This is a genomic window from Cupriavidus sp. FW216-B1, assembly GCF_058789195.1.
The window spans coordinates 858,794-971,070 of record NZ_JBYTEL010000001.1 but is presented as its reverse complement, the minus strand read 5'-3'; the positions used below and the strand labels follow the sequence as shown (position 1 = coordinate 971,070).

Annotated in this window: 99 protein-coding genes and 1 riboswitch (1 of these 100 cut by a window edge); of the genes, 43 read left to right on the top strand and 56 right to left on the bottom strand. The window is 70.6% G+C overall.

Going from position 1 to position 112,277, the window contains the following annotated elements:
* The 3 genes from AC3WXD_RS04170 to glmS all read right to left on the bottom strand — a co-directional run.
* Positions 1–37, bottom strand: partial view of a MarR family winged helix-turn-helix transcriptional regulator gene (locus tag AC3WXD_RS04170; RefSeq protein ID WP_492323102.1) — the 5' portion only. Its footprint begins 410 nt before the window's first position; the window shows 37 of its 447 coding nt (coding positions 1–37); the start codon lies at positions 35–37; the stop codon falls past the left edge of the window.
* Positions 38–168: 131 nt separating this feature from the next.
* The gene (locus AC3WXD_RS04165; protein WP_020202846.1) at positions 169–306 is read right to left on the bottom strand and encodes a hypothetical protein; all 138 of its coding nucleotides are present in this window, start codon (positions 304–306) and stop codon (positions 169–171) included.
* Between the two features lie 347 nt (positions 307–653).
* On the bottom strand, positions 654–2,483 hold the full coding sequence (glmS, locus tag AC3WXD_RS04160; RefSeq protein WP_492323101.1) for a glutamine--fructose-6-phosphate transaminase (isomerizing): 1,830 nt from the start codon (positions 2,481–2,483) through the stop codon (positions 654–656).
* Between the two features lie 160 nt (positions 2,484–2,643).
* Here glmS and AC3WXD_RS04155 point away from each other — a divergent pair, with 160 nt between their 5' ends.
* Positions 2,644–3,120, top strand: coding sequence for an Lrp/AsnC family transcriptional regulator (locus AC3WXD_RS04155; RefSeq protein ID WP_020202844.1), 477 nt, complete (start codon positions 2,644–2,646; stop codon positions 3,118–3,120).
* A 186-nt stretch (positions 3,121–3,306) separates the two neighbouring features.
* Here the strand turns inward: AC3WXD_RS04155 and AC3WXD_RS04150 are convergent, their stop codons facing one another.
* The 7 genes from AC3WXD_RS04150 to AC3WXD_RS04120 all read right to left on the bottom strand — a co-directional run bounded on the left by AC3WXD_RS04150 (position 3,307) and on the right by AC3WXD_RS04120 (position 9,539).
* Positions 3,307–3,732: a CBS domain-containing protein gene (locus AC3WXD_RS04150; protein ID WP_231586418.1), complete on the bottom strand. Its 426-nt coding sequence runs from the start codon at positions 3,730–3,732 to the stop codon at positions 3,307–3,309.
* 540 nt (positions 3,733–4,272) lie between these two features.
* Positions 4,273–4,623, bottom strand: coding sequence for a type II toxin-antitoxin system ChpB family toxin (locus AC3WXD_RS04145; protein ID WP_492323100.1), 351 nt, complete (start codon positions 4,621–4,623; stop codon positions 4,273–4,275).
* Complete coding sequence (locus AC3WXD_RS04140; protein WP_020202841.1) at positions 4,617–4,868, bottom strand: AbrB/MazE/SpoVT family DNA-binding domain-containing protein; 252 nt, start codon at positions 4,866–4,868, stop codon at positions 4,617–4,619. The genes AC3WXD_RS04145 and AC3WXD_RS04140 overlap by 7 nt, the downstream gene beginning before the upstream one ends.
* Positions 4,869–5,212: 344 nt before the next feature.
* Positions 5,213–6,568, bottom strand: coding sequence for a GntP family permease (locus AC3WXD_RS04135; RefSeq protein WP_492323099.1), 1,356 nt, complete (start codon positions 6,566–6,568; stop codon positions 5,213–5,215).
* 110 nt (positions 6,569–6,678) lie between these two features.
* Positions 6,679–7,071, bottom strand: coding sequence for a RidA family protein (locus tag AC3WXD_RS04130; protein WP_020202839.1), 393 nt, complete (start codon positions 7,069–7,071; stop codon positions 6,679–6,681).
* Positions 7,072–7,114: 43 nt separating this feature from the next.
* Positions 7,115–8,635 (bottom strand): N-acyl-D-amino-acid deacylase family protein, encoded by a 1,521-nt coding sequence (locus AC3WXD_RS04125; RefSeq protein ID WP_492323098.1) that lies wholly within the window; start codon positions 8,633–8,635, stop codon positions 7,115–7,117.
* A 1-nt stretch (position 8,636) separates the two neighbouring features.
* The gene (locus tag AC3WXD_RS04120; RefSeq protein WP_059411583.1) at positions 8,637–9,539 is read right to left on the bottom strand and encodes a MurR/RpiR family transcriptional regulator; all 903 of its coding nucleotides are present in this window, start codon (positions 9,537–9,539) and stop codon (positions 8,637–8,639) included.
* Positions 9,540–9,700: 161 nt separating this feature from the next.
* Here AC3WXD_RS04120 and AC3WXD_RS04115 point away from each other — a divergent pair, with 161 nt between their 5' ends.
* From AC3WXD_RS04115 to AC3WXD_RS04100, 4 genes are all read left to right on the top strand, one after another.
* Complete coding sequence (locus AC3WXD_RS04115; protein WP_454733346.1) at positions 9,701–10,969, top strand: amino acid deaminase; 1,269 nt, start codon at positions 9,701–9,703, stop codon at positions 10,967–10,969.
* Between the two features lie 45 nt (positions 10,970–11,014).
* Positions 11,015–11,950 carry a sugar kinase gene (locus tag AC3WXD_RS04110; protein WP_492323097.1) on the top strand — a complete coding sequence of 312 codons (936 nt, stop codon included), beginning with the start codon at positions 11,015–11,017 and terminating at the stop codon, positions 11,948–11,950.
* Between the two features lie 103 nt (positions 11,951–12,053).
* Positions 12,054–12,695, top strand: coding sequence for a bifunctional 4-hydroxy-2-oxoglutarate aldolase/2-dehydro-3-deoxy-phosphogluconate aldolase (gene eda, locus AC3WXD_RS04105; RefSeq protein WP_020202834.1), 642 nt, complete (start codon positions 12,054–12,056; stop codon positions 12,693–12,695).
* 140 nt (positions 12,696–12,835) lie between these two features.
* On the top strand, positions 12,836–14,512 hold the full coding sequence (locus AC3WXD_RS04100) for a phospholipase D family protein (protein WP_492323096.1): 1,677 nt from the start codon (positions 12,836–12,838) through the stop codon (positions 14,510–14,512).
* Positions 14,513–14,631: 119 nt separating this feature from the next.
* Here the strand turns inward: AC3WXD_RS04100 and AC3WXD_RS04095 are convergent, their stop codons facing one another.
* From AC3WXD_RS04095 to AC3WXD_RS04085, 3 genes are all read right to left on the bottom strand, one after another.
* On the bottom strand, positions 14,632–14,763 hold the full coding sequence (locus tag AC3WXD_RS04095; protein ID WP_020202832.1) for an entericidin A/B family lipoprotein: 132 nt from the start codon (positions 14,761–14,763) through the stop codon (positions 14,632–14,634).
* 127 nt (positions 14,764–14,890) lie between these two features.
* A complete protein-coding gene (locus tag AC3WXD_RS04090; RefSeq protein ID WP_492323095.1) occupies positions 14,891–16,234 on the bottom strand; it encodes an EAL domain-containing protein in 1,344 nt (447 codons plus the stop codon).
* A gap of 244 nt (positions 16,235–16,478) precedes the next feature.
* The gene (locus AC3WXD_RS04085) at positions 16,479–17,792 is read right to left on the bottom strand and encodes a hemolysin family protein (RefSeq protein WP_029043569.1); all 1,314 of its coding nucleotides are present in this window, start codon (positions 17,790–17,792) and stop codon (positions 16,479–16,481) included.
* Positions 17,793–18,191: 399 nt separating this feature from the next.
* Here AC3WXD_RS04085 and AC3WXD_RS04080 point away from each other — a divergent pair, with 399 nt between their 5' ends.
* From AC3WXD_RS04080 to mdoH, 9 genes are all read left to right on the top strand, one after another.
* Positions 18,192–20,348, top strand: coding sequence for a hydantoinase/oxoprolinase family protein (locus tag AC3WXD_RS04080; protein WP_059411588.1), 2,157 nt, complete (start codon positions 18,192–18,194; stop codon positions 20,346–20,348).
* Between the two features lie 13 nt (positions 20,349–20,361).
* Positions 20,362–22,686: a hydantoinase B/oxoprolinase family protein gene (locus AC3WXD_RS04075; protein ID WP_454733340.1), complete on the top strand. Its 2,325-nt coding sequence runs from the start codon at positions 20,362–20,364 to the stop codon at positions 22,684–22,686.
* A 48-nt stretch (positions 22,687–22,734) separates the two neighbouring features.
* Positions 22,735–23,241 carry an acetone carboxylase subunit gamma gene (locus tag AC3WXD_RS04070; RefSeq protein ID WP_020202827.1) on the top strand — a complete coding sequence of 169 codons (507 nt, stop codon included), beginning with the start codon at positions 22,735–22,737 and terminating at the stop codon, positions 23,239–23,241.
* A gap of 405 nt (positions 23,242–23,646) precedes the next feature.
* The gene (locus AC3WXD_RS04065) at positions 23,647–25,659 is read left to right on the top strand and encodes a sigma-54-dependent Fis family transcriptional regulator (RefSeq protein WP_492323094.1); all 2,013 of its coding nucleotides are present in this window, start codon (positions 23,647–23,649) and stop codon (positions 25,657–25,659) included.
* A 63-nt stretch (positions 25,660–25,722) separates the two neighbouring features.
* Complete coding sequence (locus tag AC3WXD_RS04060) at positions 25,723–26,598, top strand: helix-turn-helix domain-containing protein (protein WP_020202825.1); 876 nt, start codon at positions 25,723–25,725, stop codon at positions 26,596–26,598.
* 91 nt (positions 26,599–26,689) lie between these two features.
* Positions 26,690–26,840: riboswitch (FMN riboswitch) on the top strand.
* A gap of 119 nt (positions 26,841–26,959) precedes the next feature.
* A complete protein-coding gene (gene ribB / locus AC3WXD_RS04055; protein WP_020202824.1) occupies positions 26,960–27,640 on the top strand; it encodes a 3,4-dihydroxy-2-butanone-4-phosphate synthase in 681 nt (226 codons plus the stop codon).
* Positions 27,641–27,722: 82 nt separating this feature from the next.
* Positions 27,723–28,298 carry a surface-adhesin E family protein gene (locus tag AC3WXD_RS04050; protein ID WP_492323093.1) on the top strand — a complete coding sequence of 192 codons (576 nt, stop codon included), beginning with the start codon at positions 27,723–27,725 and terminating at the stop codon, positions 28,296–28,298.
* Between the two features lie 886 nt (positions 28,299–29,184).
* Positions 29,185–30,768, top strand: a complete 1,584-nt coding sequence (locus AC3WXD_RS04045) for a glucan biosynthesis protein G (RefSeq protein ID WP_492323092.1) — start codon at positions 29,185–29,187, stop codon at positions 30,766–30,768.
* The gene (mdoH, locus tag AC3WXD_RS04040; RefSeq protein ID WP_082079482.1) at positions 30,741–33,302 is read left to right on the top strand and encodes a glucans biosynthesis glucosyltransferase MdoH; all 2,562 of its coding nucleotides are present in this window, start codon (positions 30,741–30,743) and stop codon (positions 33,300–33,302) included. Before AC3WXD_RS04045 ends, mdoH begins: the two co-directional genes overlap by 28 nt.
* Positions 33,303–33,437: 135 nt before the next feature.
* On the opposite strand, the gene AC3WXD_RS04035 is transcribed toward mdoH, so the two are convergent.
* On the bottom strand, positions 33,438–34,019 hold the full coding sequence (locus AC3WXD_RS04035; RefSeq protein WP_492323091.1) for a hypothetical protein: 582 nt from the start codon (positions 34,017–34,019) through the stop codon (positions 33,438–33,440).
* Positions 34,020–34,350: 331 nt separating this feature from the next.
* On the opposite strand from AC3WXD_RS04035, the gene AC3WXD_RS04030 reads away from it, so the two are divergent.
* Positions 34,351–35,571: a Bcr/CflA family multidrug efflux MFS transporter gene (locus AC3WXD_RS04030; RefSeq protein ID WP_492323090.1), complete on the top strand. Its 1,221-nt coding sequence runs from the start codon at positions 34,351–34,353 to the stop codon at positions 35,569–35,571.
* Between the two features lie 16 nt (positions 35,572–35,587).
* Here AC3WXD_RS04030 and AC3WXD_RS04025 read toward each other — a convergent pair whose 3' ends face one another.
* Both AC3WXD_RS04025 and AC3WXD_RS04020 read right to left on the bottom strand, forming a co-directional pair.
* Entirely contained in the window at positions 35,588–36,424 is an 837-nt protein-coding gene (locus tag AC3WXD_RS04025; RefSeq protein ID WP_492323353.1) for a mechanosensitive ion channel family protein, read from the bottom strand.
* Positions 36,425–36,593: 169 nt separating this feature from the next.
* Positions 36,594–37,796, bottom strand: a complete 1,203-nt coding sequence (locus AC3WXD_RS04020) for an ammonium transporter (protein ID WP_020202817.1) — start codon at positions 37,794–37,796, stop codon at positions 36,594–36,596.
* Positions 37,797–38,424: 628 nt separating this feature from the next.
* Between AC3WXD_RS04020 and AC3WXD_RS04015 the strand changes: the two genes are divergently transcribed.
* The 4 genes from AC3WXD_RS04015 to AC3WXD_RS04000 all read left to right on the top strand — a co-directional run bounded on the left by AC3WXD_RS04015 (position 38,425) and on the right by AC3WXD_RS04000 (position 40,815).
* A complete protein-coding gene (locus AC3WXD_RS04015) occupies positions 38,425–38,706 on the top strand; it encodes an HU family DNA-binding protein (protein ID WP_020202816.1) in 282 nt (93 codons plus the stop codon).
* Positions 38,707–38,941: 235 nt separating this feature from the next.
* On the top strand, positions 38,942–39,427 hold the full coding sequence (locus AC3WXD_RS04010) for an acyl-CoA thioesterase (RefSeq protein ID WP_029043566.1): 486 nt from the start codon (positions 38,942–38,944) through the stop codon (positions 39,425–39,427).
* Between the two features lie 28 nt (positions 39,428–39,455).
* The gene (locus AC3WXD_RS04005) at positions 39,456–39,932 is read left to right on the top strand and encodes a CreA family protein (RefSeq protein WP_454734028.1); all 477 of its coding nucleotides are present in this window, start codon (positions 39,456–39,458) and stop codon (positions 39,930–39,932) included.
* A gap of 124 nt (positions 39,933–40,056) precedes the next feature.
* Complete coding sequence (locus AC3WXD_RS04000) at positions 40,057–40,815, top strand: SDR family oxidoreductase (RefSeq protein WP_059411596.1); 759 nt, start codon at positions 40,057–40,059, stop codon at positions 40,813–40,815.
* Positions 40,816–40,879: 64 nt separating this feature from the next.
* Here AC3WXD_RS04000 and AC3WXD_RS03995 read toward each other — a convergent pair whose 3' ends face one another.
* Entirely contained in the window at positions 40,880–42,628 is a 1,749-nt protein-coding gene (locus tag AC3WXD_RS03995) for a class I adenylate-forming enzyme family protein (RefSeq protein WP_492323089.1), read from the bottom strand.
* 107 nt (positions 42,629–42,735) lie between these two features.
* Entirely contained in the window at positions 42,736–43,500 is a 765-nt protein-coding gene (locus tag AC3WXD_RS03990; protein WP_020202811.1) for an SDR family oxidoreductase, read from the bottom strand.
* 301 nt (positions 43,501–43,801) lie between these two features.
* Here AC3WXD_RS03990 and AC3WXD_RS03985 point away from each other — a divergent pair, with 301 nt between their 5' ends.
* A complete protein-coding gene (locus AC3WXD_RS03985; RefSeq protein ID WP_492323088.1) occupies positions 43,802–44,575 on the top strand; it encodes a TraB/GumN family protein in 774 nt (257 codons plus the stop codon).
* 14 nt (positions 44,576–44,589) lie between these two features.
* Here AC3WXD_RS03985 and AC3WXD_RS03980 read toward each other — a convergent pair whose 3' ends face one another.
* Positions 44,590–45,480, bottom strand: a complete 891-nt coding sequence (locus AC3WXD_RS03980) for an arylamine N-acetyltransferase family protein (RefSeq protein WP_492323087.1) — start codon at positions 45,478–45,480, stop codon at positions 44,590–44,592.
* A gap of 18 nt (positions 45,481–45,498) precedes the next feature.
* On the bottom strand, positions 45,499–46,200 hold the full coding sequence (locus AC3WXD_RS03975) for a Crp/Fnr family transcriptional regulator (protein ID WP_492323086.1): 702 nt from the start codon (positions 46,198–46,200) through the stop codon (positions 45,499–45,501).
* A gap of 183 nt (positions 46,201–46,383) precedes the next feature.
* Here AC3WXD_RS03975 and AC3WXD_RS03970 point away from each other — a divergent pair, with 183 nt between their 5' ends.
* Positions 46,384–46,881 (top strand): Mpo1 family 2-hydroxy fatty acid dioxygenase, encoded by a 498-nt coding sequence (locus AC3WXD_RS03970; RefSeq protein ID WP_020202807.1) that lies wholly within the window; start codon positions 46,384–46,386, stop codon positions 46,879–46,881.
* Between the two features lie 12 nt (positions 46,882–46,893).
* Here the strand turns inward: AC3WXD_RS03970 and AC3WXD_RS03965 are convergent, their stop codons facing one another.
* On the bottom strand, positions 46,894–47,793 hold the full coding sequence (locus tag AC3WXD_RS03965) for a LysR substrate-binding domain-containing protein (protein ID WP_020202806.1): 900 nt from the start codon (positions 47,791–47,793) through the stop codon (positions 46,894–46,896).
* A 208-nt stretch (positions 47,794–48,001) separates the two neighbouring features.
* On the opposite strand from AC3WXD_RS03965, the gene AC3WXD_RS03960 reads away from it, so the two are divergent.
* The gene (locus AC3WXD_RS03960) at positions 48,002–48,952 is read left to right on the top strand and encodes a DUF1338 domain-containing protein (RefSeq protein ID WP_231586447.1); all 951 of its coding nucleotides are present in this window, start codon (positions 48,002–48,004) and stop codon (positions 48,950–48,952) included.
* A gap of 16 nt (positions 48,953–48,968) precedes the next feature.
* Here AC3WXD_RS03960 and AC3WXD_RS03955 read toward each other — a convergent pair whose 3' ends face one another.
* The 3 genes from AC3WXD_RS03955 to AC3WXD_RS03945 are packed head-to-tail and all read right to left on the bottom strand — an operon-like array spanning position 48,969 to position 51,351.
* On the bottom strand, positions 48,969–50,297 hold the full coding sequence (locus tag AC3WXD_RS03955; protein WP_454733333.1) for a sensor histidine kinase: 1,329 nt from the start codon (positions 50,295–50,297) through the stop codon (positions 48,969–48,971).
* 3 nt (positions 50,298–50,300) lie between these two features.
* Positions 50,301–50,978 (bottom strand): response regulator transcription factor, encoded by a 678-nt coding sequence (locus tag AC3WXD_RS03950; RefSeq protein WP_492323085.1) that lies wholly within the window; start codon positions 50,976–50,978, stop codon positions 50,301–50,303.
* A gap of 7 nt (positions 50,979–50,985) precedes the next feature.
* Complete coding sequence (locus AC3WXD_RS03945) at positions 50,986–51,351, bottom strand: PepSY domain-containing protein (RefSeq protein ID WP_063922984.1); 366 nt, start codon at positions 51,349–51,351, stop codon at positions 50,986–50,988.
* Between the two features lie 129 nt (positions 51,352–51,480).
* Here AC3WXD_RS03945 and AC3WXD_RS03940 point away from each other — a divergent pair, with 129 nt between their 5' ends.
* The 3 genes from AC3WXD_RS03940 (at position 51,481) to AC3WXD_RS03930 (ending at position 54,314) form a co-directional block, all read left to right on the top strand.
* On the top strand, positions 51,481–51,723 hold the full coding sequence (locus AC3WXD_RS03940; RefSeq protein WP_454733332.1) for a hypothetical protein: 243 nt from the start codon (positions 51,481–51,483) through the stop codon (positions 51,721–51,723).
* 336 nt (positions 51,724–52,059) lie between these two features.
* A complete protein-coding gene (locus AC3WXD_RS03935; protein ID WP_029044185.1) occupies positions 52,060–52,521 on the top strand; it encodes an HU family DNA-binding protein in 462 nt (153 codons plus the stop codon).
* A gap of 203 nt (positions 52,522–52,724) precedes the next feature.
* Positions 52,725–54,314 carry an FMN-binding glutamate synthase family protein gene (locus tag AC3WXD_RS03930; RefSeq protein WP_029044186.1) on the top strand — a complete coding sequence of 530 codons (1,590 nt, stop codon included), beginning with the start codon at positions 52,725–52,727 and terminating at the stop codon, positions 54,312–54,314.
* A 15-nt stretch (positions 54,315–54,329) separates the two neighbouring features.
* On the opposite strand, the gene AC3WXD_RS03925 is transcribed toward AC3WXD_RS03930, so the two are convergent.
* The 5 genes from AC3WXD_RS03925 to AC3WXD_RS03905 all read right to left on the bottom strand — a co-directional run bounded on the left by AC3WXD_RS03925 (position 54,330) and on the right by AC3WXD_RS03905 (position 58,881).
* Entirely contained in the window at positions 54,330–54,992 is a 663-nt protein-coding gene (locus tag AC3WXD_RS03925) for a SagB/ThcOx family dehydrogenase (protein WP_020205732.1), read from the bottom strand.
* A gap of 120 nt (positions 54,993–55,112) precedes the next feature.
* On the bottom strand, positions 55,113–55,310 hold the full coding sequence (locus AC3WXD_RS03920; RefSeq protein ID WP_020205733.1) for a hypothetical protein: 198 nt from the start codon (positions 55,308–55,310) through the stop codon (positions 55,113–55,115).
* A 312-nt stretch (positions 55,311–55,622) separates the two neighbouring features.
* Positions 55,623–56,642 (bottom strand): tripartite tricarboxylate transporter substrate binding protein, encoded by a 1,020-nt coding sequence (locus AC3WXD_RS03915; protein WP_492323084.1) that lies wholly within the window; start codon positions 56,640–56,642, stop codon positions 55,623–55,625.
* The gene (locus tag AC3WXD_RS03910; protein ID WP_492323352.1) at positions 56,603–57,649 is read right to left on the bottom strand and encodes an NADPH:quinone oxidoreductase family protein; all 1,047 of its coding nucleotides are present in this window, start codon (positions 57,647–57,649) and stop codon (positions 56,603–56,605) included. The genes AC3WXD_RS03915 and AC3WXD_RS03910 overlap by 40 nt, the downstream gene beginning before the upstream one ends.
* Positions 57,649–58,881, bottom strand: a complete 1,233-nt coding sequence (locus tag AC3WXD_RS03905) for a CaiB/BaiF CoA transferase family protein (RefSeq protein WP_492323083.1) — start codon at positions 58,879–58,881, stop codon at positions 57,649–57,651. Before AC3WXD_RS03905 ends, AC3WXD_RS03910 begins: the two co-directional genes overlap by 1 nt.
* A gap of 100 nt (positions 58,882–58,981) precedes the next feature.
* Between AC3WXD_RS03905 and AC3WXD_RS03900 the strand changes: the two genes are divergently transcribed.
* A complete protein-coding gene (locus AC3WXD_RS03900) occupies positions 58,982–60,055 on the top strand; it encodes a LysR family transcriptional regulator (protein WP_059411607.1) in 1,074 nt (357 codons plus the stop codon).
* Here AC3WXD_RS03900 and kdgD read toward each other — a convergent pair.
* On the bottom strand, positions 60,033–60,947 hold the full coding sequence (kdgD, locus tag AC3WXD_RS03895; RefSeq protein WP_059411608.1) for a 5-dehydro-4-deoxyglucarate dehydratase: 915 nt from the start codon (positions 60,945–60,947) through the stop codon (positions 60,033–60,035). The two genes, AC3WXD_RS03900 and kdgD, sit on opposite strands and share 23 nt — an antisense overlap.
* 504 nt (positions 60,948–61,451) lie before the next feature.
* Here kdgD and AC3WXD_RS03890 point away from each other — a divergent pair.
* The 3 genes from AC3WXD_RS03890 (at position 61,452) to AC3WXD_RS03880 (ending at position 66,176) form a co-directional block, all read left to right on the top strand.
* Positions 61,452–62,813: an MFS transporter gene (locus tag AC3WXD_RS03890; protein WP_020205740.1), complete on the top strand. Its 1,362-nt coding sequence runs from the start codon at positions 61,452–61,454 to the stop codon at positions 62,811–62,813.
* Positions 62,814–62,865: 52 nt separating this feature from the next.
* Entirely contained in the window at positions 62,866–64,476 is a 1,611-nt protein-coding gene (garD, locus tag AC3WXD_RS03885; protein ID WP_492323082.1) for a galactarate dehydratase, read from the top strand.
* 314 nt (positions 64,477–64,790) lie between these two features.
* Positions 64,791–66,176: an FAD-binding oxidoreductase gene (locus tag AC3WXD_RS03880; protein WP_492323081.1), complete on the top strand. Its 1,386-nt coding sequence runs from the start codon at positions 64,791–64,793 to the stop codon at positions 66,174–66,176.
* Positions 66,177–66,328: 152 nt separating this feature from the next.
* Here the strand turns inward: AC3WXD_RS03880 and AC3WXD_RS03875 are convergent, their stop codons facing one another.
* The 7 genes from AC3WXD_RS03875 to AC3WXD_RS03845 form a co-directional block, all read right to left on the bottom strand.
* Complete coding sequence (locus tag AC3WXD_RS03875; RefSeq protein WP_492323080.1) at positions 66,329–67,270, bottom strand: LysR family transcriptional regulator; 942 nt, start codon at positions 67,268–67,270, stop codon at positions 66,329–66,331.
* A gap of 13 nt (positions 67,271–67,283) precedes the next feature.
* Positions 67,284–68,186 carry a 2-hydroxy-3-oxopropionate reductase gene (locus AC3WXD_RS03870; protein ID WP_492323079.1) on the bottom strand — a complete coding sequence of 301 codons (903 nt, stop codon included), beginning with the start codon at positions 68,184–68,186 and terminating at the stop codon, positions 67,284–67,286.
* Between the two features lie 65 nt (positions 68,187–68,251).
* Positions 68,252–69,055, bottom strand: coding sequence for a 2-dehydro-3-deoxyglucarate aldolase (garL, locus tag AC3WXD_RS03865; protein ID WP_492323078.1), 804 nt, complete (start codon positions 69,053–69,055; stop codon positions 68,252–68,254).
* A 79-nt stretch (positions 69,056–69,134) separates the two neighbouring features.
* Complete coding sequence (locus AC3WXD_RS03860; RefSeq protein WP_492323077.1) at positions 69,135–70,685, bottom strand: UxaA family hydrolase; 1,551 nt, start codon at positions 70,683–70,685, stop codon at positions 69,135–69,137.
* A gap of 133 nt (positions 70,686–70,818) precedes the next feature.
* The gene (locus tag AC3WXD_RS03855; protein WP_059411614.1) at positions 70,819–71,187 is read right to left on the bottom strand and encodes a 5-carboxymethyl-2-hydroxymuconate Delta-isomerase; all 369 of its coding nucleotides are present in this window, start codon (positions 71,185–71,187) and stop codon (positions 70,819–70,821) included.
* Between the two features lie 35 nt (positions 71,188–71,222).
* Positions 71,223–72,317 carry a malate/lactate/ureidoglycolate dehydrogenase gene (locus AC3WXD_RS03850; protein ID WP_059411615.1) on the bottom strand — a complete coding sequence of 365 codons (1,095 nt, stop codon included), beginning with the start codon at positions 72,315–72,317 and terminating at the stop codon, positions 71,223–71,225.
* 180 nt (positions 72,318–72,497) lie between these two features.
* Positions 72,498–73,565, bottom strand: coding sequence for a Bug family tripartite tricarboxylate transporter substrate binding protein (locus AC3WXD_RS03845; RefSeq protein WP_492323076.1), 1,068 nt, complete (start codon positions 73,563–73,565; stop codon positions 72,498–72,500).
* A gap of 369 nt (positions 73,566–73,934) precedes the next feature.
* On the opposite strand from AC3WXD_RS03845, the gene AC3WXD_RS03840 reads away from it, so the two are divergent.
* The 5 genes from AC3WXD_RS03840 (at position 73,935) to AC3WXD_RS03820 (ending at position 80,160) form a co-directional block, all read left to right on the top strand.
* A complete protein-coding gene (locus AC3WXD_RS03840; protein WP_492323075.1) occupies positions 73,935–75,635 on the top strand; it encodes a thiamine pyrophosphate-binding protein in 1,701 nt (566 codons plus the stop codon).
* A gap of 166 nt (positions 75,636–75,801) precedes the next feature.
* Positions 75,802–77,223: an FAD-binding oxidoreductase gene (locus tag AC3WXD_RS03835; protein ID WP_059411617.1), complete on the top strand. Its 1,422-nt coding sequence runs from the start codon at positions 75,802–75,804 to the stop codon at positions 77,221–77,223.
* Between the two features lie 141 nt (positions 77,224–77,364).
* Complete coding sequence (locus tag AC3WXD_RS03830) at positions 77,365–78,369, top strand: Bug family tripartite tricarboxylate transporter substrate binding protein (protein WP_059411618.1); 1,005 nt, start codon at positions 77,365–77,367, stop codon at positions 78,367–78,369.
* Between the two features lie 52 nt (positions 78,370–78,421).
* Entirely contained in the window at positions 78,422–79,510 is a 1,089-nt protein-coding gene (locus AC3WXD_RS03825) for an Ldh family oxidoreductase (protein WP_492323074.1), read from the top strand.
* 95 nt (positions 79,511–79,605) lie between these two features.
* Positions 79,606–80,160, top strand: coding sequence for an MgtC/SapB family protein (locus AC3WXD_RS03820; RefSeq protein WP_063922985.1), 555 nt, complete (start codon positions 79,606–79,608; stop codon positions 80,158–80,160).
* Between the two features lie 115 nt (positions 80,161–80,275).
* Here AC3WXD_RS03820 and AC3WXD_RS03815 read toward each other — a convergent pair whose 3' ends face one another.
* The 3 genes from AC3WXD_RS03815 to AC3WXD_RS03805 all read right to left on the bottom strand — a co-directional run bounded on the left by AC3WXD_RS03815 (position 80,276) and on the right by AC3WXD_RS03805 (position 84,496).
* The gene (locus tag AC3WXD_RS03815) at positions 80,276–81,100 is read right to left on the bottom strand and encodes an IclR family transcriptional regulator (RefSeq protein WP_059411620.1); all 825 of its coding nucleotides are present in this window, start codon (positions 81,098–81,100) and stop codon (positions 80,276–80,278) included.
* Between the two features lie 35 nt (positions 81,101–81,135).
* The gene (locus tag AC3WXD_RS03810) at positions 81,136–82,725 is read right to left on the bottom strand and encodes a class I adenylate-forming enzyme family protein (protein ID WP_492323073.1); all 1,590 of its coding nucleotides are present in this window, start codon (positions 82,723–82,725) and stop codon (positions 81,136–81,138) included.
* 163 nt (positions 82,726–82,888) lie between these two features.
* Positions 82,889–84,496, bottom strand: coding sequence for a methyl-accepting chemotaxis protein (locus AC3WXD_RS03805; protein ID WP_492323072.1), 1,608 nt, complete (start codon positions 84,494–84,496; stop codon positions 82,889–82,891).
* Positions 84,497–84,828: 332 nt separating this feature from the next.
* Between AC3WXD_RS03805 and AC3WXD_RS03800 the strand changes: the two genes are divergently transcribed.
* On the top strand, positions 84,829–86,658 hold the full coding sequence (locus tag AC3WXD_RS03800; protein WP_492323071.1) for an EAL domain-containing protein: 1,830 nt from the start codon (positions 84,829–84,831) through the stop codon (positions 86,656–86,658).
* A gap of 25 nt (positions 86,659–86,683) precedes the next feature.
* Here the strand turns inward: AC3WXD_RS03800 and AC3WXD_RS03795 are convergent, their stop codons facing one another.
* Together AC3WXD_RS03795 and AC3WXD_RS03790 are read right to left on the bottom strand one after the other, a co-directional pair.
* Entirely contained in the window at positions 86,684–87,409 is a 726-nt protein-coding gene (locus AC3WXD_RS03795) for a response regulator transcription factor (RefSeq protein WP_492323070.1), read from the bottom strand.
* A 469-nt stretch (positions 87,410–87,878) separates the two neighbouring features.
* Complete coding sequence (locus AC3WXD_RS03790) at positions 87,879–88,904, bottom strand: aldo/keto reductase (protein ID WP_492323069.1); 1,026 nt, start codon at positions 88,902–88,904, stop codon at positions 87,879–87,881.
* A 137-nt stretch (positions 88,905–89,041) separates the two neighbouring features.
* On the opposite strand from AC3WXD_RS03790, the gene cls reads away from it, so the two are divergent.
* Positions 89,042–90,475: a cardiolipin synthase gene (gene cls, locus AC3WXD_RS03785; protein WP_492323068.1), complete on the top strand. Its 1,434-nt coding sequence runs from the start codon at positions 89,042–89,044 to the stop codon at positions 90,473–90,475.
* A gap of 38 nt (positions 90,476–90,513) precedes the next feature.
* Here the strand turns inward: cls and AC3WXD_RS03780 are convergent, their stop codons facing one another.
* From AC3WXD_RS03780 to AC3WXD_RS03770, 3 genes are all read right to left on the bottom strand, one after another.
* Positions 90,514–90,984: an ion channel gene (locus AC3WXD_RS03780; RefSeq protein ID WP_454733310.1), complete on the bottom strand. Its 471-nt coding sequence runs from the start codon at positions 90,982–90,984 to the stop codon at positions 90,514–90,516.
* 155 nt (positions 90,985–91,139) lie between these two features.
* Positions 91,140–91,412, bottom strand: coding sequence for a hypothetical protein (locus tag AC3WXD_RS03775; protein WP_059411627.1), 273 nt, complete (start codon positions 91,410–91,412; stop codon positions 91,140–91,142).
* 203 nt (positions 91,413–91,615) lie between these two features.
* Positions 91,616–92,650: a sigma-54 interaction domain-containing protein gene (locus tag AC3WXD_RS03770; RefSeq protein ID WP_454733309.1), complete on the bottom strand. Its 1,035-nt coding sequence runs from the start codon at positions 92,648–92,650 to the stop codon at positions 91,616–91,618.
* Positions 92,651–92,917: 267 nt separating this feature from the next.
* On the opposite strand from AC3WXD_RS03770, the gene AC3WXD_RS03765 reads away from it, so the two are divergent.
* Together AC3WXD_RS03765 and AC3WXD_RS03760 are read left to right on the top strand one after the other, a co-directional pair.
* Positions 92,918–94,312, top strand: coding sequence for a sigma-54-dependent transcriptional regulator (locus tag AC3WXD_RS03765; protein ID WP_059411628.1), 1,395 nt, complete (start codon positions 92,918–92,920; stop codon positions 94,310–94,312).
* A gap of 80 nt (positions 94,313–94,392) precedes the next feature.
* Positions 94,393–95,220, top strand: coding sequence for a histidine kinase (locus AC3WXD_RS03760; protein ID WP_492323067.1), 828 nt, complete (start codon positions 94,393–94,395; stop codon positions 95,218–95,220).
* A gap of 143 nt (positions 95,221–95,363) precedes the next feature.
* Here the strand turns inward: AC3WXD_RS03760 and AC3WXD_RS03755 are convergent, their stop codons facing one another.
* The 4 genes from AC3WXD_RS03755 to AC3WXD_RS03740 all read right to left on the bottom strand — a co-directional run bounded on the left by AC3WXD_RS03755 (position 95,364) and on the right by AC3WXD_RS03740 (position 99,516).
* Positions 95,364–96,092 (bottom strand): SDR family oxidoreductase, encoded by a 729-nt coding sequence (locus AC3WXD_RS03755; protein WP_492323066.1) that lies wholly within the window; start codon positions 96,090–96,092, stop codon positions 95,364–95,366.
* Positions 96,089–97,060, bottom strand: coding sequence for a Bug family tripartite tricarboxylate transporter substrate binding protein (locus tag AC3WXD_RS03750; protein WP_492323065.1), 972 nt, complete (start codon positions 97,058–97,060; stop codon positions 96,089–96,091). The genes AC3WXD_RS03755 and AC3WXD_RS03750 overlap by 4 nt, the downstream gene beginning before the upstream one ends.
* Before the next feature lie 282 nt (positions 97,061–97,342).
* Entirely contained in the window at positions 97,343–97,537 is a 195-nt protein-coding gene (locus AC3WXD_RS03745) for a hypothetical protein (RefSeq protein WP_492323064.1), read from the bottom strand.
* Positions 97,538–97,569: 32 nt separating this feature from the next.
* Entirely contained in the window at positions 97,570–99,516 is a 1,947-nt protein-coding gene (locus tag AC3WXD_RS03740) for a hybrid sensor histidine kinase/response regulator (RefSeq protein WP_492323063.1), read from the bottom strand.
* Between the two features lie 568 nt (positions 99,517–100,084).
* Between AC3WXD_RS03740 and ribA the strand changes: the two genes are divergently transcribed.
* Positions 100,085–100,681 carry a GTP cyclohydrolase II gene (gene ribA / locus AC3WXD_RS03735; protein ID WP_059411634.1) on the top strand — a complete coding sequence of 199 codons (597 nt, stop codon included), beginning with the start codon at positions 100,085–100,087 and terminating at the stop codon, positions 100,679–100,681.
* A gap of 123 nt (positions 100,682–100,804) precedes the next feature.
* Positions 100,805–102,151, top strand: coding sequence for a sensor histidine kinase (locus AC3WXD_RS03730; protein ID WP_492323062.1), 1,347 nt, complete (start codon positions 100,805–100,807; stop codon positions 102,149–102,151).
* Positions 102,152–102,173: 22 nt separating this feature from the next.
* Here AC3WXD_RS03730 and cqsA read toward each other — a convergent pair whose 3' ends face one another.
* Positions 102,174–103,514, bottom strand: coding sequence for an alpha-hydroxyketone-type quorum-sensing autoinducer synthase (gene cqsA, locus AC3WXD_RS03725; protein WP_492323061.1), 1,341 nt, complete (start codon positions 103,512–103,514; stop codon positions 102,174–102,176).
* Between the two features lie 634 nt (positions 103,515–104,148).
* Here cqsA and AC3WXD_RS03720 point away from each other — a divergent pair.
* The gene (locus AC3WXD_RS03720; RefSeq protein WP_059411637.1) at positions 104,149–104,598 is read left to right on the top strand and encodes a PA2169 family four-helix-bundle protein; all 450 of its coding nucleotides are present in this window, start codon (positions 104,149–104,151) and stop codon (positions 104,596–104,598) included.
* A gap of 142 nt (positions 104,599–104,740) precedes the next feature.
* Positions 104,741–104,899 (top strand): hypothetical protein, encoded by a 159-nt coding sequence (locus tag AC3WXD_RS03715; RefSeq protein WP_156173771.1) that lies wholly within the window; start codon positions 104,741–104,743, stop codon positions 104,897–104,899.
* A gap of 24 nt (positions 104,900–104,923) precedes the next feature.
* On the opposite strand, the gene AC3WXD_RS03710 is transcribed toward AC3WXD_RS03715, so the two are convergent.
* From AC3WXD_RS03710 to AC3WXD_RS03695, 4 genes are all read right to left on the bottom strand, one after another.
* On the bottom strand, positions 104,924–105,343 hold the full coding sequence (locus tag AC3WXD_RS03710) for a hypothetical protein (RefSeq protein ID WP_059411638.1): 420 nt from the start codon (positions 105,341–105,343) through the stop codon (positions 104,924–104,926).
* A gap of 151 nt (positions 105,344–105,494) precedes the next feature.
* On the bottom strand, positions 105,495–106,466 hold the full coding sequence (locus tag AC3WXD_RS03705; protein ID WP_492323060.1) for a GGDEF domain-containing protein: 972 nt from the start codon (positions 106,464–106,466) through the stop codon (positions 105,495–105,497).
* 166 nt (positions 106,467–106,632) lie between these two features.
* The gene (locus AC3WXD_RS03700; protein ID WP_492323059.1) at positions 106,633–107,052 is read right to left on the bottom strand and encodes a hypothetical protein; all 420 of its coding nucleotides are present in this window, start codon (positions 107,050–107,052) and stop codon (positions 106,633–106,635) included.
* Between the two features lie 225 nt (positions 107,053–107,277).
* A complete protein-coding gene (locus AC3WXD_RS03695) occupies positions 107,278–108,384 on the bottom strand; it encodes a site-specific integrase (protein ID WP_492323058.1) in 1,107 nt (368 codons plus the stop codon).
* A 167-nt stretch (positions 108,385–108,551) separates the two neighbouring features.
* Between AC3WXD_RS03695 and AC3WXD_RS03690 the strand changes: the two genes are divergently transcribed.
* Complete coding sequence (locus AC3WXD_RS03690) at positions 108,552–109,562, top strand: DNA-binding protein (protein WP_492323057.1); 1,011 nt, start codon at positions 108,552–108,554, stop codon at positions 109,560–109,562.
* Positions 109,563–109,838: 276 nt separating this feature from the next.
* Here AC3WXD_RS03690 and AC3WXD_RS03685 read toward each other — a convergent pair whose 3' ends face one another.
* Both AC3WXD_RS03685 and AC3WXD_RS03680 read right to left on the bottom strand, forming a co-directional pair.
* Complete coding sequence (locus AC3WXD_RS03685) at positions 109,839–110,369, bottom strand: GNAT family N-acetyltransferase (protein WP_492323056.1); 531 nt, start codon at positions 110,367–110,369, stop codon at positions 109,839–109,841.
* An 82-nt stretch (positions 110,370–110,451) separates the two neighbouring features.
* Positions 110,452–112,020: a fatty acid--CoA ligase gene (locus tag AC3WXD_RS03680; protein ID WP_492323055.1), complete on the bottom strand. Its 1,569-nt coding sequence runs from the start codon at positions 112,018–112,020 to the stop codon at positions 110,452–110,454.
* Between the last annotated feature and the right edge of the window lie 257 nt (positions 112,021–112,277).

Below are 112,277 nucleotides of genomic sequence, written 5' to 3'. Positions count from 1 at the left end.
CGTGCGCGGCGTCGGAATCCGCGTGCGGGGCGGTCATGTCGGTCGCGGGAAATTATGAAGGTTAGCTGTGAAGGCTACCTTCATATATGGCCGGCAGTCAAGGCGGCGCGATAAACGGCGCGCAGCGGCGAATCGGGGAGAACGATGGAGCGCGGGACCGCGTGCCGGTCAGAGGCTGGAAGCGATGTCCAGCCCGGCCAGGGCGACGATGGCGCTCATGGCCAGCATGGCCGTCGAGTGCTGCCCGAAATAGACCAGCGCGGCTGCCGACCAGCTTGCCGTGGCGAATGCTGCAAAACGTTTCATGCTCTGAACGCCGGGGGCGGCGGCCTGCGGATGAATTCGAACGGAGGCGGAAAAAAATAAACCCGCCCCGAAGGGCGGGTTGAATCCATGTCGTTGGAGACAAGGAGGAGACGGGTGTAAGTATAAACCCTAATCCAATCCTGTCTAGTGGGCGGATTGGAGTGTTTGCTCAAAAACATCGTTGTGGCGGTGCATCATTCACATTTGCTCGCGAAGAATCGGCTTTGAGTCACTTCTTGCGTGTTGCCTGTCGTGCCGTTCCGACAGGATTCGGGGTGCGGGGACGGGGCATGCGGCTTTCCCAGCATGTCCAGCCCCGCCACGGCGTCACTGCGCCGGCAACATCGCTACTCCACCGTCACCGATTTCGCCAGGTTGCGCGGCTTGTCGATGTCGGTTCCGCGCGCCAGCGCGACATGGTAGGCCAGCAACTGCATCGGGATCGTGTGCAGGATCGGCGACAGCGGCCCGTAGTATTCCGTGAGGCGCAGCACTTCGATGCCGGGGCTCGGCGCGATGCCGCAGTCGCTGTCGGCGAAGACGAACAGCCGCCCGCTGCGCGCGCTGACCTCGTGCATGTTCGACTTGAGCTTTTCCAGCAGGCGGTCGTTGGGCGCGACCGCGACCACGGGCATCTCGTCGCTGACCAGCGCCAGCGGGCCGTGCTTGAGCTCGCCGGCCGGATAGGCCTCGGCATGGATGTACGAGATTTCCTTCATCTTCAGCGCGCCTTCCATCGCCACCGGGTAGTGCATGCCGCGGCCCAGGAACAGCATGTTCTCGCGGCGCGCCAGCAGTTCGGACCAGGCCATGATCTGCGGCTCCAGCGCCAGCACCTGGCGCATGGCGTCCGGCAGGTGGCGCAGCGCGCGCAGGTGGTGCTGTTCGTCCTGCGCGGAAAGCCGCCCGCGGATCTGCGCCAGCGTCAGCGCGAGCAGGAACAGCGCCACCAACTGCGTGGTGAAGGCCTTGGTGGAGGCCACGCCGATCTCCACGCCGGCCCGCGTGATGAAGGTCAGCGCGCATTCCCGCACCAGCGCGCTGGTCGGCACGTTGCAGATCGCCAGCGTGTGGCGCATGCCCAGTTGGCGGGCTACCTCGAGCGCGCCGAGCACGTCGGCGGTCTCGCCGCTCTGGGATACCGCGACGACGAGCGCGTTCGGGTTCGGCACGCTTTCGCGGTAGCGGAACTCGCTCGCGATCTCCACGCTGACCGGCAGCCCGGCCAGGCTCTCGATCCAGTACCTGGCCGTCAGCGCGGCGTGATAGCTGCCGCCGCACGCCAGCAGCAGCACCGAATCCACCGCGTTGAACACGCGCCACGCCTTGTCGCCGAACAGTTCGGGCATGACCGTGGTGACGTCCTGCAAGGTGTCGGCCACCGCCTGCGGCTGCTCGAAGATCTCCTTCTGCATGTAGTAGCGGTACGGGCCGAGCTCGGCGCTGCTGCCGTGCGCCGCCACCCGCGCCACGGGGCGCTCCACGCGCTGGCCGGCGGCATCGACGATCCAGTAGCGGTGCAGCTGCACGTCCACCACGTCGCCGTTCTCGAGATAGGCGATGCGGTCCGTGACGCCGGACAGCGCCATCGCGTCGGACGCCAGGAAGTTCTCGCCTTCGCCCACGCCGACCACCAGCGGCATGCCGCTGCGGGCGCCCACCAGCCGGTGCGGCTCGTCGCGGCACAGCACGGCGATGGCGAAGCTGCCGCGCAGCCGCGCCACGGCCGCCTTCACCGCCTCGAACAGGTCGCCGTCGTACAGGTGGTCGATCAGGTGCGCGATCACCTCGCTGTCGGTCTGGCTGGCGAAGACGTAGCCGCTGGCCTCCAGGCCCGCGCGCAGTTCCTCGTGGTTCTCGATGATGCCGTTGTGCGACAGCGCGATGCGCGCCGCTTCCTCGCGCGGCGAGAAGTGGGGGTGCGCGTTGCCCGTGACCGGCTTGCCGTGCGTGGCCCAGCGCGTGTGCGCGATGCCGGTGTAGCCCGCCAGCGCCTGCCGGGCGATGTCGGCCTGCAGGGCGGCAACGCGATCCACGCTGCGCGCGCGCACCAGTTGCCGGTCCTGGTGCAGCGCCACGCCGCAGGAGTCATAACCGCGGTACTCCAGCCGCTTCAGGCCCTCGACGAGATTGGGCACGATGTCGCGCTGCGCGACCGCCCCGACAATTCCGCACATATCCGTTTTTCCCTCATGATCGGCCCGAGGCCGGGCCAGCGGTTAGCATGGTAGAGGGATCGGTATGTAATTTTCTTTCTTAAATCTATAAACAATGAAATAATCAATCATCATCAAATAGTGATGAAATTTTATTTCATCAGGCCTAGCGGAGTCCCCATTGCCCGGCACCTTCCTGGACGAGCTCGACCTGCGCATCCTCCGCATCCTGCAGGCCGACTCGGCCATCTCGAACACCGACCTCGCCGAGCGCGTGCACGCCTCGGCGCCCACCTGCCTGCGGCGCGTGCGCAGGCTCAGGGAAAGCGGCGTCATCCAGCGCCAGATCGCCGTGCTGGATCCGCGCCAGACCGGCACGCCGCTGACCGCCATCATCGAGATCAGCCTAGACCGCCAGACCGCCGAGGACCACGACGCCTTCGAGGCCTATATCTGCGCCGAGGCCGCGGTCACGCAGTGCTACCGGGTTTCGCCGGGGCCGGATTTCATCGTCACGGTGGAGATGGCCGACATGGCCGCCTACGATGCGTTCGCGCGGCGGCTGTTCGCCGGCGCGTCCAACGTGCGCAACGTGCGGACGTTTTTCTCGACGCATCGGGCCAAGTTCGAGGCGAACGCGCCGGTGGCGGGAAGATAGAACCGGGAAGCCGGCGGGCCGCGATGCCTGTGCCGGACAGCGCGGCTCCGGCGTTGAACGAGCCAGGGCGGCCGTCGGTGCCGTGCATCGGCGCGAGTTTCCGGTCAGGCCGCGATCCGGCCGCGGCTCCCGGCACCCGTCCCGACAGGCGATGTCAGGCGCAGGGCGGCCGGATGCCACCGGCGTTCATGCCGCGGCGTCGTCCGGTTCGGGATCCGCGGGCGCCGGGGCATCCGAAATCCACCGCAGAATATCCCGCCAGCTGACGATGCCGACCGGCCGGAACTGCGCGTCCACGATGGGGATGCACGAGATCCGATGAGCGAGAAACAGCGCGATGGCATCGGGGATCCTGGCCTCGGGGCGCAACGTGATCGGCTTGCGCGTCATGATCTGGTGCACGCGCTTGTTGAGGGTGTTGAGGTCCCTGGCCGACTCCACGTTGCTGCCGATGAACGGGCTCACCGCGCGCAGCAGGTCGCGGTCCGATACGACGCCATGCAGTCTCTCGTCTTCGACGACGAGCAGGTGATGGAACTTCGCCTCGTCGAAAATGTGCTTGACCGTTGCCAAGGTATCGTCGAACACCACGCTGACGATCTTTCTGGACATGATGCTATCGATGGTCACAACTGGCTCCGTGTATGTCTTTTTCCCATGCGGGGTCGCCATTGCCCCGCGCGTGGCGCCGGTGGCCGGGCGGCCATTCTCGCTACGCGGGGCGGGGGCACAACCTGGGCCAGGCCGGGCGGACAGGGGGCGCAACCCGTGTCCGTCCTGCCCGGCGCCATTCCGCGACTACCTCCTGCGACGCTCGCAGGCTGTTCAGCATTGTGTTGTCGGCTGCGACCCCGGCTTTCTTTAGCGAGCCGTCCCGCTTCATGAGGGTGACGGGGACGCGGCGCGGCGCCGGGCGCATCATTTTCGGCCGGCATGTCCACTTCGTCTCCCAGGCCCAACCGGGCCAGGATCGGCTTCGGGATCGGCACCCCTTGCGAGTTGCCTGTTCTGCGCATCGCCGCTTTCACCGGGGCACCGTCATGACGGGAACATGCCGGCGCGGCACGCATGGACACGCAATGTCATGACATTGCCGGGCGGCATCGGAGGCGCGGCCGACGGCCGCGGCAAACGCTCGCCCGGCCTTTCCAGTCACGCCAGGATCGTCTGCAGGCGCGCCAGCGCGTCTTCCACCACTTCGGCCGGCACGCGCTCGACCTTCCTTGCGCCCCGCGCTTCAAGGTCCAGCGTGCGCACCATGTTCACCAGCGCGACGCCCTGGGTCTCGGTGCCGGCCCCGGACAGCGGCACGGCGAAGCCGGCGAAACGGGCAACGTCGCCACCCTGCGTGATCGGCGCGACCAGCGCGACGCCGAGCGCGTTGAAGGCGGCGGGCGACAGCACGAGCGCGGGGCGGAAATCTCCCTGCTGCTCGCGGCCGGCCGTGGGGTTCAGGCTTACCCGCACGATGTCGCCCCGGTCGAACCTGGCGGACTTCACCATGCTTCGTGGCCGGCCGGCCCGGCGTGGTGCCAGGCGGCCAGGTCCGCGGGCATCGGCGCGGCGGGATCGCACTGCGCGACCAGTTCTTCGAGTGCGTACCGGGGCCGGGCGGGCTTGAGCAGGACGCCATCCTGGCGCACGTCGACGGTGAGCTTGTCGCCCAAGGCGACCTTGAGTTGTTCGAGCAGCGCGGCGGGCAGCCGCACGGCCGCGCTGTTGCCCCATTTCTGAATCGACAGTTCCACGGCAGGCTCCAGTAGATGTATAGCCATTGTAGATACGCTGGTTGTGGTGGTCAAATTTCGTATCTACGTTGTAGATACGTCGTCTCGCGGGAAGGCATGGCCTGTTTATCCGCGATGCGCGAGTTGCCGGCAAGGCGACAAGTCTCATTGATTGCGGCCGGCTGCCATTGGCTTGCGCCGCCCACGGAGGGATGTCGAAGGCGAAGGGCAGCCACGGAAACGAACGCCCGCGCAACGAAAAGGGGGAGGGAGGAAGGAGACGGGAGGGAGCGCGGCCCGGTCGCAGCCCGGGCCGCGCAGCCGAAGCGGGACGAGCGTCCCGCCTCGGGCAACGCCAGCCGGGATCAGACCACCGTGGCCAGCGCCAGCGTCAGCAGCAGCGCCACCACCGAGATGATGGTCTCGCACACGGACCACGTCTTGAAGGTCTGCGCCACGGTCATGTTGAAGTATTCCTTCACCAGCCAGAAGCCGCCGTCGTTCACGTGCGACAGGATCAGCGAGCCGGCGCCGGTGGTCAGCACCAGCAGTTCGGGGCGGGTGCCCGGCACGCTGGCGGCGATCGGGGCGACGATGCCGGCGGCGGTGGTCATGGCGACCGTGGCCGAGCCGGTGGCGATGCGGATCAGCACGGCCACCAGCCAGCCCAGCAGCAGCACGGAGACGTGCGCGCCGGTGGCGACGTCGACGATGGCGTTGGAGATGCCGGAGTCGCGCAGCACGCGGCCGAAGCCGCCGCCGGCGCCGACCACCAGCACGATGATGGCGGTGGGCGCCACGCATTCGTTAGTGAACTTGAGGATGTTCTCGCGGTTGAAGCCGCGCGCCTTGCCGAAGGTGTAGAAGCTCACCAGCGCGGCGATCAGCAGCGCCATCACCGAGTTGCCGATCAGCTTGAGGAAGTCGTTGGCGAAGGTCTTGGGCGCGGTGAGCAGGTCGGCCCAGCTGCCGATCAGCATCAGCGCCACCGGCAGCAGGATGGTGAAGATGGTGATGCCGAAACCGGGCAGTTCGTGCGTGCCCTTGCTCTCGTCCTCGGTGAACTGCGCGGCCAGCGGGTTGATGTCGGGCAGCTTGACGTAGCGGTCCATCAGCCGCGCGAACAGCGGGCCGGCGATGATGGCGGTGGGGATGCCCACGATCAGCGCGTACAGGATGGTCTTGCCGATGTCGGCGCCGTAGGCGGTCACGGCCAGCAGCGCGGCCGGGTGCGGCGGGATCAGGCCGTGCACGACCGACAGGCCGGCCACCATCGGGATGCCGACCAGCACCATCGAGGTGCCGGTGCGCTTGGCCACGTTGAAGGCGATCGGCACCAGCAGCACGAAGCCGACCTCGAAGAACACCGGCAGGCCGACGATGAAGGCGATCGTGACCATCGCCCAGTGCACGTTCTTCTCGCCGAAGAAATCGATCAGCGTGCGCGCGATGCGCTCGGCGCCGCCCGATTCGGCCATCATCTTGCCGAGCATGGTGCCCAGCCCGATGACCAGCGCGATGTGGCCGAGCGTGCCGCCGACGCCGGCCTCGAACGACTTGACGATGTCGCCCATCGGCATGCCCACGGCAAAGCCGAGCAGCACCGAGACGACGACCAGGGTGATGAAGGGATTGAGCTTGAACTTCGCGATCAGCACGACCAGCGCGATCACGGCGATCAGCGCGTACAGCAATAGTGTGGTTCCGGTGACGGCGCCCATATTGTCTCCTTGCTGCGGGGTCCGCCGGAGGGTCCGGCGGGGCTCTCCCGCGTCCGTTATGAAAATGGCCGCGCAGGCGGCCGGTTGAGGTGTTTGCCGGAAGGCGCTGGTCAGGCCGCCGGCTTCTTGTAGGCGATGCAGTCGATCTCGACCTTGCAATCCACCACCATGCTCGATTGCACGCAGGCGCGTGCCGGCGGGTTGGCGCCGAAATATTCCCTGAAGATCCTGTTGAACGAGGCGAAGTCGCGCGCGTCGTCCAGCCACACGCCGCAGCGCACCACGTGCTCGGGGCCGTAGCCGGCTTCGGCCAGGATGGCGAGCACGTTCCTGATGGCCTGGTGGGTCTGCGGCACGATGCCGCCGTCGATGACCTCGCCGGCCACCATCGGCACCTGGCCCGACACGTGGAGCCAGCCGTCGGCGGCGACCGCGCGGGCAAAGGGCATGTGCTGGCCACCGGAGCCGGTGCCGCCTTCCACGCCGAATCGTCTGATTTCCATGAAGACTCCTGAAGCGGATTGCTGAAAACGGGTTGCGGGGGCGCTAGCCGGCCACGTCGCCGGCGCGCCGCGCGCGCGGCAGGAAGCGGCCGGCGCGCGCGCCGGTGGCCGCGCGCTGCCGCCAGGACAGCGCGCCGTTGACCCACACCGCGGCGATGCCTTCGGCCGGCTGCATGGGGTCGGTGAAGCTGGCCGCGTCGCGAATGGTGGCGGCGTCGAACAGCACCAGGTCGGCCCAGTAGCCTTCGCGCACGAAGCCGCGCTGCGCCAGGCCGAAGCGTTCGGCCGACAGGCCGGTCATCTTGTTGACGGCCACGGCCAGCGGGAACAGTTCGCGGTCGCGCGCGTAGTGGCCCAGCACGCGCGGGAATGCGCCCCACAGGCGCGGGTGCGGCAGCGGGTCGTTGGGCAGCCCGTCCGAGCCGATCACGGTGGCGGGGTGGCTGAGGATGCGGTCCACGTCGGCGTCTTCCATGCCGTGGTAGACCGCGCCGGCCGGCTGCAGGCGGCGCGCGGCGTCTTCCAGGCTGGTCTGCCACCCGGCGGCGATGTCGGCCAGCAGGCGGCCGCCCATGCCGGGATGCGGCCCGGACCACGTGACCATGATGTCGAAGTCGCCGGTGACCTGCTTGAGGTCCAGCGTGGAGGAACTGGCGGTGTAGGGATAGCAGTCGCAGCCGACCGGCTGCCAGCGCTGCGCGCGCTCGAGCGCGTCGAGCACTTCGCCGCTGCGGCCCCAGTTGGCCACGCCGGCGCATTTCAGGTGCGAGATCACCACCGGCACGCGCGCGTGCCGGCCGATGCGGAAGGCTTCATCCATCGCCTCCAGGATCTCGGCGAACTCGCTGCGCAGGTGGGTGGCGTAGAGCGCGCCGGCGCGCGCCAGCGGCTCGGACAGCGCCAGCACTTCGTCGGTGGTGGCGCTGAACGCGCTGGCGTAGGCCAGGCCCGTGGACAGGCCCAGCGCGCCGTGCGCCAGCGCCGCCTCCAGCTGCGCGCGCATGGCGGCGATCTCCGCCGGCGTGGCGGCGCGGTCGAGCCGGTCCATGTGGTTGCTGCGTAGCGCGGTGTGGCCGACCAGCGCCGCCACGTTGACGGCGGGCCGCGCGTCCCGCACGGCCTGCACGTAGCTGCCGAAATCCGGGTAGCGGAAGGCTTCGGCGCCGCCGAGCAGGTTCATCGGGTCGGGCGGCTCGCCGCGCAGCGCGACGGGCGCGGCGCTGATGCCGCAGTTGCCGACGATCACAGTGGTCACGCCCTGCGAGAGCTTGGGCGTCATCTGCGGCTGGCGGACGACGTTGGTGTCGTCGTGCGTGTGCACGTCGATGAAGCCGGGCGCGAGCACCAGGCCGTCGGCCGCCACCACCTGCGCGGCGCCGGCGGGGTCGAGGCCGCCGCCGTCCTCATCGTCGTCCAGCATGGCGATGCGCGCGATGCGCCCGGCGCGCAGCGCCACGTCGGCGCGGCGCGCCTCGGCGCCGGAGCCGTCGAGCACGGTGGCGCCGCGGATGAGCGTGTCGAACGGCGGCAGGCCGGACGGCGCGGTGTCGGTCGAGGCGGGCATGTCAGTCTCCGAGCGGCTGGCGGCTGTCCGCGGCGCCGGGGCCCGCGCTGCCGCGGTGCGCGTCGAGCACGAACTTGAGCCGGCGCAGCCGGTCCTGGCTCTGCTCCTGCTGCAGCAGCGCGAGCTGGGTGGACAGCACGTCCATCACCAGCAGCATGGCGTAGCGCGAGGCCGAGGGCTTGAAGATGAAATCGGTTTCGAGCGTGCGCACCGGCAGCAGCACGTCGGCGCGCGCGGCCAGCGGCGAGCCCAGCGCGGTCACGGCCACCAGGCGCGCGCCGTACTCGCGCGCGATGTCGCAGCTGGCCAGCATCTCGGGCACGCTGCCGGTGGCGGAGAAGGCGAGTACGACGTCGTCCTTGTGCAGGGTGGCCGCCACCATCTTCTGCAGCAGCGCATCCTGGTAGCTGGCCACGGGGCGGCCCAGGCGGGCCAGGCGGTAGCGCGCCTCGTCGGCCATGAAGGACGAGCCGCCACCCATGCCGAAAGCGTAGACCATGCGCGCGTCGAGCAACAGGCGCGCGGCGCGCCCGATGTGGTCGGGGTCGATCAGCTTGCGGTTGACTTCCAGTGAGTCCAGGATGTCCGCATGGATGCTGTCGGCCAGCGTGGCCGGGGCCGGCTCGGCCGTGCGCGCGCCCTGCGCCTGCAGGAAGCGCTGGCCCACCGCGGTGGCCTGCGCCAGGCGCAGCTTCAGGTCGCGCACGTCGCGGCAGCCGATGGCCTTGGCAAAGCGCGTCACGCTGGCTTCGCTCACGCCGGCCTTGCGCGCCAGCTCGTTGATGCTGGTGGCGGCCGCGCCGGCCAGGTCCTCCAGGATCACCTGGGCGACCTTCTGCTCGGCCAGGCGCAGCGTGGGGCCGCGCTCGGCGATGCGGGAAAGGATGTCGAAGGACGCGGACATGGACGGGAGCGTAGGGCGAAGCGTAAGGGCGGAACGTGCGCGCATCCGCCGGCGCAGGCAAGGTTCGGCACGCCGCGGATGTTACTTTATAACAAGGGTGAAATATCGTAATTTCAAGGCTATCATTACGTCAATCGGAATTTTGCGCAGTGATGACAGAGATGCATGAAATAAAGTACCAGACCGGTATGATCGATCCGCTCAACAAGGCGCTCGGCAAGCTGGAGGCGCCGCTGGCGCCGGCGGCCGCAGGCCAGGTCGGCTGGCAACTGCTGGCCGAGGACCTGAGCCTGCCGGCGGCGGTACTGTATGAAGAGCGCCTGGCCCACAACCTGGCGTGGATGCGCCGCTTCATGCACGAATACGGCGTGCAGCTCGCGCCGCACGGCAAGACCACGATGGCGCCCAAGCTGTTCGCGCGCCAGCTCGAAGCCGGCGCCTGGGGCATCACGCTGGCCACCGCGCACCAGACCGCCGCCGCCCACGCGCACGGCGTGCGCCGCGTGCTGATGGCCAACCAGCTGGTGGGCCGCCGCAATATGGAGATCGTCGCGGACCTGCTGCGCGATCCCGGCTTCGAGTTCTTCTCGCTGGTGGATTCGCCGGAACTGGCGGATCAATTGGGCGCGTATTTCAGCGGCCGCGGCCAGACGCTGCAGGTCCTGCTGGAACTGGGCGTGGCGGGCGGACGCACCGGCGTGCGCGACGCGCGCCAGCAGGCCGCGGTGCTGGCGGCGCTGGCGCGCTGGCCCGGCGCGCTGTCGCTGGCCGGCGTGGAAATCTACGAAGGCGTGCTGAAGGAAGAGGCCGACATCCGCGCCTTCCTGCAACGCACCGTGGCGGTCACGCGCGAGCTGGCCGCGGCCGGCCGCTTCGGCCGCAGCCCGGTGATCCTGTCGGGCGCGGGCTCGGCCTGGTACGACGTGGTGGCGGAGGAATTCGCGCGCGCCGAGATCGGCGCGCCGCTGGACATCGTGCTGCGCCCGGGCTGCTACCTGACGCACGACGTGGGCATCTACCGCGCCGCGCAGGAGCGCATCCTGGCCAGCAACCCGGTCGCGCAGAAGATGCGCGAGGGCCTGCTGCCGGCCTTGCAGCTGTGGGCCTACGTGCAGTCGGTTCCCGAGCCGGAGCGCGCCATCGTCGGCATGGGCAAGCGCGACGCGGCCTTCGACGCCGGCATGCCGGTCCCGGCGCGGCTGTACCGGCCCGGCGCGGCCGCGCCGCAGGCGGCGCCCGCGCACTGGGAGGTGAGCGGCATGATGGACCAGCACGCCTACCTGCGGATCCGCGCCGGCGACGACATCCGCGTGGGCGACATGATCGCCTTCGACATCTCGCATCCGTGCCTGACCTTCGACAAGTGGCGCCACATCCCGGTGCTGGACGGCAGCCTGCGCGTGACCGACATCGTCCAGACCTTCTTCTGACCGCCACGAACGGAATCACGGAACCTCCTGAAGGACGCCCGCACCATGAGCATCGACATCCTGGCTTTCGGCGAAGCGCTGGTGGAGTTCAACCAGCAGCCCGACGATCCCGCCCGCTACCTGCAGGGCTTCGGCGGCGACACGTCCAACTTCTGCATCGCCGCGGCGCGCCAGGGCGCGCGCGCCGGCTACATCAGCGCGGTGGGCGACGACAGCTTCGGCGAGCGCCTGCTGGCGCTGTGGACGCAGGAGCGCGTCGACACCCGCCACGTGCGCGTCGACGCCGGCGCGCCGACCGGCGTGTACTTCGTCAGCCACGACGCGCACGGCCACCGCTTCGACTACCTGCGCAGCGGCTCGGCGGCCAGCCGCTACCACCACGAATACCTGCCGCACCATGCCATCGCCGAGGCGCGCTACCTGCATGTGTCCGGCATCAGCCTGGCCATCAGCACCAGCGCCTGCGACACCGCGCTGGCGGCGATGGAGCACGCGCGCAAGGCCGGCGCCAAGGTGACGCTGGACACCAACCTGCGGCTGCGCCTGTGGACGCTGGCGCGCGCGCGCGGCATCATGCGCGAAGCCTTTTCGCTGACCGACGTGTGCCTGCCGAGCTGGGACGACATCACCGTGCTGACCGGCCTCGACGACCGCGACGCCATCGTCGACCACCTGCTCGGCTGCGGCATCGGGCTGGTGGCGCTCAAGCTGGGCGAGGAGGGCGCCTACGTGGCCACGCCCGAGGCGCGCTCGCTGGTGGCGCCGTACCCGGTGCGGGCGCTCGACGCCACCGGCGCCGGCGACTGCTTCGGCGGCAGCTTCGTGGCGCGCCTGGCGGCCGGCGACGATCCGTTCGAGGCCGCGCGCTACGCCAACGTGGCCGCGGCGCTGTCCACCACCGGCTACGGCGCGGTGGCGCCGATCCCGGCCACCGAGACCGTGCTGGCCCGGCTGGCGCAGTCGGTTGCCGTGATTGCCTGATTTTTCCGGTCTTTCCCGCTTCGCGCGGACGCCGCGCGCGACCGGTTCGCTGTTTTTTCGTGCCCTCGTCGGCTTGTCCGACCTACCTGACTGAATACCCGTCATGCAAACTCAATCCTCCCTGATCGAACGCTTCGCCGGCGTGCCGGTGATCCCGGTGCTGGAATTCTCCTCGGTCGACGAAGCGCTGCACGTCAGCGAAGCGCTGATCGGCGGCGGCCTGCCGGTGCTGGAAATCACGCTGCGCACGCCGGTGGCGCTGGACGCCATCAAGGCGGTGGCCGCGGCCTTCCCCGAGGCGGTGGTCGGCGCCGGCACGGTGCTCACGCCGGCTCAGCTCCAGGCCGTGGGCGAGGCCGGCGTGCAGTTCGCCGTGTCGCCCGGGCTGACCCCGGCGCTGGCCGTGGCCGCGCAGGGCGCCGGCGTGGCGCTGCTGCCGGGCGTGGCCACCGCCAGCGAGGCGATGGCCGCGCTCGAAGCGGGCTTCCAGTTCCTCAAGTTCTTCCCGGCCGAGGCCGCCGGCGGCATCCCGATGCTCAAGTCGCTGTACGGCCCGCTGGCCCAGTTGCGCTTCTGCCCCACCGGCGGCATCGACGCGGCGCGCGCGCCGTCCTACCTGGCGCTGCCCAACGTGGTGTGCGTGGGCGGCTCGTGGGTGGTGCCCAAGGATGCCGTGGCCAAGGGCGACTGGGAGCGCGTGCGCGCGCTGGCGCGCGAGGCGGCCGCGCTGCGCAAGCCGGCCTGAGCGGCCGGAAGCGTCCCCGGGCGGCGGCCGCCTTGGCCGCCGCTTTGTCGGGCACGTCGGACAAAGGCGGATAGCCGCGCCTGGCGCGAGCTCCTAAGCTTCCGGTATCGGGTCCTGGATGGCCCGCGGCTGGAGGCGGCATGCTGGTGCGATTCACGGTGACGGCGGCGGTGACGGCGGCGGGGGCGGTGGCGCGAGAGCGCCGCGCCGGACCGGCATGGATCGCCCGCCTGGCGCGCGCGCTGGCCTGCGCGCTGGTGCTGGCCACCGAGGGCTGCGCCAGCCTGCCGCGCGACGTGCCGCGCCAGCCGAGCGCGGCGCTGGCCGATCCCGCCGCCACCGCGCTGGGCCGGCTGGTGGCACAGAGCGCGCCCGACCCGGCGCTGTCCGGCTTCCATGTCATCACCTCGGGCGAGGAAGCCTTCGGCACGCTCGTCACGCTGGCCGACCGCGCCACGCGCACGCTCGACCTGCAGTACTACATCATCGACGCCGACGAGTCCTCGCGCGAGATCCTGCGCCACGTGCGCGCCGCCGCCGGGCGCGGCGTGCGCGTGCGCGTGCGCGTGCTGGTCGACGACCTGCACAGCGACGGCAAGGACCGCGCCTTCCTGCGCTTCGCGCGCCACCGCAACATCGAGGTGCGGATGTTCAACCCGTTCCCGGCCGGGCGCTTTTCCAGGCTCACGCGCATGGTGTCGTCGGCGGCGGACATCCGCCGCATCAACCGGCGCATGCACAACAAGGCGTTCATCGCCGACAACGCGCTGGCCATGACGGGCGGGCGCAATATCGGCAGCGCCTACTTCCTGCGCGCGCCGGACACCAATTTCGTGGATCTCGACGTGATCGCCGCCGGCCCCGCGGTGCGGCGGCTGTCGGCCGCGTTCGACCGCTACTGGAACAGCCCGCTGGCGATTCCGGTGGAGGCGCTGGCCAGCCCCGAGGAACTGGCGGCGTCGGCCGAGCCCGCCAGCGCGGCGAGCCCGGAGCCGGGCCTGGCCGGCCCGCGGGCGGAGTCCGGGCGCGGCGAGTCCCGGGGCGCGGCGCCGCCGGCGCGCATCGATCCGCGCGCGAGCTTCCTGGCGCGGCAGCTCGCCGGCGACGGCAAGCTGCCGCTGGAATGGGCCGCCGCCAGCGTGATGGTCGACACGCCGGACAAGGCCTCGCCCGACAAGGCGCCCGAAGGCGAGGACACGATGGTGCGGGAACTGGGCCGCATGCTGGGCGGCGCGCAGCAGGAAATCATCCTGATCTCGCCGTACTTCGTGCCCGGCGACGCGGGCGTGGCATGGATGGCGGGCCTCGTCGGGCGCGGCGTCAAGGTGCGGGTGCTGACCAATTCGCTGGCCGCCACCGATGCGCCGATCGTGCACGTGGGCTACCGCCGCTACCGGGCGGCGCTGCTGCGCGCCGGCGTGGAGCTGCACGAGCTGAAGTCGCGCCCCGGCCGCCCGCAGCGGGCGGTCGGCGATTTCACGTCCTCGCAGGCCAGCCTCCACGTGAAGGCCGCCGTGGCGGACCGCGCCAACCTGTTCGTCGGCTCGATGAACTTCGATCCGCGCTCGGCCAGCCAGAACACCGAGACCGGCCTGATCATCCGCAGCCCGCGCCTGGCGCAGCAGGTCGCGCAGTTGTTCGCCGGCGCCATCGACGACAACAGCTACCTGCTGCGCTTGTCCGACACGGGCGCGGTGCAATGGGTGGATGGCAAGGGGAAGGATGCGGCCGTGCTCGATACCGAGCCGGACACCACGTGGTCGAGGCGGCTGTGGATCGACGTGCTGGCGCCGTTTACGCCGGAGGAACTGCTATAGCCGGAAGCGCCGCCGCAGCCCGGGGAACCGCTGCCAGGCCGCGGCAACAACGCAAGAAGCCGGCGTGATGCGCCGGCTTCTTGCCGCCGGGTGCCCGTGCGGGCGCCCGCGCGTCCGGCTTACTTGCTGCGGTCGGCAGCGCCTTCGAGCTTCTGGCCACCCTTCTGGATGTCCTGGCCAAGGCCTGCCATCGTATTGCAGCCCGCCAGCAGGGTGGCAAGCAGAACGCAGAAGATCCATCCTTTTTTCACGCCAGACTCCTTTTGGTCGATTTGTCCGCCGCAATTTTACCGTTGTTGGCGCACTTCATTGGGGTACCCGGCACGGCATTTTGTAACTTTTTCACGGTGCGCCGCCGCGCCGCCGCGAGGCCGCGGCCTATGGCTGCGCCAGCAGCTCGCGCACGCGCGCGCGGATGGCCGCATGCGTCTGCGCCAGCCAGTGCGCGGGGAAGGGCTGCGCGAGCAGGTAGCCCTGCACGCTGCCGCACCCCAGGCGGCGTGCTCCGGCCAGCTGCCCGCGCGTCTCGATGCCCCTGGCGCAGACCGCCAGGCCCAGTTGCCCGGCCAGTTCGCAGGCGGCCCGCATGTGCGCCGCGGCGGTGTCCTCGCGTCCGGGCCGGCCAGCGCCGCCGGGGGCGCGCGCATCGAGCATCAGCAGGTCCGGCCGCAGGCGTTCCAGGGCCGCGTGCAAGGGCTCGCCGCCCGGCGCGCCGGCGCGATCGCACAGCGCGATGCGCAGGCCGGCGTCGCGCAGCGCGGCGAGCCTGCCGGCGGCCGCGCGGTCGCCCGCCGGCACGGCCGCCGCGGGGATTTCCAGGCGGACCCTGGCGGGGTCTAGCCGCAGGCGCTCCAGCGTGCGCAGCAGCGTGCCGGTCAGCGGCGGGTCGTGCAACTGCGTGCCCGAAACCGGGAAACTCAGCTCGAACGGCTCGGCGATGCCGGGGCTGGCCAGCAGCGGCAGCGCGCTTTCCATCAGCCAGCGCGCCACGTCGCCGATCAGGCCCCGCGATTCCAGCGCGGGCAGGAAGTCCTGCGGCGCCACGCGCCCGAACTCGGGGTTCTGCCAGCGCAGCCTGACCGTGTAGCCGGCGATCTCGCCGCCGGCCAGCATGGCCCGCGGCTGCAGGTTCAGCGTGAGCTGGCCGCGCGCCAGCGCGTGCGGCAATGCCGCCAGGACCGGCGAGGAGAGCGGGGACGGCGCCGTGCCGTCGGCGCCGGCAATGCCGTCGCCGCCGCGCTTGCGCACGCGCAGCATGGCGTCGCAGGCCTGGCGCACGGTGCGTTCGGCGGGCTGGGCGGGGTCGTCCGGCGCGACGCCGATGCTGGACGACAGGAACAGCTCGAAGCCGTCCTGCCGGAACGGCCGGGCGAGCGCGCCGGCCACGGCGCGCGCCAGGCGCAGCGCGGCCTCGCGCGCGTCGGCGGCCCGCGGCGGCAGCGCCGCGATGGCGCCGATCTCCGCGTCGCCGAACCAGGCCAGGTCGGCGCCGCGGGCCAGCGCCGCGACGCGCGCGGCCGCCTGCGCGCGCAGGCCGGCGGCCAGGCCGGGGCCCAGCGTCTCGCTGGCGTGGCTGAAGCGGTCCAGGTGGATGACCAGCACCGCCAGGCCGGGCGCCGCGCCTGGCCGTTGCCGGCGCGCGGCCAGCAGGGCGGCGAAATCGCCGGTGTCGGGCAGGTCCGCTTCCGGCTTGCCGACGATGCCGTCTGCGTCTGGGTGCATGGGAGGGGTGTTGGTGGATCATGCCGCCGCGCCGCACTTGGCTCGGCATAACGAAGATCATACGGCAGGGCGGGCGCGGCCCGAAGCGCGGCGGATGCCGCGATCGTGCGCCGGCGCGCGGACTTGACGGCGATCAAGTCTCGCCGGCGGCGCCCCACGGTGGTGCGGAGCGGGCCGGCGAATGCGGGAGGGGATGCGGAAGGGGCAAGAGGAACGGAGGGCGGGCGCCATGCCCGCCGCGCGGTCAGCCGGTGGTCTCGGCGTCGGCGCCGTCCTCGGGCGGCACCACGGAGGCCAGCACCTTGTCGATGCGCTTGCCGTCCATGTCGACGATCTCGTACTTCCAGTCGCCCCAGCGCACGGTGTCGCCGGTCTGCGGCAGCCGGCCCAGCAGCAGCAGCAGCATGCCGGACAGCGTGTGGTAGCGCTCCTTGTCCTCTTCCGGCACGTGGCGCAGGACGAGGCGGTCCTTGAGCTCGGGAATCGGGATCAGGCCGTCGAGCAGCCAGGAGCCGTCCTCGCGCTGCACCGCCCATTCCTCGCCGGCGCTGTCGGGCTTGAACTCGCCGGTGATGGCCTCGATCAGGTCCTGCAGCGTCACCAGGCCCAGCACTTCGCCGTACTCGTCGATGACGAAGGCCATCTGCCCGCCCGAGGCGCGGAAGTTCTCCAGCAGCTCCATGCCGGTCACGCTCTCGGGCACGAACACCGGCGCCTGCAGCACCGCGGTCAGGTCGGTGGGCTCGCCGCGCAGGCGGCGCGCCAGCAACTGGCGGGCGCTGACCACGCCCAGCATGTCGTGCATGCCGCCGCGCACCACCGGGAAGCGCGAGTGGTCGGACTCCTCGATGCGGCGCAGGTTTTCTTCCAGCGGCACTTCCACGTCCAGGCACACCACGTCGCCGCGCGGCACCATCAGCGAGGTGAGCTGGCGGTCGTCGAGGCGGAACACGTTGCGCACCATCGTGTGCTCGTTCTGCTCGATGACGCCGGCCTCCGAGCCTTCGACCAGCAGCGCGTGGATTTCTTCCTCGGTCACGGCCGGGCCGCGGCCGCTCGTCACGCCGAGCAGGCGCAGCACCAGGCGCGTCGAGCTGGACAGCAGCTTGACGAACGGCGTGGAAGCCACCGCCAGGAACGAGATCGGGCGCGCCACCAGGCGCGCGATGCTTTCGGGTGCCATCTGGCCGAGCCGCTTGGGCACCAGCTCGCCGAGCACGATGGAAAAGTAGGTCAGGCCGGCCACCACGATGGCGGTCGCCACGTAGCCGGCGGTGACGGTCTGCATGCCAAAGCCCTGCAGCCAGACGCCAAGCGGCTGGGCCAGCGTGGATTCGCCGACCACGCCGTTGAGCACGCCGATCGAGGTGATGCCGATCTGCACGGTGGAGAGGAAGCGGGTGGGATCTTCGCCCAGCTTGATCGCCTCGATGGCGCCGCGGTCGCCTTCCTCGATCCGTTTTTGCAGACGAGCCTTGCGGGCCGTCACCAGCGCGATTTCCGACATGGCGAACAGTCCGTTGAGCAAAATCAGCGCCAGTAATATGGCAATTTCCATCAGGGTGCGCGCCCTGTGCGCGCAGGAGTTATCGAGGGCCAAAGCATAACATTGCTATGTGTCGGAACCGTTCCCGGCGCGCGCGCGCCGGCGCCGGACGTGCCGTTCCGGTCGCCCGGCCACCTCCTGTGCCATTTCTTCCTCCACCTCTCCCGCCATCGCGCCACAGCGCGAAAACCGGACGGTGGCGCCGTTCGAAATCGCGACGTCCGCTACGCGGACGCCCTCGCCGCCACCCGGCGGCTGCGCGCCAACCCGTTGATGCAAAAGACAATTCACCGCCTTCCGTGCGCTGGCACAGCGGTTGCGAAGAGAAGCCGGGCCCCGCGACGCGGCGAGCCTGGCAACGGCGCTGCCCGACAGCCGCCGTGAACGCAATCACTGGAAGGAGACATGGATATGGAAGTGCAATCGCAAGTCCAGGTGATGGGCATCGATGCCGGCGGCACGATGACCGACACCTTCTTTGTGCGCTCCGATGGCCGTTTCGTCGTGGGCAAGGCGCAAAGCAACCCCGAGGACGAATCGCTGGCCATCTTCAATTCGTCCGAGGACGCGCTGGCGCACTGGCAGCGCGGCGTCGACGACGTCTATCCCGAGCTGCTGACCTGCGTGTATTCGGGCACCGCGATGCTCAACCGCGTGGTGCAGCGCAAGGGGCTCGACGTGGGCCTGATGGTCAACAAGGGCTTCGAGCACGTCCACTCGATGGGCCGCGCGATCCAGAGCTACCTCGGCTACGCGCTGGAAGAACGCATCCACCTCAACACCCACCGCTACGACGAGCCGCTGGTGCCGCTGTCGCGCACGCGCGGCGTGACCGAGCGCACCGACGTGCAGGGCGAGATCGTGATCCCGCTGCGCGAGCACGAGACCCGCCAGGCCACGCGCGAGCTGGTGGCGGCCGGCTCCAGGGCCATCGTGATCTGCTTCCTCCAGTCGCACAAGAACGGCACCAGCGAGCAGCAGGCGCGCGACATCGTGCGCGACGAGCTCAAGAAGCTCGGCGCCGACATCCCGGTGTTCGCCTCGGTGGACTACTATCCGCAGCGCAAGGAAAGCCACCGCATGAACACCACGGTGCTCGAAGCCTACGCGGCCGAGCCCTCGCGCCAGACCCTCAAGAAGGTCAGCGACCGTTTCCGCAAGCACGGCGCCAAGTTCGACCTGCGCGTGATGGCCACCCACGGCGGCACCATCAGCTGGAAGGCCAAGGAACTGGCGCGCACCATCGTCTCCGGCCCGATCGGCGGCGTGATCGGCTCGCGCCTGCTGGGCGAGACGCTGGGCTACGACAACATCGCCTGCTCCGACATCGGCGGCACCTCGTTCGACATGGCGCTCATCACCAAGGGCAACTTCGCCATCGCCGCCGACCCGGACATGGCGCGGCTGGTGCTGTCGCTGCCGCTGGTGACGATGGATTCCGTGGGCGCGGGCGCGGGCAGCTTCGTGCGGCTCGACCCGTACAGCGGCGCCATCAAGCTGGGGCCGGACAGCGCCGGCTACCGGGTCGGCACCTGCTGGCCCGAGAGCGGGCTGGACACGGTCTCGGTGTCGGACTGCCACGTGGTGCTCGGCTACCTCAATCCCGACAACTTCCTCGGCGGCGCCATCAAGCTCGACGTGGCGCGCGCGCGCCGGCACATCAAGGATCAGATCGCCGACCCGCTGGGCCTGTCGGTGGAGGACGCCGCCGCCGGCGTGATCGAGCTGCTCGACCTGCAACTGCGCGAGTACCTGCGCTCCAACGTCAGCGCCAAGGGCTACAACCCGACCGAGTTCGTCTGCTTCTCCTACGGCGGCGCGGGGCCGGTCCATACCTACGGCTATACCGAAGGGCTGGGCTTCAAGGACGTGATCGTGCCGGCCTGGGCCGCGGGCTTCTCGGCGTTCGGCTGCGCCTGCGCGGACTTCGAGTACCGCTACGACAAGAGCGTCGACCTGGCGCTGCCGCAGGGCGCGGCCGAGGCCGACAAGGCGCAGGCCGCGCAGACCATCCAGCAGGCCTGGTCGGACCTGGCCGCCAAGGTGATCGAGGAATTCCGCATCAACGGCTTCAAGCCCGAGGACGTGATCCTGCGCCCCGGCTACCGCATGCAGTACATGGGCCAGCTCAACGACCTGGAGATCGACTCGCCGATCCCCAGCGCGGCCGGCGCCGCCGACTGGGACCGCATCGTCGATGCCTTCGAGCAGACCTACGGCCGCGTGTACGCCAGCTCGGCGCGCTCGCCCGAGCTGGGCTTCTCGGTGACGGGCGCGATCATGCGCGGCATGGTGCTGACGCAGAAGCCGGTGCTGCCCGAAGACCCCGACGGCGGCCCCACGCCGCCGGCCGCGGCCCGCATCGGCACGCGCCCGCTCTACCGCCAGAAGCGGTGGCACGACGCGGTGCTGTGGAAGATGGAGGCGCTGCAGCCGGGCAACACCATCACCGGGCCGGCCATCATCGAGTCCGACGCCACCACCTTCGTGGTGCCGGAGGGCTTCGCCACCACGCTCGACAAGCATCGCCTGTTCCACCTCAAGGAAGTGAACAAGGCAGCGAAATAACAGGAGACACGCCATGAACATGATGTCCAGCAAGGAAGTCGGCCTGGCCGACCTGCTCAAGACCGGCCAGACGCTCAAGGAATTCCGCGACGCGATACTCGAGCGCACCGCGCAGACCGGCCACTACAACGGGCTCACGCGCCTGGCCTTCCGCGAGCGCGACCCGATCCGCTACGAAAAGCTGTTCTCCAAGCTGCGCGGCGGCCTGGTGCATGCGCGCGAGACCGCCAAGAAGATCGCCGCCAGCCCCATCGTCGAGCAGGAAGGCGAGCTCTGCTTCACGCTCTACAACGCCGCCGGCGACTGCGTGCTGACCTCGACCGGCATCATCATCCACGTCGGCACGATGGGCGCGGCGATCAAGTACATGATCGAGAACAACTGGGAGGGCAATCCCGGCATCCATCCCGGCGACATGTTCACCAACAACGACTGCTCGATCGGCAACGTGCACCCGTGCGACATCGCCACCATCGTGCCGATCTTCTCGCACGGCAAGCTGGTGGGCTGGGTGGGCGGCGTGACCCACGTGATCGACACCGGCGCGGTCACGCCCGGCTCGATGTCGACCGGGCAGGTGCAGCGCTTCGGCGACGGCTACATGATCACCTGCCGCAAGACCGGCGTGAACGACACGCCGCTGCGCGACTGGCTGCACGAAAGCCAGCGCTCGGTGCGCACGCCGAAATACTGGATCCTCGACGAGCGCACCCGCATCGCCGGCTGCCACATGATCCGCGACCTGATCGAGGAAGTGATCGCCGACGAAGGGCTGGAAGCCTACGAGGAATTCGCCTACGAGGTGATCGAGGAAGGGCGGCGCGGCCTGCAGACCCGCATCAAGGCCATGACGCTGCCGGGCAAGTACCGCAAGGTGGCCTTCGTCGACGTGCCCTACAACCACCCGGACGTGCAGACCTCGTCGGCCTTCGCCAAGCTCGACTCGATCATGCACTCGCCGGTGGAGATGGAGATCCGCAAGGACGGCTCGTGGCGGCTGGACTTCGAGGGCGCGAGCCGCTGGGGCTGGCATTCGTACAACGCGCACCAGGTGGCCTTCACCAGCGGCATCTGGGTGATGATGACCCAGACCCTGGTGCCGACCCAGCGCATCAACGACGGCGCCTACTTCGGCACGGAATTCCATTTGCCCAAGGGCACCTGGATGAACCCGGACGACCGCCGCACCGGCCACGCCTACGCCTGGCACTTCCTGGTGTCCGGCTGGAGCGCGATGTGGCGCGGGCTGTCGCAGGCGTATTTCAGCCGCGGCTACCTGGAGGAGGTCAACGCCGGCAATGCCAATACCTCCAACTGGCTGCAGGGCGGCGGCATCAACCAGGAAGGCGAGATCCACGCGGTCAACAGCTTCGAGGCCTCCTCGTGCGGCACCGGCGCCTGCGCCATCAAGGACGGGCTGAACCACGCCGCGGCGATCTGGAACCCCGAAGGCGACATGGGCGACATCGAGATCTGGGAGATGGCCGAGCCGCTGCTCTACCTCGGGCGCAACGTCAAGGCCAACTCCGGCGGCTACGGCAAGTACCGCGGCGGCTGCGGCTTCGAGACCCTGCGCATGGTGTGGAAGGCGCAGGACTGGACCATGTTCTTCATGGGCAACGGCTACATGAACAGCGACTGGGGCCTGATGGGCGGCTACCCGGCCGCCACCGGCTATCGCTTCGAGGCGCACAAGACCGGCCTGAAGGAGCGCATCGCCGGCGGCGACAGCCTGCCGCTGGGCGGCGACGCCAACCCGGACCTGCCGGACTACGAGAACCACCTCAACGCCGGCGCCGTCGTCAAGCGCGACCAGCAGTGCATGACCACCGAGGACTGCTACGACAACTACGACCTGTACCTGAACTACCTGCGCGGCGGCCCCGGCTTCGGCGATCCGCTCGACCGCGAGGTGGAGGCCATCGAGCGCGACCTGAACAACGCCGTGCTGCTGCCCGAGTACGCGCAGAAGGTCTACGGCGCGGTGGCGACCAGGGACGGCAACGGCATCTGGAAGGTGGACGCCCGGCAGACCGCGCTGCAGCGCGTCGAGATCCGCAACCAGCGCCTGGCGCGCTCGCAGCCGACGCAGGAATGGATGAAGGGCGAGCGCGAGCGCATCCTGGTCAAGCATGCCTCGACCCAGGTGCAGCACATGTTCGCCACCAGCTTCGGCCTGTCGCAGAAGTTCGAGCAGCAGTTCCGCGCGTTCTGGGACCTGCCGGCGTCATGGACCCTGACCGAGGACGAGCTCGACGTGCCGACCTACGGCTCCAAGTACCGCATGGACCTGTCCAAGATGCCGGACGTCCATACCGTGGTGCTGGTCGAAGAGTAAGGCCGCCCCGGCACATCCAATCACGCAGGATTCAGGAGAAGACGCAAGATGTCTACCTATACCAGTGAACAGGTCAAGAACCTCGTCGACGGCAAGCTCGACTGGGACACCACGCTGCGCATGCTGTCCATGCCCAAGGACGCGGAGCGCTTCAAGCTGTACGTCGAGGCGCTGCAGAAGAAGCTCGACTGGGACGACCGCATCGTGCTGCCGCTGGGCCCGCACATGTTCATCGTGCAACAGGCCAAGACCCGCAAGTGGGTCACGCAGTGCGACTGCGGCCATGTGTTCTGCGACTACCGGGAGAACTGGAAGCTGCACGCCAACATCTACGTGCGCGACACCGAGGAAGCCATGACCGAGGTCTATCCGCACCTGATGGCGCCGGACACCCAGTGGCAGGTCTACCGCGAGTACTACTGCCCGAAGTGCGGGACCATGCACGACGTGGAGGCGCCCACGCCGTGGTATCCGGTGATCCACGACTTCGAGCCGGACATCGAGGCTTTCTATACCGACTGGGTGAAGCTGCCGCTGCCGGAGCGCGCGGACTGACGCGCGCTCCGCTGCCGATGTAGCCCATCCTCCGCATCGGGCAACCGCATGTGGACAGGCCGCCGGTTTTGGCCGGTGGCCGGACGGCCGTTCGATTTTCGGACGGCCGTCGTGTTTTCGGACGGCGCCGCGCGGGCGGTCCGGCGCGCGCGCGCCGTGGCGCGGCGCCGGGCCGGTGGCGTGGAATTTGCTCGCAGTCTGCCAGCAGGGATGGGCAAGTCCCGGCTGGCCCTGGTGGCGCTGCCGGGAGTAGCATGCGCAAAGCAGACGGCCAGGCAAGCGAAGGCGCAGGCCAGGAACGCGGGCGCCAGTCCCGCGCAGGCAGAGCCAGAGAGCGAAAAAGAGCGAGCCGGCACACCGGCCATTCGTGATCCGCCACCGGCGGACCCCGCAAGGAGACACGGCATGCATCCAGCCAGCACACCGATGGACTGGTTTTCCCATCCCGATCATGACGCGAGCATCATGTCCGCCTGGGAACACCTGATTGGCGGCGGCGAGGCGAATGCCGGCGAACTGCGCTGCGTGGTGGACGACTCGTGGCGGCGCTGCCTCGTGGCCCGCGTCGATCCCGGCGCCGGCGCCGCGCCGCCGCCGCTGGGCCAGGACGGCCTGCGGGCGCGGCGCGAGAAGAACGCGCGGCTGGTCAGCACCAGCCTGCCGCTGATCCAGCAGACCCACGAATTCCTCTCGCAGACCGGCACCATCATGCTGCTGGCCGATCCCGACGGCATGATCCTGCAGCAGGAAGGCGACATGCGCATCGTCGAGCCGGCCGGCGAGGTCGGCCTGATTCCGGGCTGCGACTGGACCGAGCTGAACTGCGGCACCAACGCCATCGGCACCGCGCTGGCTTTGCAGCAGCCGGTGCAGATCCACGGCGCCGAGCATTTCTGCGCCGGCATCAAGCGCTGGACCTGCTCGGCCACCGTGATCCGCGACCCGCTCGACGGCGGCGTGCTCGGTGTCATCGACGTGTCCGGCCTGGCGCAGACCTACAGCCGGCACAGCCTGGCGCTGACGGTCTCGCTGGCCGGGCGCATCGAAAGCCGCCTGGCCAAGCTGGCGATGGAGCGCCGCCTGCGGCTGCTGGACCGCTGCGCCAGCCACTTCGGCTCGCTGCGCAGCGACGGCGTGCTGGTCCTCGACGAATGCGGGCAACTGGTCAAGGCCAATCCGCAGGCGCCCGCGGCGCTGCTGCGGCTGGGCGTGGACACCGCGCTGGACCGCCGGTTCTCGGTGCCGGGCCTGGGCATCCGGCAGGCCGGCGCCGCCGTCCGGCCCGCGCCGGACTGGCTGCGGCTGGCCCGCCTCGAAACTGTCCGCGAGGCCGGCGAGACGCTCGGCTTCCTGCTGGTGATCCCGGCCGTGCCGCAGCGCGCGGCCAGCGGCGCGCCGCCGGCGCGCACGGCCCCGGCGCCGGCCTTCTCGCGCATCGTCGGCAACGGCGCCGCGCTGCGCTCGGCGGTGGAGAAGGCGCAGCACCTCGCGCCGTCCCGGGTGCCGGTGCTGCTGCTGGGCGAGACCGGCGTCGGCAAGGAACTGTTCGCCCAGGGCATCCACCAGGCCAGCGCCTGCGCCGAGGGGCCGTTCGTGGCCCTGAACTGCGGCGGGCTGTCGCGCGACCTGCTCGCCAGCGAGCTGTTCGGTTATGCCGAAGGCGCCTTCACCGGCGCGCGCAAGTCGGGCGCGGCCGGCAAGATCGAGGCCGCCAACCGCGGCACGCTGTTCCTCGACGAGATCGGCGAGATGCCGCTCGACATCCAGCCGCACCTGCTGCGCGTGCTCGAAGAAGGCGAGATCTACCGGCTCGGCGAGAACACGCCGCGCAAGGTCAGCTTCCGGCTGGTCGCCGCCACCCACCGCAACCTGCGCGACGACGTGGCGGCCGGCAAGTTCCGCATGGACCTGTTCTACCGCATCGCCGTCACCAACATCGCCATCCCGCCGCTGCGCGAGCGCAAGGACGACATCCCCGCGCTGGTGGCGCACTGGCTCACGCATCTGTGCGAGCGCTACGGCCTGCCGCTGGCCTCGTTCGACGACGACGCCTATGCCTGCCTGCTCGCCTACGACTGGCCCGGCAACGTGCGCGAGCTGCGCAACGCGCTCGAAGGCTCGCTGCTGATGGCCGACGGCGGCGTGATCACGGTCGACAAGCTGCCGCTGGAGATCGGCGCGGCCGCCTGGCAGGGCGATGCGGCCCGGGCGGAACCCGCGGCTGCCGCGCCGCCCGGCGCCGTGTACTCGCTGGAGATGGCCGAGGCGGAATCGATCCGCCGGGCGGTGGCGTACAGCGGCGGCAACCTGACCAAGACCGCCTCGCACCTCGGCATCGCCAAGAGCACGCTGTACCAGAAGATCCGCAAGTACGGCCTCGCGGCGGCGTTGAGCGAGACGCGGGGCAGGGTGCTGTAGCAGGGGCGCGGGATTACCTCGGAGGTAATCGCCGCGCGGCGCCGGCCGTGCTGTAATGCCGTCATGGACACCCTGACCCCCAGCTCCGAGACCGCCACCGATTTTCCCGGCCTGCTGCGCTACTGGCGCGGCAGGCGCGGCTACAGCCAGCTCGCGCTGTCGCTGGCCGCCGGGGTGTCGCAGCGGCATATCAGCTTCCTCGAGTCGGGCCGCGCCCGGCCCAGCCGCGAGATGGTGCTGTCGCTGGCGGACCGCCTCGGCGTGCCGCTGCGCCAGCGCAACCGGCTGCTGCTGGCCGGCGGCTTCGCCCCGGCCTACAGCGAGCACGGCCTCGGCGCACCGGCGCTGCAGATGGTGCAGCAGGCGGTGGCGCTGATCCTGAGCAAGCAGGAACCGTATCCGGCGGTGGTGCTGGACCGCTTCTGGAACCTGCTCGACGCCAACCGGGCCTACCGCGACATGCTCCGCGTGCTGCTCGGCGGGCGCGCGCCGTCCACGCTGGAGCCGGGCGATGCGCGCGTCAACCTGATGCTCACGGTGTTCGACCCGCAGGGGCTGTGGCCGGCGCTCGGGAACGCCCGCCAGGTCGGCCGCTACCTGCTGCGCCGGGTCTGGCAGGAACTGCAGACGCAGGCGCAGGACCAGGCCGCGCGCGCGCTCTTCGCGCGCATCGCGGCCTGGCACCCGGACCTGCTCGGGCCGGGCGGCCTGCCGCTGGCCGACGACGAGGCCGCCGGCGGCCCGCCGCCGCCGCTGCTGCCGGTCACGGTAGCGGCGGGCGGCTTCCGCGCCGCGCTGTTCACCACGCTGACCACGCTCGGCATTCCGCAGGACGTGACGCTGCAGGAGATGCGCATCGAGTGCTTCTTCCCGGCCGACGAGGCCTCGCGCCTGGCGCTGGAGGCGCTGGCCAGCCACGCCGCGGCCGTGGCGCCCTAGGCCGGGGCGCGCCAAGCAAGCCTTGGCGCACCCGTGCTAACATGCCGTTGCCGGCGCGCCTGCCATTCCCGATGGTGGCGCGCCGGCATCGTTACGTCTTCAGGGCGGGGTGCAAGTCCCCACCGGCGGTATGCCACCACAGCGCGTGGCGAGCCCGCGAGCGCCCGCATTCCCGTGCGGGGTCAGCAGACCTGGTGAGAGGCCAGGGCCGACGGTCATAGTCCGGATGAAAGAAGATGGGCGGTACAACCCGGCTGGCTCCCCCCGGCATGCGCGTGCTGCGCGCCTGCGCGGCTGGATTTGCCCGTGTTTTCCGCTGATCCCCTGGAACGCCCGCTTATCGTTGCAATAGGAGCGTTTCATGCTGTCACTTCCCACCCAGGAACAACCCGTTGTCGCTTTCCCGGCCGGCGCGGAGGCCGACCAGCGCCCGCTCGGCGAGCGCATCGCGCGGGCGCTCGACGCCATGCGCGAAGGCCGTCCCGTGGTACTGCTCGACGATGACGACCGCGAGAACGAGGCCGACCTGATCCTCTCCGCCGAGCGCCTGACCCAGGCCAACATGGCCATGATGATCCGCGAGTGCAGCGGCATCGTGTGCCTGTGCCTGACGCGCGAGAAGGTGGCCAGCCTGGGCCTGCGCCCGATGGTCGAAAACAACCGCAGCCAGTACGGCACCGCCTTCACGGTCTCGATCGAGGCGCGCGAAGGCGTGACCACGGGCGTGAGCGCGGCCGACCGCATCACCACCATCCGCGCCGCCATCGCCGAGGACGCCGGCCTCGATGCCGTGGTCAGCCCCGGCCACGTATTCCCGCTGGTGGCGGTGGACGGCGGCGTGCTGGCGCGCCGCGGCCATACCGAAGGCTCGGTCGAGCTGGCCCGCCTGGCCGGGCTGGCGCCGGCCGCGGTGCTGTGCGAGCTGATGAACCCGGACGGCACGATGGCGCGCCGCCCCGAGGCGCTGGCGTTCGCCGAGATGTACCGCCTGCCGGTGCTGACCATCGCCGACCTGGTGGCCTGGCGCGGTCAGCAAGGCTGAGCGCGGCGCCCCGCGGCGCGGGGCGGCGGCGGGACCGTATGCGACAATGCGGCCTGTTTTCTGCCTGAACGAGGGTCCGTCCATGTCCTTGCGCGCCGCTTTCCACGCCGTTTCCTGTGCCATCGTCCTGCTTGCGGGCGGCAGCCTGTGCCTTGCCGCCCATGCCGAGACGGCCACCGGCACGGTCCGTCCCGCCACGGCTGCCGCCACGGCGGGGCTGTATCAATGCCCCGGCGCCGACGGCGGCGTGGCATTGCGCGCCACGCCGCGCGACGGCTGCACCGCGGTGGCGGCGCCCGAGACCGGCGCGCCCGATCCGCAGCGCTGGCTGCCGCTCGCGGGCGCCAACGGCGCGATCTCCTATTTCGACAAGACCTCGGTGCGCCGCCGCGGCGCGGAAGTGGGCGTGGCCGTGATGCGCAACGCGCCGGCCGGCGTGATCCGCACCACCAGCGGCGAGCAGATCCGCTCCTCGCTCCGGCGCATGATCTTCAACTGCGCGACCTCGATGTACGCGGTGGTCGAGCAGACCTTGTATTCGAAGCGCTACGCGCGCGGCGAATCGCTCTACACCATCGACGCGCCGCAGGCCGGCATGCCGCAGCAGGTCGCCGCCGGCACCGTGGCGGGCGAGCTGTTCAACCGCCTGTGCCACTGAACGGGCCGGCGCGCGCGTCAACCTTTTGCGCTCCTGCGCCGTTGCTGGTAGCGAAGGCGACCGGCGGCGGGCATGCCCGCGACGCCAGCAGTTCGCCGTGCCGCCCGCATCTGCATGCCGCGCCGCGCCAATAGGCCGACGCGCCGGCGCGTTGCCGCGATGACGGGGAAACGGTGCCCAGTGGCAACATGCCGTCCGGGGGGACCGGCACCGGGGTGAGATCCGATCGAGAGGCTGCGGCCTCTCTTTTTTTTGCCTGCCCGGCAGGGCGGCACGCGGCCGCTGTGCACCGCACGAAGACCGGGGTGCGCCATGCGCCGTTTCGGGGCGCCGGCCCCCGCGTTGACGAAGCGCGATCCGTATCCTAGCGTTGCAGATTCGGGGTTCGTCCATACTTGTTGCAGCGAGCCCAACAAACTCGAAACGCGCACGACACCCGCGCGATGACTGCCATGCCCGCCTTCCCACGCCAAGCGCCGCGATCCGCAAGACGCCGACGAACGGCCTGCGCGCCTGACCTGCGCCGCACCGCGCCCCCGGTGTGACGCACCAGCCCGAAAGCCGCGCGCCAAGCGGCTTCCAGCCCACCGGGGTTTCAAATTGTTGCAAACGTTGCGTGGTCGAAACGTGACTTTTAAGTCTCGAATTGTTAAGGTCCTATTGCGCATTGCAACAAGGCTGTTACTTTTTCAAGACATTGTCGTTATGATGCGTCGCGTGCTCTTTCGGGATCGCGCCGGCGGCGTGCCGAAGCCGCCGCGCCCGGCCGTGACCTGCGCGACCGACGCGATCTCCGCCTGCTGCCGCCCCGGCCCGGCGATGGCCCGCCTCTTGCAGCGAAGCCTGCCGCGGCCCTTGTGTTCAACCCTGCCTGCCACTGGCATCCATGTCCGATACCGTTACCGTGCCGACCACCGTCAACCTTCCGCGCCGCCAGCCGGCGCGCGCCAGCAGCGGCGCCCTGCGCCTGGGCCGGTGGTTGTGCGGCGGACTGCTGGCGGTGTGCGCGGTGGCGGCGCATGCGTTCGACTTCGAGACCGTGGCGGCGCGCGCGCGCCAGCTTGCGGCCACCCCGTACAAGACGCCGGCGCAGAACCTGCCGCGCGAGCTGCGCGAGCTCTCCTACGAGCGCTACCGCGAAATCGAATTCAAGCCCGACCGTCACCTGTGGCGCAACGCCAAGCTGCCGTTCGAGTTGTCCTTCTTCCATGAGGGCATGGTGTTCGACCAGCCGGTGCGCATCAACGAAGTGGTCAGCGGCAGCGTGCGCGAGATCCGCTTCGACCCCTCGGCCTTCAACTACGGCCCGCACAAGCTCGACGCGACCAAGCTCAAGCCGCTCGGCTTCGCGGGCTTTCGCGTGCTGTTTCCGCTGAACCAGCCCAAGGTCAAGGACGAGGTGGTGTCGTTCGTCGGCGCGAGCTATTTCCGCGCGCTCGGCAAGGACCAGTGGTACGGCCTGTCGGCCCGCGGGCTGGCGCTGGACACCGCGCTCAACTCGGGCGAGGAATTCCCGCGCTTCGTCGAATACTGGATCGAGCGCCCGTCGCCGGCGGACAAGCAGCTGACCATCTACGCGCTGATGGATTCGCGCCGCGTGAGCGGGGCCTACCGCATCGTGCTGCGCCCCGGCGCGGAGACGGCGATGGAGGTGAAGTCGCGGCTGTTCCTGCGCGAGCACGTCACCAAGCTTGGCCTGGCGCCGCTGACCAGCATGTACCTGTTCGGCGAGAACCAGCCGTCGCCGGTGCCGGACTACCGGCCCGAGGTGCATGACTCCGACGGCCTGTCGGTCCAGCTCGGCACCGGCGAGTGGCTGTGGCGCCCGCTGGGCAATCCCAAGCGGCTGCTGGTGACGTCGTTCTCGGCCACCAACCCGCAGGGCTTCGGCCTGATGCAGCGCGACCGCAGCTTCGGCAACTACCAGGAGATCGGCGCGTGGTACGAGCGCCGGCCGAGCGCGTGGGTGGAGCCCAAGGGCAACTGGGGCTCGGGCCGCGTGGAGCTGGTGCAGATCCCGACGCCGGACGAGACCAACGACAACATCGTGGCCTACTGGGTGCCGGACAACCCGCCCAAGCCGCGGCAGCCCTTCGATTACGAATACCGCCTGCTGTGGCAGAAGGACAGCGAAAAGCTGCCGCCGCTGTCGTGGGTGACGCAGACGCGGCGAGGCCAGGGCCTGAGCCGCAAGCAGGAGGACACCAGCTTCTCGCTGGCTGTCGATTTCGAAGGCCCTGCCTTCAAGAAACTGGCCGCCGACACCCGCATCGATCCGGTGATCTCGGCCGACAGCAACGGGGAGCTGCTCAGCACTTCGACGCAGCGCAACGAGGCCACCGGCGGCTGGCGCATGACGATGGTCGTGCGCCGCAAGGACGAGACCAAGCCGGTCGAGCTGCGCGGCTATCTTCGCAACGGCAATACAACCCTATCCGAGACGTGGAGCTACATCTTACCCCCAGGCTAAAGCGGCGCGCCGCCCCGGCGGCGGCATGCGAGCGCTATCTCGATCGCGTGCCGGTCTCGCCCGACCAGCGCCGCGAGCTGCTTGGCGAGATCGCCGGCAGCGACGGCGCCGAGCCGGCCATGCAGCAACTGCAGCGCAAGCTCGCAGCGAAGGACTGCGCCAAGGACGGCGCGCAGCCGGCCCCCGGCGGCGCGGCCTACGCCTCGGTCTGGCGCCGCCTCGGCCTCGCCTACGGCGCGCCGCAGGCGGCGGGCGAGCCGCTCATCGCGCGGCGCGAGGACGGCACCGTGCATATCGACACCGGCCCGGCCCCGCGGCGCGCCTCGATGGTGCCGCGCGCGTGGCCGCCCCACATCGTCACCGGCTTTCTGCGCAACCTGGGCCGGCGCCTGTTCGGGCGCCCGCCGGTGCCCGAGACCTGGGACACGCTGCACGACGGCCCCGACGCCGAGGGCAAGTGGCACCCGGCCGGCACGCACCGCCGCTGGGTGCTGCTGGGCCTGGTGGCCGGGCAGACCGCGCTGGCCACCTATTTCATGACGAAGGTGCTGCCGTACCACGGCACCGACCCGCTCGAGATCGCCGTGCTGGCGCTCTTCGCCATCCTGTTCTCGTGGGTGTCGGCCGGGTTCTGGACCGCCATGATGGGCTTCCTGGTGCTGGCCAAGGGCGGCGACCGCCACCTGATCTCGCGCTCCGCGGCGCAGGCCGGGCCCATCGCCGAGCAGGCGCGCACGGCGGTCATCATGCCGATCTGCAACGAGGACGTGACGCGCGTGTTCGCCGGCCTGCGCGCCACCTATGAATCGATGGAGCGCACCGGCGAACTGGCGCGCTTCGATTTCTTCGTGCTGTCCGACAGCGGCAACCCCGACCTGCGCGCCGCCGAGACCGACGCCTGGATGGAGACCTGCCGCGCCGTCAACGGCTTCGGCCGCATCTTCTATCGCTGGCGCCGCCACCGCGTCAAGCGCAAGACCGGCAACGTGGCGGACTTCTGCCGCCGCTGGGGCAGCGCCTACCGCTACATGGTGGTGCTCGACGCCGACAGCGTGATGAGCGGCGAGTGCCTGACCACGCTGGTCAGGCTGATGGAGAGCAACCCCGGCGCCGGCATCATCCAGACCGCGCCGCTGGCGGTGGGGCGCGAGACCATGTACGCGCGCGTGCAGCAGTTCTCCACGCGCGTGTACGGCCCGCTGTTTACCGCCGGCCTGCATTACTGGCAGCTGGGCGAGTCGCACTACTGGGGCCACAACGCCATCATCCGCATCCAGCCGTTCATGGAGCATTGCGCGCTGGCGCCGCTGCCGGGCAAGGGGCCGCTGGCCGGCGAGATCCTCTCGCACGATTTCGTCGAGGCCGCGCTGATGCGCCGTGCCGGCTGGGGCGTGTGGATCGCCTACGACCTGGAAGGCTCCTACGAGGAACTGCCGCCCAACCTGCTCGACGAGGTCAAGCGCGACCGCCGCTGGTGCCAGGGCAACCTGATGAACTTCCGGCTGTGGATGAAGCAGGGCTTCCACGCGGTGCACCGCGCGGTGTTCCTCACCGGCGTGATGGCCTACCTGTCGGCGCCGCTGTGGTTCCTGTTCCTGGTGCTGTCGACGATCATGCTGGCCAAGCACGCGCTGGTGCCGCCCGAGTATTTCACGCAGCCCTACCAGTTCTTCCCGACCTGGCCCGAGTGGCATCCCGAGAAGGCGCTCGCGCTGTTCTCGGCCACGGCGACGCTGCTGTTCCTGCCCAAGGTGGCCAGCGTGCTGCTGCTGATGAAGGACGCGCGCAACTACGGCGGGCCGGGCCGGCTGGTCATGTCGATGCTGATCGAGGTGGTGATGTCGGCGCTGCTGGCGCCGGTGCGCATGCTGTTCCACACCAAATTCGTGGTGGCGGCCTACAGCGGCTGGGGCATTACCTGGAAGTCGCCCCCGCGCGAGGATGCCGAGACCACCTGGGGCGAGGCGTTCCGCCGCCACGGCCTGCATACGCTGCTCGGCCTGGCGTGGGGCGGGCTGGTGCTGTGGATCGATCCGAGCTTCGTCTGGTGGCTGCTGCCGATCGTCGGCGCGCTGGCGCTGTCGATCCCGATGTCGGTGTTCCTGTCGCGCGTGTCGTTCGGCCGCGCGCTGCGCCGCGCCCGGCTGTTCGTCACGCCCGAGGAAGCCCGGCCGCCGCGCGAGATGGTGGCCATGCAGGAGCACGTGGAAGCCGCCGGCGAGCCGCCGGCCTTCATCGACGCGGTGGTGGACCCCGTCACCAACGCCCTGATGTGCGCCACCGGCTCGTCGCGCCTGATCCAGCCCGAGGCCACGCGGCTCGCGCATGCCGCGCTGGTGCAGCAGGCCCTGACCGAGGGGCCCGAGAGCCTGGGCGCCGCGCAGAAGCACCTGCTGCTGGGCGACCCGTTCGCGCTGGCCAGCCTGCATGAGCAGGTGTGGGCCTCGCCGCTGGCGCATGCGAGCTGGAAGGAAACCCGCATCCTGCCGCGGCGCGCGGCCAACGTGGTGCCGCTGCGGCCGCGGCTGGCCTGAGCAGCGCGCGGACGACGGCGCCGGCATTCCTCGCGGGGAATGCCGGCGTTTTTCTTTGTGGGGTAGAGCGCGGAGGGAGGGGGCGGTGTCCCGGACCTCAAGCAGGCTTGTCCGGCGCGATCGCGGGCCGGCGCGCTAGCGCAGTGCCGAGGTGCAGATCGGCGCGTTGATGTAGACATCGCCCACGCGGCGCTCGCCGCGCTCGCTGCGCGTCATGTAGCGGAACATCATGCTCACGCCGAGCTTGGTGAGGATTTCCACGTCGCGGTTAGCGCAGATATTGCGCTGCAGGGGCGCGGCATAGCTGAGTTCGAAGCTGGCGAGGTCCAGCATCGGGCCGCGGTACTTGGTGAGCTCGAGCTGGAACAGCACGTGCTTGCCCGGCACCGACTGGCAGCGGCGCAGGCGCGTCTCGCCGTCGATGTCGATCGGCAGCATGTCGTTGAGCTGGCGGCAGGCGCGCGCCAGGATGTTGTCCGGCCGCGCGGTGTTGCGCAGCAGTTCGGGCACGCCGGCCGCGCCGGTGTTCTGGCCGGTGGCCGCGCCCTTGAGCATCTGGGCCAGCGCGTCGGCTTCGTCGGGCGGCGCCGCAGGAGCGGAGGCGGCGGCTTTGGCGGGCGGCGGGGCCGCGTGCGCGTGCCGCGCCCACGGCAAGCTGGCCGCGCCGGCGGCGGCCAGGGTCAGTAAGGCGGTAAGCAGAGCGTGTCTTGTTCTCATGCAGGAAAACGTTGCCGGAAGCCATGCCGGCAGGCTGGCTTCCGCGGTGCGTCGGGCTGCGTGACCGTCCGCCCCGGGCGGCCGACAGGGTGGCATTGTACCCTTGGCCTTGCCGCGGTTGAAAGCCAGCCCCCCTGATCCACGCCGCGCGGCGGCGCGCCCGGGCGCGGACCTTCGCCGCCGGGCGCGCGCACGCCGCGCGCGCCAGCATCATCCGCGTTTGCCGCCGCGGATGCGCGGCTTGTTACGCTATGCAACAATTACGCCTTTCGCCTTGCCGTTCCCCGCGCGCGCCGCCGGCTGCGCGTCCCCCGTTCCCCAGGATGTTCCGATGAGCCTCTCCGCCCGCGCCCCCCGGGCCGCGCGTTTCCCCCTCTGGCTGCTGGTATGCGCGTCGCTGACCGCGCTGGGGCCGCTGTCCATCGACATGTACCTGCCGAGCTTTCCCGCGCTGGCGGCGGATCTCGGCGTGGACATCGGGCGCGTGCAACTGACGCTGGGCACCTTCCTGGTGGGGCTGGCGGCGGGGCAGGCTTTCTATGGCCCGATCAGCGACCGCTTCGGGCGCAAGCCGCCGCTCTATGCCGGGCTGGCGCTGTACGCGGCGGCCGCGGCCGGCTGCGCGCTCGCGCGCGACGTCGAGGCGCTGATGCTGTGGCGCTTCCTGCAGGCGCTGGGCGGCTGCGCGGGCATGGTGATGGCGCGCGCGGTGATCCGCGACCGGCTCGAGGCGCACGAGTCCGCGCGCGCCTTTTCCTCGCTGATGCTGGTCATGGGGCTGGCGCCGATCCTGGCGCCGATCATCGGCGGCGCCGTGCTCGGCGTGTTCGGCTGGCGCGCCATCTTCTGGCTGCTGTGCGGCGCCAGCCTGCTGATCCTGCTGGTGGTCCACCGCTACATGGAAGAGTCGCTCGACCACGCCAGCGCCATGCCGCTGCGCCTGGGCCGCGTGCTGTCCAACTATGGCGAGCTGCTGCGCGACCGCGGCTTCGTCGGCTATTCGCTGTCGGCCGGCTGCGCGCAGGCCGGCATGTTCGCGTACATCGCGGGTTCGCCGTTCGTGCTGATCGAGCTGCATGGCATCGCGCCATCGCACTACGGCTTCGTGTTCGGCACCAATGCGCTGGGCCTGATCGCCATGTCGCAGGTCAACGCGCGGCTGGTGCGCAACCGCGCGCTCGACCACGTGCTGCGCGGCGCGCTGCTGGCGCCTTGCGCGGCCGGCGTGACGCTGGCCGCGGTGGCGCTGGCGGGCACGGCGCCGCTGCCGGTGCTGCTGGCGGGGTTCTTCGTGTTCATCGGCAGCCTGGGCTGCATCTTGCCCAATGCGTCGGCGCTGGCGATGGCCCATCAGGGCCACCGGGCCGGCACGGCCTCGGCGCTGATGGGCACGCTGCAGTTTTCGCTCGGCACGCTGGCCGGCGCCGCGGTCAGCGTCTGGCGCGACGGCACCGCGCTGCCGCTCGCCGTGGTCATGGCGGTGTGCGGGATCGGCGCGGTGGGCATGCGCCTGGTCGGCCGCGCCGGCATGCAGGCGCAGCGCCCGGCATGAGCCGGGCCGCGCGGGGTCAGGACGCGGCGGCGCCGCTTTGCTGCACGACCACCAGTTGCGCCGGCATCGGCGCGGCGTAGCCGGCTTCGCCGAAGCTCTCGCGGATGACGCGGTTGGTGTCGAAATACACCTGCCAGTAATTGTCGTTATGGCAGTACGGGCGCACCGCCAGGACCGGGCCGACCAGCGTGAACTCCAGGATTTCCACGTCCGGCGCGGGCTCGGCCAGGACGTTGGGCAGCGCGGCCAGGCGTTCCTTGAGCAGCGCGATGGCCGCGGCCGCATCGGTGCTGCCGGCCAGCTGGGCTTTGAGCTCGACGCGGCGGAAGGCGTTGGCGCTGAAGTTCTGGATGGTGTCGGAGAAGATCTTGTTGTTGCCGACCACGGTCAGCACGTTGTCGGGCGTGTCCAGCGTGGTGGCGAACAGGCCGATCTCCCTGACCGTGCCGGTCACGCCGGCCACCGTCACGAAGTCGCCGACCTTGAACGGGCGCAGCACCACCAGGAAGGCGCCCGCGGCGAAGTTGGCCATCAGGCCCGACCACGCCATGCCGACGGCCACGCCGGCCGCCGCGATCAGCGCGGCGAAGGTGGTGGTCTGGATGCCGAAATAACCGAGGATGCCGATCACCAGCACCACGTTCAGCGTGACCGTGACGATCGAGCCGACGTAGCGCAGCAGCGTGGGGTCGACCTTCTGCTTGGCCAGCGAGCCCTGCACCAGGCGCACCACGAAATGGATCAGCCAGCGGCCGATCACCCAGAAGGCCAGGGCGGCAAGCACCTTGACCCCAAACTCCGTCGCGTAGGCGACGACGACTTCCTGTAGCTTCTGCAGCGTGGTGGCATCCATCGCGTTCTCCCTTGCCGGCTCTTGCAGGTTCATGAACACCGAACGTCGTGCGGCGCCGCCCGCGCGCGCCGGCGGCGCGGCGCACGTGCGGGCTACGCATTATTGCGTTGCGGCGAGCGGAAGTTCAAGCACAGAATTGTGGGGCTTGGTGTCTGCTGCGGCGGCCGGCTCACCAGCTGGTTTCGCGCTCCGGCGTGGCCGAGATGCGGTGCAGCGAGAGATCCGCGCCGTTGTATTCCGATTCGGCATCGAGCCGGATGCCGACCACCTTCTTGAGCGTGCCGTAGACCACGGTGCCGCCGACCAGGGCGATGACGATGCCCAGCAGGGTGCCGATCAGTTGCGCGACCAGCGAGACGCCGCCGATGCCGCCCAGCGCGCGCGCGCCGAAGATGCCGGCGGCAATGCCGCCCCACGCGCCGCACAGGCCGTGCAGCGGCCACACGCCCAGCACGTCGTCGATGTGCCATTTGTTCTGCGCCAGCGTAAACAGATAGACGAACAGCACGCCGGCGATGGCGCCGGTGATCAGCGCGCCCAGCGGGTGCATCAGGTCCGAGCCCGCGCACACCGCCACCAGCCCGGCCAGCGGCCCGTTGTAGGCGAAGCCGGGATCGTTGCGGCCCGCGGCCCAGGCCGCCAGCGTGCCGCCGGCCATCGCCATCAGGGAGTTGATCGCCACCAGCCCGCTGATCTTGTCGACGGTCTGCGCGCTCATCACGTTGAAGCCGAACCAGCCCACCGCCAGCACCCAGGCGCCCAGCGCCAGGAACGGGATGTTGGAGGGCGGATGCGCGCTGATGCGGCCATCCTTCTGGTAGCGGCCGCGGCGCGCGCCCAGCAGCAGGATGGCCGGCAGCGCGATCCAGCCGCCCATCGCATGGACCACCACCGAGCCGGCGAAGTCGTGGAACGGGGCGCCGGCCACCGAGGCGATCCAGTCCTGCACGCCGAAGCGGTTGTTCCAGGCGATGCCCTCGAAGAACGGGTAGACCAGGCCGACCAGGACGAAGGTGGCCACCAGTTGCGGGTTGAAACGCGAGCGCTCGGCAATGCCGCCCGAGATAATCGCCGGAATGGCCGCGGCAAATGTCGCCAGGAAGAAGAACTTCACCAGTTCATAACCGCTGCGCTGCGCCAGCGTCTGGGCGCTGGCGAGGAACTCCACGCCATAAGCCACCGTATAGCCGATAAAGAAATAGGCAATCGTGGATATGGCGAAATCCACCAAAATCTTGACCAGCGCATTGACCTGGTTTTTCTTGCGCACCGTGCCGAGCTCAAGAAACGCAAAGCCCGCGTGCATGGCGAGCACCATGATCGCCCCTAACAGGATGAACAGGGCATCGGTGCCGCTCTTCCAATTGTCCATACATTCCTCATGCTCAAAATGGGAGCACCCGTATGCAATAACCGTTCCAGATTGGTCCCATGCAGGTGCATGACTGCACCGTCTTGGTGGTTGCCGCACTGCTTTGTGGCCGGCGGTGGCGATCGGGGACTGGCAATGTCGGCCGCGGGCGGGCAGAATGTGCCGTGCCGCGCGCCGGGAGGCGAGCCGGCGGCCCGCGCGGCCTGCGCCAAAATGATGCGGTGCATTGATTTGGGGCGTGTGGATGGCGTCGGTCTGCACCAAAATGAGCGTTGTCGCCATATCGGTGCATGGCGGCGTCGGTGGCGCTGCCGGTTCCGACGGGGGCGCCAGGGGCTTCCGGGCCGCGCGGCGGGGGCGGGCGGCCGGTGCCGGACAGGCTCGCGCGCCGTGCCCGCGGACTTACGCGCGTTCGAATTCGGCTACCCTCACGAACCGTATTTGAAAGCGTGGAAAAGGAGTGTAAATTCCCCGCAAAGGCGCTTGACTCAAGGATTTCCGGCTTTTTTCGTTGCATTGGTGCCACTGGGGATTGCCCAATGCGTAAAGCGCGGATTAGACTGCGCCGATCGGTGATTTGCCGCGTGGCAGACACTCCGATGACGACGACCAACAAGGGAAATCAGCCATGAATAAAGGTGAACTGGTATCTGCCATCGCCGCTGACGCGGAACTGAGCAATGCTGCAGCAGAGCGCGCGCTGAATGCCGCTCTGGACAACATTAAGAAGGCGGTTGCCAAGGGTGATTCGGTAACGCTGGTGGGTTTCGGCAGCTTTGGCTCGGGCAAGCGCGCAGCGCGCACCGGCCGCAACCCGCGTACTGGCGAAACCATCAAGATTCCGGCCGCCAAGACGGTGAAGTTCTCCGCCGGCCAAGGCTTCAAGGACGCTGTGAACAAGAAGAAGTAAGCAGTTCGCGTCTGCAGCGCAGCGGAAATGAGAAGGCGGCCTCGAAAGGCCGCTTTTTTATCGTCCCGCATTCCCATCTCCCGCATCTCATTGCCCGTGTCTCCGGCGGTATCGCCGGCGGCATCGTCCCCGCCCGCGCGGGCGCGGCGGCGCGGCCGTTCCGGGTTACACTGCCGGGCATCGGCGCGGGCCTTCGCGGACCTGCCCGGCAGCCCCCAGAATCCGGATTTTGATCATGAATGACCTGTCCCACCAGCTTTCCATGACCGTGTTGATGACACCGGACATGGCCAACTTCTCCGGCAACGTGCACGGCGGCACCATCCTCAAGTATCTCGACATGGTGGCCTATGCCTGCGCCAGCCGCTACGCGGGGCGCTACGTGGTGACGCTGTCGGTGGACCAGGTGGTGTTCCGCCAGCCGATCCACGTCGGCGAACTGGTGACGTTCCTGGCGGCGGTCAACTACACGGGCCGCAGCTCGATGGAGATCGGCATCAAGGTGGTGACGGAGAACATCCGCAGCAAGCTGGTGCGCCATACCAACAGCTGCTACTTCACGATGGTGGCGGTGGACGACAACGGCGCCCCGGCCGAGGTGCCGACGCTGCAGCCGCGCGACGAGGTGGAGCGCCAGCGCTTCGCCGCCGCGCAGGCGCGCCGCCAGCTGCGCCAGGAAATGGAAAAACGGCATGACGAGATCACCGGCAAGGCGTCCTGAGACGATGGGCGCGGCCATGCAGACCATGATGAAGCGCAAGCTCGCTTTTGCCCTTGCCGTGCCGGCGCTGCTGGCGCTCGCGCTGCCGGCGCGGGCCGAGGAGATCGGCAGCGTCAGCACCAATTTCCGCATCACGGGCTCCGACAAGGTGGTGATCGAAGCCTATGACGATCCGGTGGTGGCGGGCGTGACCTGCTACGTGTCGCGCGCGCGCACCGGCGGCATCAAGGGATCGCTCGGCATGGCGGAGGACCCGGCCGAAGCCTCGATCGCCTGCCGCCAGGTGGGCCCGATCTCGTTCAAGGAGCCGCTGCGCCAGCAGGACAATGTGTTCTCCGAGCGCATGTCGATCCTGTTCAAGGCGCTGCACGTGGTGCGCACGGTGGACCGCAAGCGCAACACGCTGGTCTACCTCACGTATTCCGACCGCATCGTCTCCGGCAGTCCGCAGAACAGCGTGACCGCGGTGCCGGTGGGGGCGGACACGCCGATTCCGATCAGGTAGCGCCGCCGGGATCCCGCTTCCCGCCATATCCGCATCGTCCAGCATCGTCCACGCATTCCCATCCGGCGGGCCAGGCCCCGGGCCCGGCCCGCTGCAATTCCAATCAAGCATCGGAGAAGACAACATGACTCAGCAAGGCAAGGTGGCGCTGGTGACGGGCGCGGCCCGCGGCATCGGCAAGGCGGTGGCGCAGGCGCTGCTGGCGGCGGGCTACCGCGTGGTGTTCGCCGGCCGCACGGCCGAATCGATCGAGGCGCTGGCCGCGCAGGCGCGCGCGGACGGCCACGTCGCGCTGGCGGTGCAGTGCGACGTGGGCGACCCGGCCTCGGTGGAGCGCCTGTTCGAGACGGTCCGCAAGGAATTCGGCCGGCTCGACGTGCTGTTCAACAACGCCGGCATCAACGCGCCGGCGGTGCCGATCGACGAACTGTCGGTGGAGCAGTGGCTGGCGGTGGTCAACACCAACCTGACCGGCGTGTTCCTGTGCTCGCGCGCGGCCTTCGCGCTGATGAAGTCGCAGAGCCCGCGCGGCGGGCGCATCATCAACAACGGCTCGATCTCGGCGCACGCGCCGCGGCCGAACACGGTGCCGTACACGGCCACCAAGCACGCCATCACCGGCCTGACCAAGAGCCTCTCGCTCGACGGCCGCGCCCACGACATCGCCTGCGGCCAGATCGACATCGGCAACGCCGCCACCGACATGGCCTCGCGCATGGCGCGCGGCGTGCCGCAGGCCAACGGCGAGATCGCGCCGGAGCCGCTCATGGACGTGGCCCACGTGGCCAGCTCGGTGGTCCACATGGCCAACCTGCCGCTCGACGCCAACGTGCAGTTCATGACCGTGATGGCCACCAAGATGCCGTTCGTCGGGCGCGGCTGAGCGGCGCGGCGCGGAACGCGGGGCCGGCACGCAGCCGTGCCGCCGTGGCCGCGTCGGGCCAGCGTCAGGCCGCCGCATCGAACATCTTGCGCAGCGTCGACTTCAGGATCTTGCCGTTGGCGTTGCGCGGCAGCATCTCCGGGCAGAACACGATCCGCACCGGCACCTTGAACGCGGCCAGCCGCTCGCCCACGAAGGCCTGCAGCTCGGCTTCCGTGACCTGCGCGCCGGGCTTCAGCGCGACCACCGCGGCCGGCTCCTCGCCCAGCGTGCGGTGGGCGATGCCGACCAGCGCCGCGTCCATCACCGCGGGGTGGCCGTAGAGCGCGCTTTCGACCTCGATGCAGTAGATGTTTTCGCCGCCGCGGATCAGCATGTCCTTCATGCGGTCCACGATGTACAGAAAACCGTCCTCGTCCAGCCGCGCGATGTCGCCGGTCCGGAGCCAGCCGTCCACGAAGGCCTGCGCGGTGGCCTCGGGCTTGTTCCAGTAGCCGCGCACCACGTTCGCGCCGCGCACCATCAGCTCGCCGGTCTCGCCCGCGGGCAGCGCGCGCCCGCGCCCGTCCACGATCTTCATCTCGCCCACCGGCAGCGCAGGGCCGCTGCTTTCCGGGCGCGCCACGTATTCCTCGGCGCTGTGGCTGGTGAAGGTGGCCGAGGTCTCGGTCATGCCCCAGCCGATGCCCGGCGCCGAATGCGGGAACACCTCGGTGATGCGCCGGACCAGCTCGGCGGAGGCGGGCGCGCCGCCGTAGTTCATGTTCTCCAGCGAGGTCAGGTCGAAGCGCGCGCGCTCGGGATGCTCGATGAGCTGCCACGCGATGGTCGGCACGCCGCCCGCCGCCGTGCAGCGCTCGCGCTCGATCAGCGCCATCGCGCGCAGCGGCTCCCAGCGGCGCATCAGCACCATCTTGCTGCCGTTGGCCAGCGCGCCGTTGAGCGCCGCCATGCAGCCGGTGACGTGGAAGAACGGCACCGACAGCAGCATGCCTTTCTGCGGCGCCAGCGGATCGGGCGCGGGAATCGGCTCGCCGCGGCGCAGGCAGTTGCGCATCGGGCTGAACAGGCCGGCCACCGCCACCGTGGCCGAGTTGCGGTGCGTGCCGAGCGCGCCCTTGGGCTTGCCGGTGGTGCCGGAGGTGTAGAAGATGGTGGCGTCGTCGTCCGGCTCGATGGCGATGTCCGGCACCGGCAGCGCGGGCAGCGCGGCCCACGCATCGGGCGCGCCGAGCAGGCTTTCCAGCGCGGCGATGCGCGCGTCGCCGCGCGCGGCGCCGGCGCGGCTGACGTAGACCTTTTCCAGCGCGGGGCAGCCGGGCAGGTGTTCGAGGATGCGGCCCAGGCGCTCGTCGTCGACGAAGGCGACCCGGCTGCCCGAATCGGCCAGCCCGTATTCGAGCTCGGCGCCGGTCCACCAGGCGTTGAGCGGCGTGATGATGGCGCCGGCCAGCAGCGCGCCGTAGAAGATCACCGGCCACTCGGGCAGGTTGCGCATGGCCAGCGCCACGCGGTCGCCCTTGCGCACGCCGTCGCGGGCCAGCGCGTGCGCCACCGTCAGCGCGGCGCGGCCGAAGGCGTCGTACGAGACCCGTTCGTCCTCATAGACCACGAAGGTCTTGCCGCCCTGCGCGCGGGCGAGCAGGAACAGCTCGCGCAACGTGGGCGGCGCGTTCCTGAAGATGGTGGTGGGAATGCCGCGGATGACGCGCGTCTCGGTCTCGAACGGCGCGCCGGGCGCGGTGAGGCGGGCATGCGCCTCGGCCAGGCTGATGGCCGGCCAGGACGCGGCCGCTTGCGGTTGGTTCGGCATCGGTGCCTCCCTGACTGCATGGCGGAATGGAGCCCGCCGCCGGCGGACTCCCGAGGGAACAGCGGGAACAGTGGGCGCGCGCGCGGGCGCGGGCGCGCCCGCGCGGCTCAGATCGTCACGCCGCCGTCCACCACCATCGCCTGCCCGGTCATGAAGGTGCTGGCCGCCGAGGCCAGGAACACCGCCGCGCCGGCGATCTCCACCGGCTCGCCGATGCGGCGCAGCGGCGCGCCCTGGGTCGACTGCTTGTAGCGCTCCGGGTCTTCCCACAGCGCGCGCGCGAAGTCGGTCCTGATCAGCCCCGGCGCGATGCAGTTCACGCGCACGTTGTGCGGGCCGAACTCCACCGCGAGGTTGCGCGCGAGCTGGAAGTCGGCCGCCTTCGACACGTTGTACACGCCGATGGTGGGCGAGCCGCGCAGCCCGCCGATCGACGACACGATGATGATGGAGCCGTCGCGGCGCGCGATCATCTGCGGCGCCACCATCTGGATCAGCCAGTGGTTGGAGATGACGTTGTTGTCCAGCACCTTGCGGAACTGCTCGTCGGTGACGCCGCTCATGGGCCCGTAGTAGGGGTTGGAGGCGGCGTTGCAGACCAGCACGTCGATCTTGCCGAAGGCGCGGCTGGTCTCGTCGACCAGCCGCTGCAGGTCTTCCTTGGAGGAGATGTTGGCGGGCACGGCGATGGCGGTGCCGGCGCCATGCCTGCCATTGATGGCGTCGACGACTTCCTGGCAGGCCTCGGCCTTGCGCGAGGAAATCACCACACGGGCGCCCTGTACCGCCATCTGCTCCGCGATGGCGCGGCCGATGCCGCGCGAAGAGCCGGTGACGATGGCAACCTTGCCGGTCAGGTCGAACAATGACATGCGTGTCTCCAGATGTCCGGGTCCTCGCCGCGCGGGACCGGATGTTTTATGAAAAGCGTGATCGGGATGCGGGCGCGGAAGCCAGACCCGCCGGACCTGCCGGCGCGCCGCGCAATGCTACCGCCCGGTAGATTATGGTCGGGCGGCATGGCCCAGTCCACACGCAAAGCGGCGGCCGGCCCGGCTTATCAGTGTTTTTTCTGCCGGCAATTCACGCGGTGCATGGCCGTGTTCTGCACAGCGGGAGGCGGTATGCTGGCGGCGCGGCGGCGGCATTGCCCGCGCCGGGGAGATATGCTTCATGCTTTGGCAAATCAGGAACACCGGCGTCGCCCTGCTTGGCGCCATCCACGTACTCGATGCGCCGCTCACGGCGCTGGCGCCGGCGGCGGAACAGGCTTACCGCGCGGCCTCGCGCGTGGTCTTCGAGGTCGCGCTGGACCGCGTGCCGGACGGCGGCGCGGCCTATTTCCCGGAAGGAGACGGCCTCGGCCGGCATCTCGCGCCCGCCGTGCTCGGGCAGGTGCGGGCGCTGTGGCAGGACTTCGGCCTGCCCGCCGCCGAGCTGGAGCGCCTGCGTCCGGTGTTCGCGGCGCTGCACCTGCAGTTCGCGCTGGCGGCGCGGCAGGGCATCGTGGCGCAGCACGGCGTGGACCGCTACCTGTGGATGCGCGCGCGGGCGGACGGCCTGCCCGCCGAGGCGCTCGAAGACGCCGGCGAGGCGCTGCGCCTGCTGCGCGACGTGCCGCTGCACGAGCAGCTCGGCATGCTGGCGTTCTTCGCCGCGCAGCCCGCGCTGGCCGCCGCCGAGCCGGCCGACATGGTGCGCTGGTGGCGCAGCGGGCAGGCCGCGCCGTTCGCCGCGCTGCTGGCGCAGCGGCGCGCGCAGTGGCCGGCCACGCTGGCGGCCCTGGTCGACGCGCGCAACCGGCTGTGGCTGCCGAAGATCCTGGCGCTGATCGCCGCGCGCACGCCGGCGCTGGTGGTGGTCGGCGCGCTGCACCTGGTCGGCGAGACCGGCTTGCCGGCGCTGCTCGCGCAGGCCGGATTCGAGACGCAGCCGGCCGGCGCCTGACACGCGGCCGGCGCTCAGCCGGCGCGCGATGCTGACAACAGCGCCGGCAGCATCGCCTTCAGCGCCTGCGCGTCGGCCGGCTCCAGCGCCAGGCCGAAGCGCCCGGCCAGCAGCGCGATCACATCATCGGGCGCATCGAGCCGTTCGCGCTGCACGCTGCCGTCCGCCGCGCGCACGTGGAACTCGCCGTCGAGCAGGGTGAGCCGCGCCTCGCCCTGCGAGCGCGCCACGGTGAGGCTGTTGCGGAACAGGCTGTCCGGGTGGGTGGCGGTGTACCAGTTGCGCTGCTCGTAGTCGATCTCCTGCTGCGGCGAGAGGTCGAAGCGGTAGAGACGGAACCAGCCCTCGGCGCCGCGCGCTTCCATGTCGTACTGGTGGAAGGCCGCGGGCGCGGCATCCGCCGGGGCCGCGGCCAGCCGGTAGGGGAACGCGGGATCGGCCTCGCCGGCCGGCGGCAGCGGCAGCGCGCGGTACGGCGTGGGGCCGCCGAAGCCCACGTCCACGATATGGCTCAGGTGCGCGGCTTCCACGCGCAGCAGCATGTGCGACTGCATGGTCGGCACCGCGTCCGGCACGTGCCAGCGCACGCGCGCGGCCAGCGCCGTGACGCCGTAGCCGAGCGCGCGCAGCGCGGCGGCCAGCAGGGTGTTGTGCTCGAAGCAATAGCCGCCGCGGCGCCGGCTTACCAGCTTGTCGAACACGGCGTCGATGCCGATGCGCACGGGCCGCTGCAGCAGCACGTCGATGTTCTCGAACGGAATCCGCGCCAGGTGCGCGGCGATCAGGCTGTCGAGCGCGGCGCGGTCGGGGGCCGGCGGATGAGGGTGGCCGATGTGGCCGAGATAGGCTTGCAGGCGCGGGGCGCTCAGCGTGGTCGGCGTGGTCGGCGTGTTCAGTGTGGTCATGGGTATCGTCATGCGAGGTCAGGACAGCGCCAGCAGCGCCGGCACGTCGAGCAGTTCTATATCGGCGTAATGCAGCCGCAGCAGCCCGCGCGCTTCCAGCTCGCGCAGCGCGTGGTTGACGGTCTGGCGCGAGAGCCCGAGCATCTGGCCGAGCTGCTCCTGCGGGATGTGCACGGAGCGGCGCCCGCCGGCGGGCAGGTCGCCGTAGGCCTGCGCCATCGCCGCCAGCCGGCGCGCGGTGCGCGCCAGCGGCGGCAGCACCTGGGTCTCTTCCACGTAATGAAAGGCCTCGCGCGTCTTGGCCGCCAGCAGCTTGCCGAACTCGCGCCACCATTGCGGATGCTGCGCCAGCATGGCGTAGAGCTTGTCGCGCGGCAGGTGCAGCACGGTGGCGGCGCTGGTGGCGTGCGCGTCGTGGGTGCGCGCCAGGCCGTCGAACAGGCAGATCTCGCCGAACCACGCGCCCGGGACCAGCAGGCCAAGCAGGGCGGCCTTGCCGGCGGCGCTGTGGGCGTCGATCTGCAGCGTGCCGGCGAGCACCGCGAAGATGCCGTCGAAGGCGTCGCCGCGCGCGAACAGCAACTGACCGGCGGCCAGCCGGCGCGGCGTGGCGTCGCGCAGCAGCGCGTCCTGCATGGCCGCGGGCAGCGCGGCGAACCAGCTTCCCGCGCGCAGCACCGGCAGCGGGTCGGGCGGCTGCGCGCGTGGCGTTGCGGGCATCGTCGTCTCCTGTGTTTTTGTCTGGCCTGGCGGGCTTGGTGTTTTCCCTCTGCCGGGGCGGCCGGGGACTGTCAAAAACCGGACAGACCCGCGTGCCGGCGCCCCTTTACCATACCGCCACATCCGGCCCCATCATAAGCCGCACGGCGAGCGGCGGCATTCGCGGGACGGCAGGAGACACAGTTGAAAACACTGATCGACCACCTCGCGAACTACGCGGCCTACCACCGCGATCCGCGCAATGTGTTCACGCATTTTATCGGCATTCCGATGATCGTCCTGGCCGTGACCACGCTGCTCGCGCGCCCGGCCATGCCGCTCGGCGAGGGCCCGGCCTACCTGACCCCGGCGATGGTGCTGTACGCGCTGTCGTGCCTGTTCTACCTGCGCCTGTCGGCCGGCTTCGGGCTGGCCATGACGGCGATCCTGGCGGGCTTCGTCTATGTGGGCGGCCTGCTGGCGGCGCTGTCCACCGGCGCCTGGCTGGCCTGGGGCATCGGGCTGTTCGTGATCGGCTGGGTGATCCAGTTCGTCGGCCACTATTACGAAGGCCGCAAGCCCGCCTTCGTCGACGACCTGTCCGGCCTGGTGGTGGGGCCGCTGTTCCTGGTGGCCGAGACCGCCTTCGCGCTCGGCCTGGCGCGCGACACGCGCGAGGCCGTCAGCGCCCACGCGCACTGAGCGGGCGGCCGCCTACGCGGCCTGCGCCAGCAGCCAGCCGCGCAGCTGCAGCACCTTGTCGTCGGGCGCCAGCCCGCGCCGGTGCGCGAAATAATAAGCCTTGCGGCTTTCGGCCTCGGCCGGCAGCGCGGCCAGCGGCATCACCAGCCGGCCCTGCGCCAGCTCCTCGGCAATCAGGATGCGCGGAATCAGCGCCACGCCCACGCCGGCGGCGGCGGCCTGCGCCAGCATGGTGTAGAGGTCGTAGCGCGGGCCGCGCATGGCCTGCGCCGGCAGCGCCGCGCCCGCCGCCGCCAGCCAGTCGTGCCACGCGCGCAGGCGGGTGGTCAGGTGCAGCAGCGGCAGCGCCAGCAACTGCGCCAGGTCCAGCCGCTTGCGCCGCCCCAGCAGCGACGGGCTGCACACCGGCACCGAGGGGCCTTCCTGCAGGATGCGCTCGCCCTCGGTGCCCGGCCACAATCCCTCGCCGTAGTAGATCGCCGCGTCGAAGGCGGTATCGCTGAGCTCGAACGCCTCGGTGCGCGCCGACAGGTGCAGCGTCAGGTCGGGCAGGGCCTGCGCCAGCTGCGGCAGGCGCGGGATCAGCCACTGGCTGGCGAAGGTCGGGCCGATGGCCAGCTCGATGGCGCGCCCGCGCGGGCGCTGCGCCATCACGTCCAGCGTGACCTGCTCGATCTGGTCCAGCCGTTCGCGCACTTCCTCGGCATAGGTGCTGCCGGCCGGCGTGAGCGCGATGCGCTTGCGGATGCGGTGGAACAGCGGCACGCCCAGGCGCGCCTCGAGCGCGGCGATCTGCCGGCAGACCGCGCTTTCGGTCACGGCCAGCTCGTCGGCGGCGCGGGTGAAGCTGCCCAGCCGCGCTGCGGCCTCGAACATCTGCAGCGCGGTGAGGCTGGGTATGCCTTTGCGCATAGTGCGTTTTTGGAAGGAAGTTGGTGCGAAGTTATCAATTGTACGAAGTCCCGCGCGGTCTCACAATAAGGCCGCCGGGAGGCTCCAGGCTCCCGCCGTCCCCCGAAAACAAACGATTTCCAGCGTATTGACCATGACCAAGCCGAATCTGCAACGCCTGCTCGAAACCATCTGTGGCGAAGCACAGGCAACCGAGTTGCTGCAATTGATGAATGTTTCGCCCGAGTTGCTGAACGCTGGCGGCGACACGGCCAGCCGCGCCGAAGTGGCGCAGGCCCTCAACATGGTGCTGTTCGCCGGCATCCTCGAGCGCGTGCCAACCGGCATGGCCTACACCCGCGACGTGATCCGGTCCGGCGGCCGCGTGGTGTTCGACCACGGCGCGCTGCGCACCGTGAAGTGGGACTGCGGCAGCCTGCCCGGCGGCGAGATCGCCTTCACCCGCATCCTGGGGCCGCTGGGCTACCGCCTCAACGGCACCTATCCGCTGGAGCGCATCGGCATGACCGGCCGCTCCTACGCGCACGCCGACCTGCCCGACGACATCGCCCAGTATTTCCTCAGCGAACTGCATCCGGAGCGCTTCAGCGCCGAATTCCAGGCCGCCGTGTCGCGCGTGGTGTCGGGCTCCGCCGACCCGCTGGGCGAGGACGCCGTGGTGCTGCTGGCCGTGCTCGAGCGCGATGCCAGCCTGCCGCTGGCCGACGCCGCGCGCCTGGTGCCGCAACTGGCCGCCTGCTTCGAGCGCCACCACGCCGCGCCGGCGCTGGCCGACTACGAGCTGCTGCTCAAGGAATCGGCCGAGATGGCCTGGATCTCCACCGAGGGCAACGCCTTCAACCACGCCACCGACCGCGTGGCCGACGTGCGCGCCGTGGCCGACGCGCAGCGCGGCCTGGGCCGCCCGATCAAGGACACGGTAGAAGTCTCGCGCTCGGGCCGCGTGCTGCAGACCGCGTTCAAGGCCGATCCGGTCGAGCGCGGTTTCGTCGGCGCGGACGGCGCCATCGTGAAGCGCACCGTGCCGGGCTCGTTCTACGAGTTCATCACGCGCGACTTCGTGCCCGCCACCGAAGGCACCGCCGGCACGCTGGACCTGTCCTTCGACGCCGGCAACGCGCAGGGCATCTTCAAGATGACCGCGGCCTCGGCCTGCTGAAGCCGGCGCGCCGGCTTCAGGGCTGGCCCGCCGGCAGCGTCAGGCGGGCCAGCAGCCCGCCCAGCTCGCCGCGGCCCAGTTCCAGGCCGCCGTCGTAGAGCGCGGCCATCTCGCTGACGATGGCCAGCCCCAGGCCGCTGCCGGCGGCGGTTTCGTCGAGCCGCGCGAAGCGGGCCGTGGCCAGCTCGCGCGCCGCCTCCGGCATGCCGGGGCCATCGTCTTCCACCCGCACTTCCAGCATTTCCCCGCGTTCGGCCAGCGTCACGCGCACGCGCGAGGCGGCCCACTGGCAGGCATTGTCGAGCAGGTTGCCGAGGATCTCGATCAGGTCCTGGCGGTCGCCGGCAAAGTGTCCTTCCCCTTCCACCTCGATGGCGATCGCGCGCCCGGCATGCAGGCGGGCCAGCGCGCGCGCCAGCTCGGCCGCGGCCGGGCCGGCCTCGATGCGCGCGCCGCGCGCGCTGGCGGCGCCGGCCGCGCGCGCGCGCGCCAGGTGGCGGTCCACCTGGCGGCGCATGGCCTCGACCTGCGCGGCGGCGGCGCGCGCGGCGTCGCCGGGCAGCCGGGCGGCCTCGTTGGCGAGGATGGCCAGCGGCGTCTTGACCGCGTGGGCGAGGTCGGCGGCCTGCCGGCGCGAGCGCGCCAGCGCGTCGGCATTGCGCGCCAGCAGGCTGTTGATCTCGCTGACCAGCGGCACCACTTCGGCCGGCCACGTGCCGCCCAGCCGGCTTTCGCGGCGCGCCTGCATGGCCGCCAGCGCCTGGCGCAGCCGCGCCAGCGGCGCCAGCCCGAACTTCACCTGCGCCGCCACCGCCAGCAGCAGCCCGGCGCCGAGCGCCGTGAGCGACCACGCCAGCAGCCGGTTGAACGCCTGGCGCGCGGCGCGCAGCTCGGTGCGGTCGAGCGCCACCGAGAGCGTCACCGGCGCATCGGCCGAGGCCAGCACGATCGGCCGCGACACCACCAGCAGCGACTGGCCGTTGGGCCCGGGGCGCACCTCGGCGTGGCTGCCGGCGACCCGGCTGTCCACCGTGGTGGGCATGTCCGCGTCCCACAGCGAGCGCGAGCGCAGCGTGCTGCCGCCGCCTTGCGCCTGCCAGTAGGCGCCGGAGTAGGGCAGCTCGTAGCGCGGGTCGGCCGGCGCGCGCGTCAGCGCGAGCTTGCCGTCGGCGCTCCAGTCCAGCGCGGCGGCGAGGCTGGCGAGCTGGTTGTCGAGCTGGCGCACGTAGGTCTGGTTGACGTGGCGGGCGAACAGCGTGGACAGCAGCCAGCCGGTGCCGCCGAGCGCGGCGGCCAGCCAGATGGCCGCCACCGCGAGCAGGCGCAGCGCGAGCGACTGGCGCATGGCTCAGTCTCCTGCCGGCGCGGGCGGCGGGCGCAGCCGGTAGCCCTGGCCGCGCACGGTCTCGATCACGTCCACGCCGAGCTTGCGCCGCAGGCGGCCGACGAAGACCTCGATGGTGTTGCTGTCGCGGTCGAAATCCTGCGCGTAGATATGCCCGGTCAGGGTGGCCTTGCTGACGATGGCGCCCGGGTGGTGCATCAGGTAGTCCAGCACCTTGAACTCGTGCGCGGTCAGCACCACGGCCGCGCCGTCCACCGTGGCCACGCCGGTGCGCGGGTTCAGCCGCAGCGGGCCGCAGGCCAGCTCCGGCGCCGGCATGCCGTGGGCGCGCCGGATCAGCGCGCGGATGCGCGCCAGCAATTCTTCCATGCGGAACGGCTTGGCGAGGTAGTCGTCGGCGCCGGCGTCGATGCCTTCGACCTTGTCGGTCCAGCTGTCGCGCGCGGTCAGGATCAGCACCGGCACGTTGACCTGCGCCGCGCGCCAGCGGCGCAGCACGGACAGGCCGTCCAGCCCGGGCAGGCCGAGGTCGAGCACCACGGCGTCGTAGGGCTCGGTGGCGCCGAGGTGGCAGCCGTCGATGCCGTCGGCGGCGGTGTCGACCGCGTAGCCGGCGTCGGCCAGGCTGGCACGGACCTGGGCGGCGAGCGTGGCTTCGTCTTCCACCAGAAGGATGCGCATGCGGGCTTCAGGGTTTCTTGCGGGCCTGGTCGAGGTCGCGCCCCTTGGCCTTGAGCAGGGCCGCGGTGCGGGCATCGTATTCGAGCTTGGCGACCGCGCCGGTGGGCAGCAGCAGCTTGACCTCGTACTGCCAGAGGCCGTCGTCGTGGTCGAGCTTGACGCCGATCACGTCGCCGGCGTACTGTGCCGCGACCGTCTCCAGGATGCGGGTGAGGGGCAGGATCTCGCCCGACTGCACCGCGGCGCGCGCGCGGTCGGCGTCCTTGTCGGCATGCGCGGGCGCCGCGGCGCACAGCAGCGACAGCGCGGCCAGCAGCGGCAGCGGGTAGCGAAAACGGCAGCGGGGGCGGCGGGCGGCGGGGTCTGTCTTCATCGGGCGCATGGTGGACGCATGGTGCGCGGGCTTGGCTGAACGGAGGCTGAACGCGGCGCTCAGGCACGGTTCAGGGAGTGCTCGCCACAATCGGCGCCTTCGTCGTTGCCGCCTTTCCGGGAGCCTGCCATGCCAGACCTTCGCGTCCCCAATGATAGTCCTTCGCGCCGCCGGTCCGGCACGGCGCGGCGCGCGCTGCTGCTGGCCGGCGCGGTCGCGGCGGTGCTGCTCGGCGTGATCGCGCTGTTCTGGCCGCACGCCGGCGCGCGCGCCGTGCTGCACGAGTGGAAGCACCTCGACGGCGGGCTGCTGATGATCGCGCTCGGCGCGCTGCTGCTCGGGCCGGTGTTCGCGTTCGGACTCGACGCATGACTAGGACGTTGCTGATTTTTTTCCGCCGCCGGTACCGCGCGCGCGCGCGCCTCGCGTTCCCCGTTTTCGTGTTTACCCCTTGTTTTCAGGGGCCAAAGCGGTGCGCGCTGCTGCTTCCACGCGACACAACGGCGCACCACGACAGGAAAAAACCCGGAAAAACCCGGGGAAAACCCCGCTTTTTGCATCGACAAGCACGAAAACCCCTTGACGTGCGCTCGTTTCCGCTATGATTCAGTCGGTGTCGCGCGCCGACAGCCGGCTGGTCAAGAACCAGCGCGGCATCGGGTGCCACATCCCGTGCGACATCCTTCTGTTCAACTCATATTTATCGATATGGCGACCAAAGCGAATCCGACCGCGAAGACTGCAACCAAGACCGCTGCCAAGAAGGCACCGGCAACCAAAGCACCCGTAAAGGCTGCTGCCAAGAAGGCCGCGCCGGCCAAGAAGGCTGCTCCCGCTGCTGCGGTAACACCGAAGCCGCTGAAGGAAACCTTCAACAAGTCGAGCCTGGTCGCTCACCTGGTAGCCCAGACCCAGCTGGAAGCCAAGGCCGTGAAGACGGTGCTGGCCCATCTGGAAAACACCATCGTCAGCGCGCTGCACAAGAAGGGCGCCGGCGAATTCACGCTGCCCGGCCTGATGAAGGTCACGGCGCAACAAGTGCCGGCCAAGAAGAAGCGCTTCGGCAAGGACCCGTTCTCCGGTGAAGAGCGCTGGTTCCCGGCCAAGCCCGCGAGCGTCAAGGTCAAGGTGCGCCCGCTGAAGAAGCTGAAGGACGCGGCCGCCGCCTGACCGGCGACTGTGCCGGGCTTCCACGGGGAAGCCTGAATGCAGCTTGAGAGAAGGAGCCGCTTGCCGGCTCCTTTTTCTTTGCAGCGCCGCCCGCGCGGCCGCCATGCGCGGCATCCGGCGAGGCAACCGCCGCCATGCCGGATTCGCGCGGAACGGCGATAATCGCGGGGCCGCCGGCCCGGGGCCGGCACCTAGGAGCATCCATGTTTTCTCGTCGTTACGGCGCGGTGTGGTTGTCCGCGCTGGCCTTGCTCGCCTGCGCGGTCCTCGCCGCGGCCCACCGCATCTCGCCGGGCTGGCTCGCCGTGCCGGTCGCGCTGCTGCTGGTCGGCCTGCGCGACATCGGCCAGTCGCGCCACTCCATCCTGCGCAACTACCCGATCTGGGGCCACCTGCGCTTCTTCTTCGAATTCATCCGCCCGGAAATCCGCCAGTACTTCATCGAGGACGACACGCACGAGATGCCGTTCTCGCGCCAGCAGCGCAGCCTGGTCTACCAGCGCGCCAAGAACGAGGTCGACAGCCGGCCCTTCGGCACCGAGATCGACGTGCGCCTGGCGGGCCACGAATGGATCAGCCACTCGCTCGCGCCCACCCGCATCCCGTCGGCCGACTTCCGCATCACCGTCGGCGAGGGCCGCGCCCAGCCGTACTCGCTGTCGGTGTTCAACGTGTCGGCGATGAGCTTCGGCGCGCTGTCCGGCAATGCGATCCGCTCGCTCAACCGCGGCGCCAAGATCGGCGGCTTCATCCACGACACCGGCGAAGGCTCGATCTCGCCCTACCACCGCGCCGAGGGCGGCGACCTGATCTGGGAAGTGGCCTCGGGCTATTTCGGCTGCCGCCGCGCCGACGGCCGCTTCGACCCCGACAAGTTCGCCGAGCAGGCCCGCTCGCCGCAGGTCAAGATGATCGAGGTCAAGCTCTCGCAAGGCGCCAAGCCCGGCCACGGCGGCGTGCTGCCGGCGGCCAAGGTGACGCCCGAGATCGCCGCCACGCGCGGCATCGGCATGGGCGAGGACTGCATCTCGCCGGCCACCCACAGCGAGTTCTCCACGCCGCTGGGCCTGCTGCAGTTCGTCGAGCGCCTGCGCGACCTGTCGGGCGGCAAGCCCACCGGCTTCAAGCTCTGCATCGGCCATCCGTGGGAATTCTTCGGCATCGTCAAGGCCATGCTCGAATCCGGCATCCTGCCCGACTTCATTGTGGTCGACGGCGCCGAAGGCGGCACCGGCGCGGCGCCGCTGGAATTCGTCGATCACATCGGCGTGCCGCTGCAGGAAGGCTTGCTGCTGGTCCACAACACGCTGGTCGGCGCAAACCTGCGCGACAAGATCCGCATCGGCGCCAGCGGCAAGATCATCACCGCCTTCGACGTGGCGCGCACGCTCGCCACCGGCGCCGACTGGTGCAACTCCGCGCGCGGCTTCATGTTCGCGCTGGGCTGCGTGCAGGCGCAGAAATGCCACACCGACCGCTGCCCGGTCGGCGTGGCCACCCAGGACCCGGTGCGCCAGCGCGCCATCGTGGTGCCGGACAAGGCCCAGCGCGTGGCCAACTTCCACCGCCAGACCCTGCACGCGCTGCAGGAACTGCTGCAGGCCGCCGGCCTGCAGCATCCGGGCGACCTCGAGCCGCACCACATCGTGCGCCGCATCTCGCCCAACGAGGTGCGGCTGATGTCCGAGCTGCTCAAGTTCCTCGCGCCGGGCGACCTGCTCAACGGCAACTTCCGCTACCAGCTCTACGAGAAATACTGGCCGCTGGCGCGCGCGGACAGCTTCGCGCTGTAGGCCGCGCGGCGGGGGTTACTGCGCCGCGCCGCCGGCCGCCGGGAACCCGACCGACTGCGCCAGCACCGGCACCTCGTCCTCGTTGAGCGACATGGCTTCCGCGAGCTGGCGCTGGTTCAGCCATCCGCGCACCACGGTGGCCAGCCCGCTGGACGCGCAGTAGAGATAGACGTTCTGGGCGATGGCGCCGGCGGCCACGCCCGAGAACACGTCCTGCTGCTGCCTGGGCATGCCGGTCATGCGGCCGTGGTTGACCACGTACACGAGGTCGAGCGCCGCTTCCTTGACGAAGTCCTGGTAGCCGGTCAGGCCGCGCGCGTCGATGTCGCGCTTGAGCAGCAGGCAATGCTGCTGCGGATCGTAGCGGTACAGGCCGCCCGGCAAGGCGGCGTAGACGTCGATCTCGTGGATGCCGTGGGCGGAGGGCGCCGTATGTCCGCCGGCGGCGGCGCGGTTGATGCCGTTGGCCGCCCACAGCAGCTCGCCGAGGCGGTGCAGCGACAGTGCCTCCGTGCCGAACTCGCGCGTGCTGTGGCGTTGCCAGAGCGCGCCCATCAGCGGCAGCCCGGTGGTCATGTCCGGCGCCGGCAGCGCGATGGTCTTCGCCGGCGTGCCGGCCGAGGGCCTCGGCAGCAGTCCGGCGACAGGCTGGTACGTCAGCAGTTTTTCCTGGTTCATGGCAAGCCTCGTTCAGATCATGTGCGGTACGTGGCCGCGGGCAGCGTGCCGGCCGGCGTGGTCGATGCGCTGCTGGCGGGAGCTTCGGGTGAAGGCGGATGGAAAGGACAGCGCGGGCGGCTAGCAGAGCCAGCCGATGGCCCGCAGGAAACGATGGCCGTCTCCGGTCACGTGCATCCGCTTGCAGCCGGGCACCGGCGCTTCCAGGCGCACCAGCTGCCGCTCGACCAGCGCGCCGATGTCGGCGGGATCCAGCTCGCGATGGCGCGCCGAATCGTTAAGGATCATCAGGGCTGCGATCTCGTGAGGGCTCAGCATCACAGGCATCATTGTCTCCAGCACGCGGATATGGCTATCGGGGCGCCGCCGGCGGCCATCGGGACAGGGCCATTGCGGCAGCCCGGCCGTGTCCGCTAGCGGTGCTCAAGAACTATATGTGCCACGGCGCCATCTCTGGCGCCATGTCGCATGGCCATTGCGCTGGATCAAACCGGGGGCGGCGCGGTGCCGCGGCGCGCATGCGGCGCGGCGGGCGGTGCGGCGCGAAGTGTGCGGGCGGGGACGCCCGGGCGCCCGCACCCGCGGCATGCGCGAACGCCGGTTACGGGATCGACATGCCTGCGCGGGGTTCTACTGGTCCGCCTTGGCGCCCGACTTGCGCACGATCTCGGCCCATTTGTTGCCTTCGGCCTGTGTGTAGCGCGCGAACTCGGCCGGCGACGAGCCGACCGGCTCGGCGCCCATCTCGGCGTACTGGCGCTGCACGTCGGGCTGGCGCAGGGCCTGCGCGGCGTTGGCCGCGAGCTTTTCGACCACCGGGCCGGGCGTGCCGCGCGGCGCCCACAGGCCGTACCACGTGCTGATGTTGAAGCCGGGCAGGCCGGATTCGGCCACGGTCGGCACGTCCGGCAGCGCGCGGGCGCGCTTGAGCGTGGTCACGGCCACCGCGCGCAGCTTGCCGGCCTTGATGAACGGCATGGCCGAGGGCATCGAGTCGAACATGAGCTGGATCTGGCCGCCCATCAGGTCGGTCAGCGCGGGCGAGCTGCCCTTGTACGGCACGTGCTGCATCGACACGCTGGCGGCGATCTTGAACGATTCCCCGGCAAGCTGCTGGGCCGAGGCGTTGCCGGCCGAGCCGAAGTTGAGGCTGCCGTTGCGCGCCTTGGCCAGGGCGATCAGGTCGCGCACGGTCTTGACCGGCGACTCGTTGTTGACCACCAGCACCAGCGGCACGTCCGCGAGTTGCGTGATGGGCACGAAATCGCGGAACGCGTCATAGCGCATCTTGGGGTAGATGCTCGGGTTGATCACGTGCAGCGAGGCGTTGGCGAGCAGCGTGTAGCCGTCGGCCGCGGACTTGGCCACGTTCTCGGCGCCGATCATGCCGCTGGCGCCGGGCCGGTTGTCCACCACCACGGTCTGCCCGAGCGTGTCGCCCATGCGCACGGCGACCACGCGCGCCAGCAGGTCGGTGGGGCCGCCCGGCGGATAGGGCAGCACCAGGCGGATCGGGTGCTGCGGGTAGTCGTCGGCGGCGCGCGCGGCCCCCGCGCCCAAGGCGCAGGCGATGGCGATGGCGACGGTGGCGAGGGTGGCGGCGCGCAGCGCTAGCCCGGTTGCGGCCCTGCGGCCGGCGTGGTGGTGCATGGTTCTGTCTCCTGGATTTTTATCGCGACTTTGCCGACCACCTGGCGGGCTTCGAGCGCGTGCAGCGCCTCGGCCAGCCCGGTCATCGGGTACACCTTCGACACGGTCGGCCGAATTTTTCCCGCGCTGGCCCACGCCAGCAGCGTCTGCATCACGGCCTGCAGCGCGGGCGCGTGCTGCGCGCGCTCGTTGGCGGGCGTCCAGCCGATATAGCGGCCGACGAAGAAGCCGTGCAGCGTCAGGTTCTTGACCAGCAGCAGGTTCAGCGGCGCCTGCGGGATGCGCCCGCTGGCAAAGCCCACGCTGAGCAGCCTGGCGTTGGCGGCGGCCGCGCGCAGCGACTGGTCGAACAGGTCGCCGCCCACCGGGTCCACCACCACGTCGGCGCCGCGCCCGCCGGTCACGCGCTTGACGGCGGCGGCGAGGTCTTCGGGGGCCAGCGCGTGCGCCGCGCCGCGCCGCAGCGCCTCCTCGCGCTTGGCTTCGGTGCTGGCGCAGGCAATGACCTGCGCGCCGAGTTCGCGCGCGATCTCCACCGCCGCCAGTCCGACCCCGGCGCCGGCGCCCAGCACCAGCACGGTCTCGCCGGGCTGCACCGCGCAGCGCCACACCAGCCCGCAGTAGGCGGTGCCGTAGGACAGCGGGACCGGCAGCGCGCGCAGGGTGTCGACCGCATCCGGTATGGGGTAGACCGTGTACTCGGGCAGGCAGACCTGCTCGGCGAAACAGCCCCAGTCGGCGATGGCCACCACGCGGTCGTCGGGGCGCAGGCGCGTGACCGCGCTGCCGCGGGCGACCACGCGGCCCACCGCCTCGGTGCCGGGCACGAAGGGCAGCGACGGCCTGGTCTGGTAGCGTCCGGCCACCATCAGGCCGGTGGCGTGGCTGACGCTGGCGTATTCGACGGCGATCACCACCGCATGCGGGTCGAGCGCCGCGGGGGCGGGGATGTCCGCCACGCGCACGTCCTCGGCCGGGCCGAACCGGTCGCACAGCAGGGCGCGCATCATGCCGCGGCTCCCGCCGCCTGCCGCACCACGCCGGCCGCCAGCCAGCGGTCGAGATCGTCCTGGGAGACACCCCATTCGCGCAGCACGGCCTCGGTGTGCTCGCCGATGCGGGGCGCGGCGCCCGTGGGGCGGCGCAGGCCGCGGGCGGGAATGCCGGCGAACGGCAGCGTGCCCAGTCCCGGCTGCTCGATCTGCTGGAAGGTGCCTTGCTGCGCGGCCTGCGGATGGTCCAGCACCTGCCGGTGGTCGCGCACCGGCGCGTGGAGCACGTCGTGCGCCTGGAACACATCGAGCCAGTGCGCGGTGCGCTCGCGCGCCAGGCAATCGGTGACCGCGTCGCGCAGCCAGCCGGCATGGGCCATGCGGCTGGCGTTGTCGGCAAAGCGCGGGTCCGCGGCCCAGCCGGGCTGGCCGAGCGCCTGGCAGAGCCGGCCGAACTGCGCATTGTTGAGGGCCAGCAGCGTGATGCTGCCGTCGCGGGTCGGGAACACGCCGTTGGGCGCGCTGACCGGGCCGGCCGCGGCCGTGCCCTGGATGGCGTATTCGAGAATGTTGTTGGCCTGCAAGGCGCAGCAGGCGTCGAACAGGCTCAATTCCACGTGGGCGCCGGTGCTCGCCGTGCGGAAGCGCCGGCACAGCGCGGCGGCGCACGCCTGCGCCGCGTACAGGCCGGTGGCCGCGTCCGCCAGCAGCATGCCGATGCGGCGCGGCGTGCCGTCGGCGAGGCGGTTGGCGAACATCAATCCGCTGTCGGCCTGCATGACCGAGTCCGAGGCGGGATGGTCGGCATAGGGGCCGTCGGCGCCGTAGCCGCTGATGGACACATAGACCAGCGCCGGGTTGCGCGCGGCCAGCGCGGCGTAGCCCACGCCGAGACGCTCGGCCACCTGCGGGCGGAAGTTCTGCACCACCACGTCGGCCCGCAGCGCGAGGTCGAACAGCAGGGTCTTGCCGGCATCGGTGGCCGCGTCGACGCAGACGCTGCGCTTGCCGCCGTTGTAGGCCACCGACAGCGCGCTGTGCTCGCCGCGCACCACGCCCACGTGCCGGCCCCAGTCGCCCGCGGGCGGGTCGACCTTGACCACCTCGGCGCCTTGCTGCCACAGGATATGCGCGCAGTACGGCCCGGCGATGCCCTGGCTGATGTCGAGCACGCGCAGCCCGGCGAAGGGCAGGTCGGCAGGCGAAGCGGAAGGATGAGTGGGGTGCGGGGGCTGGGTCTGGGCCATCGGTATCGAACGCGGAATCGTCAGGTGGCTGGGGATGGCTTATGCTACGGCGCATCTCCCGCGGTAACAATCCGCCTGACTGTGCCAACCGTGTTGATCCATGATTGACAATACCCTCGGACATCTCGATCTCAACCTGATCCGCCTGTTCGTCACGCTGGTCGAATCGAAGACGCTCACGGCCGCCGCCGAGCGCGGTGGCATGACCCGCTCCAACGTCTCGCGCCGCCTCAAGGCGCTCGAGCAGCATATGGGCGCGCAACTGATGCGGCGGACCACGCGCCACGTGGAGCTGACCGAGGCGGGCCGCCTGCTTTACGCCCACGGCGTGCGCATGCTGGACGAGCTGCAGGCCGCCGGCACCTCGATCGACAGCCTCGGCCAGACCGTGCGCGGCGACGTGCGCATCCGCCTGCCGACCGGCCTCGGCCATCTCTACCTGGCGCAGGTGCTGCTGGAGTTCGCGCGGCAGTATCCGGCCATCTCATTGCGGGTGCTGATCAACGACTACATCGGCGATCTCGTGTCCGCCGAGGTGGACGTGGCGCTCAAGATCACCTCCCAGCCGCCGGACGACCACGTGGCCCGCCGCATCTGCGCGGTGGGCTGGACCCTGTGCGCGGCGCCGGACTTCCTGGCGCGGCACGGCGCGCCGGCGAGCGCCGAGGCGCTGGCGGGCTGCGACCTGATCTCCCCGGCTTCGCTGGGGCGGCGCTTCGATCTCAAGCTCAAGATGGCCGGCACGCAGCTGATGCTGCGCGTGGCGCCGCGCATCCAGTCGGGCGACTACCCGTTCCTGGTCGAGACGGTGACGGGCGGCCTCGGCGTGGCGCTGCTGCCGCGCTATGCGGTGTGGCGCCAGATCGCGCGCGGCGAACTGGTGGCGGTGCTGCCGGAATACGAGCCCGAAGGCGTGGGCGACAGCATCTACATGCTGACCGCGCCCAACCGCTTTCCCACGCTGGCCACGCGCACGCTGATGGATTTCATGCGGGCGCGGCTGGAGCGCGAGGCGGGGAACTGGGCCGGCAGGGGGGAGGAGGAGACGGAGGAAGCAAAGGATGCGGAAGGAACGGCGGCGGCGAGCGGAGCCGGGACGGGCTCCGCGCAAGACAGCCGGCGGCCCGGAGGCGGCCCGCCGGCCGGCCCGCTTACTGCGGACCCATCTTCTTGATCAGCGCGTCGAGCTGCTCGCATTCCTGCTCGGTCAGGTCGGTCAGCGGCGCGCGCACTGGGCCCGCGTCATGGCCGACCAGCCTGGCGCCGGCCTTGACGATGCTCACGGCATAACCGGCGCGGCGGTTGCGGATGTCCAGGTAGGGCAGGAAGAACTCGTCGAGCAGGCGATTGGTGGTGGCGTGGTCGTCGGCGGCGATGGCGCGGTAGAAGTCCATCGCCGTCTTCGGGATGAAGTTGAACACGGCCGACGAATACACCGGCACGCCCAGCGCCTTGTAGGCCGCGGCATAGACTTCCGCGGTCGGCAGGCCGCCCAGGTACGACAGGCGGTCGCCCAGCTTGCGGCGGATGCGCACCATCGGCTCGATCTCGCCCACGCCGTCCTTGAAGCCGATCAGGTTGGGGCAGCGGTCGGCCAGCCGTTCCAGCATCTCCGCGTTGATGCGGGAGTTGGCGCGGTTGTAGACGATCACGCCGATGTTGACCGACTTGCACACCTCCTCGATATGGTTGGCGATACCTTCCTGGCTGGCTTCAGTCAGGTAGTGCGGCAGCAGCAGGATGCCCTTGGCGCCCAGGCGCTGCGCTTCCCTGGCGTAGGCGATGGCCATGCGGGTCGGGCCGCCGGCGCCGGCCAGGATGGGCACCTTGCCGGCGCAGGTTTCCACGGCGGTGCGGATCACGTTGGCATAGTCGTCCGGCGTCAGCGAGAAGAACTCGCCGGTGCCGCCGGCGGCGAACAGCGCGGTGGCGCCGTAGGGCGCCAGCCATTCGAGGCGCTCCACGTAGGTGTCGGGACGGAAGTCGCCTTGCGCGTCGAAGTCGGTCACGGGGAAGGAGAGCAGGCCTTCCGAGATGATCTGCTTGAGTTCTTGTGGTGTGGTCATGATGGCTGGTCCTGAGCGCCGCAAGGGCAAGGTTTAGGTCAGTTGGCTCCGTGCTTCCCGTGGGGAGCACTCGTTCTTGAGATATGTCATCGTACAACTGTGACCGGGTTTATGCAAGCGGATTTGTCACAGAGGCGATTGCGGAAGGTCGCGATGGCGGAAAGCGGCAGCGCTGGCCGGTCGGGCAGGGGACCGGCTTCGATGCGCCGCTCCGCGTCGAATGTCCGCCGAATACCCGCCGGATGCCTGAAAGCTCGCTGAAAGACAGGTGCGGTAGCGCTTCGGACGCCTTCTCCCGCACGCCATGTCCCATCGGCAAAGCCGCCCGGCGACCAATCGGTCCTGCAGCCCGACATCGGGTAAACACTTAGCTTCGCATTCGAAACCAGGTGCTTATAATTCCAGTCATACGATGACATATCACGAGGCCGGCGGCAGTCTCGATGTGGCCGGCACCGGTTGGAAGGGGGCCTCCACGCGCGCGGCCGGCCTGCCGGAGACCCCATGAATCCCAGCAACACCCTCACCGTGGCCGGCGAGGCCACCCGCCGCAGCAACGTCCGCTACTGGATCCTGCTGATGATCTTCGTGGTGACGACGGTCAACTACGCCGACCGCGCCACGCTCTCCATCACCGGCCCGGCCATGCGCCAGGAGTTCGGCTTCGACGCCGTGCAGATGGGCTTCATCTTCTCCGCCTTCAGCTGGGCCTACGTGATGGCGCAGATCCCGGGCGGCTGGCTGCTCGACCGCTTCGGCGCGCGCCGCATCTATGCGTGCAGCATCTTCCTGTGGTCGCTGTTCACGCTGCTGCAGGGTTTTATCGGCGTGTTCGCCACGGTCGGCGCGGCCGTGACCACGCTGTTCGTGCTGCGCTTCGCCGTCGGGCTGGCGGAGTCGCCGGCGTTCCCGGCCAACGCCAAGGTCGTGGCAAGCTGGTTCCCCACGGCCGAGCGCGGCACCGCCTCGGCCATCTTCAATTCCGCGCAGTACTTCGCCGCGGTGCTGTTCACGCCGCTGATGGCGTGGCTCACGCATGCGCTCGGCTGGCATCACGTCTATATGTGGATGGGCGCGTTCGGCATGGTGCTGGCGGGCCTGTGGCTCAAGGTGGTGCGCAGCCCGGCCACGCATCCGGCGGTGAACCGCGCCGAGCTGGAGCACATCCGGCAGGGCGGCGGCCTGATCGAGATGAGCGGCGACGGCGGCAAGGCCCGCGCCGGCAAGGAGCCCGCCGGCGCGCGCTGGTTCTATGTGAAGCAACTGCTCTCCAACCGCATGCTGCTGGGCGTGTACCTGGGCCAGTACTGCATCAACGTGCTTACGTATTTCTTCCTGACGTGGTTCCCGGTGTACCTCGTGCAGGCGCGCGGCATGTCCATCCTCAAGGCCGGCTTCGTGGCTTCGCTGCCGGCGATCTGCGGTTTTCTCGGCGGCGTGCTGGGCGGCGTGATCTCGGACACACTGCTGCGCCGCGGCCATTCGCTCACGATGGCGCGCAAGGTGCCGATCGTCGCCGGCATGCTGCTGTCGGTCAGCATGGTGGCCTGCAACTACGTGGACAGCGAATGGCTGGTGGTGGGCTTCATGGCGCTGGCCTTCTTCGGCAAGGGCATCGGCGCGCTGGGCTGGGCCGTGGTGGCCGATACCGCGCCGAAGGAAGTGATCGGGCTGGCCGGCAGTATTTTTAATATGTTCGGCAATATTGCCGGCATCGTCACGCCGATCGTGATCGGTTATATCCTTGGCGCCACCGGCTCGTTCAACGGCGCGCTGGTCTTCGTCGGCGCCAACGCGCTGGTGACGGTGATCAGCTATCTGGTGATCGTCAAGGAAATCGGGCGCGTCGAGCTCAGGCATCCCTGAGCGGCGCGCGGCACGCATCTGGGCACGTATCTGGCAAGGAACAAGGAAGGTCATGTCGGTGATCGATATCAAGATTGAACAACCGGGCGGCGCGACGGCGGGCGCGCAGGCGCAGGGCGTCCCGCTGTACATCCGCATCCACGAGCAGGACAACGTGGCCATCGTCGCCAATGACGGCGGGCTGCCCGAAGGCGCGGTGTTCGCGGACGGGCTGACGCTGCGCGAGCGCGTGCCGCAGGGCCACAAGGTGGCGCTGGCCGACCTCAAGGCCGGCGACGCGGTGGTGCGCTACAACGTGGTGATCGGCTACGCGCTCAAGGACCTGCCGCGCGGCAGCTGGGTCAACGAGCGCGTGATCGAGATGCCGGTCGCGCCCGAGCTGCACGACCTGCCGGTCGGCACGCGCGCCGCGGCGCCGCTGCCGCCGCTGGAGGGCTACACCTTCGAGGGCTTCCGCAACCCGGACGGCTCGGTCGGCACGCGCAACATCCTCGCCATCACCACCACCGTGCAGTGCGTGTCGGGCGTGGTGGAGCACGCGGTGCGCCGCATCAAGGCCGAGCTGCTGCCGCAGTATCCCAACGTGGACGACGTGATCGGCCTGGAGCACACCTATGGCTGCGGCGTCGCCATCGACGCGCCGGACGCCATCGTGCCGATCCGCACGCTGCGCAACATCGCGCTCAACCCCAATTTCGGCGGCACCGCGATGATGGTGAGCCTGGGCTGCGAGAAGCTCCAGCCCGAGCGCCTGATGCCGGCCGGCACCATGCCCGCGCAGGCCGGCGCCGGCAGCCTCGACGTCGGCGTGGTGTGCCTGCAGGACGACGCGCACGTCGGCTTCGAGAGCATGATCGATTCCATCATGGCGATGGCGCACACGCACCTGGCCAGGCTGGACCAGCGCCGCCGCGAGACCTGCCCGGCTTCCGAGCTGGTGGTGGGCGTGCAGTGCGGCGGCAGCGATGCTTTCTCGGGCGTGACGGCCAACCCGGCGGTCGGGTTCGCCACCGACCTGCTGGTGCGCGCCGGCGCCACGGTGATGTTCTCCGAAGTCACCGAAGTGCGCGACGGCATCGACCAGCTCACCGCGCGCGCGGCCACGCCCGCGGTGGCGCAGGCCATGATCCGCGAGATGGACTGGTACGACCGCTACCTGGAAAAGGGACGCGTGGACCGCAGCGCCAACACCACGCCCGGCAACAAGAAGGGCGGCCTGTCCAATATCGTGGAAAAGGCGATGGGCTCGATCGTCAAGTCCGGCACCAGCGCCATCACCGGCGTGCTGTCGCCGGGCGAGAAGCTCACGCAGAAGGGCCTGATCTACGCCGCCACCCCGGCCAGCGACTTCATCTGCGGCACGCTGCAGCTTGCCGCCGGCATGAACCTGCACGTGTTCACCACCGGCCGCGGCACGCCCTACGGGCTGGCCGAGGTGCCGGTCATCAAGGTCGCCACGCGCAGCGACCTCGCGCGCCGCTGGCACGACCTGATGGACGTCAACGCCGGGCGCATCGCCACCGGCGAGGCCACCATCGAGGACGTGGGCTGGGAGCTCTTCCTCCTGATGCTGGACGTGGCGAGCGGACGCAGGAAGACCTGGGCCGAGCATCACAAGCTGCACAATGCGCTGGCCCTGTTCAACCCGGCGCCCGTGACCTGAGTCCCGCCGCGCGGCCGGTTTCCGCCGGCGTCCGGGACACGCGTCCCGGACGCCTTTACATTGGCGCGGCGCCAACCTTAAATTGGGGAAGGATCCGTTCCCCACCGCGGCGACAACACACCGCACAAACCAGCCGCACAAGGCAAAGGGCGCCGCCACGGCAGGCGCCCGGCCTGCTGCCACCGCGTTGCTCCGTTCGCTTCGCCATGCCGCTTTTCCCGCCGACATGACGCTTCGGCGGGGGCATGCCGTGCGCGCGTTTGCCGGCCGCGTGGCCAGCTACCGAACCGGGGACTCACGTCGCGAGGTGCATCATGGCTGACCTGTCCGGTGAACTGGTGGAAGAATTGAGGGCAAGGCTGCGCGGCAAGGCGCTGCTGCCCGGCGAAGCGGGCTACGATGAGGCCCGCACGATCTGGAACGCGATGATCGACCGGCGCCCCGCGCTGATCGTCAAGGCCGCCGGCGCGGCCGACGTCATGGCCACGGTGGCGTTCGCGCGCGACCGGAACATGCTGCTGTCGGTGCGCTCGGGCGGCCACAACATCGGCGGCCACGCGGTATGCGACGGCGGTATCACGCTGGATCTGTCCGGCATGAAGTCGGTCCGCATCGACCCGGTGGCGCGGCGCGCCCACGTCGAGCCCGGCGCCACGCTGGCGGAGTTCGACCACGAGGCGCAGGCCTTCGGCCTCGCCACGCCGCTCGGCATCAACTCCACCACCGGCGTGGCCGGGCTCACGCTCGGCGGCGGCTTCGGCTGGATCAGCCGCAAGTTCGGCGCCTCGGTCGACAACCTCACCGGCGCGCACGTGGTCACGGCCGACGGCAAGCTGCTGCGCGCCAGCGCGGGCGAGCACGCCGACCTGTTCTGGGCCATCCGCGGCGGCGGCGGCAATTTCGGCGTGGTGACGATGTTCGAGTTCGCCCTGCATCCGGTCGGCCCCGAGATCTACGGCGGGCTGATCGTCTATCCGCTGGAGCAGGCGGGCACGGTGCTGCAGGGCCTGCGCGACCGCTTTCCCGGCATGCCCGACGAGCTCACCGTGTGGGCGGTGCTGCGGCAGGCGCCGCCGCTGCCGTTCCTGCCGGCCGAGGTGCACGGCAAGCCCGTCGTGGCGCTCGCGGTCTGCTACATCGGCCCGGTGGAAAACGGCCCGCAGCTCGCCGCGCCGCTGCGCAACCTCGGCACGCCCTATGGCGAGCACCTGGGCCCGATGCGCTTCGCCTCGTGGCAGCAGGCATTCGATCCCATGCTGGTGCCGGGCGCGCGCAACTACTGGAAGTCGCACAACTTCGCCGGGCTCGACGACGGCCTGATCGAGGTGCTGACGGCGTGCCTCACCCGGCTGCCGTCGCCGCAGACCGAGATCTTCATCGGCGCGATGGGCGGGCAGACCAACCGCGTGGCGCCGGACGCCACCGCCTACGCCAACCGCGACGCCAACTTCATCATGAACGTGCACGGCCGCTGGGACGACGCGGCCAGCGACGCCGCCTGCGTCGCCTGGGCGCGCGAGGTCTTCACGGCGGCCGCGCCCTATGCGCTGGGCACGGTGTACGTCAATTTCCTCACGCAGGACGAGGGCGACCGCGTGGGCGCGGCCTACGGGCCGAATTACGCGCGGCTGGCGGAACTGAAGCGGCGCTACGACCCGGGCAACCTGTTCCGGCACAACCAGAACATCAAGCCGGCCTGAATCCAGGGGGCGATGAAGCGGCGGCGCGGGCGGGGAGCCGCCGCGAGAAAAAAGGCGCGATCGGCACCCAGGATTGTCCACCGGATACCAGTCATGCCGCCGGCAGGAATGGCACAAGGGGGCACGCCTCCTCCCGCCATGCCCGGCCCGGCTCAGATCAGCCGCGCCCCCGGCCACGCGCCGGACATCACGATATTGCGCACCGACTGCCGCACCGTCTGCATGATGTCCCACAGTTCGGGCACCGGCGGGCGGTTGCGCGCGGTCGCCAGCGCCACCTGGCGCGTGACCACCGGATCCACCAGCCGGGCCGAGTGCAGCCGGCCCTGCGCCACGCGGTCGGCGACCGCGGCGAACGGCAGCAGCGTGGCGCCGCAGCCGTCTTCCACCAGGCGCATCGCCACGGTGTTGGAGGCATCGCATTCCAGCGCAAGCTGCAGCGCGGTGCCGCTGCGCGCGGCCAGCGACTCGGCCAGCACGCGCAGGCCGTGGCCGGTGCTGGGCAGGATCAGCGGCACTTCGGCGAGCCGGCGCACGGCAAAGGTCGGGCCGAGATGGCTCCACGAGGTCGGCGTGACCAGGGTCAGGTCTTCCTCGAGCAGGATGTCCACCTTCAGCGCGCCTTGCTGCTCGGGCAGGTAGAGCAGGGCGACGTCGATCTCGCCGGCCGCGAGCCACGCCAGCACCGGGCTGGCTAGCCCTTCGACGAAGCGTACCTTGGTGGCGGGAAAGCGCTGCTTGAGCGCGGTGCCGATGCTGGCGAACGCGGTGTTGGCGATGGTCGGCTGCGCGGCGATCACCAGTTGCGCCGGCCCTTGCGCCGACGACGCGCGGATGGCCTCGCGCGCCTCCGCCAGCGTGGCGGCGACCTGGCGCGCGTAGACGATCAGCGTCTGGCCGGCCTCGGTCAGCACCACGCCGCGCCCGCTGCGGTGGAACAGGCGCGTGTCCAGCGCCGATTCCAGCCGCGCGATCTGGCGGCTCACGGTGGACTGGTCGGCACCCATCTCGAGCGCGGCGCGCGAGATGCTCTGCGTGTTGGCCACGCAGACGAAGCAGGCCAGGTCTTCCGAGTTCAGCGTGCCTGCCGTCATCGCACCGCCGCCATCAGCCCTTGGCCGCCGGCTTGTCGCCGATGGCGTGGCCGGCCATGTGCTCGAGCGCGCGCACCAGGCCGGAGTGGTCCCAGCGCGCGCCGCCGAGCGCGCCGCACACGTTGAACAGCTGCTGGCACGAGGCGGTGTTGGGCAGGCTCACGCCGAGCTTGTGCGCGGTGGACAGTGCCAGGTTCAGGTCCTTCTGGTGCAGCTCGATGCGAAAGCCCGGGTCGAAGGTGCGCTTGATCATGCGCTCGCCGTGCACTTCCAGGATGCGCGAGCTGGCAAAGCCGCCCATCAGTGCCTCGCGCACGCGCGCCGGGTCGGCGCCGGCCTTGGCGGCCAGCACCAGCGCCTCGCCCACGGCCTCGATGGTCAGCGCGACGATGACCTGGTTGGCCACCTTGGCCACCTGGCCGTCGCCCACGCCGCCCACCAGCGTGATGTTCTTGCCCATCAGCTTGAGCAGCGGCAGCACGCGGTCGAACGCCTCCTGCCTGCCGCCGGCCATGATCGACAGCGTGGCGGCCTTGGCGCCGACCTCGCCGCCGGACACCGGGCCGTCCACGTAGTCGCAGCCGAGCGCCTCGATCCTGCCGGCGAACACGCGCGTCTCGATCGGCGAGATCGAGCTCATGTCGACCACGGTCTTGCCCTTGGAAAGCCCCTGCGCCACGCCGTTGTCGCCGAACAGCACCTTTTCCACGTCCGGCGTGTCGGGCAGCATCAGGAAAACGACCTCGCTCTGGCGCGCCACCTCGGCGGCGTCGGCGCACGCCTGCGCGCCGGCGTCGAGCAGGGCCTGGGGCGCGCCGCTGCGCGAGTGCACGTAGAGCGCGTGGCCGCCGGCCGCGAGGTGCTGCGCCATCGGCGTGCCCATCACGCCCAGGCCGATGAATCCGATCTTGCTCATGTCTGTCCTCTCTTCATGTGCGCTGCCTGGCGCCACGCCATGCAGCCTCAGGTCGTCAGGATGCTTCAGCCGGCGAAGCGGTCGCGCAGCGCCTGCGTCGCGTTGCGGAAGATGCCCTGGTCCACGCCCACCGCGACGAAGGCCGCGCCCATGTCGAGGTAGCGGCGCGCGTCGGCCTCCACCGGCGTGAGCGTGCCCACGGCCTTGCCGGCGCGATTGGCGGCCGCGAAGATGCGCGCCACCTGCGCCTGTACGTCCGGGTGGTTGGGGTTGCCGATGTGCCCGCACGCGGCGGCCAGGTCGGACGGGCCGATGAAGATGCCGTCCACGCCGTCCACCGCGCAGATCTCGTCCACGGCATCCACGCCTTTCTGGCTTTCGATCTGCACCAGCACGCAGATATTGTCGTTGATCTCGCTGAAGTAGTCGGGCACCGTGCCGTAGCGGTTGCTGCGCTGGGACATCGACACGCCGCGCACGCCGGCCGGCGGGTAGCGCGTGGCGCTGACCGCGCGGCCGGCCTGCTCGGCGCTTTCCACGAACGGGATCAGGAAATTGTAGAAGCCGATGTCGAGCAGGCGCTTCATCAGCACCGGGTCGTTGACCGGCGGGCGCACCACCGGCGCGCTCACGCTGCCTTGCAGCGCCTGCAGCTGCGGGATGAAGGTCAGCACGTCGTTGGGCGAATGCTCGCCGTCGAGCAGCAGCCAGTCGAAGCCGGCCAGGCCGAGGATCTCGGTGGTGGTGGCGTTGCCCAGCGAGCACCAGCAGCCGATCAGGCGGCGGCGCGCGAGGATGTCGGCGCGGAAGCGGTTGGGCAGCGGCGAGGGCAGCAGCGAGTTCGGCAACGGGGTCGGCAACGAAGGCATGAGGCGGTGTGTCCTGGCGCAGTTTGTCGGGTACGGGCGGAGTCGGAGGGAGTCGGGCGCAAACGGGCGCAAGCGGGCGTCAGCCCGTGATGCCGATCTGCCACGGCGCGAATTCATGGTCGCCCAGGCCCAGCAGCTCGCTCTTGCTGCGCTGGCCCGAGGCGGTGGCCAGGATCTGCGCGAAAATGCGCTCGCCCATTTCCTGGATGGTGGCGGTGCCGTCGAGGATCTCGCCGCAGTTGATGTCCATGTCTTCCTCCAGCCGCCGGTACATCGGCGAATTGGTGGCGAGCTTGAGCGACGGCACCGGCTTGGCGCCGAACATGGAGCCGCGCCCTGTGGTGAAGCAGATCAGGTTGGCGCCGCTGGCGATCTGGCCGGTGGCGGAGACCGGGTCGAAGCCCGGCGAATCCATGAAGACGAAGCCCTTGCGCGTGATCGGCTCGGCATAGCGGTACACGTCCATCAGCGGGCCGGTGCCGCCCTTCATCGACGAGCCCAGCGACTTCTCGAAGATATTGGCCAGCCCGCCGGCCTGGTTGCCGGGGCTGACGCGGCCGTTGATCTGCACGTCGCGCCCGGCGGCGTAGACGTCCTTCCACCAGCGAATGCGCTCGACCAGCTTCTCGCCCACCTCGCGGCTGGCCGCGCGGCGCGTCAGCGTGTGCTCCACGCCGTAGATCTCGGGCGTCTCCGACAGGATGGCGGTGCCGCCGTGGCGCACCAGGATGTCCATCGCGGCGCCGAGCGCCGGGTTGGCGGTGATCGAGGAAAAGCCGTCCGAGCCGCCGCATTGCAGGCCGATGCTCAGGTGGCTGGCCGAAACCGGCCGGCGCGCGGCGCGGTTGGCGTCCGGCAGCAGCGCCTGCACCGCGGCCACGCCGGCTTCGATGGTCCGGCGCGTGCCGCCGGTGTCCTGCATGGTGAACGCGTGCAGGCGCGGGCCGGTCTCCAGCCCTTCGGCCTTGAGCAGGGCATTGACCTGGTTGCGCTCGCAGCCCAGCCCGATCACCAGCACCGCGGCCAGGTTGGGGTGGCGCATGTAGCCGGCCAGCGTGCGCTGCAGCATCGCCATCGGCTCGCCGCTCATCTCCATGCCGCAACCGGTGCTGTGGGCGAAGGCCACCACGCCGTCCACGTTGGGGAAGTCCGCCAGCCGCTCGGGCGTGAACCACTCGGCGATCTTGTGCACCACGGTGGCCGAGCAGTTGACGGTGGCCACCACGCCGATGAAGTTGCGCGTGGCCACGCGGCCGTCGTCGCGCACGATGCCGTCGAAGCTGGCCTGCTCGGCCTCGGGCAGCAGCGCCACCGGCACGAAGTCGCGCGCATGGGCGTAGTCGCGGTCGAACTCGCGGAACTCGATGTTGTGGCCGGACACCAGCGCGCCCGGCGCGATGTCGGCGCCGGCGAAGCCGATGGTGGTGTTGTACTTCAGGATCGGCTCGCCCTTGTGGATCGGGCGCGCGGCGATCTTGTAGCCGGCCGGCACCTGGCTGCGGATGGTGAAGGTCTCGCCGGGCACCGGCGTGCCGATGCTGAGTTCGGTGCGGGCGATCAGCACGTTGTCCTGCGCGTGCAGGCGGATGACCGGCGCGGCGGGCGCGGTGGCGGGGCTGGTGGTGGTCACGCTGTCTCCTGTGGGCATCTTCACTGATTGTCTTTCTGCGTGGCCTCTCGTGGCGGCCGCGCCGCGCGTGCCCGGAAGGCACGGCGGCGGCGCGGCGCGGAGGCCATCGGTGCTGCGTTCCTGCCGGGCGCGGCTATGCGCCGACGACCTGCTTGGCGAAGCTGGCGCGCTCCATCTCCACCACATCCACGCTGACCTGCACGCTTTCGCCGGCCTGGCCGGGGCGCACCTGCTCGGCGATCGCCTCGCACACGGCCTTGCCGAGCGCCTGCCGCACGGCCAGCTCGCGCCCGTCGAGGATGCGCAGCGTGGCATGCACGAAGGCGCGCTCGCGCGCCTCGGTGCCCTGGCGGTAGGCGGTCAGCGTCACGCAGCGCGACTTGATGTCCGGCTCGTTGAACTGGCCGGAGGCCAGCAGCGCGGCGTTGGCCTGGTCCATCAGCTCTTCCTGCGAGCAGGCCAGCCGGGTGTTTTCGGTGAGTTCGATGATGAGATGGGGCATGGTGGTTCCGATGACGGGTTGCCGAAGGGGGCGGTTCAGTCCACCGCCAGCGGCGACAGCGGGCCGGGCGACTTGCCGCGCGCGGCCTGCACGCGCGCCGCGGCGTCGTCGAGCTGGGCCAGCGTGCCGCTGTCCACCGGAATGTGCTCGGCGCGCGCGCGGCGCCAGGCGCGCTCGGGCTCGCCGGGCAGCAGGATGGCCTCGGTGCCGGGCTGCAGCTTCGACGAGCGCACCCAGTCGACGAAGGACTGCACCTCGTGGCCGAAGGTGGTGCTGCTGCCCAGGCGCGCCGGGTCGAACACGATGGCCAGCATGTTGTTCCAGACCGCGTGCTCGTGGGTCAGCGTCTCCGGGCGGATGGTGTGGCCGCCGGTCACGGCCGCGCCCAGCAGCTCGCACATCATCGCCAGCACGTAGCCCTTGTGCTCGCCGAACGAGCGCAGCGCGCCATGCGGCTGGCCCGCGGGCGGGAACATCACGGCGGGGTCGTCGGTGGGATGGCCGTCGGCGTCCAGCAGGCAGCCCGGCGGCACCGGCACGCCCTTGTTGTTGGCCACGCGCACCTTGCCCAGCGCGATCGCGCTGGTGGCGAAGTCCATCACCAGCGGCGCGGCGCCGGCCACCGGCACGCCGATGGTGAACGGGTTGGTGCCGTAGCGCGCCTCGTAGCCGCCGTGCGGCGCCACGATCTGCCGGGACAGCACGTTGACGAAGTGGATCGAGATCATGCCGGCGGCGGCGGCCTGCTCGGCCCAGTGGCCCACGCGGCCGAGGTGGTGCGAGCGGCGCAGCCCCAGCACGCACACGCCATGCTCGCGCGCGCGGCCGATGGCCAGGTTCATGGCCTCCTCGGTGACCGCCTGGCCCATGCCGCGGTTGCCGTCCAGGCTCAGGATGCCGCCGGACTCGTGCACCACGCTCACGTGCTGGTTGAGCTGGAGCTGCTCGCCCAGCCAGGACAGCACGTACTTCGGGATCATGCCCACGCCGTGCGAATCGTGCCCGGACAGGTTGGCGCCGACCAGGTGGTCGGCGGTCAGGCGGGCTTCGCGCGCGTCGGAGCCGGCGGCGAGCCAGAGGTCGGATACCCACTGATGCAGGGCGGCGGTCGGGATGCGGTGTTCACTCATGGGATCGGGTAGCGGGATAGCGGAAGGAGGGGGCGGACGAGACAGGCGGCAGAAAATGGCGGCAGAAGATGGCGAAAGAACCGGCGCAAGAAAACGGCAGCAGGGCCGGCGGCGGCCACCATCATAAGCCGCCGGGCCCCGCTTGGGTACCCGGCAATGGGCGCCGGCCATGCATCCGCGTCATTCCGGCCGGATATTGGCGCTCTTGATCAGCTGCGCCCACTTGGCCACCTCGCGCTTCTGGAACGCGCCCAGCTCGGCCGGGCCCGCGCCGGACGGCTCGATGCCGAGCGTGGCGAAGCGCGCGCGCATGTCCGGCTCCTGCACGATCTTGCCGATGTCGGCGCCGAGCCGGTTGACGATGGGCTGCGGCGTGCCGGCCGGGGCGAACACCGCCTGCCACGAGACGATCTCGTAGCCGGCCAGCTTCGGCCCGCCGGCCTCGGCCACGGTCGGCACGTCCGGCAGCTCGCGCGCGCGCGTGGCCGCCGTGGTGGCCAGCGCGCGCAGCTTGCCGGCCTGGATCATTGGCATGGCCGCCACGCTGTTCTCGAACAGCACGTCGACCTGGCTGCCCAGCAGCGCCTGCACCGCCGGGTTGCTGCCCTTGTACGGCACGTGCAGCAGCTTGACGCCGGCCATGCTGGCGAACAGCTCGCCGGCCAGGTGCTGCGAGGTGCCGTTGCCGGCCGAGCCGAACGACACCGTGCCCGGCTTGGCGCGGGCGGCAGCGATCACGTCCTGCACGCTCTTCCACGGGCTGCCGGCGTTGACCACCAGCAGGTTGGGCAGGGTGCCGATCAGCGCCACCGGCTTGAAGTCCCTGACCGGGTCGTAGGGCATCTTCGGGTACAGGCTGACGTTGATGGAATGCGAGCTGATGGTGCCGCCGACCAGCGTATAGCCGTCCGGCGCCGCCTTGGCCACGTAGTCCGAGCCGATGTTGCCGCCCGCGCCGGCGCGGTTTTCCACCACCACCGGCTGGCCGATCATCTGCGACAGGCGCAGGCCGATCAGGCGGCCCAGCACGTCGGTGGTGCCGCCCGCGGCGAACGGCACCACGTAGTTGACGGGCTTGGTCGGCCAGGCGTCCTGCGCATGGGCGGCCGGCCCGCTGGCCAGCAGGGCCAGCGCGCCGGCGGCGGCCAGGGTGCGCAGGGCGCGGCGTGGCGCCGACAGCGGTGCCGCACGGAAATGTTGGGGAAACTGGACGCGGGCGGGCCGCTGCGGCCGGCGGTGGGTAGGCATATGCTGGTCTCCTGGCTTGTTGTGCGGCCATCCTTCTTTCCGCCGCCCCGCGCGGGCCGCTATCATCTGGCAAGCGGCAAGGTGGGGCAGGGCGGGATCGCCTTGGTCACAATCTACACGCGACCGGCACGGCACAGCCTTGCGTTTTACGCATAGCAGAAATGCACCATATGCCGGGCGCGCAAGGGGGGCGGCCATAACAATCACCACATTGCCCGGCCTTGCCGCCGATCCGCCGCCGCCGCTCGCGTCCCGCGCCGCAACAATCGCGCCGTGATCGTGCTGTGAATCGCGCTGTGACTCGCCATACGAATCGCGCCACCAGCCGCCGGCGCAGACCTGACCGCAGTGCATCATCCGAAGACCGACATGACCCAGACTCCTGCCGCCACCGCGTCCACCCATTCCGTTTCCGCCGCGCCGGCCGCCCGCACGGGCGGCCGCGTGCTGGTCGACGCGCTGCGCATCCACGGCGCCGAGCGCATCTTCTGCGTGCCCGGCGAAAGCTTCCTCGACGTGCTCGACGCCCTGCACGACCAGCCCGCCATCGACCTGATCGTGTGCAAGCACGAAGGCGCCGCGGCCAACATGGCCGAGGCCGACGGCAAGCTCACCGGCCGCCCGGGCATCTGCTTCGTCACGCGCGGGCCGGGCGCCACCCACGCCAGCATCGGCGTGCACATCGCCGCGCAGGACTCCACCCCGATGCTGCTGTTCGTCGGCCAGATCGCGCGCGGCCACAAGGGCCGCGAGGCGTTCCAGGAAGTGGACTACGGCGCCATGTTCGGCTCCATCGCCAAGTGGGTGGTGGAGATCGACGACCCCGCGCGCATCCCGGAACTGGTGGCGCGCGCGTTCCGCTGCGCCACCTCGGGCCGGCCCGGCCCGGTGGTGATCGCGCTGCCGGAGGACGTGCTCGACGGCCTGTGCGAGGTTGCCGACAGCCCCCGCTACCAGCCCGTGGCGGCGGCCCCGCGCGCGGCCGACGCCGAGGCGCTGGCCGCGCTGCTGGCCGGCGCGCAGCGGCCGCTGGTGATCGCCGGCGGCGCGAACTGGAGCCCGCGCGCGGCGGCGGACTTCGCCACCTTCGTGCGGCGCTGGGACCTGCCGGTGGCATGCGCGTTCCGCCGCCAGGACGTGCTCGACAACCGCGACCCGCACTACGTGGGCCACCTGAGCCTGGGCGTGAGCCCGGCGCTGGCCGAGCGCGTGCGCACCGCCGACGTGATCCTCGCCTTCGGCACGCGCCTGGGCGACATCGCCACCGACGGCTACACGCTGCTGGAGGCGCCCACGCCGCGCCAGCGCCTGATCCACGTGCACGCCGACAGCGCCGAGCTGGGCCGCGTCTACCAGCCCGAACTCGCCATCGAGGCCGGCACCGAGACTGGTGCGGCCATGCTGGCCGCGCTGCCGGCCCCGGCCAGCGTGGCCTGGGGCGACTGGACCGGCGCCGCGCGCGCCGCGCACATCGCCTTCGTCACGCCGGGCAAGCCGCACGCCGAACTCAGCGGCGTGGACATGACCGCGGTGGTCGATCACCTCAACCAGACCCTGCCGGCCGACGCCGTGCTGAGCAACGGCGCCGGCAACTACACGGTCTGGTTGCACCGCTACTACGCCTACCGCCAGCCGCGCACCGAACTGGCGCCCACCTGCGGCGCGATGGGCTACGGCCTGCCGGCGGCCATCGCCGCCAAGCTGCGCGACCCGCAGCGCACGGTGGTGTGCTTCGCCGGCGACGGCTGCTTCCTGATGTACCCGCAGGAGATCGCCACCGCCGCCGCCTACGGCGCCAACCTCGTGGTGGTGGTGGTCAACAACGGCATGTACGGCACCATCCGCATGCACCAGGAAAAGCGCTACCCGGGCCGCGTCAGCGGCACCGACATCCCCAGCCCGGACTTCGTGGCGATGGCGCAGTCGTGCGGCGCCTGGGCCGAGCGCGTGACGCGCACCGAGGACTTCGCCGGCGCCTTCGAGCGCGCGCTGGCGGCGGGCAAGCCCGCCGTGCTGGAGCTGACCACCGATCCGCGCCAGATCACCCCGGCCATGCGCATCGCCGGCTGACGGCGGCGCGTGTCCGGCGGGCATGGGAAGACAGGGAAGACAAGGAACACAAGACCGGCCCGACCCATGACGCCGGACAGCCGCCGGCACCTGATATACGGCGTGCCGCATACGGCACGCCTCGCACCAGATCCATAACAAGAACGCAGAACAGGAGACCCTTCGCATGACCACTGGCACGCTGGATGGCCTGCGCGGCCATTTCTCCGGGCGGCTGCTGACCGCGCCCGACGACACCGCGCCGTTCCTGACCGACTGGCGCCGCAACTTCACCGGCCGCACGCTGGCCGTGGCGCAGCCGGACACCACGGCGGACGTGGCCGCGGTGGTGCGCTGGTGCGCGGCGCACCGCGTGCCGCTGGTGCCGCAGGGCGGCAATACCGGCATGGTGGGCGGCGCCGTGCCCGACGGCGGCGGCCACGCGCTGGTGCTGTCCACCGCGCGCCTGAACCGCATCCGCGAGATCGACCCGCTCAACAACACGCTGACCGCCGAGGCCGGCTGCATCCTGGCCAACGTCCAGCAGGCCGCGCAGGAGGCGGACCGCCTCTATCCGCTCTCGCTCGGCGCGGAAGGCAGCTGCACCATCGGCGGCAACCTCGCCAGCAATGCCGGCGGCGTGCAGGTGCTGCGCTACGGCAACACGCGCGAGCTGTGCCTGGGGCTGGAAGTGGTCACGCCCGACGGCGAGATCTGGGACGGCCTGCGCGCGCTGCGCAAGGACAATACCGGCTACGACCTCAAGCAGCTGTTCATCGGCGCCGAGGGCACGCTGGGCGTGATCACCGCCGCCACGCTCAAGCTCTATCCGCGCCCGGCCGCGCGCATGACCGCGCTGGCCGCCGTGGCCGACCCGCATGCCGCGCTGCGCCTGCTGGAGCTGGCCCAGCGCCGGCTGGCCGCCACGCTGACCGCGTTCGAGCTGATGAGCGGGGCCTGCATGGCGCTGGTGGCGCGCCATTTCCCCGATTGCCGCGCGCCGTTCGAGCAGGACCATCCCTGGTACGTGCTGCTGGAAAGCAGCGACCCGCACAGCGAGGCGCACGCCACGCAGGCGTTCGGCGAGCTGATGGAGGAAGCCTTCGAGGCCGGCATCGTGGCCGACGCGGCCATCGCCGCCTCGCTGGCGCAGTCCGACGCGCTCTGGCGCATCCGCCACCACCTGCCCGAGGCGCAGTCGCTCGACGGCGGCGACAACGTCAAGCACGACATCTCGGTGCCGATCTCGGCCATCGCCACCTTCATCGAGCGCACCAGCGCCGACATCGTGGCGGCCCACCCAGGCGCGCGCGTGCTGGCCTTCGGCCATCTCGGCGACGGCAACCTGCACTACAACGTCAGTGCCCCGGCCGGCCAGCCGCAGGCACCGTTCGTGCAGGCCAGCGGCGCGGCGGTCAGCGCGCTGGTGTACGAGGCGGTGGCGCGCGTGCGCGGCTCGATCTCCGCCGAGCACGGCATCGGCCAGCTCAAGGTCGGGAAGAACGCGCACTACAAGTCCGCCGTGGAAATGGCGCTGATGCAGAGGATCAAGCAGGCGCTGGACCCGCACGGCCTGATGAACCCGGGCCGGCTGCTGCCGCCGCGCTGACAGGCGAACCGGGAAAGCCCCGCAGAGGGCAGGAAGAAAGCCCGAGGAAGGTAGGAAGAAAGCCCGAGGAAGGCCAGGGAAGGCTCGAAGAAGCCCCGAAGAAAGCCGAACCACAAAGCTCGCAAAGAGCAGGAGACACCGATGCAAGATGCAACGCACAAGCGCGGCCGCCGCGCCTCGCTGCTGGCCCTGGCCGTGCTGGCCGCCACCACCGTCTGCGGCGCGCTGCCGGCGCGGGCCGAGACCTGGCCGGCCAAGCCGATCCGCCTGATCGTGCCGTTCACCGCGGGCGGCAACACCGACATCGTGGCGCGCCTGGTCGCGCGCGAGCTGCAGAAGTCGCTGGGGCAGGCGGTGGTGGTGGACAACCGCCCGGGCGCTTCGGGCAACATCGGCGCCGACACCGTGGCCAAGTCCGCGCCGGACGGCTACACGCTGCTGGTGGGCACGGTCGGCACCAATGCCATCAACGCCAGCTTCTACCGCAAGATGCCCTATGACACCGTCAAGGACTTCGCCGCGGTGGCGATGGTCGCCTCGGTGCCCAACATCCTGGTGGTCAACCCCGGCGTGCCGGCCAACAGCGTCAAGGAGCTGACCCAGTACGTCAAGCGCGCCAACGGCAGCACCACCTTCGCCTCGTCCGGCACCGGCACCTCGATCCATCTCTCGGGCGAGCTGTACAAGGTCATGACCGGCGTGTCGATGGTGCACGTGCCCTACAAGGGCAGCGCGCCCGCCGTGACCGACCTGATGGGCGGGCAGGTGCAACTGATGTTCGACAACGCGCCGACCTCGCTGCCGTTCGTCAAGGCCGGCAAGCTCAAGGCGCTGGCCGTCACCGGCGCGCACCGCATGAGCGCGCTGCCCAATGTGCCGACGATGGAAGAAGCCGGCCTGCCGGGCTTCGTCACCGGCTCGTGGTTCGGCGTGTTCGCGCCGGCGCGCACGCCGCGCGAGATCGTCACGCGCCTGAGCGACATCATCATGGCGGCCTCGGCCCGCCCCGATTTCCGCGAGGCGCTGGTGACCGCCGGCGCCGATCCCGACCCCAAGCCCGCCGCCGAATTCCAGGCCTTCGCGCTGGCGGAGAAGGTGCGCTGGGAGAAGGTCGTCAAGGCGGCCGGCGTCTCGGTCGACGAATAAACCGGCGCCCGGCAGGCCGCGCCGGGCGCGCCCCCATCGAGGAACCATCATCATGAGCAATCCCGCCCCCGCCACTCCGCGTCTTGCCACCCCGCGCCATGACGCCGCCGCGCTGCGCGGCATGGCCCAGGCCATGTTCGTGCGCGCCGGCATGCCGGACGACCGCGCCGCCGACGTGGCCGACATCCTGATCGAGGCCGACCTGATGGGCCACGACACCCACGGCCTGCAACTGCTGCCGACCTACCTGGCCGAGATCGAGAGCGGCAGCATGGCGGTCACGGAAGACTACGACGTCATCTCCGAGCGCGCCGCCGTCGCCACCTGGGACGGCAAGCGCCTGCCCGGCCCGTGGCTGACCCTGCGCGCGATGGAAAGCGCGATGGCGCGCGCGCGCGACTACGGCACCGGCACCGTGACCATCCGCCGCTCGCACCACATCGCCTGCTTGGCGGCCTACCTGGAGCGCGCCACGCGGGCCGGGCTGGTCATGCTGCTGTTCTCGTCGGCGCCGGGCGCAGCCACCGTGGCGCCGTTCGGCGGCACCCGCGCGGTGTTCTCGCCGAGCCCGCTGGCGGTCGGGTTTCCCACGCCCGAGGGCCCGGTGCTGATCGACGTGTCCACCTCCATCACCACCAACGGCCTGACCGGCCGCCTGTACAAGGAAGGCAAGCGCCTGCCGCACCAGTGGCTGATCGACGAGCACGGCAACGCCAGCGACGACCCGGCCGTGCTGTTTCCCCCGCACGCCGGCTCGATCCTGCCGCTGGGCGGGCTCGACGTGGGCCACAAGGGCTTCGCGCTGTCGCTGATGGTGGAGGCGCTGACCGCCGGCCTGACCGGCCACGGCCGCGACGACCCGGGCAAGCGCTGGGGCAACACCGTGTTCCTGCAGATCCTCGACCCGGCCGCGTTCGCCGGCGAGGAAGCCTTCGCCACGCAGATGGGCTGGGTGGCGCGCGCTAGCACCGGCAACCCGCCGCGGCCCGGCGTGGACCGGGTCAGACTGCCGGGGCAGGGCGCGCTCGAGCGCAAGGCGCGGCAACTGCGCGAGGGCGTGGCGCTGAACCCGGCGATCCTGCCGCAGCTCGCGCCGTGGCTGGAAAAGTACGGCATGGCGGCGCCCGCGGCGCTGGCCTGAAGACCGGGGCATTGGCGGGGGCGCTGGCCGGCGGCCGGCGCCGTGCGGTAAGCTCGCGGAATCCGGCATCTGCCTGCCATCGTCCGCCGCCATCCATGCAAGCTTTCAGCCTCGACCTGTTCCTCCGCCTTTTCTCCGGCCTGCTGTGCGGGGTCCTGCTCGGGCTGGACCGCAACCTGCACGGCAAGCCGGCCGGCGTGCGCACGCTGGGGCTGGTGTCGCTGGGCGCCGCCGCCGCGGTGTGCGTGGTGACGGTGTCGGGCCATCCGCCCGATGCCATGTCGCGCGTGCTGCAGGGCCTGCTGACCGGCATCGGCTTTCTCGGCGTGGGCGTGATCTCGCGCCACAGCAACGACGACAAGCCCCAGGGCCTGACCACGGCGGCGGCGATCTGGCTGGCCGCCATCGTCGGTGCGGCGTGCGGGGCGGGGTACTACGCCATCGTGGCGATCGCGCTGGCGCTGGGGCTGCTGCTGCTCCTGATCGGCGGGCGCTTCGAGCGCGGCCTGCGCCGGCGCCTGCGGCAGGAAGAAGCGCTGCTGCGCGAGCACAAGCGCCACCGCGACTTCGGCGGCCACGGCCCGGAAGGCAGGCAGGGCGAGCAGGGCGGCAACCCGCGCGCGATGCCGCCGGGCCTGGACGAAAGCTGAGCCGGCGCGGCGCTTTCCTGCCCGCCTCCTTGCTCGCCTCCTTGCTCGCCTTTTTGCCGGTCTGCCGTCCGTCGGTCTGACTGTCCGTCTGTCCGTCCGTCTTCCTGCCCGCCGCTCAGCGCGCCTGCGCTTGCAGCGCCGCCTCGATGCCGCGCACGCTTTCCACCAGCAGCGGGCGCACCGTTTCCAGCAGCATCGCGGCCGGCACGATGGCGGTGGGGCCGCTGCATGACAGCGTCATCGGCGGCAGCGCGCGGCCCGGGCGGAACGCGGCGGCGATGGAGTTGATGTCGGGCAGCCATTCGCCGAACGACGTGGTGCAGCCCATGCGCCGCACCTCGGCGCCGCCGTGCGCCACGATGGCCTCGGCGCGCGCGGCGTCCAGCCCGTCGTGGCGGCGGAACGCGGCCAGCGCCTGCTTGCGCTCGGCCGGCGGCAGCGCTTCGAGATAGGCGCGCCCGGCGGCCGTGGTCAGCCCCGAGATGCGCGTGCCCGCCGCCACGCGCAGCGTCAGGTAGGACTCCGACTGGCAGTTCTCGTAGATCAGCATCTGCGCGCGGTCGCGCACGATCAGCGAGGTCACGCCTTGCGACAGGTCCGCCAGCGCCCGCATGAAGGGGCGCACCACCTCCAGCACGTCCACGCCCTGCTGCGCCGCCGGCGCCATCGCCAGCGCGGAGCTGCCGAGCTGGTACTTGGCCTGCTCGGGGTCCAGGCGCAGGTAGCCCAGCTCGGTCAGGGTATGGGTCAGGCGCGACACGGTGGACTTGGGCAGGCCGCAGCGCTGCGCCAGCTCGGCATTGCCGAGCCGCGTCTCGTAGCTGCGGAAGCACGCCAGCACGTCGAGCCCGCGCGCCAGCGCGGTGACGAAATGCCGGTCTTCCTTGGGCTGGGCGCCGTCGTCGGGCGGCGGCGGGTCCGGATCGTCGAGGTTGTCCATGCGCGGGCGGTGACTGGCGGGACCGTGGATGCGGATCAGCCGGCGGCGGCCAGCATCTCGCGCAGCTTCGCCTTGAGGATCTTGCCGGACGGCGCGGCCGGCAGGTGCTCGACGACGCGCACCTCGTGCGGGATCTTGTATGGCGACAACTGGTCGCGCAGGAACGCGCGCAGCGCGGCCGGGTCCAGCGCCATGCCGGCGCGCACCTCGACGAAGGCGACGACTTCCTCGTTGCCCTCCACCGCGCGCCCCACCACGGCGGACTGCAGCACGGCCGGGAAGGCGTTGATCGACTGCTCGACTTCCTCCGGGTACACGTTGAAGCCGGAGTGGATGATGATTTCCTTGGAGCGGCCGACGATGAACACCGCGCCGTCGGCGTCGATGCGCGCGAGGTCGCCGGTATGCAGCCAGCCGTCGGCGTCGATCACCTGCGCGGTCAGGTCGGGGCGGCGGTAGTAGCCCTTCATCACGTTGGGGCCGCGCACCAGCAGCTCGCCGCTGCCGTCTGGCAGCGGGTCGCCCAGGCGGATCTCCACCTCGGGCACCACCGGGCCGACCGAGCAGTCCGCGCGCGGCGACTCCACGCGCGTCTGGCACACCGTGGGCGAGGTCTCGGTCATGCCGTAGCCGTTGTTCAGCACGATGCCGAAGCTGCTTTCGAAGGCGGCCTTGAGCGTCTCGGTGAGCGGCGCGCCGCCGGACTGCGCCATGCGCAGCGCGGGCGCGCGCAGCGGCGTGGCCTGCGCGCGGCTCCATTCGATCAGCTTGGCGTACAGCGCCGGCACGCCGTGCAGCACGGTGAGCTGCTGTTCGGCCAGCGCCCGCGCCAGCGTCTCGGGGCGGAAGCGCGCCTCGTAGAACACCGTGGCGCCGTTGGACAGCGGCCCCACCAGCAGCACCGACAGGCCGTACACGTGCGACATCGGCAGCACGCCGTAGACGCGGTCGCCCGGCTGCACGCGGCCCTGCGCGCGGTTGGAGCGGCCGATGAACATCATGTTGGCGTGCGTGAGCATCACGCCCTTGGACGCGCCGGTGGTGCCGGTGGTGTAGATCAGCGCGGCGACCTGGTCGCGCGCCGCCGGCTCGACCGGCTCGGGCACCGCCGCCGCGTTCACCGCGCCCACCAGCAGGCGGCCCACGTGCGGCCACTGCGCCGGCTGCGCGCCGCGCGCCAGGCCGTGCTCGCGCGCTTCCGCATGGGCGCCGTCCAGGTACAGCGCCACGCGGGCGCCGGCATGCTCGACGATGTTGCCGATCTCGCGCTGCGACAGGCGCGCGTTGACCGGCACGGCCCACGCGTCGAGCGCGCTGAGCGCCAGGATCAGCACCGCGCAGCCCACGCAGTTCTCCGTCACCAGCACCACGCGGTCGCCGCCGCGCACGCCCAGCGCCGCCAGCGCGCGGGCGGTGCCGGCAATGGCGCCGTCGAGCTCGCCGTAGCGCAGCGAGCGCTCGGCATCGACCAGGGCCAGGCGCTCCGGATGGCTGCGCACCCAAGGCGCGATGGTCTGGTGCAGGCGGGTGAACGCGGTGGCGGGGGAGGTGGTGGGGGTGGCGGCGATGGAATCGGCGCGCGATTCCGCCGCCGGCGCGGACGCGCCGGGCGTGGTGGTGCTCATCAATGTCTCCGGGCAAGGCTTTCCGGCGTGGCCGCCGGATTTGTTCGATGGCGGCAATAGTCCCATCGATCGCCGTGCCCGTCAACTGCACCGTGGAACCCATGTTCTGCATTGCGGAACATGGGTGGGAGGATGCCAGACGCAGGGAGCCAGAAGCCGGGCGTCAGAAGCGGAAGCGCGCCACCCCGGCCGCCAGCCCGGCGGCCTGTTCGTCCAGGCTCGCCGCCTGCGCCGTCACCGCTTCGACCAGCTCGGCGTTCTGCCGGCTGGTCTGCTCGAGCTGGGCCACCGCTTCGCCGACCGCGCGCACGCCCTGCGCCTGCTCGTCGGCCACGCCGCACAGCCGCTCGGACAGCGCGTGGCTCTGGCCGACCGCCTGCTCGATGCCGCTCATGGCGCTCACCACTTCCTGGCTCAGCTGCGCGCCGCGCGCGATCTCGGCGGTGGCCTGGCCGATGGTGGCGCGGATCTCGCGCGCCGAGGTGGCGCTGCGCTGGGCCAGCCCGCGCACTTCCTCGGCCACCACCGCGAAGCCGCGCCCGGCTTCACCGGCGCGGGCCGCTTCCACGGCCGCGTTGAGCGCCAGGATGTTGGTCTGGAAGGCGATGCTCTCGATCACCCCCACCATCTCCGCCACGCTGCGCGAATGCCCGTGCACGGCGTCCATCGCGCCGCTCATCTGGCTGACCACGCCCATGCCGGCGTCGGTGGCCTGGCGTGCCTGGCGCGCCATCGCGCTCGACTCCGTGGCCTGCTCGCGGGCCTGCCCGACCAGCGTGGCGAGGCGCGCCACGCTGTCGGTGGCGGCGGCCAGCGCGCTGGCCTGCAAGGCGGTGCGGCGCGACAGGTCCTGGTTGCCGCCGGCGATGCCCGCGCTGGTGGCGGCGATCTCGCCCGACGAGCGGCGGATGTCGGCCAGCACGCCGGCGAGCTGGTCGCGCATGCGGGCCAGCATGCACATCAGGCTGCGGGTGTCGCCGCGGCGCAGCGGCACGGCCTGGCGCAGGTCGCCGGAGGCGATGCGGCTGGCCACCTCGGCGGCGTCCGCCGGCTCGCCGCCGAGCTGCGACAGCAACTGGCGCGCGGCAAACCAGGCCAGCGCCGCCGCCGCGGCCAGGCTGGCCAGCAGCATGGCCGCCATCAGGCCCTGCGCGCGCAGCTGGCTGGACGTCACCGCGGCCACGGTGTCGGCGGCCTGGCGCTCCTGGCGGGTGCGTGCGGCCTCCACCACGGTGGCGAGCTTCTGCAACTGCTCGCCGAGGAAATGGCCGTCCACGGAAACCGCGCTGTCGAACTGCAGCGGGTCGAGCGGCTGCTTGCGCAGCAGCGCCACGTAGCCACCCAGCAGCGTGGCGGCGCTGTCGCGTTCCTTGCGCAGCGCTTCGGCCTGCGCCGGCGTGGCCGCGCGCACCACGGTGAGGGCCTGGTCGAGCCGCGCCAGGGCGCTGTCGATGTCGGCGCCGGCCGCGTCGCGCTCGCTGCCGCTGGTGGCCAGCGTGAGCGAAAGCTGGGCGCGCTCCAGCCGGGCCAGCGCCGACTGCGCGCGCTCGGCCGCGATGGCGCCCCGCATGTCGCGCTGGTACAGAGTGTCGGTCATCTGCTTGACCGAGACCAGGCTGACGATGCCCGTCAGCCCGACCGCGGCGCCGAACGCATAGACCAGCGCGAAGGCGATGCACAGGCGCGCGGCCAGCGGCAGCCGGCCCAGCCAGGCGGGCAGGCGCGGGCCCGCGCGGCGGGCGGGGGAGAGTGGAACGGCGGCTTGCAACACGGTGAGGACTCCGATGGGCCTCGCGGCCCGCATACTGACCCTGGTCGCCGCGATCCGGCCCGCCGTGCGCCGGCGGCCGCCGGCGGCGACTTCTCTTATGCCGCGCATGCTGGGATACCTCTGTGACAAAACCGTGACACCCTGACCGGCCATTGGGGTAATACCCATTGTCATCGGCGTGTCATATCGCTGACATGAAATACGTGTGCGCCACACCGGCCTCCCCGCGCCGCGTCCGCCTCCACCACCAGCCGCCGCCCAATCGCCATCCATTCGCCGCGTTTTATCTCGCCTCCCGCTCACGTTTCGTCACGCCTGTCCGTTATCCGTTCATGTCCAACGCTTCCCCCCTGGCCGGCGTGACCTTGCCGCGGCTTCGCTTGCCGCCGCTGCACACCGTGTTCCAGCCCATCGTTGCGTTCGGCACCGGCGAGATCCTCGGATACGAAGCGCTGGTGCGCGGCCCGACCGGCTCGCAACTGGCCATGCCCGATGCGCTGTTCCGCCTCGCCCGCAACGAGGACGACACCGTGCAGATCGAGCTGGAGGCGGCGCGCACGGCGTTGTCCTCCAGCGCCGCGCTCGCGCTGCCGGGCAGCCTGTTCCTGAATTTCAGCACGATGGCGCTGCGCTGCCTGCTGGCCGACGGCGGGCGCGCGATGAAGGCGCTGGTGGCCGGCAGCATCGACCCCGCGCGGGTGGTGATCGAGATCACCGAGCAGGCGCAGATCGAGCATGCCGAGCGCTTCGGGCAGGCGATGGGCGTGCTGCAGGAGCTGGGCATGCAGTACGCGCTGGACGACTTCGGCACCGGCCACGCCAACCTCGACCGCCTGATCCACCTGACGCCGCACTACGTCAAGCTGGACAAGTCGCTGGTGCGCGGCATCGGCACCAGCCCGCGGCGCCTGGAGATCGTGCGCACCATGCTGGCGCTGGCCAAGGCGCTCGGCTGCGCGGTCATTGCCGAAGGCATCGAGGATGCCGACGAGCTGGCCGTGCTGCGCGACCTCGGCGTGCCGTTCGGGCAGGGCTACTACCTGGGCCGGCCAGCGGCGCAGCCGGTCATGGCGGTCGCGCCGCAGGCGCGCCAGGCGCTGGGGTCCAAGCAGATCGCGGTGTTCCCGCAGACGGTGCGCTCGGCGCGCCCGGGCGTCACCGCGGGCAAGCTGATGCGGCCCGCGCCGGCGGTGCGCGCCGGCATCACCAACAACGCGCTGCTGGACCTGTTCCACGCGCGCCCCGGCCTGCACGCGGTGGCCGTGGTCAACGACGACGGCACGCCGCTGGCCATCGTCAACCGGCATTATTTCCTCGACCGCTTCACCGCGCCGTTCCACCGCGAGCTGTACGGCAAGAAGAACGGCATGAGCCTGGCCAGCCGCGCGCCGCTGTGCTTCGACAAGGGCGCCGGCATCGACGAGATGGCGCGCGCGCTCGCCGGCGAGGACCAGCGCCCGCTGGCCGACGGCTTCATCGTGACCGAGCAGGGACGCTACGCCGGGCTGGGCACCGGCGCGGACCTGATCCGCGCGGTCACGGAAATCCGCATGGAGGCGGCGCGCTATGCCAACCCGCTGACCTTCCTGCCCGGCAACATGCCGCTGAACCGCCATATCGACCGCCTGCTCGACGCCGGCGCCGAGTTCCACGCCTGCTATGTCGACCTCAACCATTTCAAGCCCTACAACGACCAGTACGGCTACTGGAAGGGCGACGAGATGCTCAAGGGCGCGGCTGCCCTGCTGGCGCAGGCGTGCGACCCCGCGCGCGACTTCCTCGGCCATGTCGGTGGCGACGACTTCCTGGTGCTGTACCAGAGTCCCGACTGGGAAACCCGCACGCGCACGGCCATCGCCGGTTTCAACCGCGCCGCGCGCGAGCTGTACACCAGCGCCGACCGCGAGGCCGGCGGCATCCACGGCGAGGACCGCCTCGGCCAGCAGACCTTTTTCCCGGCCGTGACGATGGCCGCCGGCGCGGTGCGCGTGGGACCGCTGCCGGCCGCCGGGCCCGCCGGCGGGCCCGGCCCGTGGCGGCTGGACAGCAGCCATATCGGCGCGGCCGCGGCCACCGCCAAGCGCGAGGCCAAGAAGGCCAGCAGCGGCTTCGTCGTGATCGACCTGCGCGAGCTGATGCGCGACGGGCGGCTCGGCGCCTGAGCGCGGCCGGCCCGGCGGCGCGCGCCTAGCCCCCGGCGCGCCGGTTGCGCCGGCTGACGCCGGCCGCGGTTTCCTCCAGGCGGTAGCCCTGCCCGTAGACCACCGAGAGGACCACGCCGTTGCCGGGGTGCAGCGCCAGCGTGCGGCGCAGGCGCGAGACCAGGTTGGCCAGCGCGCGCGAGCCCGGCGGCAGCGCGTAGCCCCAGATCGCGTGCTCGATCTGCGCGTGCGGCATCACCCGCCCGGCGCCCGAGAACAGCAGCGCGGCGAGGTCGAACTCCTTGGGCGTGAGTGCCACGCGCTGGCCGCGGAAGGCGGCGCGGCGCGACAGGCAGTCCAGCGTGTAGGGCCCCATCGCGATGGCGGGGCCGGGGGCCGCCTCGCGCGCGCCGGTGCGGCGGCGCAGCGCGTGCAGCCGCGCCACCAGCTCGCGCGCGCGCAGCGGGCGGATCATGTAGTCGTCGGCGCCCGCCTGCAGGGTGTTGACGACCGAGTCCTCGTCGCGCCGGTCGGACAGCACCATCACCGGCAGCTCGCCGCTCCACGCCGCGCGCACCGCGCGCACGGCCTGCACCGCCGGCATGTCGGCCAGTTCGTGGTCGATCAGCAGGACGTCGTAGCGCGAGCGGTCGATGCGCTGGAACAGGTCTTGGCTGGCATGGTACGTGTGGCAGTGCATGCCGGCGCGGAGCAGGGAATCCGACAGGGCCTCGGCCTGAACCGAGCGGTCCGCTAGCAGTGCGATCTTCATGGGGGAATGTCCAACTGGCGTTTGGGCAAATGGCGGGCGGGCGCGCGCATCCGCCGCCCGGCCAGACGGGCAGCCATGCGCTGGACCGGGATGGGCTGGGCCTGTCCCGCAAGGCGATGCGGGCAGCATAGTCCGCGCCGGGCCGGATATTGATCGGAGCTGTCCGCAAGCCCAGGCAGAGCATTCCCAAAATACCCGGCGACTCATCCTGTGCGGCGGGCGCGCCGGCGGACGCGGGCGCGCCCGCCGCAGCGCGCATACATGATTTGTCCGAAAGCGCCGCCCGACGTTATCCACAGGATGTGTGGATAAGCGGGGCCCGCGCGGGGCGCGCGGCCAATGGGGGCGGAAGGATGCCGGCCTGCCTAAATCTTGGGCAGTCGCGCGGCGAGGCAGCGCGGGCGCGGCGGCACCCGCCGGGCGGCGGGTGCGGTGGTGGTGCCAGTGCCGGCCGGGGCGGCCGGCAGGGTCAGAACGCCGAGATCGGCCGTCCCGTCAGCGGGTAGTTGGGATCGTTGTAGCCGTGCGTGGAGGCGTGGCCCGGGCGCACCAGGCTGTCCACCAGTGCTTCTTCGTCGGCCGACAGCGCCACGCCCACGGCGCCGAAATAGTCCTCGAACTGCGCCAGCGTGCGCGGCCCGGCGATCACCGAGCTGACGATGGGGTTGGCCAGCACCCAGGCCGTGGCGAACTGCCCGAGCTGGAGCCCGCGGCCCTCGGCATGCTGCTTGAGCGTCTGCGCGATGACCAGCGATTCCTCGCGGAACTCGGTTTCCATCATGCGGCGGTCGGCGCGGCCCGCGCGCGAATCCTGCGGCGGCTGCTGGCCGGGCAGGTACTTGCCGGTGAGTACGCCGCGCGCGATCGGGCTGTAGGGCACCACGCCCAGGCCGAAGTGCTGGCAGGCGGCCAGGATCTCCACTTCCGGCATGCGGTTGAGCAGGTTGTAGTAGGGCTGGCAGACCACCGGGCGCGGCACGCCGAGCCGGTCGCACAGCGCCGCGATCTCGGCGATGCGCCAGCCGCGGAAGTTGGACACGCCCCAGTAGCGGATCTTGCCGGCGCGGATCAGGTCGCCCATCGCGCGCACCGGCTCTTCCAGGTTCTCGCCGGGGAAGTCGCGGTGCAGGTAGAGGATGTCGAGGTAGTCGGTGCCCAGGCGGCGCAGGCTTTCCTCGGACTCGCGCAGGATCCAGGTGCGCGAGTAGTGCGAGCGGTTGGGCGCGGCGTCCATCGGGTTGCCGAGCTTGCTGGCCAGCACCCAGTCGTGGCGGTCGCCTGCCAGCAGGCGGCCGACCATGCGCTCGGAGGCGCCCTTGCTGTAGACGTCGGCGGTGTCGATGAAGTTGACGCCATGCGCGCGCGCGCTGTCGACGATGCGGCCGGCTTCGGCCTCGTCGGTCTGGTCGGCGAACATCATGGTGCCCAGGCACAGGGCCGATACCTTCAGGTTGCTGGCGCCCAGGCGCCGGTATTCCATCTTGAACTCTGACATTGCGGTCTTCCTTGACGATGCGGTACTGCGGCGGAACGAAAAGCGCTACAGCTTAACGCTAGTCGCGAAATTCTGCCGGGCCTATGCCAGAATGGCGGGCATTGCGATCCGCCGCCGCCAGGCGCTCTCCGACGGCCATGCCGAGTCCTTCCCTGATTGCCGTGATCGTGCTGGCCTTCCATGCGCTCGGCGTGCTCGCGGCCCTGCATGCGGTGATGACGGTGCGCACGGCGCCCGGCGCCATCGCGTGGGCCGGCTCGCTGGTGATGATGCCGTACTTCACGCTGGTGCCTTACCTGATCCTGGGCAGCAGCAACTTCGCCGGCTACGTCAACGCGCGCCGCTTCAACAACGACCGCCTGCGCGAGGTCACGCACGACATGGACCCCGGCGAGCGTGCCGCGCGCGACGCCTGCGTGGTGCACGCGCCCGAGCAGGCCTGCCTGCGCGCCTTGCCGCGCCTGACCGGCATGCCGTGCCTGGCCAACAACGCGGTGCGCCTGCTGGTCGACGGCGAAGACACCTTCGCGGCGATCTTCGCGGCCATCGCCGCCGCGCGCCAGGTGGTGATCGTGCAGTTCTTCATCGTCCACGACGACGCGCTCGGCCGGCGCCTGCAGGACCTGCTGTGCGAGCGCGCCGCGGCCGGCGTGAAGGTCTATTTCCTCTACGACAGCATCGGCTCGCACGCGCTGCCCGGGCACTACGTCAAGCGGCTGCTGGCCGGCGGCGTGGAGGCGCGCGCGTTCGCCACGCGGCGCGGCTTCGTCAACCGCTTCCAGCTCAATTTCCGCAACCACCGCAAGCTGGTGATCGTCGACGGCGCCCGCGCGTTTACCGGCGGCCACAACGTTGGCAACGAATACCTGGGCCTGAAGCCGCCGCTGGCGCCGTGGCGCGACACCCATATCGAGATTCGCGGCAGCGCCGTGCTGGACCTGCAGATGGTGTTCGCCGAGGACTGGTACTGGGCCGCGCGCGAGGTGCCGCTGCTGCTGCCGCCGCCGGCCGCGGCCGCCGGCGGCATGACTTGCCAGGTGGTGCCGTCCGGTCCGGCCGACGCGCAGGAGACCTGCTCGCTGTTCTTCGTCGAGGCGATCCAGTCGGCGCGCTGGCGCCTGTGGATCACCAGCCCGTACTTCGTGCCCGACGAGGCCGTGTTCGCGGTGCTGCGGCTGGCCGTGCTGCGCGGCGTGGACGTGCGCATCCTGCTGCCGGCGCGCCCGGACCACCTGGTGGTGTTCGCCGCCTCCACGCTGTACGCCTACCAGGCCGTGTGCGCGGGCGTGAAGATCTACCGCTACCAGCCGGGTTTCCTGCACCAGAAGGTGATCCTGATCGACGACGAGGCGGCCGCGGTGGGCAGCGCCAACCTGGACAACCGCTCGTTCCGCCTGAACTTCGAGCTGATGGTGATGACCGCGGACCGCGGCTTCGCCGCCGGCGTGGCCGCCATGCTCGAGACGGATTTCGCCCAGGCGCGCCGCATCGGGCCCGACGAATACCTGGGCGGGTCGCGCCTGCGGCGCGTGGCCATGCACGTGGCCACGCTGTTCGCGCCGATCCTGTAGCGCCGCCGCAGCACCGTCGCGCGGCGAGCGGCGGGCGCTCAGAGGTCGCCCTGCGTCGCCTGCGAGGCCACGGCGGTAGGCCAGTCGCGGCGCATGATGATGTAGGTGAAGGAGGTCGACCAGCCGATCAGGATCAGGCCCACCAGCGGCTCGATGCTGGCGATCAGCCGCGTCGCGCCGATCGGCGATATGTCGCCCAGGCTCTGCGTGGTGTAGGTCTCCAGCGAGAAGTAGATGTAGGTGATGGGCTGGACCGGCTGCGGCCCGCCCAGCCCGCCGAGGCCGAGCACGTGGCCGGCCACCCAGTAGCCCGCGCCGAACACGATGGCTTCCAGGCAGTGGGCCACGATGATGCACAGGATCAGCACGCCCACGTTGACGCGCCCGGACCAGCGGTGCGGGCTCATCGCCGAGAGCAGCCGCAGGGCCTCGTAGTGGATGACGACCACCATCACCGTGAGCACGCTGGCGCATAGCAGCGCCAGAAGATCGTGGGTGCTGAATTGCATCGGTCTGTCCTCGCGTTGCCAGTAGGCATAGTGACCGCCGCCGCGCCCGGTGCGTTCCGCCCGCGCGCGTATCCGTGCCGTCACGGACTGTCTGGAATGTAACGGCGGATCACGAGGATTGCCAGTACGCCGCATGGCGCGGCGCCGGACCGTGGCTAGTCGAACTCCACGTAGATCTCGCCGCGCGGGCCGTCATAGCCCAGGCGCGGCAGCTTGCCGTGCTCGCGGCTGGTGCGCGCCAGCGCGCGCAGCTCGGCCTGGCGGGCGGGCTCGCGCAGGTTGCGGCGCGCGCCGGTGCTGATTTCGGTCGGGCCGCACTGGGGGTTGCGGCAGCCGTACAGCACCCATTGCCCGTAACTGCCGCGGCGGATGCGGGTTTCTGCCGGCATGCCGCAGAGGGGGCAGGTATCTTGTTGTTTTGGGGTCATTGCGGGGGTTCCGCGCGCCGGGCGCATTGGCTCGATGGCATGGAATCCTGAGTCTGCGCAGTTTGGCGCCGCATTGCTTCCCCCCTGGCGAGGGGGGTGGTTTCGGGTGCGCGCCGCGCGCAGGACGCCGTCGGGCGGGAAGGGCGGTCCGGGAAGATGCGGACGAGGCGGCGCATGCGACCCGCCGGCCCCGGCGTGCGGCTTTAGCCGGCGCGGTAGCTGTCCAGGCGGTTGTAGAGCGTCTTGAGGCTGATGCCGAGCGACCGCGCCGCCTGGCGCTTGTCGCCCTCGTGGCGGGCCAGCGTGGCGAGGATGATCTCGCGCTGGGCGTCGGCCAGCGAGGTGCCGATGCGCACGTTGACCACGCCGTCCAGCGTGGACGGGCGCGGCGGCTGGCTGGCGATGTTCGGGTTGGCGATGTCGATCACGCGGTCGGCCAGGATGAAGGCCCGGTACACCGTGTTCTTGAGCTCGCGCACGTTGCCGGGCCAGCCGTAATGGCGCAGGCGCTCCACCGCGGTGGCGGAGAAGGTCTTGTCGGTGCCTTCGATGGCGTTGAACTCGGCCAGGAAGTGCCGGGCCAGCAGGGCGATGTCCTCGCCGCGCTCGCGCAGCGGCGGGATGTGCAGCGGGAACACGGCCAGCCGGTAGAGCAGGTCCTCGCGCAGCCGGCCGTCGCGCACGGCTTCGACGGGATCGCGGTTGGTGGCGGCGAGGATGCGCACGTCGCACGCGATCTGGGTGTCGCCGCCGACACGGTGGAAGGTGCGGGTCTCCAGCACGCGCAGCAGCTTGATCTGCATGTCGGGTGCCATTTCCGTGACTTCGTCGAGGAACAGCGTGCCGCCGCGCGCCTGCTCGAAATAACCGGCCTTCTGCTGCACGGCGCCGGTGAAGCCGCCTTTCTCGTGGCCGAACAGCTCGGACTCGATCAGCGCGGCCGGGATCGCGCCGCAGTTGACCGCCACGAACGGGCCGCCGCGGCGCGCGCCGCGCTCATGCACGGCGCGCGCGACCAGTTCCTTGCCGGTGCCGCTTTCGCCCACCGCCAGCATGGTCACTTCGGTGGCGGCCACGCGTTCGATCTGGGCCAGCAGGCGCCGCATGGCCGGCGACGCGCTCTGCCACAGCAGCGCCGCCGGCCCCGGGACCGCGACGCGCGGCCCGCCGTCCACCGGCGGTGCCGGGGCGCGGTCGGGGACGGGGGCGGCGGAAGTGTCGGGCTGGCTGCTTGGCATCGGCGGGGGCAGGGCGGCAATCTGGCCCAATGCTATCGCTTGCGGAAGCCCTAGGCCACCCTTTTGCGGCCAAAGTGCGAACTTGTTCGTCAAGGCGTGGCGTTGTCAGACAGACACCGGCATCGCCGCCCGCCACCCCCGCATAGAATGGTTCATACCCCGGTTTTCCCCCTTGGCGCCGTGACCTGCTCCGGCCCGGCCGCCGCCGTGCCGGCGGCGCCTCCCCGCGGCAGCCGCGCGCTGGCCGATGGCTCCCCTACGGACGATATGCCCCACATCCTGATCGTCGACGACGACGAAAACACCTGTGCCGCGCTGTCGGAAATCGTGGCGGCCGAGGGCTTCACCTCCGCCACCGCCGGCGACCTGCGCGAAGCCTGTCTGCAGGTCGGCTGGCAGATGCCCGACGCGGTGCTGGCCGACCTCAAGCTGCCCGACGGCAGCGGCATGGACCTGTTCGGCGAAGTCGGCACCGCCGGCGTGGAAGTGATCCTGATGACCGGCTACGCCAGCGTGGAGTCCGCCGTGGACGCGCTGCGCCTGGGCGCCACCGACTACCTCGTCAAGCCGATCAACGTCACGCGCCTGCGCACCATCCTCAAGCGCATCGCCACCACCGGCGACCTCAAGGCGGAGATCCACTCGCTGCGCGGCGAGCTGCGCCGCTATGGCCGCTTCGGCCGGCTGCTGGGCAGCTCGGAGGCGATGCAGGTGGTCTACGACCAGTTGAGCCGGGTCGCGCCGACCGAGGCCACCGTGCTGCTGGTCGGCGAAAGCGGCACCGGCAAGGAACTCGCCGCGCAGACCCTGCACGAACTCTCGGCGCGCCGGCGCCAGCCGTTCCTCGCGGTCAACTGCGGCGCGATCTCGCCCACGCTGATCGAGTCCGAGATGTTCGGCCACGAGCGCGGCAGCTTCACCGGCGCCGAGCGCCAGCACAAGGGCTATTTCGAGCGCGCCAACGGCGGCACGCTGTTCCTCGACGAAATCACCGAGATGCCGGTGGAGCTGCAGGTCAAGCTGCTGCGCGTGCTGGAGTCCGGCGCGTTCATGCGGGTCGGCACCCACCGCGAGCTGCATGCCGACGTGCGCGTGGTGGCCGCCACCAACCGCAATCCCGAGGAAGCGGTGGCCGAAGGCAAACTGCGCGCCGACCTCTACCACCGCCTCAACGTGTTCCCGGTCGAGCTGCCGCCGCTGCGCGCGCGCGGCGACGACGTGGTGCAGATCGCCAACACGCTGCTCGCGCAGATGAACGGCGAGCACGGCACGCAGCGCCGCTTCGCGCCCGAGCTGCTCGACAGCCTGCTGCTGCATGCGTGGCCCGGCAACGTGCGCGAGCTGCGCAACTTCGTGCAGCGCGCCTACATCATGGCCGACCACGACCTGATCGCCGACGCCCACGTGCCGCTGCAGATGGCGGCCACCACCTCGTCGGCCACGGCGATGGTGTCGGTGCCGGTCGGCATGTCGCTGGCCGAGGCGGACCGCCAGCTGATCTTCGCCACGCTGGAGCAATGCGCGGGCGTGAAGAAGCATGCCGCCGAGATCCTCGGCATCAGCCTGAAGACCCTCTACAACCGGCTGGAAGAATACGCCGCGCGCGGCGAGCTGCCCGAATCGCTGCGCGCCAACGGCAGCGGTGCGGTGCCGCCGGGCTAGTGCTGCTGCGGTAATGCAGACGCAGGCGGCATGCTTATTGCGTGATGGCAAGGGGGCGGGCATGCAGCCCGGAAATATCGATGTCGCAACCGCATTCTCCTTCCGACGGCGCCCGGGGCAACGACGGCGATGCGCACACGCACACGCCCCGCGAGGTCAGCAGCAGCGCCGAGGTGGCCGGCCTGATCGGACAGGTCGCGCACGACCTGCGCTCCGCGCTCAACGGCGTGCAGAGCTGGGCCTACGTGCTCGACCACACGCTGGACACGCCGCCGGCCAGTGCGCAGCGGGCGCTGGCCGGCATCCGCACCGGCATGCAGCAGCAGGTCGCGCTGATCGAGCACATGGAAGAAGCCGTGGCGCTGCTGGCCGACGAGAGCGCGCCGCAGTGGCAGCGCACCGACCTGGACGCGGCGCTGCGCGCGGCCATCGAGGCGGTGCGCCCGTTCGCGCAGACGCGCGGCGTGGACTTGCCCGATCCGCCCGGGGCAGCGCCCGCATCCGCGTCGGCATCCGCGCCGGTGGCCATCGACGCCGACCCGCGCCGCCTGCCGCCGCTGCTGCGGCACCTGCTGATCCACTGCGTCCGCCACGCGCGCACCGGCGATGCCGTCGAGGCCGCGCTCCATGCCGGAGCGGACCACGTCACGCTGCGCATCACCGAGAGCCGCCTGTCCAGCGAAACCCGCCGGCACGAGCGCATTGCCGTGCTGTCGGATTTCTTCCTGCGGCGCCCGCCGCCCGAAGGCGGCGCGGCGCGCGCGCGCCAGGGCACCGCGCTGATGCTGGTGCGGCGGCTGGTGGAAACCCACGGCGCGCGCATCGAGGCCGAAGGGGCGGGCGGCGGCCCGGACACCGGTTCGGTGTGTATCGCCGTGTGCTTTCCGGTGCAGGTCCCGCGCGCCTGAGCGGGCGCCGCGATCCCGTAGTTTTTACCGGTCGCGGCATAAACTGCACGGCGCCGCGCGGGCGCATGCAGCCGTTCAACATCCCGCTCGCCGCAGGCGGGCGCGGGGAGGAAACCAAGGCGTCTACCGTGCCCCGATCTCTTTCACGCCGACGGCCGCCCGCCCAGACTCCCGCCGCCATCGACGGCAATGACCTGCCCGGTCACGTAGGCCGCCGCCGGCGACAGCAGGAACGCGATCACCGACGCCACCTCTTCCGGCTGGCCGATCCGTCCCATCGGGATGGAGGCCAGCATGCGCCGCTCCTCCTCGCTGCCGGGCTGGCTTTTCTGCCGGAACAGCGCGGTCTCGGTCGGCCCGGGCGAGACCGCGTTCGAGGTGACGTTGAAGCGGGCGAACTCCAGCGCCCACGTGCGCGTGCATCCGACCAGCGCGCTCTTGGCCGCGGAATAGGCGGTCCTGTCCGCCGCGCCGCGGATGGCGCGGCTGCAGACGTTGACGATGCGCCCGCCGTTTGCCTCGAGCAGCGACGGCAGGCAGGCCTGCGTGACCTGGACGGCGGCGCGCAGGTTGGTGTCGAGCACCGTGGCCAGGCTGGAGAAGTCGAGCGTGGCGAGGCTCTGGGGCAGGGCGATGCCGGCGTTGTTGACCACGCCGGTGATGAAATGCCTGCGGTTGACGGCCGCCAGGACCTCCGCCGTGGCGGCGAGATCGGCAAGGTCGCAGGACCAGAAATCGCCGGGGAAATTCTCCGGCCGGGTGCGCGCGAGTCCGACGACCTGCTGTCCGCCGGCCGCCAGCATGTGGCTGAGGGCCAGGCCGATTCCCTTGGATGCGCCGGTGACGAGTATGGCTCGGGGGCGGGTTGTCATCGTGGTGCTTCCTCTCTTGGCAGGTTGGCGCGCTGGATGGCTTCTCCCCATTCGACCCGGCGCTTTCTCAGGTAGTTGTCCATGTCGGCGCCGTTCGCGCAGAGCGCGTCGGTGCCGCGGGTTTCCAGGACGTCGCGGAATTCCTTGTTCTTGCAGATGTCGAGCAGCGCGGCCTCCAGTCTGGCCATGACCGGCTTCGGCGTTCCCCTGGGCGCCGCCAGGCCGACCCACGAATCGGCATCGATGGAATGGAACCCGAGTTCCTTGAGGGTCGGGACCTCCGGGGTGTGCGGCCAGCGCGCGGGGCTCGCCGAGGCAAGCAGGCGCATCTTGCCGTCCTTCAGGTAGGGCACGATGTCCGGCGGGTTGCTGACGATCACCGCGACCTGGCCGCTGAGCAGGGCGTTCGATACCTCGGGGGCGGACTTGTAGGCAACGACCTCGAAGTGCGTGCCGAAGCGGTGGTTCATGTCGGCCAGGATCAGCGTGTTGAGCGCGGAGGACGAACCCATGAACACCCCGGGCCCGCTCTTGGCGGCCGCGATCAGTTGATCCATGGTCTTGTACGGCGACTTGCCCTGCACGGCGACGCCGTAGCGCGGCATCGCGAACGCGCCGGCATAGGCGAAGTCGTCGATCGTGAAGTTCACCGCCATCAGGTGCGGCAGCACGGCCATCGACGATCCGGTGACGATCGTCAGGTTGTATCCGTCGGGCGCCTGGCGCCTGGCCAGGTCCAGGGCCAGCGCGCCCTGCGCGCCGGGCCGGTTCATGATGACGACGGGCTGGCCGAGCGCCGTCTCGAGGCGCTGGGCGAAAGCGCGCGCGAGCAGGTCGATGTAGCCGCCGGCGCCATACATGACGGTCAGCGTCACGGGGCGGGCCGGCCACGCCTGCTGCGCCATCGCCGGCGCGGTCATCGACATCAGGATCGCTGCGAGGGCAGCCAGAAATCGCTTGCGGTTCATCCGGGGTTGTCTCCATGTCCCCGCCTGTGTGAAACGGCGGTGTTTGTGTTTGTTGTTGGCGAGGTCTGCACCGTGGGCAAAACGGTGTCGCGTGGAGTATAGAGGTCGACCCTGTTTAGATCAATAAGATTATCAATAATAATATCTTATGATTTGGCGCCGAGATCGTAGCCCTGGGGCGGGCAGCTTCGGGGGCAATGGCGCGGCAACGGGACGCATCGGTCCACGGCCGGTCCCGCCATGCGGCGCCGTCGAAAAGGCGGGATGGCAGGGCGACAGTCCTTACCCGCGCAGGCGCAAGGCCCGCGGTTCCTGCGCGGACCGCGCCCGCTGCGGCGGAGGCGGCGGCAGGTCGCCCGGCGGCGGGTCGCTGACCGGTGCCGGCGGGTCGGGGTCCGGCACCTCGGGCGGCGGGATCTCCGGCGCAGGCGGCGCGGGATCGGGTTCGGGCGTGATGTGGAGGCGCTGTGCCGTCATCGTTCTCTCCAGGTTCGTCGGCGGGGCCGCGCTCAGGCGGCCTCGTCCAGTTCTTCGAGGATCTTCGCCAGCGCTTCCAGGTCGACCGGCTTGACCAGATGGCGGTCGAAACCGGCCGCGCTGGTGCGCCGCAGGTCCGCCGGCTGGCTGTAGCCGGTCAGCGCCACCAGGCGCACGCGCCGCAGTTCGGGGATGGCGTGCAGCCGCCGCGCGATCTCGAAGCCGTCCATCGCCGGCATGCCGAGGTCCAGCAGGATCACGTCGGGCTGCGCCTTGACCGCGCGCACGATGGCGGCGGGGCCGTCGATGGCTGTCACCACGGTATGGCCCATCGCTTCGAGCGTGAGGGCCATCGCCTCGAGCGCGTCGATGTTGTCGTCCACCACCATCACCGTGCGCGGCGTGCCGGGCCGGGGGCGCGGCCGGCCGGCTTCCGGCTGCCAGCTCTGCCAGGGCTGGGCCGGCAGCGTGACCACGAAGGTGCAGCCCAGCGCGGCGCCAGCGCTCTGCGCATGCACCTCGCCGCCGTGCAGCTTGACCAGCTTCTGCACCAGCGACAGGCCGATGCCCATGCCTTCCTGGCCGCCCGCCGCGGCGGGCTTGTCGCCGTGATGCGCGGTGGCGGGGTCGAAGATGTCCAGCAGGGCCTGCGGCGAGAGGCCGGGGCCATTGTCCCGCACCTTGATGGTGAGCAGCTTGCCATCGCTGGCGACTTCGATCGCCAGCTGGCCGCCGGGCTGGGTGTAGCGCGCGGCGTTGTGCAGCAGGTTGCTGAAGATCTGCGTCAGCCGCACCAGGTCGCCGCGCACCGGCATCGGTCCCTCGGGCACGCTCAGGCGCAGCGTGTGGCCGCGCGAATCGATCAGCGGGCGCACGGCTTCCACCGCGGTGCCGAGCGCGGTGCGCAGCTCCACCACGTCGTCGCGCAGCACGATGCGGCCCTGCGTGAAGCGCGAGATGTCGAGCAGGTCGTCCACCAGGCGCGTGAGGTGGTGCAACTGGCGGGCGATGATGTCGCGCGCCTTGAAGGTGTCCTCGCGCGTCGGCGCGCAGCGCATCAGCAGGTCGGCCGCGCTGCGCATCGGCGCGAGCGGGTTGCGCAGCTCGTGGGCGAGCATGGCGAGGAAATCGTCCTTGCGCCGGTCTTCTTCCAACAGCATGCGCTCGGCGCGCTTTTGCCGCGTGATGTCCTGGTAGATGCCGGCCACGCGGTAGAACCTGCCGGCCGCGTCGGAGACCGGAAACGCGCGCGCGCGCACCTCGCGCGTCTCGCCGTCGCCGCGCACGAGCTGGAACTCGGCGTCCATGTGGCCGCTTGCCATCATCGTGTCGAGCGCGGCGGCCATGCGCGCGCGCTCGGCGGGCGCCACCCAGTCCAGCCAGCGGCCGGGATTGTGCCTGAACTCGTCGAGCGGCCGGTCCCACAACCGGGTGAAGGCGGGGCTGACGAACAGGAACTCGCCGCCGGCGGGATCGAGTATCCACAGCACGTCGGACAGGTTCTCGGCAAGCTGGCGCAGCAGTTCCTCGCTCTCGCGCAGCGCCTGCGAGGTGTGGCGCGCGGATTCCTCGGCGCGGCGCATGCGCAGCAGTGCGTTGATGCTGGAGACCAGCTCCTCGGCTTCCACCGGCTCGATCAGGAAGCTGTCCGCGCCGCCGTCGAGCGCCTGCACGCGGTGGCGCGACTCGGTCAGCGCGGCCGAGGTCTGCAGCACCAGCGTGCCGGCGGTGCCGGGGTCGCTCTTGATCAGGCGGCACACTTCGAGGCCGTCGATGTCGGGCAGCTTGACGTCGAGCAGCACCAGGTCCGGCGCGTGCTGGCGCACCAGCGACAGCGCGGCGTGCCCGCTGGCCGCCTCCAGCACGGCGAAGCCCGCGCGCTGCAGGATGCGGCCCTTGACGTAGCGCGGCCCGTCGCTGTCGTCGACGTTGAGGATCAGGGGCCGCGCGGCGGCGTGGGGGCGTGATGATGTGTTCATGGCGTGTTCATGGCGAACTCAGCGATAGCAGGCATCGGATGGCGCGGCTGGACCGTCCCGTTCTGCCGGCAACGGGTCCGTCTCGTTTGTAAGAACTACCGGGAAGCCCGGACCTCGACCGGTAGCTTCTGCATGCGGCGTGGGCGCCACGGTTTCCCCCTCGGATGCCGGTCCCGGCGATGGCCGCCGGCCGGCAATGGTTTGCGGCGGCGGGCGCGGCCGGGCCGGTTTTTCCGCCGGCGCGGCGCGCGGCCCGCACCGGGGACGAGGGGCAAGAGCCGTGCCCGTGCGCGGGACCGTGGCCGCGGAGCAGTCCCGCGCGGGCGGGCCGCGCATCGTCCCGGTCCGGCAACGGACGGGTGCCGGCATGCTTGCCGCGGCGTGCGGGAAAGTGAAACCGGCCAGACTTCCGGCCCGTTCCGCGCCGTGCTGGCAGACCGCCGGACGCCGGTGCCGGCCGCGGCTCTCCAGCGATGGGAGCGCGCTCGTGCTACCTTAGCGGGCTGGATGCTGCCAAAGCGCGCCGCCTTGCCCTGCCAGGCCAGCACCGGCGCCAATACCGACTGACATGAATGACACAGAAATCGAGCTGATCGGCTCGGCCCGCTTGCCGACACGTTTCGGCAAATTCACCGCCACCGCCTTCAAGGGCGCGGTCTCGGGCATCGAACACCTGGCGCTGAGCGTGGGCGACATCGCCGGCGAAGCCGTGCTGACGCGCCTGCACTCCGAGTGCCTGACCGGCGACGTGTTCGGCTCCTGCCGCTGCGACTGCGGCGAGCAGCTGGAGCTCGCCATGAAGAAGATCGCCGAGGAAGGGCGCGGCATCCTGCTGTATCTGCGCGGCCAGGAAGGGCGCGGCATCGGCCTGGGCCACAAGATCCGCGCCTACGCGCTGCAGGACCAGGGGCTGGACACGGTGGACGCCAACCTGGCGCTGGGCCAGGAAATCGACGCCCGCAACTACGCCTTCGCCGCCGACCTGCTGCACCAGTGGGGCGTGAAGTCGATCCGGCTGATGAGCAACAACCCCAAGAAAAAGCAGGCGCTGGAAGCCGCCGGCATCACGGTGGTGGAGCAGATGCGCCATGTCATCCCGTCCAACGCCGAGAACGAAAAATACCTCGCCACCAAGCGCGTGCGGATGGGGCATCTGCTGGACTGAGCGCGCCACCGCGCCACGGCCGGCGCGATGCGTAAAAGCCACGAAAGACGCACAAAACTGGCCGGCATGTCCGGCTCTCCAGATACACTCGTGTCTCGACGCCATCATCAGCCGGTTTTGAACATGCTTGCCCAGATTCAACGCAGTTGCGGTGAAAGTGCGGTGCGCCTGCGCCGGGTGCTTGCCAGGGAAGTCCACCTCGACGTGCGCCAGCCGGCGCAGATCAAGCGCATCCGCCTGCTGGGCTGGCTGGCCTTCATCGGCTTCCCGGTGTTCTACGCGGTGTGGACGTTCGGCTTCCCCCAGCCCTACGAAAGCCTGGTGCTGCGGCTGGTGGCCATGCTCATGTGCCTGCCGCTGCTGGTCACGCGCGACCTGCGCGAGCGCAAGTGGCTGCCGGCGTATTTCCTGTTCACGCTGACCTACTGCCTGTCGTTCTTCTTCGTTTATCTGTACCTGATGAACCACGGCAACCTGGTGTGGTCGCAGTCGCTGGTGATCGCCGTGATCATCCTGTTCAACTTCAGCGGCTGGGTGGGCGGCGCGGCCTCGCTGGTGGTGGGCACGGCGGCGGCATGGCTGGTCTATACCTACGTGACGCCGCCGCCGGCCGGGCTGCTGGAGGTCAACTGGCCGGTGGAGCTGCCCATCATCGGCTTCACCATCTGCACGATCGCCGTGCTGAAGATCGACCAGCGCATCCTGATCCAGGAAAAGCTCGACGGCATGGCCATCGCGCTGGGCACGGTGGCCCACGAGCTGCGCACGCCCATCCGCAGCATCGGCTCGACGGCGCTGGGCATGGGCCGCTACCTGCCGGGCCTGATCCGCTTCTATGAAGAGAACGAGACGCCCGAGAACTCGCTCAACCTGCCGCGCGCGCACTTTGGCCTGATGAAGGACGCGCTGCCGCGCATCCAGCTGGAGGTGGAGCGCATGAACCACGGCATCGACGTGCTGCTGGTCAACGCGCGCGGCGGCGCCGACCGCGAGCCCGGCGAGCCGTTTCCGCTCGGCGCGGCCGTGCGCGAAGCGCTGGCGCGCTACCCGTTCGAGGCCGGGCAGCGGGAGTGGGTCCATGCCGATCTCGACGATGATTTCCTGGTGCGGGCCGAGCAGAAGCTGCTGGTGATGGTGCTGTTCAACCTCATCAAGAACGCGCTGCACGCGCTGGCCCGCGCCGGGCACGGCGAGATCCGCCTGCGCCTGGAGCGCGGCCCCCGGCGCAACCGGCTGGTGTTCCGCGACACCGGCACCGGCATTCCCGAGCGCGAGCTGGGGGCGATCTTCAGGCGCTTCCACACCTATCCGCGCAACGAGGGCACCGGCATCGGGCTGGCCTTCTGCAAGGAAACCATCGAGGCGTGGGGCGGGCGCATCCACTGCGATTCGGTCGAGCACGAGTACACCGAGTTCGTGCTGGAGTTCCCGCCAGCCACGCCGCGGCGCGAGGCCGCGGCGGCGGAGTGACCCGCGCGGTCAGACCACGCGATCAGGCCGCGCTGTCCGCCACTTCCAGCACGCCGCCGTCCACGGGCTGCCGCGGCGCGGCCTGGCGCGCCACCGGCGCGCGCTGCCGGCGCTGGCTGGAGCGCCAGCTGGCCAGGCCCACTTCGTCGCGGATCTCCGCGCATACCTGGATCAGCCGGTCGGTTTCCACGGCGGTCAGGCAGGCGTTCATGGTCAGCCGCATCAGCGCGCGGTCGCGCGCCGTGGCCGGCGCGCAGAACACCGCGCCGAAGATGCCGCGCGACTGCAGCGCGTCGCGCAGCACCAGCGTCTGCTCCTCGGTGCCCGACTCCAGCGCGATGATCTGCTCCGACCCCGCCGACACGTTGTAGCCAAGCCCGGCCAGCGCGCCGCGCACGTAGGCGGAAATGGCGTGCAGGCGGGCGCGGCGGGCGTCGGCCCTGGCGATGAAATCCGCCGCGGCGTCGAACCAGGCCAGCTCGTGATGCAGCAGCCCCGAACTGAAGATCGCGGGGCGCGACTCCGCGGCAAAGTAGCCCTTGAACGAGGCCGGGCACGTGACCAGCCCGGCGCGCCCGCCGAAGGCCTTGGCCAGGCTGGTGGTCTGGAAATGGACGCGGCCCGACAGCCCCAGCGCGGCCACCAGGCCGGCGCCGCCGGGGCCGTGCGTGCCGAGCGAGTGGGATTCGTCGACCACGATCACGCTGCCGGTGCGCTCCGCCACCTCGACGAAATCGGCCAGCGGGCACAGGCTGCCGTTGGTGCTGTAGACCGAGTCCACCACCAGCACGCCGGGGCCTTCCTTGCGGATCTGGCGCTCGGCGTGCTCGGCGTCGTTATGCATGAACGGCACCGCGCGCGCGCGCGCCGCGTGGGCGCCTTCCCACAGCGACATATGCGCGAGCATGTCGAGATAGACCGGCGTGCGCTCGCTGGCGATGCTCTGCAGCAGGCCCACGTTGGCGGCCCAGCCCGACTGGCACAGGATGCTGGCCTCGGCGCCGGCGAAGGCGGCCAGCTTGCGCTCGAGCCGGCTGGTCGGGTTGTCGCCGTACTGGAACACGGCCGACATCAGCAGCTCGCTGCCCGGCCCGCGCATGGCGGCGGTCTGGGCCATGACCAGCTCCTGCTCGCCCAGCAGGCTCAGATAGTCGTTGCTGGAAAAATGCACCGCGTCGGGTCCCGGCTGGCGGCCGTGCAGCAGGTGGCTGCCGCCCCAGCGCTTCTGCACCCGCTCGACCTCGTGCCCCGCCACGCGCGAGGTGATGAAGTCGGGCCATGCCGCGGCCGAAGGTGCCGGTGTGGCCGCCGCCTGACCCGCTGCACGACCCCGTTCCAGACAACCCGTATCCATTCTGTTCATTACATTCCCCTTGGAATCACTCCGACGAAAATGCCGGCCGAGGCGACAGGGTTGCCAGGCGGCCGGCGAACGTCGCCGCAACGCGAGCGCGGTCCGCATCCATTGTTTGCAACGTATGGGATGGAGGGAACGGACTGCCCGAGACTGATCGCGTGTTGCGCCGACAAGCTATTCTGCCGTGTGGACGGGGAATTCTCCCGCCCGCTTGTCAGCACTTGTGACGCCGGGATCGCAGGGAAGTGGCTGTAAAGCCACAGAATGATGCGCGCAGGCGCCTCGGTGCCGTCGACGCCGGCGCCAGCGGCGTTTCGGCGCAGCGCGCCGCCGCCATGACGGCGGCGCCTTCAGGCCATCGCGCGCGCGGCATCGACCGCCAGCGCCGCGCCGCTGGCCTTGCCGCGCCCGCCATTCATGCCGGCAGGAACAAGCCGGCCGGCGCGCGCTGTAGGCGTGCGCCGACAGCGTTTCCGGGGGCCACCCTACAGCGGGGGCCGCCCGGCTTCCATATCGTGAAGAGGTGGCGCGGGGCGGCATGCATCGGTGTCCCGGTGTCCCGCCGCGGGCCAGCGTGACCGGTATGTCGTCTTCACGGCGTCATTCCTCTGTCGAACACGAATCCTTTCAAGGAGCTGACATGGCTGACAAGAACGTTTCCGTACTCAATGACCTCATCGAGGTGTCGCGCGACGGCGAGCAAGGTTTCCGCAAGGCCGCGGAAGACGCGCAGAACCCGGAGCTGAAGTCGCTGTTCTCCAGCCGCGCGAGCGAGATCGCCGCCGCGGTGGACGAGCTGCAGGTGCAGGTGGCGGCGCTGGGGGGCAAGCCGGAGGACCACGGCAGCGTGTCCGGCGCGCTGCATCGCGGCTGGATCAGCCTGCGCACCGCGGTGGCCGACCGCAACGACCTCGCCATCCTCGAAGAAACCGAGAAGGGCGAGGACGTGGCCAAGAAGAAGTACGCGGATGCGCTGCAGGAAAGCGAACTGAGCTTCGACATCCGCGCGCTGATCGAGCGCCAGTACCAGGGCGTGCTGCGCAACCACGACCTGATCCGCGACCTGCGCAACCGCTATCGCGCGGCCTGAGCGGACCTGTCCGCGCCAGGCGCGGCGGCGGCCCGGCCGGACGGCGAGCGAGTGCCGCCGCTCCGGCCGGCCGGAGCCGTCTGGCATCCCGCCGCAAAGCCCCCTAAGATCAAGATACATCCACCTCGTCCAGGACCAGGCCATGACCAAGCCCGCCGCGCCCAAGCCGCCAGCGCCGCCCCATCCCGCCACGCCGGCACCCGGCGAGGACCAGCAGGAAGACGACCTGGACGAAGCGCTGCGCGAAACCTTCCCCGCCAGCGACCCGATCGCCGTGGACCCCGACCGGCCCGACAAATAAGGCCGCGCTCGAATAAGGCCGCGCTCAGGCCAGCTGCCGTAGCTGGCCGATGACCTTCATCAGTTGCCCGTGGGCGACGATCACGCCCGACTCGTCCTGCAAGGCCTGCTGGTAGCGCTCGCGGAAGGCGGGCTCGCTCTGCGGGCCGAACAGCTTCTCGGCGGCGGCGGCCACGGCGCGGCAGGTCTGGTCGTGGTGCTCGGGAGCCTCCAGCTCTTCGTCGATCTCGATGATCAGCCGCGAGAGCGGGTCCAGCCAGCGGAAATACGGCTCCTCGGTCACTATCTGCACGAACAGCCCGGCCGGGATCGGGCCATACAGGCGCTCGTACTCGGCGCGGCTGAGCATGATCAGTTCCTTGTGCGCCTTGAGCAGCGCGGCGCGCAACGCGCGCAGCCCGCTGCGGCGGTCCTCCTGCCTGGCGAGGAATTGTTCGTTCTGCATATCCCTTCTCCCTGTTCTTGTCGCGCGGCGCGCTCGCCTGCCAGTATAGGCAGTGCCGTCCGGGCGGCGGGAGCGCAGGTAGCGCGGCGCGGCGGGACCGGGGCGGCCGCCCGGCGGGTGCGTTCCCCGCCCGCGGCAGCCGCCCGGCGGATCAGTGCTGCCCGGCCTTGCGCAGGGCCTTGTTGGCGTACATGGCGGCGTCGGCCTCGGCCAGCAGCGCGGCCACGTCGCCGTGCCGCGCCGGGGCGAGCGCGATCGCGCCCACGCTGAACTCGATGTCGTAGCCGCGCGCGGCGCGGCGGTTGTGCGACGCCACGCCGGTGCGCAGGCGCGCCAGCGCGTGGGCGCTGGCCGTGGCATCGGTGCCGGTCAGCAGCGCGACGAACTCGTCGCCGCCCAGCCGCCCGATCACGTCGGAGTCGCGCAGCGCGCGGCGCAGCTCGGTGGCGAAGGCCGCCAGCGCGTAGTCGCCCTCGGCATGGCCGAAACGGTCGTTGACGCTCTTGAAGTCGTCCATGTCGAAGAACAGCAGCGTGGCCGGCTTGCCCAGCCGTTTGCAGACATCGAGCGTGTGCTGCGCCAGCGCGGAGAAGCCGCGGCGGTTCGACAACTGCGTGAGCTCGTCGGTGGTGGCCAGTTGCAGCGCCGCCAGCTCGTGCTCGGCCATGCTCGCCAGGTCGCGCAGCAGGGCGCGGTCGTCGTCGCCGAAGTGGCGCGGCTGCATGTCGATCAGGCACAAGGTGCCGAGCTTGCAGCCGCCCGCCGCCGACAGCGGGCAGCCGGCGTAGAAGCGGATGCCCGGGTCGTCCGTGACCAGCGGGTTGTCGTGGAAGCGCTCGTCGAGCAGCGCGTCGGACACGGTCAGGATGTCGTCGTCGAGGATGGCGTGCCCGCAGAACGAGATGTCGCGCGAGGTCTGGGTGGCCGACATGCCCATGCAGGACTTGAACCACTGGCGGTTGGCGTCGACCAGCGTGACCATCGCGATGGGCACGCCGAACAGGCGCCGCGCCAGCCGCGTCAGGCGGTCGAAGCGTTCCTCGGCGGCGGTGTCGAGCAGGTTGAGGGACCGCAATGTCTGCAGGCGGGTCGTTTCATCGGCGGGAATCGAAGGTACCTTCATGAGGTTTCGGCGACGGAAGTGGGGGCTGGCGGCATGCCGCATGCAGTGATAACGGCGCAATCGGCGCGAAATGTATGCCGGCCGCTTCGATCGCCCGCGTCATCGCGCACGCCCATCTCCTTGCCCGAAGGCCGCCATCCCCGCGGGGGCAGCCGCCGCGCGGCGCTCAGCAGCGCCGCCGCTCCATCTGGTTGCGCAGGAAGAAGTAGCGTCCCCGGTAATGCTCCACCTCGGGCAGGCGCGCGCTGCGGCGCGCCGCGTAGTCGGCCTCGAGATCGCGCATCTGGCGCGCCAGCGTGGCGCACTGGTCGAGCCCGGCGGTGCGCGCCTGCTCGTTCTGCTCGCGCGCCAGGCGCATCTGGTAGGCGCGCTCCTCGGCCGCCCGTTTCTTCAGGAACTGCTGGTTGGCCGCCTCGGTGGCCGGTTCCGGGCTGATGCGCGAGAGATTGCCGCCCACCTCGGCGGCCCGCCATCCCGGCGGGCAGGCGGTATCCGTGTAGAGGGTCTTGCCGCCGTCGACGCATTTGCCGGCGTGGGCAACGCCGATGCTCAGGCTCAGGGCGAGCAGGACAAGCCGGTGCCGCATGGGGTCTCCTGTGGGCGCCCCAGCACGGGCGCATCCGGTTGCCGCGGATGGCCGCACGCGCTGGCGCTGTCGCGCGCATCGGTCGCTGCGCGGATTGGTCGCTTTGTCTGTGTTGTCCGCGTGTGGCCTGCCCGGCATTCTTATGCCGCGCATGCGGCTTGTCCAGCCCCGTTGGGCGGCCGCGACACGTTGCACGGGTGCCGAGCCAGGGGGCCGCCCGGGCGCTCACGTCTCGCCGCCGTCCACCGTGCCGATCAGGTCGGCCGCCACCGAGCGGCGCGCGTCCGCCGCGCGGAAATAGCGCACCAGCGTCGCCACGCTGGTATGGCCGGTCATGGCCATCGTTTCCGCCAGCGGCACCTGCCGCGCCGCCGCCTCCGTGACGAAGCCGGAGCGCAGCGAGTGCGCCGAGAAATCGCCTTCCAGCCCCGCCAGCTCGCAGCGCTGCCGGACGATCTTGCGCACCGCCGCGGGCGACAGCGCCTCGCCCACGTGCCCGCCGCGGCGCACGCGCCGGAAGATCGCCCCCTCGCTCAGCCCGGCCGCCCGCAGCCAGGCCTCCAGCGCCACGCCGGCCGCGCCGATCACCGGCTTGGCGTTGTCCGGCAGGTCGGCGCCCGACTGGTTGGTCTTGGACCAGCCCAGCTCATAGACGAATTCACCGGGCCCGAGCCGCGTCAGGCTGGCCAGCGTGGCGCCGGCCACCTCCGAGCGCCGCCGGCCGCCGCTGGACCACGCGAACAGCAGCAGCGCGCGGTCGCGCAGGCCGATCAGCGAATCGTCGCAGGTGGCCAGCAGCCGCGCCAGCGGCTCGCGCGTCAGCGCCGCCTTGCGCGCCGGCCGCTCGCCGCGCCGGGCATAGGCGCGGCGCGTGCGGGACAGCAGTTCGCGCACCGCCGGGTCGGCGCAGGGGTTGGCATGGCCCTCCAGGTGATGCGCCTTGGCGATGACCGCCAGCCGGTGCGCGAGCGTGGCTAGCGCGGGCGGGCCGGCCCGGGCCTTGAGCCCGCCGGCGACCAGCGCCGCGTCGATGGCCGGCGGCAGCTCGCATACCGGGCCCTGCGGCGTGCTGCGCGTGGCGTGGTCTACCAGGAACTGGAGGACGACCGCCGGCTGGAGGGGAAGGGCGACCGGCTGGCCGTAGCGCAGGGCGAACCAGCCCGCCCAATAGCGGAGTGCGGAACGATAGCTGGCCACCGTGTTGGCGGATTCGCCTTCGCGGTACAGCGCTTCAGCGGCCTGGCGGCCAAGCGGATCGAGTTCGGACGGACGAAGCGGCGCGGGGAAGTCGACATCGGAAAGGGCGGAAGAAGGATCGGACCGGCCCGCCACGCCTTGCGGCGCGGCATCGGCGGCATTCTTCGCTGCGTTTTCCGGGCTCCGGCCAAGGCTAGGGGGCGTTTTACGGGAAATCATATTAAATATGATGTAAGCTGTATCAAATTATACATCAAGGCAGGATAAGGTGCGATAACTATTCCTTATCGAGCCTTATTTGCTTGCTTGCCACCAACACCGCCAGGACGATTGCCCCGATCATGCAAAACGCCGACTTCCCCGCCGCCGCCCGCGCCCGCGCCATCACCCGCGAAGACGTATGGCAGGCCGCCGACGCCTTGCTGCTGGCTGGGCAGCGCCCGACCATCGAGCGCATCCGCCTCCATCTGGGGCGGGGCTCGCCCAATACCGTCAGCCCGCATCTCGACGCCTGGTTCGCCGGCCTCGGCGCGCGCCTGCAGGACCCCCAGGCGTTTGCGGCCCCGGCCAGCCTGCCCGATCCGGTGAACCAGGCGGCCCGCTATCTGTGGGAAGCCGCGCAGGCCGAAGCCCGCGCCGCCGCGGCAGCCGGCTTCGCCGACCGCGAGGCCGCCTTGCAGGCCGCGGAGCAGGCACTGGAAACGGAGCGGGGCGCCCTTGCGCAGGAGCGCGCGGTGCTGGAAGCCCGCCTGCAAGCCGCCGACAGCGCGCTGGCCGAACTAGCCCGCGCCCGCGACGAAGCCGGCGAGCGCGCCGCTCGCGCCGAATCGCAATTGCGGGCCCGCGAGGCCGACAACCAGGCATTGCGCGACCGGCTGGCGCAAGCCCAGCAGGAGAAAGACACCCAGCGAACCGAAGCCGCCAGCCAGCGCGCCGCCTGGGACAAGGAGCGCGAAACGATGGCCGAACGGGCCAGCGCGAACGAGCGCCGCATGGCGCTGGAACTCGATGCCGCGCGCGTGGCGGCGAAAGAAGGGCAGCGACTGCTGGAGGGCGAACGCCGCGCGGCGCAACAGAAACTGGCCGAAGCCGCGGACGCCGCCGCGCGTCAGGCCGGCGAGGCGACGCGGCTCGGCAATCTGGTGGCGGTGCTGGAAGAACGGCTCAGGCAGCAGGAGGGGATGCTGGCGGAATACCGGCAGTTGCTGGAGAGCCGTGGCGGTGCTGTGCCGGAGACCCAGCGCGCGGTGCGGCCGGGTGTGGCAAGGAGTCGTCAGTTACGGGCGGCTAGGGCGCCACGAGTAAAAATCTGAAAGGATGGGTATTCAGGTGAAACATCGAAATCAGAATATAAGCCACTGATTTTGATGAGGAAAATAAAAGAAACACGTCGCCGGTTTTCTCCCCTCTCCCGCTTGCGGGAGAGGGGCCGGGGGAGAGGGCCAGCGCCACCACGAAGTGCCGGCCTTCGCCATCTGCCAGCGCCCGCTCTCCCCCAACCTTCATGGGAGAGGAGAGATAACAAGCGGCAATTCACCGCCGTCGGCTAGGTGAATCGCACGGGCGCAGACGTCAGCCAGCCGCCAGTTTCAATCCAGATGCTTATAAAAAAACGTCGTCCCGCAAAACGCCCCGTCCGGCATCAGGGCATATTTCGGCACGGTGCCCACCGCTTCCCATCCCGCCCTTTGATATAGTCGCTCGGCGTCGCCGCCGGTAACGGTATCGAGCACCAGCACGGTCTTGCCTTCCGCGCGCGCCACCGCGTCGACGGCCGCCATCAGCCGCTGCGCAATCCCGCGGCGGCGTGCCCGGCGGTGGACCAGCATTTTGGCAACGTCGGCCCGATGCGGCTGGTTGTCGGGCTGGGCAAGGATCAGTTGCACGGTGCCGAGGATGCCGCCGTCGTGGTCTTCGGCGACCAGCAGGGCGCGTTCCTCGCGCGAAACGCCCTCGGCCACGCCGCGCCAGAATGCCTCGGCCTTGTCGCGCGGCAGCGGCAGCATGAAGCTGACCGAGGCGCCGCCTTCGACGCAATCGACCAGCACGTCGGCCAGGGCCGGCACGTTGGCTGCCGCTTCGTCGGCGCCCAGCCGGCGCACGCGCACATCGTCAGTCATCTGTTTCTCCGTGGCGGTGAAACCTCAAGTCATTTCTAGAAATGACCTGCAACCTGCTGATTAAAATGAAATTTATTGCGAATCAACTCTTCCGCAGCAAATGCTTCTGGATCTTGCCGCTGGTGGTCTTGGGCAGCGCGTCGAGCAGGTAGTAGCGGCGCGGACGCTTGTAGGCGGCCAGCCGGTCGCCGTGCACGAGGAAGGCATCGAGCACTTCGGCGCCGATCTCGGCGCCGGGCTTGGCGACCACGTAGGCGGTGACGATGTGGCCCCAGGTTTCGTCCGGCTCGCCGATCACGGCGGCTTCGAGCACGCCGGGGTGTTCGATCAGCGCATCCTCGACTTCGCGCGGGTATACGTTCTCGGCGCCCGAATTGATCATGTAGTCGATGCGGTCGCGTACCCAGAGATAGCCGTCTCCGTCCAGGCTGCCGAGGTCGCCGGTGTGGTACCAGCCGTAGGCGAGGGCGCGCTCGTTGGCGTCCGGGCGGTTGAGGTAGCCGGCCATCATGCACGGCCCGCGCACCAGGATCTCGCCGACTTCGCCAGGCGCGCACGGCTGGGACGGGTCGGTGGGGGCGCCGTCGTCGCTCAGGGCGGCCACCACGAGGTCGTGGTTGAGCGAGGGCAGGCCGGCCGAGCCGGCGTGGCTGAGCTGCTCGTGCGGATACAGCACCGACATGCATGGCCCCATCTCGGTGGTGCCGTAGACCTGGACTAGGCCGGCGCCGATGGTGCGGTCCCATTCGCGGATCAGGTGCGGCGCCATCGACGCGCCGCCGTACTCGACCAGCCGCAGCGAGGACACGTCGCGCGTGCTGACGTCGGGATGGTGCAGCATCATGGTGATCATGGTCGGCGCGGCGAAAAAGTGCGTGACCTTTTCCTGCTCGACCAGCGCCCATGCCTCGCCGGCGTCGAAGCGGCGCAGCAGCACCTGCGTGGCGCCCAGGTGCAGGCGCGGCAGGAAGCTGGTGTGCAGCTCGGCGGTGTGGTTGAGCGGCGCGATCGACAGGCCCACGTCCTCGCGCGACAGCGTCATGACCTGATGCATCATCGCGTTGTGCGCCAGCTTGCTGCGGTGGGTGTGCAGCACGCCCTTGGGCCGGCCGGTGGTGCCGCTGGTGTACATCAGGATGCAGGGATCGTTCTCGTCCACCGCGATGCCGGGCGCGTGGTCCGGCTGCGCGGCGGTCAGCGTGTCCAGCCGGTGGGTGGCGAAAGCCGGCGCGGGGCCGGGATCGGCATAGATCCAGTGCGTGGTGCCGGGCACCAGCTCGGCCGCCTTTTGCACCACGGACGCGCCTTCTTCCTCGAACAGCAGCGCGCGGGCCTTGCCGTCTTCGAGAATGAACGCCAGCTCCTGCGCCGCCAGCCGGTAGTTGACCGGGTTGAAGATCGCGCCCACGCGCGCCACCGCCAGCATGCTGAAGACGAAGGCCGGGGTGTTGTAGAGGAAGGCCGCCACCACGTCGCCGTGGCCGATGCCGATCGACCGCAGCGCGTGGGCATGGCGGTTGACCTCGGCTTCCATCTCGGCATAGGTCCAGGCGCGGCGCTCGGCGCCCATGCCGGCGACCAGCGCGGTCTTGCGCGGCAGGTAGCGCGCGGGCCAGGAAAGGGTGTCGCTCAGCGTAAGGACGTGACTCAAGGCAATGCTCCGACGGCGAGAAAAGGGAAAAAAGTGGGAAACCGGGCGGCATGGCGCCGGCCGGTCAAAACCCTCGAATATAAGCGGCAGGCCGCTTTTTGGGAAATAACCAATCGCATTGTGCATATGCGCGGCGGCCGGGGTTGCCGCCCGCCAGCGTTGATATGGCGCATATGGCATGCCGTGCGGGCAAGCCGCGCGCAACCACTTGGCGCAAGACCGCCGGCTGGCCCGGGACGCACAATCGTAGCGACCGC

Bases quoted from the DNA above. Each gene is read 5' to 3' on its own strand.
- AC3WXD_RS04165 (WP_020202846.1), bottom strand. From the start codon at position 306: ATGAAACGTTTTGCAGCATTCGCCACGGCAAGCTGGTCGGCAGCCGCG.
- glmS (WP_492323101.1), bottom strand. From the start codon at position 2,483: ATGTGCGGAATTGTCGGGGCGGTCGCGCAGCGCGACATCGTGCCCAAT.
- AC3WXD_RS04150 (WP_231586418.1), bottom strand. From the start codon at position 3,732: ATGTCCAGAAAGATCGTCAGCGTGGTGTTCGACGATACCTTGGCAACG.
- AC3WXD_RS04145 (WP_492323100.1), bottom strand. From the start codon at position 4,623: ATGGTGAAGTCCGCCAGGTTCGACCGGGGCGACATCGTGCGGGTAAGC.
- AC3WXD_RS04135 (WP_492323099.1), bottom strand. From the start codon at position 6,568: ATGGGCGCCGTCACCGGAACCACACTATTGCTGTACGCGCTGATCGCC.
- AC3WXD_RS04130 (WP_020202839.1), bottom strand. From the start codon at position 7,071: ATGGAAATCAGACGATTCGGCGTGGAAGGCGGCACCGGCTCCGGTGGC.
- AC3WXD_RS04125 (WP_492323098.1), bottom strand. From the start codon at position 8,635: ATGCCCGCCTCGACCGACACCGCGCCGTCCGGCCTGCCGCCGTTCGAC.
- AC3WXD_RS04120 (WP_059411583.1), bottom strand. From the start codon at position 9,539: ATGTCCGCGTCCTTCGACATCCTTTCCCGCATCGCCGAGCGCGGCCCC.
- AC3WXD_RS04115 (WP_454733346.1), top strand. From the start codon at position 9,701: ATGCATGAAATAAAGTACCAGACCGGTATGATCGATCCGCTCAACAAG.
- AC3WXD_RS04110 (WP_492323097.1), top strand. From the start codon at position 11,015: ATGAGCATCGACATCCTGGCTTTCGGCGAAGCGCTGGTGGAGTTCAAC.
- eda (WP_020202834.1), top strand. From the start codon at position 12,054: ATGCAAACTCAATCCTCCCTGATCGAACGCTTCGCCGGCGTGCCGGTG.
- AC3WXD_RS04100 (WP_492323096.1), top strand. From the start codon at position 12,836: ATGCTGGTGCGATTCACGGTGACGGCGGCGGTGACGGCGGCGGGGGCG.
- AC3WXD_RS04090 (WP_492323095.1), bottom strand. From the start codon at position 16,234: ATGCACCCAGACGCAGACGGCATCGTCGGCAAGCCGGAAGCGGACCTG.
- AC3WXD_RS04085 (WP_029043569.1), bottom strand. From the start codon at position 17,792: ATGGAAATTGCCATATTACTGGCGCTGATTTTGCTCAACGGACTGTTC.
- AC3WXD_RS04080 (WP_059411588.1), top strand. From the start codon at position 18,192: ATGGAAGTGCAATCGCAAGTCCAGGTGATGGGCATCGATGCCGGCGGC.
- AC3WXD_RS04075 (WP_454733340.1), top strand. From the start codon at position 20,362: ATGAACATGATGTCCAGCAAGGAAGTCGGCCTGGCCGACCTGCTCAAG.
- AC3WXD_RS04070 (WP_020202827.1), top strand. From the start codon at position 22,735: ATGTCTACCTATACCAGTGAACAGGTCAAGAACCTCGTCGACGGCAAG.
- AC3WXD_RS04065 (WP_492323094.1), top strand. From the start codon at position 23,647: ATGCATCCAGCCAGCACACCGATGGACTGGTTTTCCCATCCCGATCAT.
- AC3WXD_RS04060 (WP_020202825.1), top strand. From the start codon at position 25,723: ATGGACACCCTGACCCCCAGCTCCGAGACCGCCACCGATTTTCCCGGC.
- ribB (WP_020202824.1), top strand. From the start codon at position 26,960: ATGCTGTCACTTCCCACCCAGGAACAACCCGTTGTCGCTTTCCCGGCC.
- AC3WXD_RS04050 (WP_492323093.1), top strand. From the start codon at position 27,723: ATGTCCTTGCGCGCCGCTTTCCACGCCGTTTCCTGTGCCATCGTCCTG.
- AC3WXD_RS04045 (WP_492323092.1), top strand. From the start codon at position 29,185: ATGTCCGATACCGTTACCGTGCCGACCACCGTCAACCTTCCGCGCCGC.
- AC3WXD_RS04035 (WP_492323091.1), bottom strand. From the start codon at position 34,019: ATGAGAACAAGACACGCTCTGCTTACCGCCTTACTGACCCTGGCCGCC.
- AC3WXD_RS04030 (WP_492323090.1), top strand. From the start codon at position 34,351: ATGAGCCTCTCCGCCCGCGCCCCCCGGGCCGCGCGTTTCCCCCTCTGG.
- AC3WXD_RS04025 (WP_492323353.1), bottom strand. From the start codon at position 36,424: ATGGATGCCACCACGCTGCAGAAGCTACAGGAAGTCGTCGTCGCCTAC.
- AC3WXD_RS04020 (WP_020202817.1), bottom strand. From the start codon at position 37,796: ATGGACAATTGGAAGAGCGGCACCGATGCCCTGTTCATCCTGTTAGGG.
- AC3WXD_RS04015 (WP_020202816.1), top strand. From the start codon at position 38,425: ATGAATAAAGGTGAACTGGTATCTGCCATCGCCGCTGACGCGGAACTG.
- AC3WXD_RS04010 (WP_029043566.1), top strand. From the start codon at position 38,942: ATGAATGACCTGTCCCACCAGCTTTCCATGACCGTGTTGATGACACCG.
- AC3WXD_RS04005 (WP_454734028.1), top strand. From the start codon at position 39,456: ATGAAGCGCAAGCTCGCTTTTGCCCTTGCCGTGCCGGCGCTGCTGGCG.
- AC3WXD_RS04000 (WP_059411596.1), top strand. From the start codon at position 40,057: ATGACTCAGCAAGGCAAGGTGGCGCTGGTGACGGGCGCGGCCCGCGGC.
- AC3WXD_RS03995 (WP_492323089.1), bottom strand. From the start codon at position 42,628: ATGCCGAACCAACCGCAAGCGGCCGCGTCCTGGCCGGCCATCAGCCTG.
- AC3WXD_RS03990 (WP_020202811.1), bottom strand. From the start codon at position 43,500: ATGTCATTGTTCGACCTGACCGGCAAGGTTGCCATCGTCACCGGCTCT.
- AC3WXD_RS03985 (WP_492323088.1), top strand. From the start codon at position 43,802: ATGCTTTGGCAAATCAGGAACACCGGCGTCGCCCTGCTTGGCGCCATC.
- AC3WXD_RS03980 (WP_492323087.1), bottom strand. From the start codon at position 45,480: ATGACCACACTGAACACGCCGACCACGCCGACCACGCTGAGCGCCCCG.
- AC3WXD_RS03975 (WP_492323086.1), bottom strand. From the start codon at position 46,200: ATGCCCGCAACGCCACGCGCGCAGCCGCCCGACCCGCTGCCGGTGCTG.
- AC3WXD_RS03965 (WP_020202806.1), bottom strand. From the start codon at position 47,793: ATGCGCAAAGGCATACCCAGCCTCACCGCGCTGCAGATGTTCGAGGCC.
- AC3WXD_RS03960 (WP_231586447.1), top strand. From the start codon at position 48,002: ATGAATGTTTCGCCCGAGTTGCTGAACGCTGGCGGCGACACGGCCAGC.
- AC3WXD_RS03955 (WP_454733333.1), bottom strand. From the start codon at position 50,297: ATGCGCCAGTCGCTCGCGCTGCGCCTGCTCGCGGTGGCGGCCATCTGG.
- AC3WXD_RS03950 (WP_492323085.1), bottom strand. From the start codon at position 50,978: ATGCGCATCCTTCTGGTGGAAGACGAAGCCACGCTCGCCGCCCAGGTC.
- AC3WXD_RS03945 (WP_063922984.1), bottom strand. From the start codon at position 51,351: ATGAAGACAGACCCCGCCGCCCGCCGCCCCCGCTGCCGTTTTCGCTAC.
- AC3WXD_RS03940 (WP_454733332.1), top strand. From the start codon at position 51,481: ATGCCAGACCTTCGCGTCCCCAATGATAGTCCTTCGCGCCGCCGGTCC.
- AC3WXD_RS03935 (WP_029044185.1), top strand. From the start codon at position 52,060: ATGGCGACCAAAGCGAATCCGACCGCGAAGACTGCAACCAAGACCGCT.
- AC3WXD_RS03930 (WP_029044186.1), top strand. From the start codon at position 52,725: ATGTTTTCTCGTCGTTACGGCGCGGTGTGGTTGTCCGCGCTGGCCTTG.
- AC3WXD_RS03925 (WP_020205732.1), bottom strand. From the start codon at position 54,992: ATGAACCAGGAAAAACTGCTGACGTACCAGCCTGTCGCCGGACTGCTG.
- AC3WXD_RS03920 (WP_020205733.1), bottom strand. From the start codon at position 55,310: ATGCTGAGCCCTCACGAGATCGCAGCCCTGATGATCCTTAACGATTCG.
- AC3WXD_RS03915 (WP_492323084.1), bottom strand. From the start codon at position 56,642: ATGCACCACCACGCCGGCCGCAGGGCCGCAACCGGGCTAGCGCTGCGC.
- AC3WXD_RS03910 (WP_492323352.1), bottom strand. From the start codon at position 57,649: ATGCGCGCCCTGCTGTGCGACCGGTTCGGCCCGGCCGAGGACGTGCGC.
- AC3WXD_RS03905 (WP_492323083.1), bottom strand. From the start codon at position 58,881: ATGGCCCAGACCCAGCCCCCGCACCCCACTCATCCTTCCGCTTCGCCT.
- AC3WXD_RS03900 (WP_059411607.1), top strand. From the start codon at position 58,982: ATGATTGACAATACCCTCGGACATCTCGATCTCAACCTGATCCGCCTG.
- kdgD (WP_059411608.1), bottom strand. From the start codon at position 60,947: ATGACCACACCACAAGAACTCAAGCAGATCATCTCGGAAGGCCTGCTC.
- AC3WXD_RS03890 (WP_020205740.1), top strand. From the start codon at position 61,452: ATGAATCCCAGCAACACCCTCACCGTGGCCGGCGAGGCCACCCGCCGC.
- garD (WP_492323082.1), top strand. From the start codon at position 62,866: ATGTCGGTGATCGATATCAAGATTGAACAACCGGGCGGCGCGACGGCG.
- AC3WXD_RS03880 (WP_492323081.1), top strand. From the start codon at position 64,791: ATGGCTGACCTGTCCGGTGAACTGGTGGAAGAATTGAGGGCAAGGCTG.
- AC3WXD_RS03875 (WP_492323080.1), bottom strand. From the start codon at position 67,270: ATGACGGCAGGCACGCTGAACTCGGAAGACCTGGCCTGCTTCGTCTGC.
- AC3WXD_RS03870 (WP_492323079.1), bottom strand. From the start codon at position 68,186: ATGAGCAAGATCGGATTCATCGGCCTGGGCGTGATGGGCACGCCGATG.
- garL (WP_492323078.1), bottom strand. From the start codon at position 69,055: ATGCCTTCGTTGCCGACCCCGTTGCCGAACTCGCTGCTGCCCTCGCCG.
- AC3WXD_RS03855 (WP_059411614.1), bottom strand. From the start codon at position 71,187: ATGCCCCATCTCATCATCGAACTCACCGAAAACACCCGGCTGGCCTGC.
- AC3WXD_RS03850 (WP_059411615.1), bottom strand. From the start codon at position 72,317: ATGAGTGAACACCGCATCCCGACCGCCGCCCTGCATCAGTGGGTATCC.
- AC3WXD_RS03845 (WP_492323076.1), bottom strand. From the start codon at position 73,565: ATGCCTACCCACCGCCGGCCGCAGCGGCCCGCCCGCGTCCAGTTTCCC.
- AC3WXD_RS03840 (WP_492323075.1), top strand. From the start codon at position 73,935: ATGACCCAGACTCCTGCCGCCACCGCGTCCACCCATTCCGTTTCCGCC.
- AC3WXD_RS03835 (WP_059411617.1), top strand. From the start codon at position 75,802: ATGACCACTGGCACGCTGGATGGCCTGCGCGGCCATTTCTCCGGGCGG.
- AC3WXD_RS03830 (WP_059411618.1), top strand. From the start codon at position 77,365: ATGCAAGATGCAACGCACAAGCGCGGCCGCCGCGCCTCGCTGCTGGCC.
- AC3WXD_RS03825 (WP_492323074.1), top strand. From the start codon at position 78,422: ATGAGCAATCCCGCCCCCGCCACTCCGCGTCTTGCCACCCCGCGCCAT.
- AC3WXD_RS03820 (WP_063922985.1), top strand. From the start codon at position 79,606: ATGCAAGCTTTCAGCCTCGACCTGTTCCTCCGCCTTTTCTCCGGCCTG.
- AC3WXD_RS03815 (WP_059411620.1), bottom strand. From the start codon at position 81,100: ATGGACAACCTCGACGATCCGGACCCGCCGCCGCCCGACGACGGCGCC.
- AC3WXD_RS03810 (WP_492323073.1), bottom strand. From the start codon at position 82,725: ATGAGCACCACCACGCCCGGCGCGTCCGCGCCGGCGGCGGAATCGCGC.
- AC3WXD_RS03800 (WP_492323071.1), top strand. From the start codon at position 84,829: ATGTCCAACGCTTCCCCCCTGGCCGGCGTGACCTTGCCGCGGCTTCGC.
- AC3WXD_RS03795 (WP_492323070.1), bottom strand. From the start codon at position 87,409: ATGAAGATCGCACTGCTAGCGGACCGCTCGGTTCAGGCCGAGGCCCTG.
- AC3WXD_RS03790 (WP_492323069.1), bottom strand. From the start codon at position 88,904: ATGTCAGAGTTCAAGATGGAATACCGGCGCCTGGGCGCCAGCAACCTG.
- cls (WP_492323068.1), top strand. From the start codon at position 89,042: ATGCCGAGTCCTTCCCTGATTGCCGTGATCGTGCTGGCCTTCCATGCG.
- AC3WXD_RS03780 (WP_454733310.1), bottom strand. From the start codon at position 90,984: ATGCAATTCAGCACCCACGATCTTCTGGCGCTGCTATGCGCCAGCGTG.
- AC3WXD_RS03775 (WP_059411627.1), bottom strand. From the start codon at position 91,412: ATGACCCCAAAACAACAAGATACCTGCCCCCTCTGCGGCATGCCGGCA.
- AC3WXD_RS03770 (WP_454733309.1), bottom strand. From the start codon at position 92,650: ATGCCAAGCAGCCAGCCCGACACTTCCGCCGCCCCCGTCCCCGACCGC.
- AC3WXD_RS03765 (WP_059411628.1), top strand. From the start codon at position 92,918: ATGCCCCACATCCTGATCGTCGACGACGACGAAAACACCTGTGCCGCG.
- AC3WXD_RS03760 (WP_492323067.1), top strand. From the start codon at position 94,393: ATGTCGCAACCGCATTCTCCTTCCGACGGCGCCCGGGGCAACGACGGC.
- AC3WXD_RS03755 (WP_492323066.1), bottom strand. From the start codon at position 96,092: ATGACAACCCGCCCCCGAGCCATACTCGTCACCGGCGCATCCAAGGGA.
- AC3WXD_RS03750 (WP_492323065.1), bottom strand. From the start codon at position 97,060: ATGAACCGCAAGCGATTTCTGGCTGCCCTCGCAGCGATCCTGATGTCG.
- AC3WXD_RS03745 (WP_492323064.1), bottom strand. From the start codon at position 97,537: ATGACGGCACAGCGCCTCCACATCACGCCCGAACCCGATCCCGCGCCG.
- AC3WXD_RS03740 (WP_492323063.1), bottom strand. From the start codon at position 99,516: ATGAACACATCATCACGCCCCCACGCCGCCGCGCGGCCCCTGATCCTC.
- ribA (WP_059411634.1), top strand. From the start codon at position 100,085: ATGAATGACACAGAAATCGAGCTGATCGGCTCGGCCCGCTTGCCGACA.
- AC3WXD_RS03730 (WP_492323062.1), top strand. From the start codon at position 100,805: ATGCTTGCCCAGATTCAACGCAGTTGCGGTGAAAGTGCGGTGCGCCTG.
- cqsA (WP_492323061.1), bottom strand. From the start codon at position 103,514: ATGAACAGAATGGATACGGGTTGTCTGGAACGGGGTCGTGCAGCGGGT.
- AC3WXD_RS03720 (WP_059411637.1), top strand. From the start codon at position 104,149: ATGGCTGACAAGAACGTTTCCGTACTCAATGACCTCATCGAGGTGTCG.
- AC3WXD_RS03715 (WP_156173771.1), top strand. From the start codon at position 104,741: ATGACCAAGCCCGCCGCGCCCAAGCCGCCAGCGCCGCCCCATCCCGCC.
- AC3WXD_RS03710 (WP_059411638.1), bottom strand. From the start codon at position 105,343: ATGCAGAACGAACAATTCCTCGCCAGGCAGGAGGACCGCCGCAGCGGG.
- AC3WXD_RS03705 (WP_492323060.1), bottom strand. From the start codon at position 106,466: ATGAAGGTACCTTCGATTCCCGCCGATGAAACGACCCGCCTGCAGACA.
- AC3WXD_RS03700 (WP_492323059.1), bottom strand. From the start codon at position 107,052: ATGCGGCACCGGCTTGTCCTGCTCGCCCTGAGCCTGAGCATCGGCGTT.
- AC3WXD_RS03685 (WP_492323056.1), bottom strand. From the start codon at position 110,369: ATGACTGACGATGTGCGCGTGCGCCGGCTGGGCGCCGACGAAGCGGCA.